Raw genomic sequence first — 92,719 nt, forward strand, 5'->3', positions numbered from 1 at the left:
CGGCGAAACCGCACCTTACGACTCCCTGGACAACCCCACCCGAGCCATAACTTCACGGCCTTGGGACTAGCCCTTGAGCGCCGCCTCCATCATCGCCTTGGCGACCGGAGCCGCCAGGCCGTTGCCGCTGACCTCGGAGCGGGCCGCGTCGGACTGCTCGATGATGACGGCCACCGCGACCTCCCGGTCCGACGAGTCGGACTCGGCGTACGAGGTGAACCAGGCGTACGGGGTCTTGCTGTTGTTCTCGCCGTGCTGGGCCGTGCCCGTCTTGCCGCCCACGGTCGCGCCGGGGATCTGCGCGTTCGACCCGGTGCCGTCCTCGACGACGGTCCGCATCGCCGACTGGAGCTGCTCGGCCGTGGTGGAGGAGAGTATCCGCTTCGAGTCGGGGTCGGTGTGGTCCTCCAGGACGTCGCCGCCGCTGTCCGTGAGCTGCGACACCATGTGCGGCGAGACCAGCTCACCGCCGTTGGCCAGTGCCGCCGACACCATGGCCATCTGGAGCGGGGTCGCCGTCACGTCGAACTGGCCGATGCCCGTCAGGGCCGTCGACGACTCGTTCATGTCCTTCGGGTACACGCTGGTGTACGCCCGCACCGGCACGTCCTGCGTCTCGTTGTTGAACCCGAACTCCTCGGCCATCGCCCGCAGCTTGTCCTGGCCGAGGTCGACGGCCATCTTCGCGAAGACGTTGTTGCACGAGTACTGCAGCGCGGTGCGGATCGTGGCGTTCTCGCAGGGGGCGTTCGGGTTCTCGTTGGTCAGGTCGGTCACGGTGCCCGGCAGCGTGTACGGGTCCGGGCTGTCGGTCTTCTCGTCCACCGACCCGTACAGCCCGTCCTCCAGCGCGGCGGCCGCCACGACCAGCTTGAACGTCGAGCCCGGCGGCAGCGGCTGGCGCAGCGCGCGGTTGGTCAGCGGCTTGTCCGGGTCGTCGGTGAGCCTTTCCCAGGCCTCACCGGCGGTGTTGGCGTCGGTCAGCGACGTCGGGTCGTACGACGGGGTCGCCACGACCGCCAGGATCTCGCCGGTCCCCGGGTCGATCGCGACGGCGGCGCCCTTGGTCTCGCCCAGCGCCTCGAACCCGGCCTTCTGCACGTCCGGGTCGATCGTCGTGACCACGTTGCCCGGCTCGGCCCGCGTGCCGGTGACCGTGTCCATCACCGTCTTCAGCCGCGGGTCGGTGCCGTTGAGGACGTCCTGGTAGATGCCCTCCAGCTGCGTCGGCGCGTACGCCTGCGAGGCGTAGCCCGTCACCGCCGCGTACAGTTTGCCGTTCTCGTACGTCCGCTTGTACGCCAGGTCACCCCCTTCCGTGGGCGCCGAGCCGGTGACCGACCGGCCGGCCACGATGATGTTGCCCAGCGGCTCCGCGTACGTCTCGATCGCGTTGCGCCGGTTGTTCTTGTCGTCCGCGAGCGCCTGGCCTTCGTAGAACTGCACCCAGGTCGCCCTGACCAGCAGAGCGAACACCAGTAGGAGCGTGAAGACCGATGCGCGCCTGATCGTCTTGTTCATCCCGCTTGCAGGACGAACGGGCCGGAGCGAATCGTTCCCCCGCGCCCGTTTTCTCATCCTCCGTTCATGAAGCCGGCCTCGTAGGCGCGGATGACCGCCTGTGTCCGGTCGCGGCTGCCGGTCTTCGCCAGCACCGACGCCACATGGGTCTTCACCGTGGCCGGCCCCACCCGCAAGTGCCGGGCGATCTCCGCGTTGGTCAGCCCGGTCGCCATCAGGCGCAGCACCTCGCCCTCGCGGCCGGTCAGCCGCGCCGCCCAGGGCGGCGGGGCGGGGTTCGCGCGCGCGTGCTCGGCCGCCAGCTCGCGTACCGCCGACGGGAACAGCAGCGTGTCGCTGTGCGCGACCAGCCGTACGGCCTGGACCAGCGTGTCGGCGTCGGCGCGCTTGAGCAGGAAACCGGCGGCCCCGGCGCGCAGGGCGTCGTAGACGTAGGAGTCGTTCTCGAAGGTGGTGACGACCACGACGCGGGGCGGTTCGGCGAGCGTGGCGAGGATCTGCTCGGTGGCACGGATGCCGTCGGTCCCGGGCATGCGGACGTCCATCAGTACCACGTCCGGCAGGGTCTCCCGTACGACGGAGACGGCCTCGGCACCGGTGGCGGCCTCGCCCGCGACCTCCAGGTCCGGCTCGGCGGAGAGGATGGCGCGCAGGGCGGTGCGCACCATGCGCTCGTCGTCGGCGAGGACGATCCGGATCGGCGGGCGGGTCACGCGGTCTCCTTTGCATTCGGGGGCTCTCCCCGAAACTCGGGTGGTGGACATGGGGGTTGTCCGCGGCCTTCTGCGGTGGGCAGTCATGGGGACCCCGGCTTCCCCTGCGGTGGTCGGCCACCTGGGGTGCCCCCGGCTTCCTGCGGTGGTCACGGGGACGTCCCGGCCTGCTGCCGGTGGCCACGGGGGCGCCCTCCGCCTCCGGCGGTGGTGTGGTGCCACGGGCCCGGCCCCGGTCTCCGGCGGTGGGTCACGCGGTCCTTGCGAGCGGCAGCCGCACGTGCAGCCGCCACGTCCGCCCGACGGGACCCGCCTCCGCCGTGCCGCCCAGCAGCCGCGCCCGGTCGGCGACGCCGCGCAGGCCGTGGCCGCCGCCGGGGCGCGGGGCGGCGCCGGAGCGGGCGGCCTCGCCCGCCTCCCCGACCGGGTTCTCGACGGTGATCCGCAGATGGCCGTCCCGTACGTCGACGCGCAGCGTCACGGTGACCTGTCCGCCCGCGTGCCGCAGCGCGTTGCTCAGCCCTTCCTGCACGATGCGGTACGCCTCCCGGGACACCGGCGGAGGCAGCGCCCGCGGGTCGGCGGTGACGGTGACCGACACGCGCAGTCCGCCCGCGCGGGTGCGGTCCAGCAGGCCGTCGAGGTCGGCGGCGAGCGTGGGGGCGGGGGCGGTGCCGGGCGCGTCCCCGTCGCGCAGGACTCCCAGGACGGCGTCGAGTTCGCCCACCGTGCGCCGCGTGGTGTCCTCGATCGCGGCGAGGGCCTCGCGGACGAACCCCGGGTCGGAATCCAGGAGCCGGCGGGCCGCGCTCGCCTGGAGGGTGACCGCGCTCAGGGCGTGGCCCACGGAGTCGTGCAGTTCGCGCGCGAGCCGGTTGCGGACGGCGAGGTCGGCGGCGCGCGCCTCGGCCGCCGCCACCCGGTCCTCGGCCGACGGCCCGAGCAGGGCGGGCGCCCAGCGCGCCAGCAGCGCTCCGCACCCGGCGGCGCACCCGGCGAGCGCGACCAGCATCGCCCCACCCGCGACCGGCGCCAGCGCGAGCGCCCAGGCGTGGTCGAGGACGCCGGGCAGCCCCGCCCCGTCGTCGCGCAGCGCCGGCACGAAGGGCAGCACGATCAGCGCCGCCGCGAAGGGCGGCACCGCGAGTGACATCCCCGCCACGATCCCGCCGACGCCCAGGTGCAGCGTGAACCAGGCCGCCGTGCGCCCCTTCTCGCCCTTCGTCCGGGCCGGCCCGTACGCCAGCAGGTCGGCATCGACACCGCACAGCGACCGCACGACACCGGACTCAAGCGGGCGGGTGAGCGGGAACAGCGAGCTGACGGCGGCCAGGGGCAACCCGACGGCGAATGCGGCGAGTTGCAGCGTGAGGGACCCGAAGAGGTTGTCCACGCCGGTGATCGGGCCGACGACGACCGAGCCGACGAGGACGTACGGCATGGCGAGCGCGCCGCCGAGGATCAGATGGATCCACCGCAGGCGCGCCCGCCGGCCGAACAGGGACCGCGCGGCGGCGGTCACGGCCGGGTACGGGCCGTGGCCGACGACCGCCGGGCGAGGAAGTGGGCGCCGACTGAGGCGAGAAGGAGACCGGCGGTCATCTGCCCAGCGTAGGTGACCGTCAGCAGCTGTGTCGGGCGGTCGGCGGGATCGTCGGACGGCATCAGCGCGGCGAGCAGCATCCAGCCGCCCCAGCAGGCGACCGCGCCGGAGCAGACCCAGGCGGAGGCGAGGGGCACGGTGACCGGCAGGACGCGGGCGCGGTGGAAGGCGAGCAGCAGGGTGCCGGTGACGGCCGTCACGAGGAAGCCGGCGTGCATGCCCTCCAGCACCTGTAGGTCGGCGGTGCGGTCGGCGGCCTTCAGCCCGGCGGTGCCGCCGCCCGCCCAGTACAGCCGGACGGCGAGCGGGAACGCGGCGAGAACCGCCCCGGCGAGGGCGACGCCCCGGTACGGCCTCGCGACGACGCCGACCGGCAGCTCCCACACCCGCCCGCGCCACAGGTGCCCCCAGCGGTCACGGGCGTAGAGCGCGAAGAGCGCCCCGAGGGCCAGGCCCTGAACGATGAACCCGGTGTACACGACCCCGAACACCCACGGGTCGAGGAAGGGTTCACGCCCCGGGCCGGACTCGGTGGCGGTGTCGCCGCCGAGCGCCCGCGTCAGGAGCTGCAGCGGGAACCCCGCCATGATCGGCGCGAGCAGCCCCCCGGCGACCCACACCGGGGACACCAGCGCCCAGGCGGGCACGCGCAGGCCCCACGGCCGGGTCAGGATCAGGGCCAGCACGATCACACAGCTGTCCAGCAGCAGGGTGACCCCGTTGGCCGCGATCATGGTGGCACGGTGGTCCAGCAGGGCGCTGCCCTCCGGGATCCCGGCCCGACTCCCGGCGATCCAGGCGACCTTGAGGCCGAGGTACGGCAGGCAGGCGAGGACGGCGACCGCGCGCAGCAGCCTGCGGGTTCGGGTGGCGCCGACCGGTGAGGCGGCCGGAGCGGGGGCGAGCGTCCGTGTCATGCCTCCACGCTGCCGCGCGGACACCCTCGGAGGCGTCCTGCGCACCGACGATCCGTCTCCGCCGGGCGGCGGAGGGGGTCAGCCCGCGAGGTGGAGCACGACCTCCTCGATCACCTCGCCCCGGGCCCGGGCGAACCCCCGGGCATGGGCGCTCCTCTCGAACCCGCACTTCTCCAGGACGCGCAGCGAACCCGTGTTGTCCGCCGCCGCACGCGCGTACAGCGGGCGGTCGGTCACCTCGGCGAGCAGCGCACGCAGCGCCGCCGTGGCCACGCCCTTGCCCCAGTACGCCCGGTCGACCCAGTACGTCACCTCGCGCTCGCCCGGATCCCCGTACACCGCCGCGCTGCCTATGACGTCACCGTCGCCGAGGATGGTGCGCACGACGTCGCGTGACTTCCGTATCGTCTGCCAGTGCGTCGTGAACGCGTCCCAGTCGGCGGGGTCCGGCGGGATGAAGGCCGCCATGCGCAGGGCCTCCGGGTCGTTCATCTGCCGGAAGAAGACGGGCAGATCACTGTCGTGTACCTCGCGCAGTGCGATGTGCATGGCTCAGAGCCTACGCGTGGCCAGCGTCAGCCGGTCCCGCGCGTCGAACAGCGCGTCCTTCACCATCTGCTCGTGCGCGGGCGTCAGCCGCGCCACCGGCACCGAGCAGCTGATCGCGTCCCGCGCGGGGGTGCGGTAGGGCACCGCCACGCCGAAGCAGCGCAGGCCCAGCGTGTTCTCCTCGCGGTCCACGGCGAAGCCCTGCTCCCGCACCTGGCGCAGCTCCTCGATGAGCTTCTCCCGGTCGGTGATGGTGTGCTCGGTCAGCGCGGGCAGCGTCTCCGGCAGCAGTTTGCGGACCTGCTCCTCGCTGTACGTGCTCAGCAGTGCCTTGCCCAGCGAGGTCGAGTGGGCGGGCAGCCGGCGGCCGACCCGGGTGAAGGGCCGCAGGTAGTGCTGCGACTGGCGGGTGGCCAGGTACACGACGTTGGTGCCGTCCAGGCGTGCCAGGTGGATGGTCTCCGTGGTGTCGTCGGAGAGCCGGTCCAGCGTCGGCCGCGCCGCCGCGACCACCTCGTCGCCGTCGATGTACGACGTACCGACCAGCAGTGCCCGCACCCCGATGCCGTACCGCGTGCCGGTCGCGTCGGTCTCCACCCAGCCCAGCTCGACCAGCGTGCGCAGCAGCATGTAGAGGCTGGACTTGGGATAGCCGACGGCCTCCTGGACCGACGCGAGGGAGTGCATACCGGGCCGTCCGGCGAAGTACTCGAGCAGTTCAACCGTCCGCACGGCGGACTTCACCTGCGCTCCGCCCCCCGTCTCGCCAGCCGACATCGCCCTTGACCCCTTCGTTCGACGGGAAATAGTCTCCAACAGCATATTCATCATGAGAGACGGCGTTCAGTATATCGAACGAGCCTGAGCACGTTCGATGCCGAGCACGTTCCGATGCAGAGCACGTGGAGGGACCGCGGTGGCAGCAGCACCAGTCTGGAGTGTCGACCCCCGTACCGGGAAGCAGCGTGAACAGGTCGCGGTGGAAGCCACGGCCCAGGAGGTGGACGCCGCCGTACGCGCCGCGGACGCCGCCCGGGGCGCGCTGACCGACCGCACCGTCCGCGCGGCCTTCCTGCGCACCGCCGCCGACGAGCTGAAGGCCGCCGAGAGCACCCTGGTCGAGGTGGCCGACGCGGAGACCGCGCTCGGCCCGGTCCGGCTCGCCGGCGAACTCGCCCGCACCTGCTACCAGCTGCGCGCCTTCGCCGACATCGTCGACGAGGGGGAGTTCCTCGGCGTCGTCGTCAACCACCCCGACGACACCGCGACCCCGCCCATCCCCGACCTGCGCCGCTACAAGGTGCCGCTCGGCGTCGTCGCCGTCTACTCGGCCTCCAACTTCCCCTTCGCCTTCTCCGTCCCCGGCGGCGACACCGCCAGCGCCCTCGCGGCCGGCTGCCCGGTCGTGGTCAAGGCCCACCCGGACCACCCGGGCCTGTCCGAGCTGGTCGCCAAGGTCCTGCGCCGGGCCGCCGTGCGGCACGACATCCCCGAGGGGGTCGTCGGCCTCGTGCACGGTTTCGAGGCGGGCATCGAACTGATCAAGCACCCGCTGATCGCCGCGGCGGGCTTCACGGGGTCCATCCGGGGCGGGCGCGCGCTGTTCGACGCGGCGGCGGCCCGTCCGGTCCCGATCCCCTTCCACGGCGAGCTGGGTTCGCTGAACCCGGTCGTGGTCACGGAGGCGGCGGCCACCGAGCGGGCGGAGGCGATCGGCGCCGGGCTGGCCGGCTCGATGACGCTGGGCGTCGGGCAGTTCTGCGTGAAGCCCGGCCTGGTCCTGGTGCCTGCGGGCGCCGCCGGTGACGGCCTGGTCAAGTCCCTCACCGACGCGGTCAGCGACACGGACGCCGGGGTGCTGCTCGACCACCGCATGCGGGACAACTTCGTCGCCGGGGTCGCCGAGCGCGCGGCCCTGCCCGACGTGGAGTCCCCGGTGACGCCGGGCCCCGGCGGCGAGCACACCGTCAGTGCCGGGTTCCTGACCGTGCCGGCCGCGCGGCTGACCACGGAGGGCGAGCACGACCTGCTGCTGGAGGAGTGCTTCGGGCCGGTCACCGTCGTGGCCCGCTACGAGGACGAGGCCGAGGTGCGGGCGGTGCTGTCGCGGCTGCCGGGGAACCTCACGGCGACGGTGCAGCTCTCCGCCGAGGAAGCGGCGGGGGAGGGCGCCGGGGCGGCTCTCCTCGCCGAGGTGACGCCGCTCGCGGGGCGGGTGCTGGTCAACGGCTGGCCCACGGGGGTCGCCGTGGCGGCGGCCCAGCATCACGGGGGGCCGTACCCGGCTACCACGTCGACGTCCACGTCGGTGGGGGGTACGGCTGTCGAGCGGTGGCTGCGGCCGGTCGCCTATCAGGGTGTGCCGGAGGCCCTGCTGCCGGCTGAGCTGCGCGACGGGAATCCGCTGGGGTTGCCTCGGCGGTTCAACGGGGTGCTCGAGCGGTAGCGCCGAGGGGGCGGTTCGTATGCGGGTGCTGTACCGACAGGCGGCTGGTCGCGCCCACGCGGCCGAGCCGCATACCGGTACAGCACCGTTGAGTGCTTCCGGTCACCCTGAGATACTCGGTCGATGGACGTGAGACTTCCCGAACTGCCCTTTCCCCTCCGCCCGTACGGCCCCGACGGCGATTGGGCCTACGAGGGCGGCGCCCTCACCGGAACCGCCGGGCCCCGGCAGGACCGTTTCGTGCCGCCCACCGGGGAAACGCTCAGCCCCGTTGCGGACGCGCCCCGGCTGCTGGGGGCGCCCGACGGAGACTTCCAGCTGATCGCCCGCGTCACCGTCGGGTTCAACGCGGCCTTCGACGCCGGAGTCCTCTACGTCCACGTCGGCGAGCGGGCCTGGGCCAAGCTGTGTCTGGAGTACTCCCCGGACGCGGCCACCGTCTGCACGGTGGTCACCCGGGGGCACTCGGACGACTGCAACTCCTTCACCGTGGACGGGGACTCGGTGTGGCTGCGGGTCAGCCGTACCGGGCGGGCCTTCGCCTTCCACGCCTCCCTCGACGGCGAGCGCTGGACCTTCGTACGGCTGTTCACGCTGGGGGAGGAGAAGGAGACCGGGGCCGCCCTGGTCGGCTTCCTCGTGCAGGCGCCGACGGGGGACGGGTGCACGGCGACGTACGACCGGCTGGAGTACCGGTCGGCCTGGCCTGCCGACCTGCGCGACGGCAGCTGACGGAAGCCGGGGCGAGGCGGGAATGAGGTCCGCTGCTCGAACGTTCACGTACGGGTGCGGAGAAGGTCTCCGCACCCGTACGACCGGAGAAGAGCCGAGAAATGCGCGTCGAGATCTGGAGCGACATCGCCTGCCCGTGGTGTTACGTGGGCAAGGCCCGCTTCGAGAAGGCGCTCGCGGCCTTCCCCCACCGGGACGGCGTCGAGGTGGTCCACCGGTCGTTCGAGCTGGACCCCGGGCGGGCCAAGGACGACGTACAGCCCGTGCTGACGATGCTCACCGCCAAGTACGGCATGAGCGAGGCGCAGGCGCAGGCGGGTGAGGACAACCTCGGCGCGCAGGCCGCCGCCGAGGGCCTGGACTACCGCACCCGGGGCCGCGACCACGGCAGCACCTTCGACATGCACCGGCTGCTGCACCTCGCCAAGGACACGGGCCGGCAGGAGGCGCTGCTGGACGCGCTGTACCGGGCCAACTTCGCCGATGAGCGCTCCGTCTTCAACGACGACGAGCGCCTGGTCGGCCTGGCCGTCGCCGCCGGTCTCGACGCGGACGCCGCCCGCGCCGTGCTCGCCGACCCCACCGCCTACGCCGACGAGGTCCGCGCCGACGAGCGCGAGGCCGCACAGCTCGGGGCGAGCGGTGTGCCGTTCTTCGTGCTCGACCGGAAGTACGGCGTCTCCGGCGCCCAGCCCGCCGACGTCTTCGCGCAGGCGCTGACCCAGGCGTGGGGCGAGCGCACGCCCCTGAAGCTGATCGACGACGGCGGCGCGCAGGCGTGCGGCCCGGACGGGTGCGGGGTTCCCGGCAGGTGAGGCGTCAGGTCGGGCGCTCGCATAAGCGTCCCTTGGAGATGCGGCAGAAACGCGATGGACGGGGAGGACCCGGGGCCGCACAGTGGTCCCATGGAGAGCTTCGAGAACCTCGTCCGTACCGAGTTCGCCCCGAAGACCACGTACCTCAACACGGCCAGCACCGGCCTGCTGCCCGCCCGGACCCTCGTCGCCATGCGTGACGCGGCGGCCTCGGCGGCGGCCGGGCAGCCGTCCGACATGTTCGCCGACGTCGAGGCGTCCCGGTCGGCCTTCGCCCGGATCGTGGGAGTGCCCGCCACCCGGGTCGCGGCCGGCGCGTCGGTCGCCACGTACAGCGGGCTCGTCGCCGCCTCGCTGCCCGAGGGCGCCGAAGTGCTCACCGCCGAGGCCGACTTCAGCTCCCTGGTGAACCCGCTGCACATGCGGGGCGACCTGAAGGTGCGCAGTGTGCCGCTGGAGCGGATCGCCGAGTCGGTGGGGCCTCAGACCGTGCTCGTCGCGGTCAGCGCGGTCCAGTCCGCTGACGGCCGGATCGCCGACCTCGCGGCGCTGCGGGACGCCGCCCGGACCCACGGTGCGCGGACGCTGATCGACGCCTCCCAGTCGAACGGGTGGCTGCCGCTGGCCGCGGACGACTTCGACTACGTGGCCGCCATCGCCTACAAGTGGGTGCTCTGCCCGCGCGGCGTCGCCTTCCTCGTCGTACCGGAGGACCTGGGTGAGTCGGCCGGGCTGACGCCCCTGTTCGCGGGGTGGGCGTCGGGGGAGCACCCCTGGGACAGCTGTTACGGACCCGTCGAGGAACTCGCGCACTCCGCGCGGCGCTTCGACGAGAGCCCCGCCCTGTTCTCCTACACGGGCGCCCGGCATTCCCTGGCCCTGATCGAGGAACTGGGCGTGGAGGCGGTGCACGCCCACGACACCGCGCTCGCCGACCGGTTCCGCGCGGGGCTCGCCTCCCTGGGCCACGAGCCGGTGCCCGCGCCGGGCTCCGCGATCGTGTCCGTGCCCGGGCTCGGGCACCGCCAGGAGGAGTTGGCCCGGGCCGGGATCCAGGTCTCCGACCGGGCGGGCAACCTGCGGGCCGCCTTCCACGTGTACAACACGGCGGCGGACGTGGACCGGTTGCTGGACGTGCTGGCGGGCTGAGGCACCGGGGCCGGGAATATCGGGCAGGGGCCTCCCGTCCCACACGAAAAGGCCCCTGCCCGAGTCTCAGACGCGGGTCACTTCACCGGCGTGAAGTCCCGCGCCCCGATGAACTCCGGCCGCCGGATCGGTGCCGCGAACGGCTCGACCGCAGTGTTCTCCACGCTGTTGAACACGATGAACACGTTGCTGCGCGGGAACGGCGTGATGTTGTCGCCGGAACCGTGCATGCAGTTGCAGTCGAACCAGGTCGCCGAGCCGGCCTTGCCGGTGAACAGCTTGATGCCGTACTCGGAGGCCATCTTCGTCAGCGCCTCGTCCGACGGCGTCCCCGCGTCCTGCATCTGCAGGGACTTCTTGTAGTTGTCCTTCGGCGTGGCCCCCGCGCACCCGAGGAACGTCTTGTGCGACCCCGGCATGATCATGAGACCGCCGTTGGTGTCGTAGTTCTCGGTGAGCGCGATCGAGACCGAGATCGTGCGCATGTTGGGCAGGCCGTCCTCGGCGTGCCAGGTCTCGAAGTCCGAGTGCCAGTAGAAGCCGCTGGCCCCGAAGCCCGGCTTGACGTTGATCCGGGACTGGTGGACGTAGACGTCCGAGCCGAGGATCTGCCGGGCCCGCCCGACCACGCGCTCGTCGCGCACCAGCTCGGCGAAGACCTCGCTGATCTTGTGCACCTCGAAGACCGACCGGATCTCCTTGGACTGCGGCTCCACGATCGAGCGCTCGTCCGCGCGGATGGCCGGGTCGGTGGTGAGCCGCTCCAGCTCACGGCGGTAGACCTCGACCTCGTCCGGCCCGATGAGCTGGTCGATGGCGAGGAAGCCGTCGCGGTCCAGGGCCTGCAGGTCACCGGCCGAGACGGGACCGGGCGCGTCCGGGGAGCCCCAGACGACCGGGTCCTGCCGGGGGGTCGCCACCTCGGTGGCGCCGCGGGTGGGATAGAGGTCGGTGACGTTCGTGGTCGTGGTGGTCACGGTGACTCACACCTCCTCGGTGAGCAGCGGGTAGACGCCGTTCTCGTCGTGGTCCTCCCGTCCGGTCACGGGCGGGTTGAACACACAGATGCAGTGGAAGTCCTCCTTGACCTTGAGCGTGTGCCGCTCATGGCCGTTCAGGAGGTACATGGTCCCCGGCGTGATGTGGTACGTCTTCCCCGTCTCGCGGTCGGTCAACTCGGCGTCGCCCTTGGTGCAGACGACTGCCTCGATGTGGTTCGCGTACCACATCGACGTCTCCGTACCCGCGTACAGGATCGTCTCGTGGACGGAGAAGCCGACCTTCTCCTTCGCGAGGACGATGCGCTTGCTCTCCCAGGTGCCGGACGCCGATTTCACGTGCCGGTCGGTGCCTTCGATCTCCTTGAACGAACGGACGATCACGGTGGTGCGATGCCTCCTAGGTGAAGGGTGTGCAAGGGTCTCCGGCGCCTTCGGCCCACGGACACGCGGGCCGAAGGCGCCGGAAGCACTGGTGGTGGTGCCGGACGGTCAGGGCCGTCGGACGGTCAGGCGGTCTCGCGCACGGCCCGGGCGAGGGTCTTCATGCCCTCGTCCAGCTCGTCGGGCGTGATGGTCAGTGCCGGCAGCAGCTTGACGACCTCGCTCTCGGGTCCGGACGTCTCGATGAGCAGCCCGAGCTCGAAGGCGCGCTTGGCTACCCGACCCGCACGCTCCTTGTCGTGGAACTCCAGGCCCCAGACCAGGCCGCGGCCGCGGTACTCCTTGACGTCGGCGAGGTTCTCCTCGGTGATGGCGATCATGTGCTGCTCGACCTGCTCACCGCGGGTGCGGGTCTGCTTCTCCATCGCCGACCCGTCCGCCCAGTACGCCTCCAGCGTGGCGGTCGCCGTGACGAAGGCCGGGTTGTTGCCGCGGAAGGTGCCGTTGTGCTCGCCCGGCTCCCAGACGTCCAGCTCCGGCTTGAACAGGGTCAGTGCCATCGGCAGGCCGTAGCCGCTGATCGACTTGGAGACGGTGACGATGTCCGGCGTGATGCCCGCCTCCTCGAAGGAGAAGAAGGCGCCGGTACGGCCGCAGCCCATCTGGATGTCGTCGACGATGAGCAGCATGTCCTGGCGCTCGCACAGGGCGGCCAGGGCGCGCAGCCACTCGGGGCGGGCGACGTTGATCCCGCCCTCGCCCTGCACCGTCTCGACGATCACGGCGGCCGGCTTGTTGAGGCCCGAGCCCTGGTCCTCGAGCAGCCGCTCGAACCAGAGGAAGTCCTCGACGGTGCCGTCGAAGTAGTTGTCGAACGGCATCGGCGTGCCGTGCACCAGCGGGATGCCGGCGCCGGCCCGCTTGAAGGCGTTGCCGGTCACGGCGAGCGAGCCCAGCGACATGCCGTGGAAGGCGTTGGTGAACGACACGATCGACTCGCGCCCCTTCACCTTCCGCGCCAGCTTCAGCGCGGACTCCACGGCGTTGGTGCCCGTCGGGCCCGGGAACATGACCTTGTACGGCAGGTCACGCTTGCGCAGGATGACGTTCTGGAACGCCTCCAGGAAACGGCGCTTGGCGGTGGTCGACATGTCGAGCCCGTGCGTGACGCCGTCCCGCTCCAGGTAGTCGATCAGCGCGCGTTTCAGGACGGCGTTGTTGTGCCCGTAGTTGAGCGAGCCGGCTCCGGCGAAGAAGTCGAGGTACTCGTGGCCGTCCTCGTCGTACATACGGCTGCCGACCGCACGGTCGAAGACGGTGGGCCAGCCGCGGCAGTAGCTGCGTACCTCGGACTCGACGGTCTCGAAGACGCTGAGGTCGGGCTGGGTGATGGTCACGACGAATCGCTCCTCGTTGGGTGAGGGTGGGAGAGGAAGGTCGTACGGATCCGGGGGACCGGTGCGGTCCCGGCCGGGAAGTCTGAGGGGCCGGACTGGCACGGGGTGCCGGGCTGTCCGGCGAACCGGTCGGTCAGCGGGCGGTGGCCGGCAGGGGGCCGATGCGGTACAGGACCTCGGGTTCGTGCGGCCCGTCGGGGAACAGGACGGTGTCGAACAGCACCTCACGCTCCAGCCGGGCGCCGTGGCGCTCGGCGAACGAGGTGAACAGCCGCTGGGAAGCGGTGTTGTCCGGGGAGATCGTGGTTTCCAGGGTGGTCAGTCCGCGCTCCGCGACGGTGCGGGCGGCCAGTCCGTCGAGCAGGGCCGCGGCGAGTCGGCGTCCGCGGTACGCCTCGTCCACCGCGACCTGCCACACGAGCAGGGTGTCCGGCCGGTCCGGCCGCACGTACCCGGTGACGAAGCCGACCGGCTCACCGCGCTCGTCGCGGGCGACGGCCGACGTGGCGGCGAAGTCCCGGCACCAGAGCAGATAGCTGTAGGACGAGTTCAGGTCGAGGACCTTCGAATCCCTCGCTATCCGCCACAGGGCGGCCCCGTCGGCCACTCTCGGACGGTCGATTTGCAGGTCTGCTTGCGCGGCAGTCATGCAGATTGAATTTACCCAGCGAAATTCAAAATTGCATCGCCGAACGGGGTTACGGATGGGCGCATGCTGTGTTATCACGCGGGCGCGTGCCGACGCGCGAGAGAGCGACGCTATGTCCCGATTTCTGCCGCACGAAGGGCGCAAACCGGACAGCATGTGTATCGGGTCACAATCGCGTAACTCGCGCGAGACGTGCCCGAAATGCGAGGCTTGAGCGCCACGGAATCTCTGTGTTTAGGTCCCGGGAAAGCGGGCAGAAGAATACGGGAAGCTGCGCTGAGCGTAATTTCTTAATTCCGTTTATCGTGAGCTTCGGGAATTGCCCTGAATTCAGGCTTCCGTTACCGCTTCCGAAAGGCCGGAGCCGACCGGGCGGTCCCAGGCGTCCTCGACGGCCCGCCGAGCGGCCTCCGGATCGGCCTTCAGTCCCTTCTCGGCCAGCGCGGCACCCAGTGCCGCCAGGGAGCCCTGCACCGCCCCGCGCGTCGCGTCCGGCCCGTAGTGGTTGATCCGGATCATCTCCCCGGCCAGCGCACCCCCGCCCGCCGCCAGCGGCAGCCCCGGGTCGGACACCAGGGCGCGGGCCACCATCTCCGACGCGTCCACGTCCGACGGAACCCGCAGCGTCGTCGCGACCGGCGCCGCGTCCCGCGCCTCGCGCACGTACGGCTCCAGACCGCCGCCCAGCGCGAGCGCGCCGGCCCGGGTGGCCGCCGCGGCCGAGGCGTGCCGCGCCATCACCGTCCGCGGGCCCTCCGCCTCGATGCGCTCCACGCACGCCTCCAGTGCGAGCATCTCCAACTGCGCCGGCGCGTGCAGCAGCGCCTTGCGACCGCCGTCGATCCAGCGCTCCTTCCAGTCCAGCAGGGACAGGTACGAGCGCCGCGGGGCGTTCGGGTTCGCCGCCATCCGCGTCCACGCCCGCTCGCTCACGGACACCGCCGACACCCCGGCCGGACCGCCCATCGCCTTCTGCGCGCCGATGACGCACAGGTCCACGCCCCACGCGTCCGGCAGCACCGGCTCGGCGCCCACGGAGGCCACGGCGTCCAGGTAGAGCAGCGCTCCGTGCGCCCGTACCGCCTCGCCGATCTCCGCGACCGGGTTGGTGTTCCCGGTCGCCGCCTCCGCGTGCACCAGGGACACGAAGTCGATCTCCGGGTGCTCGGCGAGGGCCCCGCGGATCTGCTCGGCGGTCACCGCCGTGTGGAACGGCACGGCGAGGTCGTGCACGGTCGCGCCGCAGTCCCGCAGCCAGTTCCCGAACGTCTGCCCGTACGGCCCCGTGATCACGTTCAGCGCGACGGTGCCCGGCCCGGCGGCGGCGCGGATCGCGCCCTCCAGCGGCAGCAGCGCCTCGCCCTGCATGACCACGACGTCCTGTCGGGTGCCGAGCAGGCGCGCGACCCGGTCCTCGATCGCGGCGAAACGGCCGGCGCTCAGCGGGGCGAGGTCCAGGAAGGGGTGGGTCACGGCGGTGCTCTCTTCAGTAACGGTCAGGTGTACGGCGCGTACGGAGTCGAGAGTAACCATGGCCCAGGGCGCCACTCGCGCCGGCAGGCTTCCGTTGCGACACCCCCACGCCCGGAATTGTGGCTTCCGCCACAGTCATGGCGGTCGCCGGCTGATGGACTCGGGCTCGTGATCCTCCTGCTGCTCGTCCTCGTCGCGGTCGTGACGGCCGTCCTCCTCGGCCGGGGCACCGGCACGTACCCCCGTGCGCGCACGGCACCGGAGGCCCTCGTTCCCGCGCCGCGCAAGCCGGGCGCGCCCTTCCGCGTCGTCGCCGGCGCAGCGGGCTGGGCCGCCGCCCTGCTGTACCTGTGGGGCCTGGTGTGCGTGGGGTTCGCGGCCATGGAGGCGGAGGACGGCGGCACGGACTCCTCGCCGCTGCGGCCGTGCCGTACCGGCGTGCCCCCGGAGCTGTCCGGGCGCGTCATCGACTACTCCGTCTCCTACCTGCCCCTGCGCTTCAGCTGCGAGACCGCCGACGGCGAGGCCTACGACTCCGCCGACGTGCCCGGCTACGTCAACCCCGGCGTCGCCGTCCTCGCCCTGACCGCCGTCGCGAGCGCCGTCTCGGCCGGATACGCCACCGAGCGGCGCGCCCGCGCGGCAGCGCGCGACGGTGACCGGTGACCGGGCCTTCGAACGGCCCCGGGGCCCGGTCTAAGGTGCGGGGCATGAGCGATCGCACGGTGCTGCACGTGAAGGGACGGGTGCTCGTCGGGCCGGAAGAGGTCCGCGACGAGTTGTGGGTGATCGACGGCAGGGTCTCGTACGACCGTCCCGCCGGCGCCGCCGACGTCCGCACCGTCCGCGGCTGGGCCGTGCCCGGCCTGGTCGACGCGCACTGTCACGTCGGGCTCGACCAGCACGGGGCCGTCCCCGAGGACGTCGCCGAGAAGCAGGCGCTGACCGACCGCGAGGCCGGCACCCTCCTCATCCGCGACGCGGGCTCGCCCTCCGACACCCGCTGGATCGACGACCGCGAGGACCTCCCGAAGATCATCCGGGCCGGCCGGCACATCGCCCGCACCCGCCGCTACATCCGCAACTACGCCTGGGAGGTCGAGCCCGACGACCTCGTCGCCTACGTCGCCCAGGAAGCCCGGCGCGGCGACGGCTGGGTGAAACTGGTCGGCGACTGGATCGACCGCGACCTCGGCGACCTGTCCGCCTGCTGGCCGCGCGGCGCGGTGGAGGCGGCCATCGCGGAAGCCCACCGCCTCGGCACCCGCGTCACCGCGCACTGCTTCGCCGAGGACTCTCTGCGCGACCTCGTGGAGGCCGGCATCGACTGCGTCGAGCACGCCACGGGCCTGACCGACGACACCATCCCGCTCTTCGCCGAGCGGGGCGTCGCCATCGTGCCGACCCTGGTCAACATCGCCACCTTCCCCGCCCTCGCCGACGGCGGCGAGTCCAGGTTCCCCCGCTGGTCGGCCCACATGCGCCGGCTCCACGAACGCCGCTACGACACCGTACGGAGCGCCTACGACGCCGGGATCCCGGTCTTCGTCGGCACCGACGCGGGCGGCTCGCTGGCGCACGGTCTGGCGGCGGCGGAGGTCGGGGAGCTGGTCACCGCCGGCATCCCGCCCGTCGAGGCGCTGGCCGCGACGACCTGGGCCGCCCGGCGCTGGCTGGGGCGTCCCGGCCTGGACGAGGGCGCGCCGGCCGACCTGGTGGTGTTCGACGAGGATCCGCGCGCGGACGTGCGCGTGCTCGGCGCTCCGCGCCGGGTGGTGCTGAACGGGCGCGTCGTCGGTTAGCCGGCCGGAGTGACGCCGGGGAACGCCCGCGCCAGGGTATTCGAAAAGACGGTCGGAAACCCCACGAAGGGGTGAAGTGCCCCATTACTGCTGACGGTTCGGCGCGCGCGGGGACATCCTTTCCGGGTCCCGAGCATGTCGCTCATGCGTGTCCCGCACGCATGTCCCACTGGGGGTCCCACCACCTTGAACGGCAACGCCTTCCGCATGCCCGCACGCCGCCTCGCCACCGTCGCGGCGGCCACGGCCCTCGCCGCCGGTCCCGCGGCGCTGGCCGGCGCGGGCACCGCTCACGCGACCGGTGACCACGGCCGCGCGAGCGCCACCGTCCTGCGCACCGGGCTCGACGTGTCCCTGCTCGACAAGACCGTGAACGTCCCGCTCACCGTCACCCTCAACGAGGTGCGGGCACCCGAGAGCGCCGAGAAGACCGCGCTGACCGCCCGCCTCGACGGCGTCGACGGCGGCAGGCCCTTCAGCGTCCTGCGCGCCGACGTGGCGCGGACGAAGGCGACGGCGACCGCGGCGAAGAGCGAGGGCCGCACCGAACTGGCCCACGCCGAGGTGCACGTGCCCGGCCTGCCCCTGCTGTCCCTGATCGAGCTCGAGAAAGTCACCTCCACGGCGACCTGCGAGGCCGGGAAGGCACCGGTCGCCGACGCCGACCTGCTGGGCGCGGTGACCGTCCTCGGGAAGAAGGTCACGCTGACCACCGGCGGGCCGACGGAGGTGAAGGTGCCCGGCGTCGGCGAGGTGCGGCTCGACCTCTCCAAGACGCAGACCACCTCGCGGACGGCCGCCGCCACCGCGCTCGAACTCAACGTGTCCGTCAACCCCCTCGACCTGAACGTCGCCGAGGTCGACGGCACCCTGACCCTGGCCGAGGCGACCTGCGAGTCCCCGGCCGCTCCGGAGCCCGACGAGGCACAGCCCCCGGCGAAGGGCGAGGAGCCCGCCGCCGGGCCGGAGGCCGAACCCGCCGCCGACGTCCGGCCCCAGGGCGCCCGCGCCGAGGCCGACCTGGCCGAGACCGGCGGCAGCTCGGCGACCCCGTACATCGCCGCGAGCGCCGCCGCCCTGGTCCTGGCGGGCGGCGGCGCCCTGGTCCTGGCCCGGCGCAGGCGCGGCTGACGAGCGGGGGGTGGCGGGAGCGCGCGGGGCGGGGACCGGCCGGGGAGGACCCGTCCTGGCCGTACGCCTCAGGACGGTCCCGTCACCGCCCGCCTCAGCGCCCCCAGGAAACCGTCCGTGGTCGCCCGGTCCCGTACCGCCAGCCGCAGCCACTCCTCGCCCAGCCCCGGGAAGGTGTCGCCGCGCCGCACCGCGTACCCGAGGTCGCGCAGCCGGTGGCGCACGGCGGCGGCGTGCGGGAGGCGGAGGAGGACGAAGGGGCCCTCGGCGGCAGCGACGATCCGCAGGCCGGCGTCGGTGAACTCGGCGAGCCCGGCGACCAGGTGGGCCCGGTCCGCGGCGGTGCGGTGGGCCGCGCGGGCGGCCTCCGCCAGCGCACGTGGCGCCACGCATGCCTCCGCCGCCGCCAGCGCGGGCGTGGACACGGGCCACAGGGGCTGGGCGCGTTCCAGGTCCGCGATCGTCTCCGGCGCCGCGAGGACGTAGCCGATGCGCAGCCCCGCCAGCCCCCACGTCTTGGTGAGGCTGCGCAGGACCACCAGCCCGGGGACGTCCGTCCGCCCGGCCAGCGCCTCCCGCTCGCCCGGCACCGCGTCCAGGAACGCCTCGTCCACGACCAGCGTCCGCCCGGGACGGGCCAGTTCCACGATCGCGGCCGCCGGATGCAGTACCGACGTCGGATTCGTCGGATTGCCGATCACCACCAGGTCGGCGTCCTCCGGGACGGCCGCCGGGTCCAGCCGGAAACCGTCCGCCTCCCGCAGCAACACCCGGTCGACCGTGTGCCCCGCGTCCCGCAGTGCCGCCTCCGGCTCCGTGAACTGAGGGTGCACCACGACCGGCCGGCGCACCTTCAGCGCCCGCGCCAGCAGCACGAACGCCTCCGCGGCGCCCGCCGTCAGCAGCACCCGCTCCACCGGCAGCCCGTGCCGCGCCGCCACCGCCGCCCGCGCCGCCCGCCCGTCCGGGTACGCCGCGAGGGAGCCGAGAGAGGCGGCGACGTGCTCGCGCAGCCAGGCCGGAGGAGTGTCCGCGCGGACGTTCACCGCGAGGTCCACCAGCGCCGAGCCGTCGTCGCGCACCTCGGCGTCCCCGTGGTGCCGCAGATCAGGCCCCTGGGCCTCAGTGTGCGTGGGAGTGTGCGTGTCCATGCCCGTGGTGCCCGTGGTGGTGGTCGTCGTCGTCGGGGTGGAAGTGCGGCTGCTGCGGCAGTCCCACCTTGTCCTCGAAACCGGGCAGCGCGATCCGGTACACGCAGGAGTCGCAGTTCATCCGCAGATCGCCCTTGACGGCCTCCTCGTACCGCTCCCACACCAGGTCCAGCAGCTCCGGCTCCGGCCCGATGACATCGGCCGACCGCACCTCGGTCTCCGGGTGCGCCGCCGCCCACACCTCGGTCTGGTGCCGGACCCGGTCCGGGAGGATGCCGGTGAACAGGAAGTACGGGAGCACCACGACCCGCCGCGCCCCCAGCCGCGCGCACCGGTCCAGGCCGCCCGGCACGTCCGGCTTCGCCAGCGACACGAACGCCGTCTCCACGGCCGCGTATCCGCGCCCCTCCCACAGCAGCCGCGCCGCCTTGAACACCTCGGCGTTGGCGTCCGGGTCCGTCGACCCGCGCCCGACCAGCAGCACGGTCACCTCGGCCGGGTCCCAGGACGGGTCGACCACCTGAGCCAGCCGCCGCTCCAGCACCCGCAGCAGTGCCGGGTGCGGGCCCAGCGGACGCCCGTAGGTGTAGGTGATGCCGGGGTGGCGCTCCTTCTCGCGGGACAGCGCCGCCGGGATGTCGCCCTTGGCGTGCCCGGCGGACACCAGCATCAGCGGCACCGCGGCGAACCGGCGCACCCCGCGCTCCACCAGCTCGGCGACGGCCTCGCCCAGCGGCGGCGGGGACAGCTCGATGAAGCCGCCCGCGACGGGCAGTTCGGGGTGGCGGCGGCCCAGCTCGCGCACGAAGTCGCGGAAGGCCTCGGCTCCGGCCTCGTCCCGGGTGCCGTGTCCGGCGATGAGCAGGGCGGGCGGCGGGGTGGTCACGATTTCTCCTCGAAGTGCGGATCGGAGTACGAAGTGGGGTGGTACAGCAGGGCGTTGAGCGCGGCGGCGGCGACCGCCGAACCGCCCTTCTCGGACACGTTGCTGACGGCGGGCAGGCCGCTCTCGCGCAACGCGGCCTTGGACTCGGCCGCGCCGACGAACCCGACGGGCAGACCGATGACGAGCGCCGGGTCGGCGTCCAGGGTGAGCAGTTCCTCCAGGGCGGTCGGCGCGCAGCCGATCACCCACAGCGCGCCCGGCCCGACCTGTTCGTACGCCAGCCGTACGGCGTGCGCGGAGCGGGTCAGACCGGGCCCGGACCGGGCCTCCTTGAGCCGGCAGACCGTCTCGCGCCGGGTGATGCCCGCGGCGACCATCTCGACGTCCACGACGACGGGCGCCCCGGCGTGCAGCGCGGAGTACGCCTTCTCCAGCGCGGCCTCGTCCGTGACGAGGTCGGTGGCGTAGTCGAGGTCGGCGGCGGAGTGGATGACCCGCTCCACCACCGCCCGGGTCAGCGGCGGGAAGTGCGAGGTGTCCAGGCGGGCGCGCAGCCGCCGGAAGGACTCCTGCTCGATGGGGTGGACGACACGGCTCATCGCGGCCCCTCCGCGGACGTCCCCTGCCAGCGGTAGCCGCGCGGCGTCACCATGCGCCCGGCGATCTCACGGGTCGCGGTGTTGCCGACCGTCACGACCGTCATCATGTCGACCGTCGCCGGGTCGAGCGCGGCGAGCGTGGTCAGCCGGCTCGACTCGTCGGCCCGCGACGCGTTGCGCACGACACCCACCGGCGTGGCCGGCGCCCGGTGCTCCGCGAGGATCGCCAGCGCCTTGGGCAACTGCCAGTCCCGGCCCCGGCTGCGCGGGTTGTAGAACGTCACGACGATGTCCGCCTCGGCCGCCGCCCGCACCCGCCGCTCGATGACCTCCCACGGCGTGTGCAGGTCGGACAGGCTGATCGACACGTGGTCGTGACCGAGCGGCGCGCCCAGGACCGCCGCGGCCGCCAGCGCCGCCGTCACCCCGGGCACCCCGACCACGTCGATGTCGTCGGACGCCTCCGCGAGCGCGGGGGAGGCCATCGCGTACACCCCGGCGTCCCCGCTCCCGATCAGTGCCACGGCGTGCCCGCGCCGGGCCTCCTCCACCGCGGTCCGGGCCCGCTCCTCCTCGGCGCCGAGCCCCGACTCCAGGACCCGCGTGCCGGGCCGCAGCAGGTCGCGGATCTGGTCGACGTACTGGTCGAGCCCGACCAGCACCGACGCCCGCCGCAGCTCCGCCTGCGCGCGCGGCGTGACCAGGTCCCGGGCGCCCGGACCGAGCCCGACCACCGCGAGCCGCCCGCGCCCCGGCCGCCGTACGACCGCGCAGGTCGCCATCGCCGGAGTGGCCGCCGACTTGCGCTTGGGCACGAGGAGTTCGCCACCGCGCACCAGCGCCGCCGCCTCCGCGACCGACGGGGTGCCGACGGCCGCGAGCGGGGCGTCGGACGGGTTGGGCACCTCGATACCCGCCAGCTCGTCGGCGGCGTACGTCACCAGGGGCACGCCCAGCCGCTCGGCGGCACCCACGATCCCCGGCTCCTGCGCCTTGGCGTCCACGGTGGCCAGCTCGGCCACCGACGCGGCGGACAGCCCGGACTCCCGCAGGGCCGTCTCCACCAGCCCGTGGACCTCGTCCACCGGAGCGCCCTTCGAGGCGCCCACCCCGACGACCAGGGACGGCGGACGCAGGACGACCTCCCGCTCGGCCGGCTCCACCAGCCGGTCGGTGACCCGGACCGCGTACGCACCGGCCTCGGCGACCGGCAGCGGCGGCAGCGGCCAGCTCACCTCCGCCCGCAGCGCCACCGGCTCGCCGTCCAGCAGGGCCCGCGAGACCCCGGCGACATCGCCCTCCACGGGCAGTCCGAGCGTGTCCAGGCCGGCCAGGCCCACGGCGTCCGTCGCCGTCGTCACCACCGGCTCGGCGCCCAGCACCTCGCCGACCGCGCGGGCCAGTTCGTTGGCGCCGCCGCCGTGACCGCCGACCAGCGACACGGCGTACCGCCCGCCCTCGTCGACGCACACCACTCCCGGGTCGGTCCGCTTGTCGTCCAGCAACGGAGCCACGAGGCGGACCACGGCCCCGGTCGCCAGGAAGCACACGAGCTGCTCGCACTCGGCGAACGCGGTCCGCACGGCGTCCGCGACGGGACCCCCGTACACGCGCGTGCGGTCCGGCCACGCCGCGGCCAGCCGGTCCCGCGCCGCAGCTCCCGCCGCGGTGGCGGAAATGAGGCCGATCAAAGGGAAACTCCTTCGGTACGGCTGTGCGGCCTCTCGCCCCACAGCAGGAACACGGGATTGGTGGCCGCCAGCCGGGTCACGTCACCCGGCAGCGGCGCCAGCCGGGACGACTGCAGCAGCACCCCGTCACACTCCAGCCCGGCGCCGAGCAGCGCCTCGCGGGCCGCCGGCACCCGGTCCAGCGCGGCCATCGCGACGACCACGGCCCGCCGGGCGCGCCGCGCGCAGGCGGCGACGATGGCGGGCAGCTCGCGCCCGCCGCCCCCGACGAACACGGAGTCCGGGTCGTCCAGGTCGGACAGGACCGTGGGCGCCGCCCCGTGCACCACCCGCACGTCCACATCGTGCGCGGCGGCGTTGGCGCGCACCCGCTCCACGCCGTCCGGCGTCTTCTCGACGGCGGTGACGGCCGCGCCGAGCCGCGCGCACTCCACGGCCACGGACCCCGAGCCCGCCCCGACGTCCCACACCAAATCCCCGGGCCGGGGCCCGAGCCGGGCCAGCGCCAGAGCCCGCACCTCGTACTTGGTGATCATCGAGTCGCGGTGGGCGAAATCCGTCTCGTCCAGCGCCCACCCGGCGGGCCCCGGCCGCGGCCCGGCGACCGAGCGCACCGGCCCCAGCGCCCGCGCCTCGTCCAGGCACAGCACCACACTCACCGCCGCCCCCCAGTCACGCCCGGCGGCCTCGACGGGCGTCACCCGCTCCACGCGCTCGTCGGCGGTGCCCAGCGCGGAGGCGACGACCAGGACCCGCGGGTCGGTCCGCAGCGCGGCGCCCAGCTCCGCCGGGCCGGCGCCGGGCCCGGTCAGCACGGCGACCTTCGGGTGCGCCCGGCACAGGTTCACTGCCGTCCGCAGGTCCCGTCCGTGCGCGCTGGCCACCACGGCGTCGTCCCACGGCAGCCCCGCCCGCGCGAACGCGGCGGCGACGGACGAGACCCCGGGCCGCACGTCCAGCCGCTGAGCCCCGAACCGCTCGGCCAGCACCCGCACGATCCCGAAGAACCCCGGGTCGCCGGAGGCCAGCACGACCACCGGCCGCTCCTTCGCGACGTACTCCGCGACCGTGTCCAGGGCGGGAGCCAGCGCCCCGAGGACGACCCGCTCGGCCCCCTCGGGCAGCCGTACGGCCTCCAGGTGCCGCCGCCCGCCGACGACCAGCTCCGCACCCGCGACGACGTCCCCGGCGGGCGCCGCACCGGCGGCCCCCATCCCCACGACGGTGATCACGTGCTTGCACCCCGCGCGCGCAGCTCACGCCGCGCCTCCGGATCGGCCTTCCGGTAGCCGTGGAAGTGCCCCGGGTGGTACAGGTGCGAGCGCGTGCCGTGCGCGTCGAGGGCCGGGCCGACCAGGAACAGGGTGTGCTTCCAGAGCTTGTGCTCCTTGACCGTCTCCTCCAGCGTGCCGATCGTGCACTTCACGACCAGCTCCTCCGGCCAGGTGGCCTGGTACGCGACGACCACCGGGGTGTCGGTCGGGTAGCCGCCCTCCAGCAGCTCCCGCACCAGCTGCCCGCTGCGCGCCGCCGACAGGAACACCGCCATGGTCGTCCCGTGCTTCGCGAACTCGCGAACCTCCTCCCCGGGCGGCATCGGCGTCTTGCCGCCGCCGAGCCGCGTGAGGACGACGGACTGCGCCACCTCCGGGATCGTCAGCTCCCGCTGCGCCAGCGCGGCCACGGCGGAGAAGGCGGAGACACCGGGCACGACCTCGGTCGCGATGCCGATCTCCGCGCACCGGTCCAGCTGCTCCTGCGTTCCGCCCCACAGCGCCGGATCGCCGGAGTGGATACGGGCAACCCGCAGCCCCTCCTGAGACGCCCGCCGGTAGACGGCCACGACGTCTTCGAGCGACATCGTCGCCGAGTCCAGTACCTCGGCGCCCTCCCGCGCGTGCTGCAGCACCTCCGCCTGCACCAGGCTCGCCGCCCAGATGACGACGTCGGCCTCCGCGATGGCGCGCGCCGCGCGGAACGTCAGCAGGTCGGCGGCGCCGGGACCGGCGCCGACGAAGGTCACCCTGCCGGTACGGGCAGCGGCATCACGGGCCATGGAATCCATGGGACGGGGTCCTTTCCTACGCATACTTACTGCCGTTGCTGCTGTCGTGCGCACGGATCCGCGCTCCGATCGGATAGCAAGGGCCCATGGCGGTCTTCGTCGCGCTCGGCGCGTTCCTGATGACGCTGGCCGGCGGCTGGACGGCACAGCGGGTGACCGACCGGCGCCACCTGGTGCTGGGCCTGGCCGGCGGCCTGATGCTGGGTGTGGTCGGACTCGACCTGCTGCCGGAGGCACTGGAGGCGGCCGGCGACGAGGTGTTCGGAGTGCCCGAGGCGCTGCTGCTCTTCGTCGCCGGCTTCCTGCTCGCGCACCTGGTGGAACGCCTGCTGGCCGCCCGCCGCGCCGCGCACGGAGGCGAGGAGGACGGACACCGCTCGCCCGAGGTGGGCCTGACGGCCGCCGCCGCGATGGTCGGACACAGCGCGATGGACGGCGTGGCGATCGGCGCGGCCTTCCAGATCGGCGGAGGCATGGGCGCGGCGGTCGCGATGGCGGTGATCGCCCACGACTTCGCGGACGGCTTCAACACCTACACCCTCACCAGCCTGTACGGGAACGCCCGCCGCCGCGCGATCGCGATGCTGTTCGCCGACGCCCTGGCCCCGGTGGCCGGCGCGGCCTCCACGCTCCTGTTCACCATCCCGGAGGGCGTACTCGGCGCGTATCTCGGCCTCTTCGGCGGCGCGCTGCTCTACCTCGCCGCCGCCGAAATCCTCCCCGAGGCCCACCACGAGCACCCGGCCCGCTCGACGCTTTTGTGCACGGTCGCGGGCGCGGCGTTCATCTGGCTGGTGGTGGGCGTGGCCGAATGAGCCGCCGTCCCTGGAGAGGTTCACAGCTTCCCGCCCCGCCCGCCCTCGCGCCGGGCGGGCGCGATGAGCGTAGAGAGGTACGGCAGCGGTCCGCCGTCCAGCTCCGCCGCGGCCCGCACCGACTCCTCCGGCAGCCCCAGCGCCGACCCCCACACGGCGTCGTCCAGCCGCCCGGTCTCCCGCAGCGCCTCGGCGACCTCGGCCGCCTGCCGGCCGAACTTGTAGGCGACGACCGTACCCGGCCCGTTCAACGCGTCCTTGAGCACGGCGGCCCCCGCGGTCACCGGCACCAGCGTCAACGGCTCGGTGCCCTCGGTCAGCACCGCGCCCGACCGCGCCGCGAGGTCCTGCATGGCGGTGATCCCCGGCACGGTCTCCACGGCGGTGCCCGGCACCAGCTCGCCGACGGTCTGCGCGAGATAGGTGAAGGTGGAGTACACGTTGGGGTCGCCGATGGTCGCGAAGGCCACGCTGCCGTGTTCCCTGAGCAGCCCGGCCACCCGCTCCCCGGCCGCGTCCCACGCCGCCTCACGGCGCGTCCGGTCGGTGCGCTCGTTCAGCGCGAACACGACCCGTACGACCTTGTCGGCGGGGACGTAGTGCAGCACGGTGGCCTCCGCCCGCCCCCGCTCCCCGCCATCCTTTCCATCGGATGCAGCCATCACGGGTACGACGACGACCTCGGCGGCCCGCAGCGCGTTGACCCCCTTGACGGTCACCAGCTCCGGGTCCCCGGGCCCGACTCCGACCCCGACCAGCCTGCTGCTCATGACGTCCGGCACCTCTCCACGAACCGACGGGCGACACCGGGCTCGGACGCCCAGTGCGTGTGCAGATAGCTCGCGTGCACACCGCGCTCCACAAATCCCTCGACGCGCCGCTCGGGCGCACGCATCCCCCAGGCGGGCGCCACCCCGGCCCCCGGCTCCACGACCGTCCGGTGGAACTCGTGCCCCCGCATCCGCGTCCCCGCGACCGCCAGCGAGCTGTCCGTGACGGCCACGGCGTCCCGGTAACCCAGCGTCAGCCGCTCGGACATCCGCGCGGAGGCGTCCAGCACCCCGCACATGGGCAGGCCGTCCAGCTCCCGGCACAGATAGAGCAGCCCCGCACACTCGGCGGCGACGGGCGCCCCGCCGAGGGCCAGCTCGGCGACGGCCTTGCGCAGCGGCTCGTTGGCGGACAGCTCGGAGGCGTACACCTCGGGAAACCCGCCCCCGACGACCAGCCCGGCGGTCCCCTCGGGCAGCTCCTCGTCCCGCAACGGATCGAAGACGACGACCTCGGCCCCGGCGGCGGCGAGCAGTTCGGCGTGCTCGGCGTAGGAGAACGTGAACGCGGCCCCACCGGCGACGGCCACGCGCGGTCCCAGCCCGTCCGGCGTTCGAGGACGAGGCCCGTCCGGGGCCGAAAGCGGGGGCCCGGAGGCGGTAGCCCCCGGGGGCGAACAACGCAGGACCTCACCCGCGTCCCAAGCCGCACACTCCAACGCCCCCGCACTACGCGCCAGCCCGACCAACGCCTCCAGGTCACAGCCGTCGGAGACCTGCGCGGCCATCGCCGCAACGGCCTCGACCGCCTGCGCGCCCCGCTCGGCGACCGGCACCAACCCCAGATGCCGGGACGGCGTCTCGACCCGCGGCACCCGCCGCAGCACCCCCAGCACCGGCACCCCGGCGGAGTCCAACGCCTCCCGCAGAAGCGCCTCGTGCCGATCCGACCCGACCTTGTTGAGGATCACGCCCCCGACCCGCACCTCCGGGTCCCAGGACACGAACCCGTGCACCAGCGCCGCGACCGACCGCGACTGCGACGACGCGTCCACGACCAGCACCACCGGCGCCCGCAGCAGCTTGGCGACCTGCGCGGTGGACGCGAGCTCACCCTCCCCGGCCGCCCCGTCGTACAGCCCCATCACACCCTCGACCACGGCGATGTCGCACCCGCGCGCCCCGTGCAGGAACAGCGGCCCGACCAGCTCGGGCCCGCACAGGTACGCGTCGAGGTTCCGCCCCACCCGCCCGGTGGCGAGCGCGTGGTACCCGGGGTCGATGTAGTCGGGCCCGACCTTGTGCGGCGACACGGCGAGCCCGCGCCCGGCGAGCGCGGCCATCAGACCCGTGGCGACGGTGGTCTTGCCGCTGCCCGAGGAGGGCGCGGCGACGACCAGCCGAGGAACGGCGGAGGTCACCACTCGATGCCCCTCTGCCCCTTCTGCCCCGCGTCCATCGGGTGCTTGACCTTGGACATGTCGGTGACGAGGTCGGCGAACTCCACCAGCTCTTCGGGCGCGTTCCGCCCGGTGATCACGACGTGCTGGGTCCCGGGCCGCTCCCGCAGCACGGACACGACCTCGTCGGTGTCGACCCACCCCCAGTGCATCGGGTAGGCGAACTCGTCCAGCACGTACAGCTTGTACGTCTCGGCGGCCAGGTCCCGCTTGACCTGCTCCCAGCCCTCCCGGGCCTTCTCCTCGTTGTCCATCTGGGCGTCCCGCTGGACCCAGGACCAGCCCTCGCCCATCTTGTGCCAGTCGACGGACCCGCCCTCACCGCTGGCGCCCAGCACCCGCAGCGCGTTCTCCTCGCCGACCTTCCACTTCGCCGACTTGACGAACTGGAACACCCCGATCGGCCACCCCTGGTTCCAGGCCCGCAGTGCCAGCCCGAAGGCCGCGGTGGACTTGCCCTTCCCGACGCCCGTGTGCACGACGACCAGTGGACGATTACGCCGCTGACGGGTCGTCAGTCCGTCGTTCGGTACGACGCTCGGCTGCCCCTTCGGCATTACGCGGCCCTCCTGTTTCCCTGCACGTCCTTCACCAGCCCGGCGATGGAGTCCGCCCGCAGCTCGTCCAACGTCACCGCCGTACCGCCCAGCTCACCCGCGAGCCGCCCGGCCAGCCCCAGCCGCACCGGCCCCGACTCGCAGTCCACGACCACCGAGGCGACGCCCTCGGCAGCGAACAGCCGCGCCGCGCGCCCCGCGAGCGCCACCGGCTCGGGGCCACCGGTGGCCCGCCCGTCCGTCACCACCACGACCAGAGCCCGCCGCGCCGGGTCCCGCAGCCGCTCCACCCGCAGCACCTCGTGGGCACGCAGCAGCCCCGCCGCCAACGGCGTCCGCCCACCCGTCGGCAGCGACTCCAGCCGTGCCGCGGCGGCGTCCACCGACGAGGTCGGCGGCAGCGCCACATCGGCCGCCGACCCGCGGAAGGTCACCAGCCCCACCTTGTCCCGCCGCTGGTAGGCGTCCAGCAGCAGCGACAGCACGGCACCCTTGACGGCGCTCATCCGCTGCCGCGCGGCCATCGACCCGGAGGCGTCGACCACGAAAAGCACGAGGTTGCCCTCACGCCCTTCCCTCGTCGCCTGTCGCAGATCGTCCCGCCGCACCACCAGCCCCGGGCCGCTGCGCCCCCGCGCCCGCTGGTGCGGGGCGGCGGCCTGCACGGTCGCCGCCAGGTGCAGCTTGGTCAGCGCCCCCTGCGGCCGGCGGGCCCCGGTCGTCCGCCCGTGCTCGGTCCGCGCCCGCGACCGCCGCCCGGCGGCCCCCTCGCCCAGCCCCGGCACGCTCAGCACCTTGGCGCGGAACGGCTCGGCGGCCCGCGCGGGGGACTGCTCACCGGCACCACCGGAAGGCTGCGGCTCCCCGCCCTCCCCGGCCTCGGGGCGCGCGGCGGCGTCACCGTCACCCTGCGGGGCGTCGTCGGGCTCCGGCTGCCCACCGGGACCACCGGGACCGTCGGGACCCGGGTCGGGGTCGTCGTCCCCGCCACCGTCCCCGTCCGGCCCGCCGAACTCCTCCAGCGTCTCGTCGAGCTTGTCCTCGTCGAGGCCCGGCGCGTCGAACGGGTTGCGCCGCCGCCGGTGCGGCAGCGCCAGCAGCGCGGCCTGCCGCACGTCCTCCGCCAGTACGTCGGTCCGCCCGGCCCAGGCCGCCAGCGCGGTCGCCGTGCGGGCCATCACGATGTCGGCGCGCATGCCGTCGACCTCGAACGCGGCACAGGTCGCCGCGATCTGCCGAAGCGCCCCGTCCCCGAGCCGTACCGAGGGCAGCAGCTCCCGCGCCGCCACGATCCGCGCTCGTACGGCGGCCTCCTCGTCGGCCCAGCGCGCGGCGAAACCGGCCGGGTCGTCGTCGTAGGCCAGCCGGCGCCGCACGACCTCCACCCGTTGGTCGGGCTCGCGCGAGGCCGAGACCTCCACGGTCAGCCCGAACCGGTCGAGAAGCTGCGGACGCAGCTCGCCCTCCTCGGGGTTCATGGTGCCGACGAGCAGGAACTTCGAGGCGTGCCGCACCGAAACACCCTCGCGCTCGACGTACGAGGCGCCCATCGCCGCCGCGTCCAGCAGCAGGTCCACCAGGTGGTCGTGGAGGAGGTTGACCTCGTCGACGTACAGGATGCCCCGGTGGGCGTCGGCCAGGAGGCCCGGCTCGAAGGCCTTCACGCCCTCCGCGAGGGCCCGCTCGATGTCGAGGGCGCCGACCAGCCGGTCCTCGGAGGCGCCGACGGGCAGCTCGACCATCCGGGCCGGCCGGGAGCCCGAGGCCCCCGGCTCGTGCGGTCCGTCCGGGCAGCCGGGGTCGGGGGAGTGCGGGGCGCAGGAGAAGCGGCACCCGGAGACGACGTCCACCTCCGGCATCAGCGCCGACAGCGCGCGCACGGCCGTGGACTTGGCGGTGCCCTTCTCACCGCGCACCAGCACGCCGCCGACCGCCGGGGAAACGGCGTTCAGCAGCAGCGCGAGCCGCAGGTCGTCCTGACCCACGACGGCCGTGAACGGGAACGGGTTACTCACTTCTCGTCGCCCTCCAAGTCGCCCTCGAGCTCCAGATAGGTGGCGCGCAGCCGCTCCAGGGTCTCCGCGTCCGGTTCGGCCCACAGGCCGCGGTCGGCCGCTTCCAGCAGCCGCTCCGTGATGCCCCGCAGCGCCCACGGGTTGGACTTCTTCATGAAGTCCCGGTTCTCCGCGTCGAAGACGTACTCGGCGCTGAGCTTCTCGTACATCCAGTCGTCCACGACCCCGGCCGTGGCGTCGTACCCGAAGAGGTAGTCGACGGTCGCCGCCATCTCGAAGGCGCCCTTGTAGCCGTGCCGGCGCATCGCCGCCATCCAGCGCGGGTTGACCACGCGGGCTCGGAAGACCCGGTGCGTCTCCTCGCCCAGCGTCCGGGTCTTCACCTGGTCCGGGGTCGCCGAGTCACCGACGTACGCCTGCGGACTCGTCCCCGTCAGGTGCCGCACCATGGCGACCATGCCGCCGTGGTACTGGAAGTAGTCGTCGGCGTCGACGAGGTCGTGCTCGCGGGTGTCCACGTTCTTCGCGGCGACCGCGATCCGCCGGAACGCCGTCTCCATGTCCCCGCGCGCCGCCCGCCCGTCGAGTCCCCGCCCGTAGGCGTAGCCGCCCCACACCGCGTACACCTCGGCGAGGTCCGCGTCGGAGCGCCAGTTGCGGGCGTCGATCAGCGGCAGCAGACCGGCACCGTACGCGCCCGGCTTGGAACCGAAGACGCGCGCGGTCGCCCGCCGTCGGTCGCCGTGCTCGGCGGTGTCCTCGTCGGCGTGGGCGCGGACGAAGTTCTGCGAGGCAGGCTCGTCCAGCTCCGCCACCGCCCGCACCGCGTCGTCGATCAGCCCCACGACGTGCGGGAACGCGTCCCGGAAGAAGCCCGAGATGCGCACGGTGACGTCCACGCGCGGCCGGCCCAGCTCGGCCGGGGGCACGATCTCGAAGCCGGTCACCCGGCGCGAGGCGTCGTCCCAGACCGGACGGCAGCCCAGCAGCGCCAGGATCTCGGCGATGTCGTCGCCCTGGGTGCGCATCGCGGACGTGCCCCAGACCGTGAGGCCGACGGACTTCGGGTACTCGCCGGTGTCGCTCAGGTACCGCTGGATCAGCGAGTCCGCCAGCGACTGCCCGACCTCCCAGCTCAGCCGGGACGGGATCGCCTTCGGGTCGACGGAGTAGAAGTTCCGGCCGGTCGGCAGCACGTTGACCAGCCCGCGGGTCGGGGAGCCCGACGGGCCCGCCGGGACGTAACCGCCGTCCAGGGCCCGCAGGATGTGCCCGATCTCGTCCGTGGTCCGGGCCAGCCGCGGCACCACCTCCGTGCAGGCGAACTCCAGCACCGCGACCGCGTCGGGCAGTTCGGTGCCCAGCACCTCGCGCACCAGCGCCGGTACGGCAGCGGTCTCCCACGCCCGCGCCTCCATGCCCTCCGCGAACCGCCGGCACAGCTGCTCCAGCAGGTCGATCGCGTCGGCGGCCGAACGCGCCGGGCCGTCCACCAGGTCCGTCAGCTCCACCGGCACCTTCACCGGCGCGCCCGGCTCGGCCAGCAGCTCCTTCTCCACCAGCCCGAAATACTCGGCCAGGCAGGCCCGCAGGCCCGGCAGCGCGTTCGCCTGCCCGCCCCACACCTGCGAGGCGCGCAGCACCGCCAGCACGAGGTTGACGCGCGGCTCGCCGACCGGTCCGCCGCCCAGGATGTGCAGCCCGTCGCGGATCTGCACGTCCTTGATCTCGCACAGGTAGCCGTCGATGTGCATGACGAACTCGTCGAACTCGTCGTCGTCCGGCTGGTCGTCCACGTGCAGGTCGTGGTGGAGCTCGGCCGCCTTGACCAGCGTCCAGATCTGCGCGCGGACCGCCGGCGCCTTCACCGGGTCCAGGTCGGAGACGAGCGCGTACTCGTCCAGCAGCTGCTCCAGCTTGGCCAGGTCGCCGTAGGTGTCGGCACGCGCCATCGGCGGCACGAGATGGTCGACGACCGTGGCGTGGCCGCGCCGCTTGGCCTGGGTGCCCTCGCCGGGGTCGTTGACGATGAACGGGTAGATCAGCGGCAGGTCGCCGAGGACCGCGTCGGGCGCGCACCCGGCGCTCAGCCCGAGACCCTTGCCGGGCAGCCACTCCATCGTGCCGTGCTTGCCCATGTGCACGATCGCGTCGGCGCCGAAGCTGTTGTCCAGCCACCGGTAGGCGGCCATGTAGTGGTGCGACGGCGGCATGTCGGGGTCGTGGTAGATCGCGATCGGGTTCTCCCCGAAGCCGCGCGGCGGCTGGATCATGACGACGACGTTCCCGAACTGGAGCGACGCGAGCACGATGTCGTCCCCGTCCACGTACAGCGAGCCCGGCGGCTCGCCCCACGCCTCCCGCATCCCGTCCCGCAGCTCCGGGTCCAGCTCCTCGAACCACGCCCGGTAGTCCGCCAGCGGCACCCGCGCGGGCGCCGCCGCCAGCTGGTCCTCCGTCAGCCACTCGACGTCGTGACCACCGGCCTCGATGAGCCGGTGGATCAACTCGTCGCCGCCGGACGGGTACTCGGTCAGCGCGTACCCGGCGTCCCGCAGCGCGTCCAGCACCCGCACCGCCGAGGCCGGGGTGTCCAGCCCCACCGCGTTGCCGACGCGGGAGTGCTTGGTCGGGTAGGCGGTGAAGACCAGCGCGAGCTTCTTCTCGGCGTTCGGCTTGTGCCTGAGCGCCGCGTGCCGTACGGCGATCCCGGCGACCCGCGAGGCCCGCTCGGGGTCGGCGACGTACACCGGCACCTCGTCGGGGCCCTGCTCCTTGAAGGAGAACGGCACGGTGACCAGGCGCCCGTCGAACTCCGGGATCGCGACCTGCATCGCCGCGTCCATGGGGGAGAGGGCGGCGTCCGACTCCTCCCAGGCGGCCCGGGAGGAGGTCAGGCACAGCCCCTGGAGCACCGGCACGTTCAGGTCGGCCAGTGCCCCGATGTCCCACGCCTCCTCGTCGCCCCCCGCCGACGCCTGCGAGGCGTGCGTGCCGCCCGCCGCGAGGACGGTGGCGACCAGGGCGTCGGCCCGGCCCAGCAGCTCGTACAGCCCGGCGTCCGCACCGCGCAGCGAACCGCAGTACACGGGCAGCGCGTTGGCGCCCCGGGCCTCGATCGCGTCGCACAGCGTGTCGACGAAGGCGGTGTTGCCGCTGAGCTGGTGGGCGCGGTAGAAGAGCACGCCGACCGTCGGGCGGCCCTCGGTGAAGGCCCGCTCGCCGTGGAGGCCGTACTCCGGCATCTTCCGCGGCTCGTCGAAGCCCTCGCCGGTGAGCAGCACGGTGTCGGACAGGAACCGGGCGAGCTGGGTGAGGTTGTCGGGCCCTCCCTCGACGAGGTAGCGCAGCGCCTCCGCCACCACCCCGGCCGGCACCGACGACTCGGCCATCAGCTCCGCGTCCGGCACGCTCTCGCCGCCCAGCAGGACGGTCGGGACGCCGGCGGCCTTCAGCGCGGCGAGCCCGTCCTCCCAGGCGCGCTTGCCGCCGAGCAGGCGCACGACGGCGACGTCCGCGCCCTCGACCAGCCCCGGCAACTCCTCGCGTACGTCGACCCGGGTCGGGTTGCCGATCCGGTAGGCGGCGTCCGACGCGCGGGCCGCCAGCAGGTCCGTGTCGGCGGTCGACAACAACAACACTGTGCTCATGCGGGCGCTCCCGGTGGAATGAATGGCAGTCCTTGCGGCGCGCCGGACTCGATGAGCCGCCACAGCGCGTCCGTGTCCGCGTGGTGTTCGATCAGGTCGCCGAGCCGGTCGAGCTGCTCCTCGCGCAGCGCGGCGAACGAGGTGTCGGGGGCCGGCACGAAGCGGCGGCCCGCGGCGGCGGCCACCTCGCGCAGGAACGCCCGCCGGAAGCCGTCCGACTCCAGCGAGCCGTGCCAGTGCGTGCCCCAGGTCTGGCCGACCCGGCAGCCGTCCAGGAAGGGGACGCCACCCGTCACGTCGGCGACCCCGTGGTGGATCTCGTACCCCTCGACGTGCTCGCCGAGGGCTTCGCCCACCGGCCGGGTGAGGGTCTTCTCGCGGGCGAACCGCACCCGCACGGGCAGCAGTCCGAGCCCGTCCACGTGCCCGGCACGGGACTCGACCTCGTCCTCGATGTGCTCGCCGAGCAGCTGGAACCCGCCGCAGATGCCGAGCACGGGCCGCCGCTCGGCCACCCGGCGTGCGATGGCGTCCGCGAGCCCCCGCTCCCGCAGCCACTCCAGCGCCCGGACCGTCCCCCGCGTCCCCGGAACGATCACGAGGTCCGCGTCGGCCAGTTCCTCGGGCCGGTCCACGAACCGCACCACGACGCCCGGCTCGGCCGCGAGCGCGTCCACGTCCGTGAAGTTGGACATGAGCGGGACCGCGCAGACGGCGACCCGGAGCACGTCCTCGCCGACGGGCGGCGCGATGACCGACTCCCGCACGGTCCCGCGCAGGGAGACCCGCAGTCCGTCCTCCTCGTCGATGCCGAGCCCGTGCCGGAAGGGCAGGACGCCGTACGTCCGCCGACCGGTGAGCTCGTGGAGCATGTCGAGGCCCGGCTCCAGCAGCGAGACGTCGCCCCGGAACTTGTTGACCAGGAACCCGGCGACCAACGCCTGGTCCTCGGGTGCCAGCAGCGCCACCGTGCCGAAGAACGAGGCGAAGACGCCCCCGCGGTCGATGTCGCCGACGACGAGGACGGGGAACCCGGCGCCCCGGGCGATCCCCATGTTCACGATGTCGGTCCGGCGCAGGTTGATCTCGGCCGGACTGCCCGCCCCCTCGCAGATCACCGCGTCATACGTGCCCCGCAGTTCGGCCAGACAGTCCAGCACCGTGCCGAGCAACCGCTGCTGCCGTCCGCCGTGATAGCCGCGGGCGCTCATCTCGCCGACCGGCTTGCCGAGCAGCACGACCTGGCTGCTCTGCTCGCCCCCCGGCTTCAGCAGCACCGGGTTCATATGCGCTGTCGGCTCCACGCGGCACGCCTGGGCCTGCATGGCCTGCGCCCGGCCGATCTCCGCGCCCTCGCGGGTGACGAAGGAGTTCAGCGACATGTTCTGCGCCTTGAAGGGCGCGACCTTCACGCCCTGACGCACCAGCCAGCGGCAGATTCCGGCGGTGACGACGCTCTTGCCGGCGTCGGAGGTGGTGCCGGCGACGAGGAGGCCACCGCTCATGACGTACGTCCCTTCGTGAGTGACCGGCGGGTGAGCAGCCGCGCGCTCGCGCACACGCCCAGCGCCAGCCAGCCCACGCGCCGGGAGAGCCGTACGGCCCGGTCGATGTCGCCGCAACCGGCCCGGACGGCGCGCCCCGCCGCCCCGTTGAGGACGGGCCGGTGCTCGATGCGCCCGCCGTAGGAGAGCGTCCCGCCCAGCCGCACGCCCAGGGCGCCCGCGAAGGACGCCTCCACGGGACCGGCGTTGGGGCTCGGGTGCCGTGCGGCGTCGGCGCGCCAGGCCCGTACGGCGCCCCGCGGATCGCCGCCGGCCACGGTGGCCAGGACGGCGGTCAGCCGGGCGCCGGGCCAGCCCGCGAGGTCGTCGAGCCGGGCCGAGGCCCAGCCGTAGCGGCGGTACCTGGGCGACCTGTGGCCGACCATCGCGTCCAGGGTGTTCACGGCCCGGAACCCGAGCAGTCCGGGCACTCCGCCCAACGCGCCCCAGACCAGGGCGCCCACCACCGCGTCCGAGGTGTTCTCGGCTACGGACTCCACGACCGCCCGGGCGATCCCGTCGGCGTCCAGCGCCTGCGGGTCCCGCCCGCACAGGTGCGGCAGCCGCGCGCGGGCCGCCTCGACGTCGCCGGCCTCCAGGGCACGGCCGATGGCGACTGCCTCGCGGGCGAGCGAGGTGCCGCCGACGACCGACCAGGTGGCGGTGGCGGTCAGCGCGACGGAGGCGGCGGGGGAGTGGCGTACGGCGCGGGTGGCGGCCAGCCCGAGGGCGGCGGCGCCACCGGCGCACACTGCGGTGTGCAGCGCGCCCCACCCACGGTGGTCACGCCACAGCACCCGTTCCACGGCACCGGCGGCACGGCCGAACGCGGCGACCGGGTGTCCGCGGCGCGGGTCGCCGAGGAGGAGGTCACCGAGGAGGCCGGCGGCGGCGCCGTACGCGAAGACGCGTTCGGCGCGCACGGTTCAACCGGCCGCGGGGAGGGAGAGGCGAAGAGTGTCGCTGGTGAGCCTGGAACGGCAGCCGCGCATGGCGATATGTCCTCACTCAGGGTGTCCGCGCCCTGGTTAGAAGAGAACGGCGATGAGAGTTCCTGGCTCCCGGGGATCGCTCCCCGGTCACAGTGGCGGGACCGCGCCGGATTCGCACCGGCTTCCTCTCCTGTCGCCGTATTGGCTTCGGCAGTCCACCACGGCCCGCGAACACCCGTCAACTTGCTGTTGACCTGCGAGGGGGGAGTGTGCGAAGGCCCACACGCGGGCGGTGTGCGCGGGCGCGCGGAAAGGTGCGCGGGCAGACGGAAAGGCGGGGCGTGGGACGGACTCCCAGTCCGTCCCACGCCCCGCCTCACGAGAGTGCGGGATGCACGCGTCGCTCAGGCGACGATCAGGTAGATGCCGTACGCCACCGCCGCGGCGCAGGCCGCGAAGCACGCGTACGCGCCGGTGACCGCGAGGCCCGCGGAGCCTCCCTCGGCGGCGGCCCGCTCCTGGCGGGAGAGACCGGCGATGCCGAGGGTGAACAGGCCCACCAGGGCCACGGTGGCCACGAGGCTGACCCCGAAGACGGAGCCGAGCGCTGCCCAGTCGATGCTCATGGAGGTTCGTTTCCTTCGTACCCGGAGCGCGGGTTCAGACGGTGGTGGTGGCCGACGGGGCCTTGGACTCGGACGCGGAGGCGGCGACGGCGGCCGCCGGCTCCCCAGTCACGCCCGCCGGGGGCGGGGTGACGGCGGCCATCGCCTGGGTCACCACACCGGACTGCTCGGACTCGTCGGCGTCGATGACGTTGGTGTGGTCGACGACCTCGCGCCGGGAGAGCTTCCAGATGGCGGCGCTGGAGGCGACCAGGAAGACCGCGACGAGGGCGGTGCCCCAGTCACCCAGGCCGCACACCCACTCGGCGATCGCGGCGACCAGGGCCGCGGCCGGCAGGGTCAGACCCCAGGCGACGAACATCCGGGTGGCCGTGGACCAGCGGACCACGCCGCCCTTGCGGCCGAGACCCGCGCCCATCACCGCGCCGGAGACCGAGTGCGTGGTGGAGAGGGAGAAGCCGAGGTGGGAGGAGGCCAGGATGACCGTCGCGGCGCTGGTCTGGGCGGCGAAGCCCTGCTGCGGCTGGAGGTCGGTCAGGCCCTTGCCCATGGTGCGGATGATGCGCCAGCCGCCGAGGTAGGTGCCGAGCGCGATGGCGATGCCCGCGGAGAGGATGACCCACATGGGCGGGTCGGAGTCGGGGGCGAGCGAGCCGCCGGCGACCAGGGCCAGGGTGATGATGCCCATCGTCTTCTGGGCGTCGTTGGTGCCGTGGGCCAGCGAGACCAGTCCGGCGGAGGCGATCTGCCCGGTGCGGTAGCCCTTGGCGGCCGCCTTGCCGTCGGCCTTGCGGCCGAGTCGGTACGTCAGCCGCGCGCCGAGCATCGCCGCGATGCCCGCGACCAGTGGGGCGGCGATCGCGGGGAGGAGCACCTTGGTGACGAGCACGTCGCCGTGGACCGCGCCGACGCCCGCCGAAGCGATCGCGGCACCGATCAGACCGCCCATCAGGGCGTGGGAGGAACTGGACGGGAGACCGACCAGCCAGGTCAGCAGGTTCCAGAGGATCGCGCCGACCAGGGCGGCGAAGATGACCTCGGGACGGATGCCGGTCTCGTCCACGAGACCCTTGGAGATCGTGTTGGCGACCTCCACGGAGAGGAAAGCGCCGACAAGGTTGAGGACGGCGGACATGGCCACCGCCACCTTGGGCTTGAGCGCACCGGTCGAAATGGTCGTTGCCATCGCGTTGGCGGTGTCGTGGAAACCGTTCGTGAAATCGAACGCGAGAGCGGTCACCACCACAATCGCGAGGATCAGCGAGAAGCTTTCCATTTACCCAGGCAATCGTTCGAGGTCATTGGCTGGACGAACGTAGGTAACCATGGTGAACGGAAGATGAACTGGACCGGGCGTCGCGGTGACCGGAATCGGGGGTACCGCCTCCCTCCCCGTATTCGCCCCGGTGCTCTCCGGAGACGTGCCTGGCAGGATCGTCGCGAAGCCGGTCGGCGGCGGTACGCGAGGGGTCCGAAGCGGCCGGGGAGGAGAGGGTGACTGTGACGTATTCGCGGACCGGGGAGGCGGGGGAACGGGCGTCCGGACGGACGGGCGCGGACGGCAAACGCGCCCCGGAGGCGGCCCGGGAGGCGGCCTGGGAGGCGCTCGTCGCCACGGCCCATCGGACGGTGGCGGACGGCCTGGTGGTCGGCACCTCGGGCAACGTCTCCGTGCGCGTCGGCGACACGGTGCTCGTCACCCCTTCGGGCGTGCCCTACGACCGTCTCGCCCCCGAGGACATCACCGGCGTCGACCTCGACGGCCGGCAGGTGCTCGGCACGCTGGTCCCCACCAGCGAACTGCCCATGCACCTCGCCGTCTACCGCGCCACCGACGCCGGGGCCGTCGTCCACACCCACGCCGTGCACGCCACGGCCGTCTCGCTCCTCGTCCCCGAGCTCCCGCCGGTGCACTACATGACCGCGGCGCTCGGCGGCCCGGTCCGCGTCGCCCCCTACGCGACCTACGGCACCGACGAACTGGCCCGCACCATGCTCGACGCCCTCACCGACCGCACCGGCTGCCTCCTGGAGAACCACGGCACCATTACCTACGGCACCTGCCTCGACCAGGCCTACGACCGCACCGCCCAGCTGGAGTGGATGTGCCGCCTGTGGCTGACGGCCTCCTCGCTGCCCGGCCGGTCGCCTTCCCTGCTGACCGAGGAGCAGCTGGCCGAGGTGGCGGACCGGCTGCGGGGGTACGGGCAGCGGTCTGAACCCCCCACCGCCGGTTGATCCGAACGGCCCGCCCGTCCGCCGTCCCGGTGGCTTACTCCGGAGCCCCCCGGGAAACTGAAAGGCGTGCGCATCCTCCCCGCGACGGCCGCCGCCGTCACCGCAGCCCTGGCCGCAGGGGCGGCGAGCGTCGCCGCCGGACGGCTCGCCAGCGACGCCGCGCTCAAGGCGCCGCCCGGACGGCCCCTGCCCACCGAACCCCGGCTCACCGTGCACGGCACCGCAGCCGGCCGGATCACCCTCACCCGGGACCTGGCCGCACTGCGCCCCGGCCGCTACGGTCTCGCCGGCGCCGGCTCCCACGCGGTCGTCGGCCCGGTCCTCGGCACGGCCGACCACGGCGCCGACACGGTCGTACGCCGCCTCGAACGCGTCACGCACGGCACCCTCACGGCCGGCGACCGGGTGTGGTTCACCCCGAACCTGTACGTCGGCGATCCGGGCACCGCCCTGGACCTCGAATTCGCCGACGTCGAGGTCCCCGGTGAACTGGGCCCGCTCCCGGCCTGGTTCCTGCCCGGCTCCCGCCCGACCTGGGTCATCGCCGTACACGGCCTGGCCGCCACCCGTGAACACGCGCTGAACATCATCGCGCCCCTGCACCGCCGCGACGTCCCGGTGCTCGCCCTCGCCTACCGTGGCGACATCGGTGCACCGCCCTCACCGGACGGCCTGCACCACTTCGGCGAGACCGAGTGGCGCGATGTGGACGCGGCGATCCGCTACGCCGTCGACCACGGCGCCCGCCAGGTCGTCCTGCTCGGCTGGTCCACCGGCGCCACCATGGCCCTGCGCACGGCCGCGCTCTCCGAAGCGCGCGAGCGCATCGCGGGGCTCGTGCTGGACTCCCCGGTCCTCAGCTGGGAGGTCACCCTGCGCGCCCTGGCCGGCGCCCGCCGCACCCCGGGCGCGCTCCTGCCGCTCGCTGTCCGCGCCGCCCAGGGCCGCGCCGGACTGCACGCCGACCACGACGCCGGGACCGCCGGCCTGTACCGCCCGGCCGTCCCGACCCTGGTCTTCCACGGCCCCGACGACGCGGTGTCCCCTTGGCGGCTCTCCCGCCGCCTCGCCGACGCCCACCCGCGCCTGGTCGCCCTGCACACCGTCAAGGGGGCCCCGCACGGCGCCATGTGGAACGCCGACCCCGAGCACTACGAGGAGACCCTCCGCCGCTTCATGACCCCGCTGGTGTGACCCCGCCGCGCACGCCGCACCTCCAGCGCCGCATGCCGGGCCCGGCCCGCCGGGCGTACGGGGCGGGCCTCCGGCGGTGCGTGCCGTGTGCGCCCCGTCGCGTGCCCGGCGGGGCGCGTGTCGGGCGTCTCGGTGGTCGGTGCTACATGAGCCTGGGCGGATGTTCCCGGAGGAGGGCCCGCCGTGCACCCCGGCGTTCCACGCCGAACCTCCCACCGGCGGGCGCGGTACGTGACAGGCGGGCGTGCGGCGTAGCCGCGGCGGCGTGTGCCGTGACCTCGGCACGCCTCGGCACCTGTGTCGCGGCTGCCCGGCGGGCCGGGGCGCGTTGCCCGCGGCATGTGCCGGGCGACCGTGGCGGAGCCGCACCGCAAGGGGCACCGCCCGGGTTCCGCTTAGCGTCGTACCGGTGGCTTGATCCCGTTCCCGGAGGGCGTTCCGGGCCGGTGAGTCCCCCGTCCCGGACGGGGGTCGTCGCATTCCGTTTGGGTTTTCGGACCGTCAACCGGAAGACTGCAGGCGTGACGTCCCGTATCCCGCGCGACTCCAGGCTCCGACTCGTCCGCCCGCGACCCCTGGCCGCCGCCCCCCAAGCGATGACCCAGCGGCGTCCGCGCCGCGCCGCGCCACGGCCCCCGGAGGGCACACCCGCCCGGTCGGAGCTGGCCAGAATGGCACGCGCCGGTCTTGCCGACGCGGCCCGCGTCGCCCGCTGGGCCGACAGTGCGCTCGGCCGCGGCAGCGCGACCGCCGACGGCAAGGCCACCCTCTCCGAGGCGACCGCCGAACGCGCGGCCCGGGAACTGGGCCTGACCCCGGCCGAGGTCCGCGCCGACTGGGACACCGCCCGCCTCGCCGGACTCGTCGAGGTGCACGGCGACAGTGCCCGCCCCGGCTGGCGGCTGCGCGCCTGGAACCGCGACGACAGCGCCGTGCTGCGCGGCTGGGTCGCCCTCTTCGACGCCTGGTCGCTCGCCCATCCCGAGCCCGCCGGGCAGGAGCCCGCAGCAGTGGCCGAGGTCATCTCCGCGATGCCCCAGGTGCTCTCCTTCCTGCAGCTGTCCGCCGGACCCGTGCCCGTGGCGCAGCTCCTGGACCTGCTGGAGCAGCGCGTCACCGAACTGCGCACCGAGCGCTGCGAGGTGCCCTACGGCCCCCGCCTCGAGCCAGGGACCCCGAAGCCCGCCGAGGCCGCACCGGTGCCGGACGCCACCGCCGACACCCCGCTCGCCCCCCTGCTCGACTGGGCCCTGCACGCCCTCGCCTCCGTCGGCGCCCTGACCTGCGGCGACGGTCACGCCACGCTCACCCCGCTCGGGAGCTGGGCGGTCTGGGTCAAGCTGGAGCAGATCTGCGTCGCCGCGCAGAGCCCCGCCGGCAACATCGAGCAGCCGGCCGAGGACATGCTCCGCGGCTGCGCCCGGCTCCGCCCGAACGCCGCCCGTGCCGAGTACCGCGCCTGGCTCGCCGCCCGCCCCGTCGGCAGCGCCGTCGCGGAGCTGATCGACGCCGCCCGCGGCGAGGACGCCCTGCTGCGCGGCCTCGCCTTCGACGCGCTGCGGGTCGTCGGCGCCCCCGCCGAGCCGGACGTCCGCGCCGTCGTCGACGAGCCGACGCTGCGGCCCTACGCCCTGCTGTGGCTGGCCGAGCACGACGGCGCCGACCCCGAGGACGCCCACCACGTCCTCACCCGTCGGGAGGCCACCTGGCTGTGGGTCGACACCGCCGCCGCCGTCGCCGACCACGGAGAGGCCCCGTTGCTCGTGCGGCACCTGGAGTCCGCGGTGCAGCCCACCGTCCCGGCCCTGCTCGACGAGGTCCGGGCGGTCGGGCACCCGCGCACCGTGCAGGTCCTGGTCGCGCTGGCCGCCGCCCACCCCGACCCCGCCCTGGCCAAGGCCGTGCGCAGGGCGGCGTTCCAGGTGCACACCGGGGGCTGAGGGCGGGACGCGGGCGTCGGGCCCGGTGTCAGGTGCGGATCTCGGGAGCGTAGGTACCGAAGCTCCAGATGTTCCCCTCCAGATCCCGGGCCATGTAGTCCCGCGAGCCGTAGTCCTGGTCGGTCGGGGGCATGAGGATCTCCGCGCCGTGCTCCACGGCCCTGCGGTGATGGGCGTCCACGTCGTCGACCACGACGTAGACCCCCGTCGTGCCCGCGTACGTCATCGCCTCGTCGAAGCGGCTGCCCGTGCCCTTCGAGCCGAGCATGATCGCGCCGTTGCCCTGGGCGAGCTCGGCGTGGGCCACCGAGCCGTCCTCGCCCTCGTACAGGGCGAGCTCCGTGAAGCCGAAGGCCTGGGTGAGCTGGCGGACCGCCGCCTTGGCATCCGCGTACAGCAGCGTCGGAAAGACGCTGGGGCGGCCGCCGTCCATGCCTGGCATGCCGATCACTCCCTCGTGAGTCGGTGTCGGGGACCGGACGCCGCGAAGCTCCCGATGATCCGGAAGTCCCGGAACCCAGCCCTGCGGCCAGTCTTGCACCGCCCACTGACAACGCCCCGGACCAGCACGTCCGAACACGGAGCCCCGAACAGGGGGCCGCCGGACGGCCGGGCCCGGGAAAAGCGCTTGCACAGCCCCGTTAGACTGGCCCCATGGCCATTCTCCTCGCGCATTAGACGGCGGGAATCCACCAGCCGACCGTCCCGCCACCCACCCGCCCAGGAGTCTGACCGTGATCTCCGCCTCCGGCATCGAGCTGCGCGCCGGTGCCCGCGTCCTCATCGAAAGCGCCACCTTCCGCATCGCCAAGGGCGACCGCATCGGCCTGGTCGGCCGCAACGGCGCCGGCAAGACCACCCTCACCAAGGTCCTCGCCGGCGAGGGCCAGCCCGCCGCGGGCAACGTCACCCGCTCCGGAGAGGTCGGCTACCTCCCGCAGGACCCGCGTACCGGCGACCTCGACGTGCTCGCCCGCGACCGCATCCTCTCCGCGCGCGGTCTCGACGTACTGATCCGCAAGATGCGGGAGAACGAGCAGCGCATCGCCAACGGCCAGGGCGCCACCCGCGACAAGGCCCTGCGGCAGTACGAGCGCCAGGAGACCGAGTTCCTCACCAAGGGCGGTTACGCCGCCGAGGCCGAGGCCGCCACCATCGCCGCGGCGCTGAACCTGCCCGACCGGGTGCTCGGCCAGCCCCTGCACACGCTCTCCGGCGGTCAGCGCCGCCGTATCGAGCTGGCCCGCATCCTGTTCTCGGACGCGGACACCCTGCTGCTCGACGAGCCGACCAACCACCTCGACGCCGACTCGATCGTCTGGCTGCGGGACTACCTGAAGACCTACCGCGGCGGCTTCATCGTGATCTCCCACGACGTCGACCTGGTCGAGACGGTCGTCAACAAGGTCTTCTACCTGGACGCCAACCGCTCCCAGATCGACGTCTACAACATGGGCTGGAAGCTCTACCAGCAGCAGCGCGAGGCCGACGAGAAGCGCCGCAAGCGCGAGCGCGCCAACGCCGAGAAGAAGGCCGCCGCGCTTCACTCGCAGGCCGACAAGATGCGTGCCAAGGCCACCAAGACGGTCGCCGCGCAGAACATGGCCCGCCGCGCGGACAAGCTGCTCTCCGGCCTGGAGGCGGTCCGCCAGTCCGACAAGGTCGCCAAGCTCCGCTTCCCGGAGCCCGCGCCGTGCGGCAAGACCCCGCTGACGGCCGAGGGCCTGTCCAAGTCGTACGGGTCCCTGGAGATCTTCACCGACGTCGACCTGGCCATCGACAAGGGCTCCCGGGTCGTCATCCTCGGCCTCAACGGCGCGGGCAAGACCACCCTGCTCCGCCTCCTCGGCGGTGTGGAGAAGCCCGACACCGGCCAGGTGATCGAGGGCCACGGCCTCAAGCTCGGCTACTACGCGCAGGAGCACGAGACCCTCGACCCCGAGCGCACCGTCCTGGAGAACATGCGCTCGGCCAACCCCGACCTGGACCTCGTCGAGGTCCGCAAGACGCTGGGCTCGTTCCTGTTCTCGGGCGACGACGTCGACAAGCCGGCCGGTGTCCTGTCCGGTGGCGAGAAGACCCGCCTGGCGCTGGCCACCCTCGTGGTGTCGTCGGCCAACGTGCTGCTGCTCGACGAGCCCACCAACAACCTCGACCCGGCCAGCCGCGAGGAGATCCTCGGCGCGCTGCGCACCTACAAGGGCGCGGTCGTCCTGGTCACCCACGACGAGGGCGCCGTCGAGGCACTCCAGCCGGAGCGGATCATTCTGCTTCCGGACGGCGTCGAGGACCTGTGGGGCGCCGACTACGCGGATCTCGTCGCCCTCGCTTGATCGAATGGATGATCCACTGCGTATGGATCATTCAGCCGATCCGTGATCCACCATCTGTGTGAGTTCTCCTCATCAGGAGGTGTGTCCTACACGGATTTCGCGGCCGGGCCCCCATTCACCGGGGGCCCGGCCGCGTCGCCTTGCTGACCTGGAACTTCGCCGGAAAACCCGTTCGGGTGTACGGACCCGATTCTCTGGAATCTCGCATTCCGTATGTGGGGACTCGCTCCTGTCGTCACAACCTTGTCTCATCGACCTTGCCGAATGGGTGGCCATGTGGCGCGGGAGGGGTGATCATGAGGAGACCAGAGCGCACTTCCCATGAGGAGGCACGGGTGGCCGAGACTCTGAAGAAGGGCAGCCGGGTGACCGGCGCCGCGCGCGACAAGCTCGCGGCAGACCTGAAGAAGAAGTACGACGCCGGTGCAAGCATCCGGGCGTTGGCCGAGGAAACCGGCCGCTCGTATGGCTTCGTGCACCGCATGCTCAGTGAGTCGGGCGTCACGCTCCGAGGGCGTGGCGGGGCTACCCGGGGCAAGAAGGCCACATCGGCCTGACGTTCCGGGCGACCCCTCGGCTCCGAAAGTGAAGGTGGTCACCCGGTCGGTCGTCGGACCGTCCGGGTGGTTACTGTGCAGTCACTCAGCCCTGTCGTCGTAGGCGAGCCAGCCGGCGTACGACGGGGACGACGACCGTACCTTTCGGAGGCGCCCCATGGCTTCGCCCGCCCACGACCCCGGTCCCGCACTCGACAAGGACGGCGTGCGGCTCACCGTCGACGACGCGATCGCGACGGTGACACTGACCAACCCGGCCAAGCGCAACGCGCAGAGCCCCGCTCTGTGGCGGGCGCTCACCGAGGCAGGCCGGCTGCTGCCGGGTTCCGTCCGGGTCGTGGTGCTGCGTGCCGAGGGCAAGTCCTTCTCGGCCGGGCTCGACCGGCAGGCGTTCACGCCCGAGGGCTTCGACGGCGAACCGTCGTTCATCGACCTCGCGCGGGGCGGCGACGCCGAGCTGGACGCGACCATCACCGAGTACCAGGAGGCGTTCACCTGGTGGCGGCGCAGCGACATCCTGTCCGTCGCCGCCGTGCAGGGGCACGCCATCGGGGCGGGTTTCCAGCTTGCCCTCGCCTGTGACCTGCGCGTTGTTGCGGACGACGTGCAGTTCGCCATGCGCGAGACCAGTCTGGGCCTGGTGCCGGACCTGACGGGTACGCATCCCCTGGTGTCCCTGGTCGGCTACGCCCGGGCGCTGGAGATCTGTGCGACGGGCCGCTTCGTCACGGCTGAGGAGGCCGTGAACACCGGTCTGGCCAACCTCGCCGTGCCCGCGGACCAGCTCGACGGCGCCGTCCACGACCTGGCCTCCGCTGTGCTGGCCGCGCCGCGCGACGCCGTCATCGAGACCAAGGCGCTCCTCCAGGGCGCCCTCGGCCGCGACTACGAGGCCCAGCGCGCCGCCGAACGCGCCGCCCAGGCCCGCCGTCTGCGCGACCTGGCGGGTCTCGGGGAGTGACCGGGCCCAGCGACGCACCGCAGTAGCCGGGCCGGTCAGTCGACCGCCGTCACCAGTACCGCCACCGACGGGCGGTCCGGCAGGGCTTCGGTCACCGCAGTGCGGACCTGCCGGGCCACCTCCAAGGCGCGGTGGTCCGCACGCACCGCCAGTTCCACCCGGACGTGCCGGCGCGGCGGGGCGGACTCCTGCGGCAGTTCCGTGATGTCCACCGGACGGCCCAGCGTCGCCGTCAGCCGGGACACGCCCGGGACGGCCAGCGCCGCGCCGGCCGCACGGCCGGCGTCGCCCTCACCCCGGTCGGGCCCCGGACGCGGCCGGGGGCCAGGCCCGGGAGCGGAATCCGCTGCCGGACCCGAACGCGGTTCCGGAGCCGGTTCCCGCGGTTCCGGAGCCAGTTCGGGCTCGGTGTCCAGGAGGGCCGTCACCCGCAGGTCCACGTCCGTCACCGTCAGGCCCAGCTCGTGCCCCGCCGTCGCCAGAGCGGCCCGCAGGCGGTCGGCCGCCACCGGCAACGGCTCCGCGGTCATCGCCGCGAAGTCGGCGGTCACCCGCAGCGGTCCGGGCGGCAGGGCACTCGGCGGTGACGGCACGGCCGGTTCCCACGCGTCCCCGGGATCGGCGGGCGCCACGCGCAGACCTTCCAGGCGTACTCCCGCCACGGCCCCGGCGGCGGCCATCAGTACCTCGCGGACCGCGCGCTCGGCGATCCACGCGCCGTCCCGCGGCCCGCCCAGCGGCAGCAGCCTGCCGAGCCCCAACTGTTCCCGCACCGCCCGTGTCAACCGGTCCGCCGTCGTCATTCCTCCAGCCTGCCGCATCCCTGGCGCGCGATCGCGCAACCTTGCTTACGGTGGTCGAAGAAGGTCGGACCGGGAAAGGACTGCGGCGATGAGTGACCTGACGGAGAAGGACACGCCCGAGACCGGGGCCCAGCGAGCGCAAGGAGTCCGGCGCGGTGGGGGAGCCCCCGGCGAGCGGGGCCGCACCACCATCGCCGACGGCGTCGTGGAGAAGATCACCGGAATGGCGGCACGCGACGTCGCCGGTGTGCACGCCATGGGCAGCGGCATGTCCCGCACCTTCGGCGCCATGCGCGACCGGGTGCCCGGCGGGGCCAAGTCGGGGGTGACCCGTGGTGTCAAGGCCGAGGTCGGTGAGAAGCAGACCGCGCTCGATCTCGAGATCGTCGTGGAATACGGCGTGTCGATCTTGGACGTGGCCCGCGATGTGCGGGAGAACGTGGTGGCGGCGGTGGAGCGGATGACCGGCCTGGAGGTCGTCGAGGTCAACATCGCGGTCAGCGACGTGAAGCTGCCCGATGAGGAGGACGAGGAGCCGGAGCCTCGGATCAAGTGACGTGGACGCGGACTGAGGGGAGCGCACCATGAGCATGGCCGTGGTCGGCCTGATCGCCGGCATGGCGCTGGGTTTCGCGGGGTATTTCGGCGGTTTCGGCGCCTTCCTGCTGGTGGCGGCCCTGGGAGCCGTCGGGTTCGTCGTGGGTCGCCTGCTGGAGAGCGACATGGACCTCGGTGACCTCTTCCGCTCCCGCGACGACCGGCGGCGGTGACCGACGTGAGCGGTGGGGCCGGCGAGCTCCTCGAACCCCTGACCGTCGTACCGCCGGGCGAGCGCGGAGCCACGCGGATCGCCGACCGGGTCGTCGCCAAGGTCGCCGCGCGAGCGGCGCGCGAGGCGGTCGGCCCGCTTCACCCGGACGCGGCACGCCCGTACGCCACCGTCGTCGTCCACCGCGACACCGCCCACGTCCAGGTCCATCTCGAACTTGACTATCCGTGCGACATCGGCGCCCGCTGCGGGCAGGTGCGTCACCAAGTCGTCCAGCGGGTACGTGCGCTGGTGGGCATGGCGGTGCCGGAGGTCGCCGTCCAGGTGGAGCGGCTGCACCTGGCGGCGGAGTACGGCGCGAGGCAGCGGAGGACGCGATGAGCGAGCCCCAGGGCACGGAGGGCAGCACCCGGCGGCTGCCCGTCATGGAGCCCGTCACCGAGCAGGAGGCGCCCGGCAGCGGCCCCCCGCGGCCCGGCCCCGACACCGCCGGCGGCGCGGCCGGCCGCTTCTGGTCCGCGCGCCGCGTGCCCGCGGGCATCGTCGCCCTGCTGGTCCTGCTTCTCGCGGGCGCCTTCCTCTACGACATCGCCGCCGTGCGCACCGGCCGCTCCGCCCTCGGCCCGCGCCGCGAACTGGCCCGCCTGCTCGCCGAGCGGCCCCTCGACGACACATGGGTCCTGGTCGGTGCGGGAGTCGCCGCGGCCCTCGGGTTCTGGTCGCTCGTCCTCGCCCTCACCCCCGGCCTGCGCAAGGTGCTGCCGATGCGACGCACCCTCCCGGACGTCCGCGCCGGCCTCCATCGGGACGCCGCCGCCACGGTGCTGCGCGACCGGGCCATGGAGGTCGCCGGGGTGCAGTCGGCACGCGTGCGGATGCGCCGACGCAAGGCCCGCGTGCGTGCGCTGTCCCACTTCCGAGAGCTGGACGACGTACGGACCGACCTGGACGGCGTGCTCGACGACGCGGTGCGCGGGCTGGGGCTGGCCCGGCCGCCCGCCGTGTCCGTCAGGGTGGCGCGCCCCGGAAGGAAGGGGTGAGGGCGGTGCTCAGGACCGTCGACCGTGCGCTGCTGGGACTGGTGGGCCTGATTCTGCTCGCCCTCGGCGGCTCGGTGCTGGCCATCGGCTTCGGTGCCCCCGCGCCCTCCTGGTGGCTGCACCGGGGGCCGCACGACGTGCTGCTCAGCACCGCCGAGCGGACCAGATGGCGGGAGGCGGGCTGGTGGTGGCCGGTCGTCATCGCCGCGCTCGCCGTGGTACTGCTGCTCGCCCTGTGGTGGCTGGTGGCCGTGCTGCGTCGCCGCCGGCTCACCGAGGTGCTCGTCGACACCGGTGACGGCGAGGGGGCGGCGCTGCGCGGCCGGGCCCTGGAAGCCGTCATCGCCCAGGAGGCGGACCGCGTGGACGGGGTCGATCGGGCCAAGGTCCGGCTCACCGGCCGCCGCGCCTCGCCGACGGCCCGCGTCCGTCTTCTCCTGGCCCCCCACGTGGACCCCGGCACCGCCCTGGCCGATCTCACCGCCCACGCCCTGACCCACGCCCGCACCTCGGCGAACCTCGCGGCCCTCCCGGCCGAGGTCCAGCTGCGTGGCGTCAAGCACGGGGCCGAGCGGGTCAGCTGACCGCCCGCGGACAGGGCGGCCGTCACCTCGACGCCGGCGGGCGATGTCGCTCGGATCCAGCCGAGCCGGGCCGGCCTGATCCGAACGGCGCCGCGGCTAGAACCCGTGCCGTACCCCGCCGTCCACCGGCAGCATCACGCCCGTCACGTACGAGGCCGCGGGGGACAGCAGGAACGCCGCCGCCCGGCCGAACTCCTCCGGGGCGCCGTAGCGGCGCAGCGGGACGCGGGACTCGGCCGCCGCCCTGGTCGCCTCCGGGTCGGCGGACATGCCGTCCAGCTCGCGCACCCGGTCGGTGTCGATGCGACCGGGCAGCAGGCCGACGACGCGGATGCCGCGCGGGCCCATTTCGTCGGCGAGGGACTTGGCGAAGCCCGCCAGGCCGGGCCGCAGGCCGTTGGAGATGGTCAGGCCGGGGATCGGCTCGTGCACCGAGCCCGACAGCACGAAGCCGATGACACCGCCGTCCTCCAGTGCGGCCGCCGCCGTCCGGGCCAGCCGTACCGCGCCCAGGAACACCGACTCGAAAGCCGCCTGCCACTGGTCGTCGGTGTTGTCGGCGACGAACCCGGGCGGCGGCCCGCCCACGCTGATCAGTACGCCGTCGAAGCGGCCGAAGCGCTCACGGGCGGTGGCGACCAGCCGGTCGGCGGCCTGGGGATCGGCGTTGTCGGCGGCCACTCCCACCGCGTCCGGGCCCAGTGCCGCAGCCGCCTCCACGGCCGTCTTCTCGTCCCGCCCCGTGAGGACCACCTTCGCACCGTCGGCGACCAGCTCGCGCGCGGCGGCGTTGCCCAGCCCCCGGGTGGCTCCCGTGACGACGTACACCCGGTCCTTCAGTCCAAGATCCATGCCCCTATCCTGCCCGCTCGCCCCCGAACAGCGCGAGGGCCGTGTTCACCAGGCCGATGTGGCTGAAGGCCTGCGGGAAGTTGCCGAGCTGGCGGCCGGCCACCGGGTCGTACTCCTCGGCCAGCAGTCCCACGTCGTTGGCGAGCCCCACCAGCCGTTCGAACAGCTCCCGGGCCTCCTTCGCGCGACCGGCGGCGTGCAGCGCGTCCGCGTACCAGAAGGAGCACACCAGGAAGGTCCCCTCGCCGCCCGGCAGCCCGTCGACGGGTTCCCCCTCGGTGCTGTACCGGCGCACGAGGCCGTCCCGGGTCAGCTCCGTGCCGATCGCGTCGACCGTCCCGACGACCCGGGGGTCGTCCGGCGGCAGGAACCCCACGCGCGGGATGAGCAGCAGCGAGGCGTCCAGCTCCCGGGAGCCGTAGGACTGGGTGAAGGTGTTGCGCTCCGGGTCGTAGCCTTTCGCGCACACCTCCCGGTGCACCTCGTCACGCAGCTCGCGCCAGCCGTCCGGATCACCGCCGCTCAGTTCCGGGTGCTCCTCCAGCGTGCGCACGGCCCGGTCCAGCGCCACCCACGTCATCACCTTCGAGTGCACGAACTGCCGGCGCCCGCCGCGCACCTCCCACAGCCCCTCGTCGGGCTCGCGCCACGCCGTGGCCAGGAAGTCCATCAGCGCGCACTGCAGCTCCCACATCTGCGGCTGCGGGGGCATGCCCGCCAGCCGGGCCAGCGACAGGGAGTCCATGACCTCGCCGTACACGTCCAGCTGGAGCTGGTTCACGGCGTCGTTGCCGACCCGTACGGGCGTGGACTCGGCGAAGCCGGACAGCCACGGCAGCTCGAACTCCGGCAGCCGCCGCTCACCCGCCAGGCCGTACATGATCTGCAGGTCCGCCGGGTTCCCCGCGACCGCGCGCAGCAGCCAGTCGCGCCAGGCCTCGGCCTCCTCCAGGTACCCGGCCGACAGCAGGGCGCCCAGGGTGAGGGTGGAGTCCCGCAGCCAGCAGAAACGGTAGTCCCAGTTGCGTACGCCGCCCGGCTCCTCGGGCAGCGAGGTGGTCGGCGCGGCCACGATGCCGCCGGTGGGCTTGTAGGTGAGCGCCTTGAGGGTGATCAGCGAGCGGACGACGGCGTCCCGGTACGGACCGTCGTAGCGGCAGTGCGCGGCCCAGGCCCTCCAGTCCTCGATGCTGTGCTCCAGGGCGATGAACGGGTCGACCAGTGCGGGGCGGAATTCGTGCGAGGGGTGCCAGGTGAGGACGAACGCGACCTTCTCGCCCTCGGCGACCGTGAACTCCGCGTGGGTCCCGAAGTCCTTGCCCCAGCTGCGCACCTCCGGTTCGCTGCGCAGCCACGCCGAGTCCGGCCCGGCGACCGCCACCCGGTGGCCGTCGGCCCGGCGCATCCAGGGCACGACCGAGCCGTAGTCGAAGCGCAGCCGCAGCACGCTGTGCACGGTGACCTCGCCGCGCAGGCCCTCCACGACGCGTACGAGGTCGGGGGCGCGGTCGCGCTGGGGCATGAAGTCGGTGACCCGTACGGCGCCGTCCTCGGTCTCCCACTCGGTGTCCAGGACCAGGGTGTCCGGCCGGTAGGCGCGCCGGGTGCAGCGCTCCGCCCCCTCGGGGGCGATACGCCAGTGGCCGTTGTCCTCGTCGCCGAGCAGCTTGGCGAAGCAGGCGGCGGAGTCGAAGCGGGGCAGACAGAGCCAGTCCACGGAGCCGTCCGTGCCGACCAGGGCCGCGGTCTGCTCGTCGCCGATGAGCGCGTAGTCCTCGATGCGGGGGTGCACGGGATTCCGTCTTCCCGACGAGGAGCGGAGCAATCGGATCCGTTCGCGCGCTCCGCCGGGCGGCTACACCGCCGCGGGTTCCGGCTGCGCCGGCTCCACGTCCTCGGCGGCCTCACGATCGCGCTTCTCGCGGCGGACCAGGAACCACCAGCCGACCGGTACGGCGGCGGCGAACAGCCACCACTGGACGGCGTACGCGAAGTTCAGCGCGGCGTCCTCGTTGCCGGGCCTGCCGATCCGCTCCGGGGTGTCGCCCTTCGGCTCCGGCTCGATCAGGACGACGTATCCGCCGAGGACCGGGGCGTCCAGGCGCTCGGCCTGCTGCTCACTGTTGATGAGCATGATCTGCCGGTCCGGCAGTCCCTCGAGGTCCTTGATGCCGCTCGCTTCGGTCGTCTCGTCGGGCATGAGTCGCCCGGTGACGGTGATCTCTCCCCGGGGCGGCGCGGGGACCTCGGGGAACGCGGTCTGGCTCGGGCCGTCCGCGGGGATCCAGCCCCGGTTGACCAGCAGGACCTTGCCGTCGTTCAGCACGAAAGGGGTCAGTACGTGGTAGCCGATGTTGTCGTCGGAGTCGGTGCGGCGGCGGACGACGACCTCCCGGTCCGTGTCGAAGTGCCCCTTCGCGGTGACGGTGCGGTACCGCTCACGCGTGGTGATCTTCTTCCCGGGAGCGGTCAGCGACTGAGCGGGCACCGGCGCCGCGTCGAGCGCCCGCGCGACCAGGTCGTTCCGGGCGGTGCGTTCCTCGTAGCGGTGCATCTGCCAGAGGCCCAGCCGGATCATCGTGGGGATGAGCAGCACGGCGACCAGCGTGAGGATCACCCACTGGCGGGACAGGAGGAAGCGGTACACGCATCGACGGTACCTTGACCGCGATCGGCCCTCGCGGGGAGGTCCCCGCGAGGGCCATGGCCCCGCGTCGGCGGGGAGCACACCACCGGCTTGTAGCGCCGGGGGGTCTACCGCGGACCATTCCCGCGTCGGCGGGAGGCACGTTCGACACCCATGCCGCGGCGTGGATGTCAGCAAGCCGTTCGCCGGGCGGTCACGCGAACCGCTCAGACCTTGTCGACGATCCCCGCCCTCCCCTCCGCGCGGGCGCAGTGGGCGCCGCAGTACCAGTGGCCCTCGACCTCGACGCCCTGGCCGATGATCTGCACCCGGCAGTGCTCGCAGATGGGGGCCATCCGGTGGATCGCGCAGGAGAAGCAGTCGAAGACGTGCACCGCTCCCTGGGCGTGGACCTCGAAGGTCATTCCGTAGTTGTTGCCGCAGACTTCACATGTCGCCATGCGCCACAGGGTGAGCCGTCACCGCGACGCGGGCGAGCGGGCGCCGGGCGAGTCGCCCGGAATCACCCGTCCGTACGGCTCGTCCTCCGTTCCCGCACGGACCGGCTCACGGCTCGGCGTCCGCGGGCTCGACGTCCCGCAGGAGCTGCCCGAAGGCCGCCTCGTCCACCACCGGCGTGCCGTACTGGCGGGCCTTGACCACTTTGGACGTGCCCGAGTCCGGGTCGTTGGTGACCAGGAGGCTGGTCAGCCGGGACAGGCTGGTGGCCACGTGCAGGCCGGCCTCGGTCGCGCGGTCCTCCAGCAGGTCCCGCTCGACCGAGGTGTCACCCGAGAAGGCGACCCGCATGCCCTGCTTGAGTCTCTTGCCCTCTACGTAACGGCCCGGGTTGGGATACGGGCAAGCGGGCCTCCGGCGGGAGGGGCGCCAACTGGACGGCCGGTAGCCGCCGTAACCGGCCTGCTGTCCGATCCGGGGGGCGGGCGCGTCCGACCACTCGGTCAGCGGCCGGCACTCGTGCAGCGGCAGCCGCAGACCGCCCGCCGCCGCGGCGAGCAGGCTCGGCCGGAACACCTCCGCCAGCACCCGCGCGTCGTCCAGCGCGTGGTGCGCCCGCTGCTGCACGACTCCGAAGTGGGCGGCCAGCGACTCCAGCTTGTGGTTGGGCAGCGGGAGGTCCAGCGCCTTGGAGAGCGCGATGGTGCACAGCCGCTGCCGCACCGGCGCCGCACGCTCGGCGCGGGCGTACTCGCGGGCGATCATCTGCCAGTCGAAGACGGCGTTGTGCGCCACGAGCACCCGTCCGTCGAGGCGGGCCGCGAACTCCTCGGCGACGTCCGGGAAGAGGGGCGCGCCCCGGAGCACCTCGCTAGTCAGACCGTGTATCCACACCGGGCCCGGGTCCCGCTCCGGATTGACCAGGGTGTACCAGTGGTCCTCGACCTCGCCGCGGGCGTCCAGACGGTAGACGGCCGCGGAGATGATGCGGTCGTCGCGGGCCAGGCCGGTGGTCTCCACGTCGACGACCGCGTATCCCTGCGGATACGCGGTCGGCCACGCCGTGGCGGACGGCGCTGCGGTCGTACGGTCTTCGAGCATGGTCCATGAGGATACGGGCCGCGACCGACACTCGGGTCAGGCAGGTGCCGCGCGGCGCCGCGGCGGAACGGTCCCTCCGTCAAGCGACCGGCCCGGAGCGGAAGTTGTGGGGCTCACCACCGGATCGGTACCGGAAGGGCCGTCAGCAGTCCGGACACCGCGACCACGACACCGAGGACGGCGACCTCCGCGCGCGCGGGGGAGCAGGCGGTCAGCGGGTCGGCCGCACGGCTCAGCCGGACCCTGGCCCACAGGGCGAGAGCGGTTACGGCGACCATGAGGATCACCTTGGCGAGCAGGACCCGTCCGTACGCCGTGTCCGTCAGCTGGTCCACGATCGTGCCCGGCGGCATCCGGCGCAGCGAACTGCACACGCCGGTCGCCGTGATGGCGGCGAGCAGCACGGCCGCCACGCGCGCGTAGAGCCCCAGCAGGGCCGGGCCGGCCTCGGCGTCCCGCCAGGCGCGCAGGGTCCGCAGCGCGTACAGCAGGCCGCCCACCCACAGCGAGGCGCACGTCAGGTGGACGAGGGTCAGGCCCGACCCGAGCAGCGGGCTGTACTCGGTCGTGGGGTGCGCGCGCAGCGCCTCCGCGACGATCACCGCGGCCAGCGGCCAGACCTGGAGGCCCGGCCGGCGGGAGGTGGCGCACAGGCCGGCCGCGAGGAACGCGTTGACCTCCAGGAGCGCGAGTTTGCCGTCGCGGGACGAGTAGAGGCCGCCGACGTCGATGTCGGCGACGCTGTCCGGCACCAGATTGCCCGTTGCCACCACCGACGCCAGGCCCAGCGCGGCGACGAAGCCGACGGCGCTCGCGTAGGCGGACCAGGTGCGGGGGCGTTCCGGGGGAGCGCCGGGGAGCGACTTGGCGAGCCGGTTCACGAAGAGTTCGCCGAGCGAGACGCTCAGCGCGGCGAAGAGCACCGTGCGCAGCAGGGCTATGCCGCCGGTGCCGGGTGCCTCGGCCTCCCCGGTGCCGTGCAGGGCGGGGGACGGGCCGAGGACGGGTATCAGCGCGGCCAGCACCACCAGCACGAGCACGGCCGCGGCCCGGCCGGCGCCGGAGGGCCGCGCGTGCCGTCCGGTGCCGGTGGTCCGGGACGGGGGTCTTGTCAAGGTCACCTCGAGATCTTCACCAGCTCCCCAGATCCGGGCAAGTTCCGGAGAACAACTGGCGGTCCGGCATTCCGTACATGAGGACGTTTTCGGCCGCCGTACGGTTCGGGGATCGCCGGAAGCGGGTGAGTGAGGCGTCACACTCACCGTGCGGCGTCCGTCCCCTGCCGGTCGGATGCTCAGGGGGCGCGGGGACCTCGCCGCACGCACGAGGCGGGCCGGGAGAGAACCCCCGGCCCGCCTCACGCGCGCGTGGTGACCGTCGTGGCCACCGGGACGCCGGTTACCGGGTCACCGCGTCCAGCGCGTCCGCCATGCCCCAGCCGTAGAAGCCGTTGCGGTTCTTCGAGCCCTCGCACACTGCGTCGACCTTGCCGTCGCCGTCGATGTCGTACGGCTTGGTGCACGCGGTGGCGTCGGCCTGGGCGTACAGCAGGGCCTTGACCATGGCCGGGGAGGCGTGCGGGTGCGTCGACTTGATCAGGGCGGCCACGCCCGCGACGTGCGGCGAGGCCATCGACGTACCGGCCATGTAGCCCCACTTGCCGCCGGGCAGCGTGCCCAGGATCAGTCCGCTGGTGGCGGGCGGCTCGGGCTTCTGGTAGGCCGTCGAGTCGCCGCCGGGCGCGGCGATGTCGACGACGCCCAGACCGTGGTTGGAGAAGGACGACTTGAGGCCCTTGGCGCCGGTCGAGGCGACCGTCACGACGCCCGGCAGCTGGGTCGGGATGTCCAGGCACTCGGACGGGTCGACGACACGGTCGCCGGGCGCGGTGTCGTTCGGGGAGGACGGGTCGGTGATCTCGTCGGAGGAGAGGTCGTAGTTCTCGTTGCCGGCCGCGGCGACGTTGACCGCGCCCTTCTTCTCCGCGTACCGCGAGGCCCGGGTGACGGCCTCGACGAGCGCCTTCTGGTCCGGGTCGTTCTTGCAGTTGAAGTACCAGGGGTCGGTGTAATAGCTGTTGTTGGTCACGTCCACGTCGTGCTCGGCCGCCCACATGAAGCCGCAGACCACGGCCTCGGTGTAGAAGAAGCCGTCGGGGTTGGACACCTTGATGCCGGAGACCTTCACCCCGGGTGCCACGCCGGTCATGCCGACGCCGTTCTTGGCGGCGGCGATCTCCCCGGCCACGTGGGTGCCGTGCGGGCTCTCCGCCGCGCTCGGCCGCCAGGCGCCGTCGGTGGTGTCCGGCTTGCCGGAGACGCAGTTGACGGAGGCGTCCCGGTCGAAGTTCGGGGCGATGTCCGGGTGGGTGTCGTCCACGCCCGTGTCGATGACCGCGACGGTCACCTTCTCGCTGCCCAGCGACTTCTCGTGCGCCTTGTCCGCCTTGATGGCGGGCAGGTCCCACTGGAGTCCCTGCAGCGGGTCCTGGCCCTCGGCGGCCTCGGCGGCGGCGATCTCCTGGCCACTGAGCACCTTCGGCGCACCGGTGTCGGTGGTGGCGGCCGACGGCAGCGGCGCGGTGCGGGTGGCGCCGGCCGACTGCACGCCGCGCACCTTGCGGACGGTCTTGGCGAAGTCCGGGTTCGCGGAGTGGACGACGACCACGCCGATCCGGTCGTACGACGTCACGATCGTGCCGCCGGCCTTGGTTATCTCCCGCTTCACGTGTGCCGAAGGGCCGTGCCCGGCGCGGACGTTGACGACGTAGCTCATCGAGGACGACGAGTCCGCCGAGAGCGTGGGAGCGGCCTCGGCGGCGGAGGCCGGGGCGCCCGGCAGGAACGCCAGCGACGCGGCCATGGCCATGCCGGCCGGGATCGCGAGGGCACGGCGGTGACGCGGGTGGGGAGCTGTCATGTGCGGTGTCTCCAGTTCGTTCGTGCAACCGGTGCGTGACGGTGGAAGGGAGGCGTGTGGGCCGGGACGAGGGGTGGGCGCGGGCGGGTCACTTCACCGCGCGCAGCGCGTCGACGATGCCGAAGCCGTAGAAGCCGTTGACACGCTCGCCGCCCTCGCAGACCGCGTCCTGCGCGCCGTCGCCGTCCTGGTCGTATGAGGCCGGGCAGCCGGGGTTGTCCGTCTGGGCCTTCAGCAGTCGCTGGAGCTGCGCCGGGGACGCCCAGGGGTGCTCCGACTTCAGCAGCGCGGCGACGCCCGCGGCGTGCGGGGAGGCCATCGAGGTGCCCTGGAGCCAGGCGTACTCGTTGTTCGGCATGGTCGACAGGATGCGGCCGTTCTTCGAGGGCGTGTCCGGGATCTGGTAGCGCCCGTCGCCGCCCGGCGCCGCGACGTCGACGACGCCCTCGCCGTACGAGGAGTAGTAGGACTTCTCCTTGTCGACGCCGGTGGCGCTGACGGTGACGATGCCGGGCAGCTGGGTCGGCACGTCGAAGCACTCGTGCGGGTCGATGGTCCGCGTCACCGGCGTGGAGTCGTCGGGGCTGGAGTCGTCGACGACGGCGTCGGAGTCCAGGTCGTGGTTGGAGTTGCCGGCGGAGGCCAGGTGCAGGGTGCCCTTGTGCTGGGCGTACAGCTGGGCCCGGTTGACCGCGTCGACGATCGCGCGCTGGTCCGGGTCGTCCATGCAGTTGTACAGCCAGGGGTCCACGTAGTAGCTGTTGTTGGTGATCTCCACGCCGTGGTCGGCGGCGAACATGAAGGCGCAGACGACGTTCTCGGGGTAGAAGAGGCCGTTGTCCGGGTCGCTCACCTTGATGCTGGAGACCTTCACGCCCGGTGCGACACCGGCGACACCGATGCCGTTGCGGGCGGCGGCTATCTCACCGGCCACGTGGGTGCCGTGGTAGTCGTCGGCGGTGTACGGCCGCCAGGCGCCCTCACTGGTGTCGGCCTTGCCGCCCACGCAGTTGGCGGACTGGGCGGCGGAGAAGTTCGGGGCGAGGTCGGGGTGGGTGTCGTCGACGCCGGTGTCGATCACGGCGACGGTGACCCGGGAGCTGCCCGGGTTGATCTTCGCGGCCTTGTCGGCGCCTATCGCGCGCAGGTCCCACTGGTCCGCTTCCAGGGGCTCGCTCGCCCCGGCGGCCTCGGACGCCTTCGCGGTCCGCGCGGCCTGCTCGTCGGTGAGCATCTCGGCGGCGCCCTGGTCGGTCGTCCCGGCGGCGGTCAGCGGCGCGGTGCGGGTCGCGCCCGCGGACTGCACCCCGCGGACCGTGCGTATCTCCTCGCCGAAGTCCGGGTCGGCCGAGTGGACGACGATCACGCCTATCTTCCGGTACGTGGCGACGACGCGGCCGTCGGCCTCGGCTATCGCCCGCTGCACCGACGCGATCGTGCGGTGGTCCGTCCGCGTGTTGACCACGTACGCGAGGTCGGGCGCGTCCGAGGCCCCGGCGGTCCGGGCGGCCTCCTGGGCGGTGTCCGCACCCGGGGCGGCCGAGGCGGCCGCCGGCAGGAAGCCGAGCGACGCGGTGAGCGACAGCACGACCGGCACGGCCAGAGCGAGCCGTCGTCTGGAACGCGACGACCGCGAGGGGCGCGGGGAACGCAGATGATCCATGGGGTCTCCACATCATCCGGGAACGAGGCCGGCCCGAGACGCGGGTGGTGCCCGGGCAGGTACATGACGGAGCGGTGCAGGGTGAAGCTATCCCTCGCGGTCGCCGGCCAGCAATGACCCGCGACGGGTGACTTCGGAAAGTGCGGCGCGGGTTGAACCGGTGCCGGTGGAGCGCCGTGTCGTTGGACAGGGAGCCAGAGCACGATCAGGCCCCCGTGAGAACACCGAGGTCCGAGCCGTCATGTCCGTCGTACGAGGAGACTCCGTGGCAACCGACGCACCGCCCCCCTCGAAAGAGGAACGCCATCTTCCGTCACCCGAGGAGTTCTCCGAAGTGCAGCAGAGCGCTGAGTTCGCCGAACTGCGCCGCTCCTTCCGCTCCTTCGCCTTCCCGCTGACGATCGCGTTCGTCGCCTGGTACCTGCTGTACGTGCTGCTGTCGAACTACGCCGGCGGCTTCATGGGCACCGAGCTGTTCGGCAACATCAACGTCGCCTTCGTCTTCGGCATCGCCCAGTTCGTCACCACGTTCCTCATCGCCTGGTGGTACTCGCGGCACGCCGCCGCGAAGCTCGACCCCAAGGCCGAGGCCATCAAGTCCCGGATGGAGGGCGGCGCATGAGCCCCGCACAGACCGTTCTCGCCGCCGAGCTCGCCGCCAACGAGGCCAGCGAGCACCGCCCGCTGATCATCACCCTCTTCGCCGTCTTCGTCCTCGCCACGCTAGGCATCACCGTCTGGGCCGGCCGCCAGACCAAGGACGCCGCCGACTTCTACGCGGGCGGCCGGTCCTTCAGCGCCTTCCAGAACGGACTCGCCGTCTCCGGCGACTACATGTCCGCCGCGTCCTTCCTCGGCATCGCCGGCGCCATCGCCCTCTTCGGCTACGACGGCTTCCTGTACTCCATCGGCTTCCTGGTCGCCTGGCTGGTCGCCCTGCTCCTGGTCGCCGAGCCGCTCAGGAACTCCGGCCGCTACACGATGGGCGACGTCCTCGCCTACCGCATGCGCCAGCGCCCCGTGCGCACCGCCGCCGGCACGTCCACGATCGTCGTGTCGATCTTCTACCTGCTGGCCCAGATGGCGGGCGCCGGCATCCTCGTCTCCCTGCTGCTCGGCATCACCTCCGACGCCGGCAAGATCCTCATCGTCGCCCTCGTCGGCATCCTGATGATCGTGTACGTCTCCATCGGCGGCATGAAGGGCACCACCTGGGTCCAGATGGTCAAGGCCGTTCTGCTGATCGGCGGCACCATACTGATCACGTTCCTGGTGCTGCTGAAGTTCGACTTCAACATCTCCGACCTGCTGGGCACCGCAGCCGAGAAGAGCGGGCACGGCGCCGCCTTCCTGGAGCCCGGCCTCCAGTACGGCACCGACGGCACCACCAAGCTGGACTTCATCTCCCTCGGCATCGCCCTGGTGCTGGGCACGGCCGGCCTGCCGCACATCCTGATCCGCTTCTACACGGTGCCCAACGCCAAGGCCGCCCGTAAGTCCGTGAACTGGGCGATCGGCATCATCGGCGCCTTCTACCTCATGACCATCGCGCTCGGCTTCGGTGCCGCCGCACTCGTCGGACCGAAGGAGATCACCGAGTCCAACGCGTCCGGCAACACCGCCGCGCCGCTGCTCGCCCTGCACGTGGGCGGCGTCGACTCGGCCTGGGGCGCGATCCTCCTCGCGACGATCTCGGCGGTGGCCTTCGCGACCATCCTCGCCGTGGTCGCCGGTCTCACCCTCGCCTCGTCCTCGTCCTTCGCGCACGACATCTACGCCAACGTCATCCGCAAGGGCCAGGCCACCGAGAAGGAGGAGATGCGCGCGGCCCGCTGGGCGACCGTCTTCATCGGCATCGTCTCCATCGCGCTCGGCGCCCTCGCCCGCGACCTGAACGTGGCCGGCCTGGTCGCCCTGGCCTTCGCGGTGGCCGCGTCCGCGAACCTGCCGACCATCCTCTACAGCCTCTTCTGGAAGCGGTTCACCACCCAGGGAGCCCTGTGGTCGATCTACGGCGGTCTGCTCGTCGCCGTCGGCCTGGTGCTGTTCTCACCCGTGGTCTCCGGCGACCCGAAGGCGATGTTCCCCGACGTGGACTTCGCCTGGTTCCCCCTGAGGAACCCGGGCATCATCTCCATCCCGTTCGGCTTCTTCATGGGCTGGCTCGGCACGGTCCTGTCGAAGGAGGAGCCCGACAAGGCGAAGTACGCGGAGCTGGAGGTCCGGTCCCTGACCGGCACCGGCGCCCACTGATCCCACCCCGCGCGCGGCCCCGTCGTAGATCCTCACGACGGGGCCGCGCCGTACGCCCTAGGGTCGGCCCGCTGTCGATGTCGGACGCGTCACGTAGGCTCGCAGGTGTCGGAGGAGAGAAGTGCTCCGCCGATCCGCGTCGAGGGAGGGGGCCCACGTGCTCATCGACACCTACGGCCGAGTGGCCACCGATCTGAGGGTCTCGCTGACCGACCGCTGCAATCTGCGCTGCACCTACTGCATGCCCGAAGAGGGCCTCCAGTGGCTGGCCAAGCCCGACCTGCTCACGGACGACGAGATCGTCCGCCTCATCGACATCGCGGTCACCTCCCTCGGTATCGAGGAGGTCCGCTTCACCGGCGGCGAGCCCCTGCTGCGCCCCGGTCTCGTCGGCATCGTCGAGCGTGTCGCCGCCCTGGAGCCGCGTCCCCGGATGTCCCTCACCACCAACGGCATCGGCCTCAGGCGCACGGCGACGGCCCTGAGCGCCGCGGGCCTGGACCGGGTCAACGTCTCGCTGGACACCCTGCGCCCGGACGTCTTCAAGACCCTCACTCGCCGGGACCGTCACAAGGACGTCCTGGAGGGCCTGCAAGCGGCCCGCGAGGCCGGTCTGACCCCGGTCAAGGTCAACTCGGTCCTGATGCCGGGGCTCAACGACGACGAGGCCCCCGACCTGCTGGCCTGGGCCGTCGAGCACGACTACGAGCTGCGCTTCATCGAGCAGATGCCCCTGGACGCCCAGCACGGCTGGAAGCGCGAGGGCATGGTCACCGCCGGTGACATCCTGGCCGCCCTGCGCACCCGCTTCGAGCTGACCGCCGAGGGCTCCGAGGAGCGCGGCTCGGCCCCCGCCGAGCGCTGGCTCGTCGACGGCGGCCCGCACCGCGTCGGCGTCATCGCCTCCGTCACCCGACCGTTCTGCGCGGCCTGCGACCGCACCCGCCTGACCGCCGACGGCCAGGTGCGCACCTGCCTGTTCGCCACCGAGGAGACCGACCTGCGGGGCGCCCTGCGCTCCGGCGCCCCCGACGAGGAGATCGCCCGCATCTGGCGGCTGGCCATGTGGGGCAAGAAGGCCGGCGCCGGCCTCGACGACCCGACCTTCGTACAGCCCGACCGGCCGATGTCGGCGATCGGGGGATAGGGCACCGCCTAGGAGCCGGCGGGGGCTTCCCACTCGTCCAGCGGGACCACGTCCTTCAGGAAGCCCCGCGCCCCGAGGAACTGCGACAGGTGCTCCCGGTGCTCGTCGCACGCGATCCACGTCTTGCGCCGCTGCGGCGTGTGGATCTTCGGGTTGTTCCACGCCAGCACCCACACGGCGGCGGTGCGGCAGCCCTTGGCCGAGCAGATGGGGGCGGTCTCGTCACTCACAGGTTCGTCTCACAGGTCCACACACAAGGCGACGCCGAGCAGCCACGGGGGGAGCTGCCCGGCGTCGGTCCGTCGCTCCGACGGGGGATGCGGAGCGCGTACGAAGTATGTCACGGGTCGCCCGTCGCCCGGCACCGGAACCACATGATTCATCTGAGCATTTCTTCGGCCTGGCGAGGAATCGACGTCCGCCCCGCCGAGCGTCCCCGGTCACGACCGGGCGTGCGGCTCACCGGCCCGGTCCCGCGCCGCTTCGGAAGCAGTGTCCTCCGGGTCGGATTCCGCCGGGCCGCCGTCGGCGCGCGGCGGCGTGATCATCGGAGCCGTCGGCATCGTCACGAACGTCGAGGGCAACGATGGCGCGTTCTCGCGTCCGGCGTTCGCGATCACCACGGCGATGTACGGCAGGACTGCGCCGAGGACCAGGGCCACGATCGCCACGTGCCGTTCCACGTTCCACAGGCAGGCCGCGAGAACCACCGACAGGGTACGGATCGACATCGAGATGACGTAGCGGCGCTGCCGGCCGCGCACATCCTCCTGGAGGCCCGTCCGGGCCCCGGTGATCCGGAAAACCTCGGCCTTGCCGCCGATACTCTGCTTCCGCATCTTGTTCCACCATCCGCCCGCATCGGACTCTCCCCGCCGCGCTCCCGTCCGTGGCCGTACGGGGACTCCGGTCCCGGACAACTCTCCACGTTACGCCGCGCCTGCGCCGCCCACGAGACCGGGGCACCCTCCGGTCAGCCCGCGGGGCCTGCGCCGCACCGCGCAGCGCGGTACCCCATTCGGCCGTACCCGCCATGCGCCGTACGCGGTACGGCCGAAAACTGGCGGTACTGCTCGCTTAAAGCCGAATGAGGAGGCAGCCATGGGCTGGTTGTGGGCGATCATCGTCGGATTCGTGCTCGGTCTGATCGCCAAGGCGATCATTCCCGGGAAGCAGCACAGTCCCCTGTGGCTGATCACCATCTTCGGCATGCTGGGCGCCATCGCCGGCAACGCGATCGCCCGGGCGGCCGGCGTGGACGCGACCTCCGGCATCGACTGGTGGCGGCACGTGTTCCAGCTGGTGTCCGCGCTCGTCATCGTCGCCGTCGGCGACGCGATCTACATGGCGGTGCGGGGCAACAAGCGGCGCGAACGGGCCTGACCCGCGCAAACCCGTACGGCGGGACCCGGGCGGCGACCAGTACGGCGAGGGGCGGTCTCCGGCAGCCGCACGGCACCGGAGGCCGCCCCTGTCGCGTGCCCTCAGGCGCCGGTGACCTCCACCGCGGCCAGATTCTTCTTGCCGCGGCGCAGCACCAGCCAGCGCCCGTGCAGCAGGTCCTCCCGGGCGGGGACGGCGTCCTCGCCGACGACCTTGCTGTTGTTCACGTAGGCGCCGCCCTCCTTCACCGTGCGGCGCGCGGCGGACTTGCTGGCGACCAGACCGACCTCGGCGAACAGGTCGACGACCGGAGCCGGCCCGGCGACCTGGACACGCGGCAGCTCGGAGAGGGCCGCGGCCAGCGTCCGCTCGTCGAGCTCCGCCAGGTCGCCCTGGCCGAAAAGCGCCTTGGACGCGGCGATCACGGCGGCCGTCTGGTCGGCGCCGTGCACCAGCGTCGTCAGCTCCTCGGCCAGCGCGCGCTGCGCGGCCCGGGCCTGCGGACGCTCCTCGGTCTGCCGCTCCAGCTCCTCCAGCTCCTCGCGGGAGCGGAAGGACAGGATGCGCATGTACTTCGAGATGTCCCGGTCGTCCGCGTTCAGCCAGAACTGGTAGAACGCGTACGGCGTGGTCATCTCCGGGTCGAGCCAGACGGCGCCGCCCTCGGTCTTGCCGAACTTGGTCCCGTCCGCCTTGGTCATCAGCGGCGTCGCGTAGGCGTGGACGGTGGCGTCCGGCTCCAGACGGTGCAGCAGGTCGAGGCCGGCCGTGAGGTTGCCCCACTGGTCGCTGCCGCCGCCCTGGAGCGTGCAGCCGTACCTCCGGTAGAGCTGGAGGAAGTCCATGGCCTGGAGAAGCTGGTAGCTGAACTCCGTGTAGCTGATCCCCTCGGAGGACTCCAGGCGGCGGGCTACGGAGTCCTTGGTCAGCATCTTGTTGACCCGGAAGTGCTTGCCGATGTCCCGCAGGAACTCGATCGCGGACAGGCCCTCGGTCCAGTCGAGGTTGTTGACCATCAGGGCCGCGTTGTCGCCCTCGAAGGAAAGGAACGGCTCGATCTGGCCGCGCAGCCTCTCGACCCAGCCGGCGACGGTCTCCGGCGAGTTCAGCGTGCGCTCGGCGGTGGGACGCGGGTCGCCGATCTGGCCCGTCGCGCCGCCGACCAGCGCCAGCGGCCGGTGACCGGCCTGCTGGAGCCGGCGCACGGTGAGCACCTGCACGAGGTGCCCGACGTGCAGGGACGGCGCGGTCGGGTCGAAACCGCAATAGAACGTGACGGGACCGTCCGCGAGAGCCTTGCGCAATGCATCCTCATCGGTGGACTGGGCGAACAGCCCACGCCACTGCAGCTCGTCGACGATGTCCGTCACGGTTCTCGTGTCTCCTACATGATCATGATCTTCGGCAGTCGGGTGACAGCCGACTACGAGGTTATACGCCCTGACTGACAGAGCTCATATTGAAATCGGGGACGCGCAGCGCCGGCATCGCGGCCCTGGTGAACCAGTCGCCCCACTCCCTGGGCAGCGTCTTCTCCGTACGCCCCGCCTCCGTGGCCCGGCCCAGCAGACTCACCGGCGACTCGTTGAACCGGAAGTTGTTCACCTCGCCGACCACCTCGCCGTCCTCGACGAGGTAGACGCCGTCCCGGGTGAGCCCGGTCAGCAGCAGCGTCGCCGGGTCGACCTCGCGGATGTACCAGAGGCAGGTGAGCAGCAGCCCGCGCGAGGTGCCGGCGACCATCTCCTCCAGGGACCGGTCGGGGTCGCCGCCGTCCAGGACCAGGTTGCCGATCGCCGGGGCCACCGGCAGACCGGTCAACCCGGCGCTGTGCCGGGTGGTCGCCAGCCGGTGCAGCTCACCCGCGCGGATCCAGTCGGTCGCCGCCACCGGCAGCCCGTTGTCGAACACCGACCGGTCGCCGCCGGACGAGTGCGCGACGACGAAGGGCGCGCACTCCAGACCCGGCTCGTGCGGATCGCTGCGCAGCGTCAGCGGCAGCCCGCCGAGCCGCTCGCCCACGCGCGTGCCGCCGCCCGGCTTCGAGAACACCGTGCGCCCCTCGGCCGCGTCCCGTCCCGACGCCGACCAGAACTGGTAGATCAGCAGGTCGGCGACCGCGGTCGGCGGCAGCAGCGTCTCGTACCGTCCGGCGGGCAGCTCCACCCGCCGCTCGGCCCAGCCCAGCCGCACGGCCAGCTCGGCGTCGAGCACCGCCGGGTCCACGTCCTTGAAGTCCCGCGTGGCCCGGCCCGCCCACGCCGACCGGGTGCGGTCCCGTGACTTGGCGTTCAGCTCCAGCGTCCCGTTGGGCTGGTCGTGGCGGAGCCGGAGCCCGGTGGACGTACCCATGTACGTCGACGTCGTTTCGTGGTTGGCGAACCCGTACAGCTCCCGGCCGCCCGCACGAGCGCGGGCGAAGGCCTCCCCGAGGGCCGGCGCGAAGTCCGCGAACACGGCCGACGACGTCTCCGCGGGCGCGTCGGTGAAGTCGGGCGAGGCGGGAACGTCCGCGACCAGCGGCTGCGCGTCCTCGGCCGGACCGGCGCCGTGCGCGGCGGCCTCCGCGGCCCGCACCAGGGGCTCCAGTTCGTCCACGGTCAGGGCCGAGCGCGACACGACCCCCGAGGCCGTGCCCTCCCGGCCGTCCACGGTGGCGACGACGGTGAGCGTGCGCCCGCGCGTGACGCCGTTGGTGGTGAGCGCGTTGCCCGCCCAGCGCAGGTTGGCGGTGGACTCCTCGTCGGCGATGACGACGCAGCCGTCGGCCCGGGACAGCTCCAGCGCCCGCTCGACGATCTCGTGCGGCCTGCTCGTGCGCGCGCTCATCGACCCGCCTCCTGCGTGGTGTTCAGAATGTTGACTCCCTTGAAGAGGGCCGACGGGCAGCCGTGCGAGACGGCCGCGACCTGCCCCGGCTGGGCCTTGCCGCAGTTGAAGGCGCCGCCCAGGACGTACGTCTGCGGCCCGCCGACAGCCGCCATGGACCCCCAGAAGTCGGTGGTCGTCGCCTGGTACGCCACGTCCCGCAGCTGACCGGCGAGCCGCCCGTTCTCGATCCGGAAGAACCGCTGACCGGTGAACTGGAAGTTGTAGCGCTGCATGTCGATGCTCCAGGACCGGTCCCCGACGACGTAGATCCCGCGCTCCACACCCCCGATCAGGTCCTCCGTGGACAGCCCGCCGGGATCCGGCCGCAGCGACACGTTGGCCATGCGCTGCACCGGCACGTGGGCGGGGGAGTCGGCGTAGGCGCACCCGTTGGACCGCTCGAACCCGGTGAGCCGCGCGATCCGCCGGTCCAGCTGGTAGCCCACCAGCGTCCCGTCCTTCACCAGGTCCCAGGATTGGCCCGCGACGCCCTCGTCGTCGTACCCGATGGTCGCCAGCCCGTGTTCGGCGGTGCGGTCGCCGGTGACGTTCATCAGCTCCGAGCCGTAGCGGAGCTTGCCCAACTGGTCGAAGGTGGCGAAGGAGGTGCCGGCGTAGGCGGCCTCGTAGCCGAGGGCGCGGTCCAGCTCGGTGGCGTGCCCGATGGACTCGTGGATGGTCAGCCACAGGTTGGACGGGTCCACGACCAGGTCGTACAGACCCGCCTCGACACTAGGCGCCCGCATCTTCTCCGCCAGCAGCTCCGGGATCCCGGCCAGCTCGGAGTCCCAGTCCCAGCCGGTGCCGGTCAGGTACTCCCAGCCGCGCCCGGCGGGCGGCGCGAGGGTGCGCATGGAGTCGAACTCGCCGCTGGAGTCGTCCACGGACACGGCGGTCAGCACCGGGTGCAGCCGCACCCGCTGCTGCGTGGTCACGGTCCCGGCGGTGTCGGCGTAGAACTTGTTCTCGTGGACGGTGAGCAGCGAGGCGTCGACGTGATCGACCCCGTCCGCCGCCAGCAGGCGCGCGCTCCAGTCGGCCAGCAGGGCAGACCTCTCCGCGTCGGGCACGGTGAACGGGTCGATCTCGTACGCCGAGATCCAGGTCTTGTCGGCGTGCACGGGCTCGTCGGCCAGCTCCACCCGCTCGTCCGACCCGGCCGCCTTGATCACCTGCGCGGACAGCTTCGCCATCGCCACCGCCTGGGAGGCGACCCGGGCGGCGGCGTCCATCGTCAGGTCCACCCCGGACGCGAAGCCCCAGGTGCCGCCGTGCACCACGCGCACCGCGTACCCGAGGTCGGTGGTGTCCGAGGACCCGGCGGGCTTGGCGTCCCTGAGGCGCAAGGAGGCGTTGCGCACCCGCTCCAGCCGGAAGTCGGCGTGCTCCGCGCCGAGCGCACGCGCGCGGGCGAGGGCGGCGTCGGCGAGGGCGCGTAGGGGGAGTGCCGTGAAGGCTTCGTCGATGCTATGGGGCACCTGCGTCTCTTTCTGTCGACGTGGAGGGGTCCGGGGCGGACCGGGCGTGACGGTCCGTGGTCGCTCCGATCATGTCGCCCATCACGCCCCCGGACCAGAGGTTTCCCTCCGGCCCGCGCACGGTTTCTGTAGGGATCCGACAGTCACTCCCGTGAGCCACTGTCGGTGCCCGAATGTCCCCGGCCGCTCCCCGACCGATAGGTTTTCGAGGAAGCCGCCTGCTCTCCACGGGTCCGGGCGGGTGTGCCAGACCGCTATCGAAAGGGTGATCCGTTGAGCCGCTCGGTTCTCGTCACCGGAGGCAACCGGGGCATCGGCCTCGCCATCGCCCGCGCATTCGCCGAAGCCGGCGACAAGGTCGCGATCACGTACCGCTCGGGTGAGCCCCCCGCCGGCTTCCTGGCCGTCAAGTGCGACATCACCGACAGCGAGCAGGTGGAGCAGGCCTACAAGGAGATCGAGGAGACGCACGGTCCGGTCGAGGTCCTCGTCGCCAACGCCGGCGTCACCAAGGACCAGCTCCTGATGCGCATGTCGGAGGAGGACTTCACCTCCGTCGTCGACACCAACCTCACCGGTACCTTCCGCGTCGTCAAGCGCGCCAACCGCGGCATGCTGCGGGCCAAGAAGGGCCGCGTCGTGCTGATCTCGTCGGTGGTCGGGCTCCTCGGCTCCGCGGGGCAGGCGAACTACGCCGCTTCCAAGGCCGCCCTGGTCGGCTTCGCGCGCTCCCTCGCCCGTGAGCTGGGGTCGCGCAACATCACCTTCAACGTCGTCGCGCCCGGCTTCGTCGACACCGACATGACCAAGGCGCTCACCGAAGAGCAGCAGGCCGCGATCCTCTCGCAGGTGCCGCTGGCGCGGTACGCGCGGCCGGAGGAGATCGCCGCGACGGTGCGGTTCCTCACCTCGGACGACGCCTCGTACATCACTGGAGCCGTCATCCCCGTTGACGGCGGACTGGGAATGGGTCACTGATCACCATGAGCGGAATCCTCGAGGGCAAGCGCGTCCTGATCACCGGTGTGCTGATGGAGTCCTCCATCGCCTTCCACGCCGCCAAGCTGGCGCAGGAGCAGGGCGCCGAGATCATCCTGACCGCGTTCCCGCGGCCCACGCTGACCGAGCGCATCGCCAAGAAGCTGCCCAAGCCCACCAAGGTCATCGAGCTGGACGTCACCAACGACGAGCACCTCGGGCGCCTGGCCGACGTCGTCGGCGAGGAGCTGGGCGGCCTCGACGGCGTCGTCCACTCCATCGGCTTCGCCCCGCAGGACGCGCTCGGCGGCAACTTCCTGAACACGCCGTTCGAGTCGGTCGCCACGGCCATGCACGTCTCGGCGTACTCCCTGAAGTCGCTGACCATGGCCTGCCTGCCGCTGATGCAGAACGGCGGCTCGGTCGTCGGCCTCACCTTCGACGCGCAGTACGCCTGGCCGCAGTACGACTGGATGGGCCCGGCCAAGGCCGCGCTGGAGGCCACCAGCCGCTACATGGCCCGCGACCTGGGCAAGCAGAACATCCGCTGCAACCTGGTCTCGGCGGGGCCGATCGGCTCCATGGCCGCCAAGTCCATCCCGGGCTTCGGGGAACTGGCCTCGGTGTGGGACAGCCGGTCCCCGCTGGAGTGGGACCTCAAGGACCCCGAGCCGGCCGGCCGCGGCATCGTCGCGCTGCTCAGCGACTGGTTCCCGAAGACCACGGGCGAGATCGTCCACGTGGACGGCGGTCTGCACGCCATCGGCGCCTGACCGGACGCCCCCGCGGGGCCCGCACCCACCCGGGTGCGGGCCCTCGGCGTATGACCGTGGGCGCGTCACCCGTTCGGCTCAGTCGGCCGGGCGTCCCGGCCGGGCGGGACGCACGCTGAAGTACGAGTTCACCACGCGCTTCACCCTCCCAGCCGGCCGAGGAGGTCCCTTGTGCGTCCCCTCCACCGTCTGGCCTCAGCGACCCTCGCCGTCGCCTGCGTGCTGATCCTCCCCTACGAAGCGGTGTCCCACGCGCGCGTGACGGTCACGAAGGCCGGCGACACCGGGGACGCCGCGTCGGACGAGCCGTTCGGCTCCGCGTGCCGGGTACGCGTCGACGGATCCGACGTGACCGCCTACTGCCACAACCCCTACCCGGGGCCCGATCATGTGCGCCTGCACGTCGAGTGCGAGCACTGGTGGGACCTCGACAGCGACACCTCCCCGGTGGTGGCCGCCCCCGCGCAGACCGTGCGCCTGGACGGCCGGTGCTGGAAGGAGGTCCGGGCGGCCTGGGTCAGCCACGTGCGGGGGAGCTGATCAGCTGATCCGGCCCGTGCGGCACTGGAACGGGTAGCCCGCGGCCTCCGCGTGCGCCGTCTCGGCGTCCCCCGCGCGGATCGCGTCGACCAGCCGGGTGTGGTCCATGCGCGTCTCCGGCGTCAGCTCGCCGCCGACGTCCACGCGCAGCCAGTCCCGCATCACCTCGCCGAGGTCCGCGTACATGGCGGTCATCACGTCGTTGTGCGAGGCCGCCACGACGGCCAGGTGGAAGGTCGAGTCCGCCGTCACGTACGCCTCCGCGTCGCCCGTCTGCCAGGCGTCCTCGCGGCGCGCGAGGAGCGCGTCGAGCTGTTTGAGGTCCTTCTCCGTGCGTCGCTCGGCGGCGAGCCGTGCAGCGGCGGACTCAAGGGTGGAGCGCAGCTCGGCGATGTGCCGCGGGTCGGCCTCGGCGAAGCGGCGCTGCATCACGCCGGCCAGCTCGCTGGTCGCCACGACGTACGTACCGGAGCCCTGGCGGATGTCCAGCAGGCCGTTGTGGGCCAGCGCGCGGACCGCCTCTCGGACCGTGTTCCGGGCGACCCCGAGCTGGTCGACCAGCTCGGGCTCCGTCGGGATCCGGGAGCCCACCGGCCACTCGCCCGAGGCGATCTGCTGCCGCAACGCCGCGATGACCTGCTCGGACAGCGCCGAGCGGCGGGGATGGCTCAGGGGCATGGCTCACCTTCACGCGGGTGTCGACAAGCGAGTGGACAATCAATCATCCCATGATTCTATGATCGGTCTCATGGCTAGTGACGAAACCCGGACCGAGACACGGACGGAGACGCCGACGGAGACAGCGACGGAGACACGGACCGGGACCACGCGGCCCGCGACAACCGGTGCACCGGCGGTGCCCGGCGCCCGGGTACCCGGTGAGGCGCCTCAGGCGTCCGGCACGCGCGCGTGGACGCCGTGGATGACCCGTCTGCTCGTCCTCGCGATCGTGCTGGCCGCGGTCAACCTGCGCCCTGCCATCACGAGCCTGGGCGCGCTTCTGGAGGAGGTCCGCGACGGGCTCGGCATGAGCGGCAGCGTCGCCGGACTGCTCACCTCCGTGCCCCCGCTCTGCTTCGCCGTCTTCGGGGTCGCCGCCCCGCGGCTGGCCCGCCGCTTCGGCCCCGGCGCGGTGGTCTTCGGCGGCATGGTCGCCATCACCGCCGGCCTGCTGATACGCCCGTATGCCGGCGGTACGGCGGGCTTCCTGGCCGCCACCGCCCTCGCCCTCATGGGCATCGCGCTCAGCAACGTACTGATGCCGGTCATCGTCAAGCGCTTCTTCCCCGACCGGGTCGGCTCCATGACCGGCCTCTACTCCATGGCCCTCGCCTTCGGCACTTCGATCGCCGCCGCGGCGACCGTTCCGGTGACGGACGCGCTGGGCGGGCACTGGCAGCCCGGCCTCGCGGTGTGGGCCGTGCTGGGTGCGGCGGCCGCCCTGTCCTGGATCCCGTTCGTACGGGCCCGGAAGGCCCTGTCGTCCGCCGACTCCGCCGAGGCCGACGCGCCGCGTGCGGACGCGGACGGCCGCCCGGTCGAGCAACCCCCGCTGCGCATCACCCGCAGCCGTACGGCATGGGCGCTCGCGGTCTTCTTCGGCCTCCAGGCCACCGCCGCCTACATCACGATGGGCTGGATGGCGCAGATCTTCCGGGACGCGGGCGTGTCCGCCGGCACCGCCGGTCTGCTGCTCGCCGTCATCATGGTGATGGGCGTGCCGCTCGCGTTCGTCATCCCCCGCGTGGCCACCCGCCTGCCCCACCAGGGCCCGATCGTGCTCGTACTGGGCGTGTGCGGACTCGCCGGATACGCCGGCCTGTACTTCGCCCCGGCCGGCGGCGCCTGGGTCTGGGCGCTGCTCCTCGGCGTCTCCAACTGCGCCTTCCCGCTCGCGCTGACCATGGTCGGGATGCGAGCCAGGACCGGCGCGGGCGTCGCCCAGCTGTCCGCCTTCGCGCAGAGCACCGGCTACCTGATCTCCATCCCGGGGCCGCTGCTGGTGGGCGTGCTCTATCAGCACAGCGGGGGCTGGGGCCTGCCGATCGCGCTGATGAGCGCCATGATGGTGCCGCAGATCATCGTGGGCGTCCTCGCGGGGCGCGACCGCACGGTGGAGGAGGAGGCGGCCCGCTGACCCGGCCCGCCGGCCCGGGTGAGGGTGGCGGATGCGAGACTTGGCCGCATGCCAGTCCTCGACCCGAACCCGCAGCACGGCCAGAAGAAGATGCTGATCGTCTTCGGCTCCTTCCTCGCGATCTTCGTGATCATCGGCATCGTGGCCACGATCGCCTCGCCGTGACACGGTCCTAGGGTGGGGTCAACCCCCCCCCGTCCCCTAGGGGGTGAGGGTCAGGGTCAAGTGGGTGGACTTCCGGATGGGTCGGGGCCCGCGGATTCCGTAGCTTCGAGATGTGCCCGCTCCAGGCGGGCCGCGCAGCACGGACCAGGGACGCCCGAAGACCAGCGGAGGCACTCATGTCGGCCCCTACCCACACCCGGCCTCCCCGGGCGACCCGGCGCGGCGTCGACATCCGGCTGCCCTGGTGGGCCCTCGCCCTGCCCGTGCTCGCCTTCGTGACCCTGCTCCTGCTGATACTCGATCCCTCCGACGCCCACGCCGCCGCGGGCGAACCCGCGATCGCCCACCTCATGGAGTGGCTGCGGCAGCTGATCGCACGCTGAGGCCGGACCGCGCCCCGGACGCGCGCCCACGGAGGGCGAATCCGCATGTCAACTCCCTGCGCCCCGTGGCCTGTTTCATGCGAAGCTGGATGCCATGAGCGTCGCAGAATCCCGCAGGATCGTCCTCTTCCGGCATGCGAAAGCCGACTGGCCACAGGTGACCGACCACGAGCGGCCGCTCGCCGAGCGGGGCCGCAAGGACGCCGCAGAGGCCGGACGCCGGCTCGCGGACACCGGAGTCCCCTTCGACCAAGCCCTGTGCTCCACCTCGACCCGGACCCGCGAGACCTGGAAGCTCGCCGTCGCGGAGTTCCCGCAGCGGCCGAAAACCGTCTACGAGGAGCGCATCTACGAGGCATCGCCCGGCGAGCTGATCGCCGTGCTCAACGAGACCCCCGACGACCTGCGGAACGTACTGGTGATCGGCCACAACCCGGGCATGGAGGGACTCGCCGAGATTCTGGCGGGCTCGGCCGAGGACGAAGCCCGCGAGCGGATGGGCCGCCGCGGCTTTCCGACGGCCGCCTTCGCCGTGCTGACCTTCGACGGTTCCTGGAAGGACGTGGAGCCGGGCGTGGCCTCCCTGGTCGACTACTGGGCGCCGACCGACTGATCCGACCCCGCGCGACAGGCCCGGGCGGCACGGGTTCCGGGCCCGCGCCGCAGCGCCTCCCGCCCCCCGACCGAATGCGGCCGAGGAAGCCCGGTCGGCCCCGGTCGACGAAGCCCGGCCGGATCCGGTCGGGAGGTGCCGACGGGAGGTGCCGGTCGACCCCGGTCGGGGGTGCCGGTCAGATTGCGTCGAGGGGCCGGCCCAGGCTGTCGCCGAGGCCCTCGTCCAGCGTGTCCGCCGCCTCGACCTCCTCGCGGGTGATGCCCAGCAGGTACAGGACCGTGTCCAGGAAGGGCACGTTCACCGCGGTGTGCGCCGCCTCGCGCACCACCGGCTTGGCGTTGAAGGCCACGCCGAGCCCGGCCGCGTTCAGCATGTCCAGGTCGTTGGCCCCGTCACCGATCGCCACCGTCTGCGACAGCGGCACGCCCGCCTCGGCGGCGAACCGCCGCAGCAGCCGCGCCTTGCCCGCGCGGTCCACGATCTCCCCGGTGACCCGCCCGGTCAGTCTCCCGTCGACGATCTCCAGCGTGTTGGCCTGGGCGAAGTCCAGCCCCAGCTTCTCCTGCAGATCGTCGGTGACCTGGGTGAAGCCGCCGGAGACGACCCCCACCTGATACCCGAGCCGCTTCAGGGTGCGGATCAGCGTGCGGGCACCCGGCGTCAGCCGCACCTGGCCGCGCACCTTCTCCACCACCGACGCGTCCAGCCCGGCCAGCAGCGCCACGCGTGCGTGCAGCGACTGCTCGAAGTCCAGCTCCCCGCGCATGGCGGCCGCCGTGACCTCGGCGACCTTGTCCTCACAGCCGGCGTGCGCGGCGAACAACTCGATGACCTCGTCCTGGATCAGCGTGGAGTCCACGTCCATCACCACCAGGCGCTGCGCCCGCCGGTGCAGGCCGGCCGAGACCACCGCGACGTCCACACCGAGCGCCGCGGCCTCGGTCGCCAGCGCGGTGCGCAGCGGCTCGGTCTCCACACCGGACACCGCGAACTCGACGGCGGTCACGGGATACTTGGCGAGCCGGAAAATGCGGTCGATGTTGCTGCCGGACTCGGTGATCCGGGCCGCTATGGCGGCCGTCGCCTCGGCGGTGAGCGGGTGGCCCAGCACCGTGACCAGGGAGCGGCCGAGACCGCGCGGCCGGTTGTCACCGATGCCGGAGATGATCTCGGCCTGCAGCTTCAGCGACTCCGCCCAGCTGTGGACGGTCGCGCGCAGATCGCCCTCCAGGCCCCGGGGCGGCTCGGTGACCAGCGCGCACAGCACGATCCGGCCACGGGTGACGACCTGCTCGATGTCGACCACGTCGACGGAGTAGGCGGCGAGGGTGTCGAACAGGCCGGCCGTGATGCCCGGTCGGTCCTTGCCGAAGATCTTGACGAGAAGCGTGGGAACGTCAGAGGTCTGCGAAGCGCTCATGGTGCTCCAACCGTATCCGGCACCCGGTGCCTCCTGTCCCCGAGGTCCGCCTGACGGACACGGCGCCCACGGCGGGCCCGACCCGCGTCCGCGCCTCCCATTGTCCGCCGCGTGCGCCCCCTCGGCGGCCTGGGCCGGGGATGGGCCGGGGGATACAGCCGGGGAGGCAGGAGCGGGGCGTCTGGCTCCTGCCTGTGCGGCGGTGACCGCCGTCCCGGTGGCCCTCCGGCCCGTGGTGGGCGGCCGCGCGCGAGGCGGGGAGGCATCGGCGTACCTGTAATGCGGCACGGTCGGCGCGGTGGTGCCGGAGGTGTGGGAGGGGAGCGGCGGGCCCCGGCCGGGCAGGACGGTCGGGAGCGACGGCCGGTCACTGCGGGGACGGCGTGCGGAGGCCCGGCCCGGCCCCGTTCCCTCGGCGTCCTTCGTTCACCGGCCGTCGCCCCTCGGTCGGCGCGGTGGTGCCGGAGGCGGTGGAGGGGGAGGGGGCGGGGGCGGGCCCTCGCCCCAGCGGGACGGTGGCCTGCCGCCCGGCCGCTCCCCGGGGCGTGGAGGCCGCCGTGGTGTCCCCGGCGGCGGTGCCGGCGGCCCGGCGACCGTGGGAGCGCCGGACACGTCCCCGTCGTCGGATTCGTGCTCGCCGCTGCGGGACCGCAGGTCGCCGCCGGACCATCCGTCTCGGTGGCCGCCCGGCCGCTCGGCGCATGCCGGGCGGATTGACGCCGGGTCCGGGCGGGCCGCTCCCCGCCGCGCCACCCGCACCGCACTGCGGCGGGGTGCGCGCCCATTCCGGCCGTGCGTCCTCGGGCTCCCCGGCCCCGCCCCGCGGATGCAGATACGGATTCGCGCCGGGGTTCGCCGGCCGGTGCGGAGGATCCGGCCAGTACGGCCCCGGGGGCGGCCCCGCGTACGCCGTACCGCCTGCGCTCCCAGCACCCTCACCCGCGCCGCCGCTCCAATCCGCGCGTGCCTCTGAGTCGCCGCCACCCCCATCGTCGTCCCCCCCGCCCCCGCCAACAGCACAGCCCCCGACTACCCCAGCACGCCCGACCACCCCACCAGTCCCCCCCCACCCCGGAACCCCCCACCACCCCGGCACTCCGTGCCACCGCCGTCGCCCGAGCCCCCGCCGCCCCGCTCACCCGTGTCAACAGCGCTCCGGCCGCCCCCGCCCCCGCGCCCCACACCGCACCCAGCAACAGCGCCGTGCCGAGCTGTCCGCGCAGGTCGATGCCCGCGCCGAACGCGTCGATGCCGTGTACGGACAGCGAGGCGTCCATGGACACCTCCGTCAGCCAGGTAAGCAGAGGCAGCGTCAACGCGGTCGCCACGCCCAGCCGCACGGCACACCGCCCGGCGAAAGCCGGGGAACGCGCCTCGCCGGGCGCCACAGGTGTCCGCGCCGCCGTCAGCACCCCGGCCAGCAGCAGTGTCAGCGCCGCCGCCACCCCCAGCAGCCACACCCGCCCGTCCAGCTCCGCCAGCCGCCTGAGGGTGACCGTTTCCCGCGCCCCGGCGCCCAGCAGCTCCTCCAGCGGATCGGGGAGCACCCGCACCAGTTCGCCCGTGGCCTGCCCCTCCCACGGCACGAACAGGCCGAGCGGAACGCCGAGCCACACGCCGTTCGGCGCGCCCAGCAACGCGGCGCCCACGATCCGCCGGGGGTGGTCGGCGCCGATCGCCGCCCAGCCGGCAGCCGCCCAGCCGGCCGCGACCGCCGCCAGCGCCACCGTGACCACGGCGGACACGGCCGGACGCACCACCCGGTGCACCGCCTCGCACCCGCGCGGCAGGGGAGTGCGGCGCGAGGACAGCAGCGCGATCAGCAGGACCCCGACGGACCAGACCAGCCCGCCCAGCAGCGTCGGACCGGTGTCGACGGTGAAGCCGACGGCCGCCTCGGTGTCGACCAGGTCGCCGATCCGGTCGGGGAGCACCCCACCGATGTCCCCGATGTCCCCGATGTCGCCCACGTCCCCGAGCCCGGGAATCTCGATGCCCCCATTTCCGCCGTCACTCCCGGGCAGGTCGTCCAGCCCCAGCGAACCGCCGTCGGTCGTGATGACGTCGTGACCCACCCAGGCCAGCCCTCCCAGCATCGCCACGAACAGGGCGACCACCGCGCTCGCGCGCGCCAGCAGTTCCGCGGTCGAGACCACAACTCCGGCCGCCCGCAGGGACCGTAGGAAGAAGAACGACAGGAAGAGCGCACCGACCAGTCCCACACCCAGTGGCGTGATCTCGATGCCCGTGTGCGCCTGTGCCCCTTCCAGCCCGAACGCGGACACATCACCGGCCGGCGACACCGAACCACCCGCACCGAGCGCCACGACCGCCGCGGTCATCGGGCCCAGCGATCCCGCCGCGTCCGCGCCCAGCAGGCGCAGACCGAGTGCCGCCGTGCCCGCCATCCCGGTCAACGCCCAGCTCACGGAGGCGACGGCGGACATCAGGACGTCACCCCACGGCACCCTCGTGCCGTATCCGTCGGTTCCGACGCTTGTGGACGCGCTCATGGCAGACCCCCCGATCCGCGGCGCGGCGGGGTTGCCGCGCATGTCCCCCTCGCGTGGAACACCACTCTCCGGGCAGGTTTCAACCCCGTCAACGGGAGCGGCCGATGGCCGCCTACGCAAGTTTCACAAGGCCCGACTTTCGGTCAGGGGGCCGAGCCTGAAATAGTTCCCCCCGATGTTCGACATCCCTAGACTCCCCGCGACGGGGGTGCATCGGGGGACAACTCAGTGGGGCTTGGAGTGCCGGAACTCGTACTGGAATCCAATGGACAGACCTGGACGCTCGATCCGTCCCGGTCGTATGCGCTCGGACGCGATCCGCAGGGGGAACTTGTCTTCGACGACGCCAGGGTGTCCTGGCGTCACGCCACGATCAGCTTCAACGGCCGCAGTTGGGTCGTCGAGGACCACGGCAGCACCAACGGCACGTTCGTGCACGGGCGGCGCGTCCAGCACATGGAGCTCGGCGCCGGTACGGTGCTGAACCTGGGCAACGCCACCGACGGACCGCGCGTCAGCCTGACCGGCGCGCAGACCCCGGTCGGCACGCCGCAGGGGCAGCAGCAGCCGTACGCCGCGCAGGGTGCGAACGCGGGCTGGGCCCAGCAGGCGCCGGCCCAGGAGCCGCAGGGGCAGCAGGCGCCACAGCAGCACGGGCAGCAGCAGGCGGGCTGGCAGCACCAGCAGTCGCAGCAGCCCGCACCGCAGCAGGGTGCACCGCGCTTCCCCCAGCAGCAGGGCTCCGGTGGCGCGGCGGGGGCGCCGCCGGCGTACGGCGACCGCAGCCCCACCACGTTCCACCAGTTCTCGCTCGGCCGCGTGATGCGCATCGGCCGCGCCCTGGAGAACGACCTGGTCGTCTCCGACCTCCAGGTCAGCCGCAATCACGCGGAGTTCCACTCGACGCCCGACGGGCGCATGGAGATCCGCGACCTCGGCTCGCACAACGGCACGTACGTCAACGGTCTGCCGATCGCCAAGGGCGGCTCCCAGCTGCTCGGCCCGACCGACATCGTGGGCGTCGGCCACTCGACGTTCCGGATCGTCGGCGACCGGCTCGAGGAGTTCGTCGACACCGGTGAGGTGTCCTTCTCCGCCCGCCACCTGACCGTCACGGTCGACGGCGGCAAGCAGATCCTCAAGGACGTCTCCTTCGGCGTGCCCGAGAAGTCGCTGATCGCGGTGATCGGCCCGTCCGGCTCCGGCAAGTCCACCCTGCTCAAGGCGCTCACCGGCTACCGGCCTGCCGACCAGGGCGAGGTCCTCTACGACAACCGGAACCTGTACAAGCAGTTCGCCGAGCTGCGCCAGCGCATCGGTCTGGTGCCGCAGGACGACATCCTGCACAAGGAGCTGACCGTCAAGCGGGCCCTGAAGTACGCGGCCAAGCTCCGCTTCCCGGCCGACACCACGGCCGCCGAGCGCGACGCCCGCATCGACGAGGTGCTGCGCGAGCTGAAGCTGGACATCCACAAGGACAAGAAGGTCACGTCCCTCTCCGGCGGCCAGCGCAAGCGCGTCTCCGTCGCCCTGGAGCTGCTCACCAAGCCGTCGCTGATCTTCTTGGACGAGCCGACCTCCGGCCTCGACCCGGGCATGGACCGCGACGTCATGCAGCTGCTGCGCGGCCTCGCCGACGACGGCCGCACCGTCCTCGTCGTGACCCACTCGGTGGCCGAGCTGGCGATCTGCGACAAGCTGCTGGTGATGGCGCCGGGCGGCTCGGTGGCGTACTTCGGTCCGCCCGAGGAGGCGCTGAACTTCTTCGGCTACGACACCTGGGCCGATGTCTTCTCCGCCTTCGAGAACTACCGCGACTACGACTGGGCGGGCCGCTGGAAGGGCTCGCAGCACTACCAGATGTACGCCGCGGACATCGACTCCGTCGCCCCGCAGGCCGTACAGGTCCCGGCGATGCAGGCGATGAAGCCGCCGAAGCCGCAGGGCTGGATGTCGCAGTTCGTCACGCTGGTGCGGCGCTATGTGTCGGTGATCGTCTCCGACAAGGGCTTCCTCGCCCTGATGGTGATCCTCCCGGCGGTACTCGGCGCGGTCAGCCTGCTCATCGACGCCGACAAGGGCCTGCTGCCCAACCCGCCCAACGCGGCCGGCCGGATCATCCCGAACGGCACGGCGACCACGGTCCTGCTGATCCTCGCGGTCGGCGCCTGCTTCGCCGGCGCCGCGAACTCGGTCCGCGAGCTGATCAAGGAACGGGTGATCTACGAGCGGGAGCGGGCTACCGGCCTGTCCCGGTCGGCGTACCTGATGTCCAAGGTGTTCGTGCTCGGTGTGATCACCGTGCTCCAGGGCCTGATGGTCGGCGTCATCGGCTTCGCCTCCCGCGAGATCCCCGAGGAGGGCCTCGTCCTCGGCGGCCTCACCCTCGTCGAGCTGTCGCTGCCGATCATGGCGCTGGGCTTCACCTCGATGATGTTCGGTCTGATCATCTCCTCGCTGGTGAAGACCGCCGAGAAGACCATGCCGCTGCTGGTCATGTTCGCGATCATCCAGGTCGTCTTCACCGGCTGTCTCTTCGCCCTGAACGGCGCCGCCGGCGTCAACCAGTTCTCGTACCTGATGCCGTCGCGCTGGGCGGTGGCCGCGGCCGGCGCCACGCTGGACTTCAACAAGATCAGCCCGCCCGAGGAGGGTGCCGAGGCCGATCCGCTGTGGGAGCACACCGTCGGCGCCTGGGGCATGGACATGGCCGCCCTGATCGCACTCGGCGTGGTCTGCGGCTTCTTCGTGGCGCGCTTCCTGCGCCGCCACGAGCCCGAGGTCATGCGGAAGTGACCCAGGGGGCCCGTCGGCCCCGGCAACGCCCCGAAGGGCGGCACCCCGTCAGGAGGGTGCCGCCCTTCGGCCGTGCGGTGCGGCGTCGGCGACGTCGTGAAGAGGTCCGCGCCGACCTCAGTACGCGCTGTCGACGTTGTCCATGGTGCCGTACTTGTCCGCGGCGTAATTGCACGCGGCGACGATGTTGGCGACCGGGTCCCAGATGTTCTTCGGGGTGCCGGGCACGTGGTAGGCCTCGAACGTCGGCGGGATGACCTGGAGCAGGCCCTTCGACGGGATGCCGTTGATGGCGTTGATGTCCCAGTTGTTGATGGCCTTCGGGTTGCCGGAGGACTCCCGCATGATGTTGCGGTGGATGCCCTCGTAGGAGCCGGGGATGCCGTGCTTCTTCATGATGGCCCGGGCCTCCCGGATCCAGCCGTCGAGGTTGTTCGGGTAGGACTTCTTGACCTCGGTGCGCTCGGCGGAGCGGCTGGCGGACTGCTTCGCCTCACGCTCGGCGGCGGCCTTCTCGGCGGCGGCCTTCTTCGCGGCGGTCTCCTTCTTCGCGGCCGCCTCCTGCTTCGCCTCGATGGCGGCGACCTTCTGGCTCGCGCCGGCGAGCTGGCCGGTGACGCCGGCGTGCACGTCCTGGATCTGCTTGGTGCTGTACGCCACCTTGGCCGTCGGAGCGGCCTCGCTCGTGGTCGTCTGACCGCTGGCCGGGACCGCGGTGAGCGCGACGGCGACGGCGCCGAGCGTGCCGACACCGGCGGCCACGATCCTGTGCTTGCGGTTCAGGGAAATACTGCGACCACGGGTGAAGATGTTCTTGGGCATGGCGGGATAGACCTCTTCGAATAGCGCGGAGGTCGCTCTCGTCCGGTGGGGACAGTTGGTGTTTCCGGTGCGAACGCCGCGGGGAAACGACCCACGGCGCTGAGCGACGAAAGCCATTCTTAGCGGCCGCAAAATTCGGAGGCAAAGGTGTGACGTACGATCCCAGGTAGTGGATCAGGGACGGGAGAAACGGGGCAGATTGGACCATCTGCCCCGCTCAAAACGGACGAGTCGCTCTCCTACTCCCCTTCGTACGTGATGCGCGCCCTATGCGCGGGCTCACACGGACCCCTCACCCTTCTCACTTTTTGTTGCTGAAGCAATGCTGTGTGTAAGGGGCTGCGCGGACCCTTCTACGGCAGGAGGAGATGGACGTCGCCGAACTCGTGCCACAGGTACCGCCCGCGTACCGCCGCCTCGTACCCGCGGTCGATCGCCGCCCGCCCCGCCACCGCCTCCAGCATCAGCAGATGCGAGGCCTCCGGCTCGTGCAGCCCCGTCAGCAGCCCGTCCACCACCCGCACCCCGCGCTCCGGCGTCACGACCAGATCGGTCCATCCCGCCCGAGCCCGTACGACCCCGTCGGGACCCGCCGCCGACTCCACCGCCCGCACGGCGGTGGTCCCCACGGCCAGCACACGCCCGTCGCCCGCTCGGACCGCGTTGATCAGCCGTGCCGACGCCTCGGGCACCGAGAACCGTTCCGGATACGGCGGCTCGTGCGACTCCGCCGACGCCACCCCCGTGTCCAGCCTCACCGGTGCGAACTGCATCCCCCGACTCACCAGCTCCGCCACCAGGCGAGCCGTGAAGGGCCGCGCCGCGCTCGGCATCTCCGCACTGCCCGTCCCGTCCTCGGACGGCAGCGCGAACACCGTCTGGTACGCCGACAACGGCTGGTCCCGCTCCGTATACGAGTAGCGAATGGGCCGCCCGTGCTCCCGCAGCAGCGCCGGCACCCGGGCGCCGGACACCCGCGCCCACCACAACCGCTCCGCACCCGGACTCAGCGGCCGCTCCAGCACCAGCCGCCCGCCGCCCGGCAGCCGCACTCCCAGCCCCTCCCTGCTGCCCGCACGCGCGCGCGTGGTGCCGCGCCCGTCGGGCTCCCGCAGCTCCACGGCCCACCGGCCGTCGTCCCCGCGCGTGGAGAAATGCACCACCACGCGCGCGTGCCCCACCCTCCCGTCCACGGCGGCGGCCAACGTCACCGACGTGTTGACGACGAGCAGGTCCCCCGCCCGCAGCAGTCCGGGCAGCTCCCGGAACCCGTGGTGCGACACCTCGGTGCCCCGCGACACCAGCAGCCGTACGTCGTCCCGCTCCAGCCCGGGACCCCGCCGCTCGGCCGGCACCCGAGCCGACAGTTCCTCCGGGACGCGCACTGCCAGCGTCATCGCCGTCCCTCCAGCAGCGCCGACGCCCCGTAGCGGCCACCGACCGGCCGCTCGTCCAGCAGCCGCAGCAGCGCCGGTACGACGCTCGACGGATCGGGCCGGGGATCGTCGTCGTCCGGCACGGCCGCCGCGTACAGGTCGGTGGCCATGTCCCCCGGATCGACCGCCCAGACCCGCAGCCCCGGCTCCTCCACGCCCAGCACCGCCGCCAGCTGGTCCAGGGCCGCCTTGGACGCCCCGTAGCCGCCCCACGTCTCGTACGCCTGCGACGCGGCATCCGAGCTGACCGCGAGCACCGCGCCCTCACGGGCGGCCCGCAGCAACGGCAGCGCCTCCTGCACCAGGCCCAGCGCCGCCACGACGTTCACCTCCAGCACCCGCCGCAGCCCGTCGAGCGACAGCTCCTCCAGCCGCACCAGAGGCTCGGCTCCCAGCGCGCTGGCGTTGCTGACCAGCAGATCCACCCCGCCCAGCCGCCGGGCCGCCGCGACCAGACCGGCCCGGTGCCCGGCGTCCGTGACGTCACCGGGCAGCGCCGCCACGCGTCTGCCGTACGCCTCCAGCGCCACCGCCGTCTCCTTGAGCGGGTCCGGCGTCCTGGCGTCCAGCACCAGGTCCCAGCCCCGCGCCGCCAGGGCCTCGGCGAACGCCCGCCCCAGTCCCTTCGAAGCTCCCGTGATGATCGCAACCGGCATGACACATGTCCCCTCGTCGTCCACGCCTCCTGATCGGAACGGCGTGGCCTCACCGTAGGAACCGGGCGCCGCGGGCCGCCTCGGGCACGGGCCGCAACCGCGCGGGGTCCTTCGCCCTAGGGCCGGCGGGCGGGACCGCGGTCCTAGGCCCACCGCCCTAGGCGACGACGTCCACAGGGCCGATCCCACCGGCACACCCCGCCGGTACCGTGAGGACATGAGTCACGGCCCCCGGTCCGGCCTCGCGGCGGTCAGTGCCGCGCTGCTGGCCATGAGCAGGCACCTCGAGGTGCGAGACGTCCTCAAGACGATCGTCGCCTCGGCCCGCGAGCTGCTCGACGCGCAGTACGCCGCCCTCGGCGTCCCCGACGACCACGGCGGCTTCGCCCAGTTCGTGGTCGACGGCGTCAGCGACGAGCAGTGGAAGGCCATCGGCCCCCTGCCCCGCCAGCACGGCATCCTCGCCGCGATGCTGCACGAGGTCACCCCCGAGCGCCTCGCCGACGTCCGCGAGGACCCCCGCTTCGAGGGCTGGCCCTCCGCCCATCCCGACCTGGTCGACTTCCTGGGCCTGCCCATCCGGGACGGCGACGAGGTCATGGGCGCGCTGTTCCTGGCCAACAAGAACTGTCCGAAGCCGACCGGCGGCTGCGGCTTCACCGCGGACGACGAGGAACTGCTGGGCATCCTCGCCCAGCACGCCGCCATCGCCCTCACCAACGCCCGGCTGTACGAACGCAGCCGCGAGCTGACCATCGCCGAGGAACGCTCCCGCCTCGCCCACGAACTGCACGACGCGGTCAGCCAGAAACTGTTCTCCCTGCGCCTGACCGCCCAGGCCGCCGCCACCCTGGTCGACCGCGACCCCGCGCGCGCGAAGGGAGAGCTCCAACAGGTCGCGGCGCTCGCCGCCGAGGCCGCCGACGAACTGCGCGCCGCCGTCGTCGAGCTGCGTCCCGCCGCCCTGGACGAGGACGGCCTCGTCGCCACCCTCCGTACCCAGATCCAGGTCCTCGACCGCGCCCACACCGCGCGCGTGACCTTCGCCGGCCACGGGGTCAAGGCACTGCCCGCCGCCCAGGAGGAAGCGCTGCTGCGCGTGGCCCAGGAAGCGCTGCACAACGCCCTGCGCCACGCCGCCGCGGACCACGTCGACGTGGCGCTGCTCCGGCGCGGCACCGGAGCGGTGCTGCGGGTCACCGACGACGGCAGGGGCTTCGACCCGCGCACGGTGCGCCGCGCGGGACGCCACCTGGGCCTGGTCTCGATGCGGGACCGGGCGAACGGCGTCGGCGGCACGCTGACCGTGGAATCGGAGCCCGGCAAGGGCACCACGATCGAGATGGAGGTCCCCGGTGGCTGACACGATCAAGGTCCTGCTCGTCGACGACCACCAGGTGGTCCGTCGGGGTCTGCGCACCTTCCTGGAGGTGCAGGACGACATCGAGGTGGTGGGGGAGGCCGCGGACGGCGCCGAGGGCGTCGACCGCGCCGAGGAGCTGAAGCCCGACGTGATCCTCATGGACGTCAAGATGCCGGGCATGGACGGCGTGGACGCGCTGCGCAGGCTCCGCGAGCTGGACAACCACGCCCGCGTGCTGATCGTCACCAGCTTCACCGAGCAGCGCACCGTGGTCCCGGCCCTGCGCGCGGGAGCCGCCGGTTACGTCTACAAGGACGTCGACCCCGACGCGCTGGCGGGCGCCATCCGCTCCGTCCACGCCGGTCACGTCCTGCTCCAGCCAGAGGTCGCGGGTGCCCTGCTGTCCCAGGAGGAGAGCACCCCCGGCCAGGGCAGAGGGGGCTCCCTCACGGAACGGGAGCGGGAGGTGCTGGGTCTGATAGCGGACGGCCGCTCCAACCGCGAGATCGCGCGCGCCCTCGTCCTGTCCGAGAAGACCGTGAAGACCCACGTCTCGAACATCCTGATGAAGCTCGACCTAGCGGACCGCACCCAGGCCGCGCTGTGGGCCGTGCGCCACGGAGTCGCCGGCTGACCCCGCATACGCTGCGGCAACCCGGAGGGTTCCCCTCCGGTGCGAGATTCATACCGTCGTGGGAATGTCCCCCGTATGGCGCACCCTCTCCGGTGCCCGGCCGTTCTCCAGTGCGTGCTGCGGCGACTGCCGCGGCGATCGCAAGGAGGGCTTGTAAGTGAAGAACCTGAAGAAGGCAGCGGCCGTGACGATGGTGGCCGGCGGGCTGATCGCCGCCGGCGCGGGCATGGCCTCCGCCACCGACGGCTCCGTCGCCCACGGCGAGGCCATCGGTTCCCCGGGCATCGCCTCCGGCAACGTCGTTCAGGCGCCGGTCCACATCCCGGTGAACGCCGTCGGCAACAGCGTCAACGTCATCGGCGTCCTGAACCCGGCCTTCGGCAACCTGGGCGTCAACCACTGACCCAGGGGACCCACGGACCTCCGGCCTCCCGGCCCCACCCGGGAGGCCGGTCGCCGTCATGGGTGTGATCCCTTGACGGCGGTGGGTCAAAACAGCCCGTCCGGCGTTCGAGGACGAGGCCGGTCAGACCGAGAGCGGGGCTCCGAGAGCGCAGCACCCCGGACGCTCACACGAACGTGGAGTACGGGTCGTGCAGGCAGTCACCGCACTCCCTTCTCCCCCTCCTCAACAACGGAGTTGTACGCCGCGACCTGCGCCCGCCGAGCCGTCCGCTCCACCGGCCGCAACACCTCCCCGCGCGCCGCCATCTCGGACGCACTCACCGCACCCCCGTGCCCGTTCTCGTAGGCCAGCGAAATCAGCATCCCCACCCGCTGAGCCAACTCCAGCACCCGTACCGCCCGCGGCGGATACCCCGGCGCCAGCACCTCCCGCCCCCGCTCAGCCCGCGCCCGGTACGCCGCCACCGCCGCCTCGGCCACCGGCCCCGACCCGGCGACGTCCAGCCGCGTCAGCACCTCCGTCGCGTCCCGCAACGCCTCCGCCAGTTCCCGCTCGGCCTCCCCGAGCGACGGCACGTCCGCCGGCGGCGCCTCCCGCACCGCCAGACAGTGCCAGACCACTTCGACGTGCACGTCACCCTCGGGCCCGGCCTCGTACACCTCCGGCACCAGCCCGAGCGCCGCCCCGTGACACACCACCGCCTCCTCCGCCTCCAGCGCACGCGCGTTGAACTCCGGCGGCCCGCTCAACCCCAGCGGATGTCCCGGCGCGGGCAGCGCGACCCGCAGCCCGGTCGCCCCGAGCGCCCGCAGCCGCCCCAGCGCCAGCGTGAGACCGACCGGAGCCGATTCGCCCGGCAGCCCCGCCACTCGGTGCACCGCGTCCTCGCCCACGATCGCGATCGCGGCGTCATCCGGCGAGACCATTCCGGCAATAAGGGCATTTCCCCAGGCGGCAAGGCGCCCTGCGCGTGGTTCCGAGAGCATGCCCCCACCCTAAGGACCGGACCGATGGAACGGCGAAGCCGACCGGTGGCGTAGATTTCCTGGAGGGGCCTGCGCCCACCAGCGCGGCGACCCGAGCCCACAGGCGTACGCGACAGCCGGAACCGGCCACACTGCAAGGGGAGACAACGCGCTCATGAGCGATGTTCTGGAGCTTCAGGACGTATCCGTGGTCCGCGAGGGCCGGGCTCTGGTGGACCAGGTCTCCTGGTCGGTGAAGGAGGGTGAGCGCTGGGTCATCCTCGGCCCCAACGGCGCCGGCAAGACCACCCTCCTCAACGTCGCGTCCAGCTACCTCTACCCCAGCAAGGGCACCGCCACCGTCCTCGGCGAGACCCTGGGCAAGCCCGGCACCGACGTCTTCGAGCTGCGCCCGCGCATCGGCATGGCGGGCATCGCCATGGCCGACAAGCTGCCCAGGCGCCAGACCGTCCTGCAGACCGTCCTCACCGCCGCCTACGGCATGACCGCCGGCTGGCAGGAGGAGTACGAGGAGATCGACGAGCAGCGCGCCCGCGCGTTCCTCGACCGCCTCGGCATGACCGAGTACCTCGACCGAAAGTTCGGCACCCTCTCCGAGGGCGAGCGCAAGCGCACTCTGATCGCCCGCGCCCTGATGACCGACCCCGAGCTGCTGCTCCTGGACGAGCCGGCCGCCGGCCTCGACCTCGGCGGCCGCGAGGACCTCGTCCGCCGCCTCGGCCGCCTCGCCCGCGACCCGATTGCCCCCTCGATGATCATGGTCACCCACCACGTCGAGGAGATCGCCCCGGGCTTCACCCATGTCCTGATGATCCGTCAGGGCAAGGTCCTGGCCGCGGGCCCGCTGGAGCTCGAACTGACCTCTCGCAACCTCTCCCTCTGCTTCGGACTCCCGCTCGTCGTCGAGCAGGTCGGCGACCGCTGGACCGCACAAGGGCTCCCGCTGTCCTGACCCGCCCCCCGTGCGCCCTGTCCCCGGCACGCCACCCGGACCTACCATGACCATGTGAACGACATCGACGCATGGGTGTGGTGGCTCGTTGCCGCGGCCGGGCTCGGAATCCCGCTCGTCGTGACGGCGATGCCGGAGTTCGGGATGCTCGCCGTCGGCGCGATCGCCGCCGCCGTCGCCTCCGGCTTCGGCGCGGACCTCGTCGTCCAGGTACTCGTCTTCATCATCGTTTCGGTCGCCCTCATCGCCGTCGTACGGCCCGTCGCCGCCCGGCACCGCGCCCAACGGCCCCAACTGGCCACGGGCGTCGACGCCCTGAAAGGCAGACAGGCCGTCGTGGTGGAGCGGATCGACGGCTCTGAGGGCGGCCGGATCAAGCTCGCCGGAGAGATCTGGTCCGCGCGCGCCCTCGACACCGCACGCGCCTACGAGGCGGGCGAGGAAGTGGACGTCGTGGACATCGAGGGGGCTACTGCGATCATCATGTGACCTCGCCGGACACAAGTGGACCGAACACCCACCGAAGCACGCGACGGTCTGTCAGACTCGACGGACAAGATCCTCAACAGCCGTAAGATGCACAGCAGTCAGGGTCAATAGGATCTGCCAGAGCGCCGAGGCGGAGAAGGGGACGGACAGCCACGATGGAACCGGTCATCATCGTTCTGATCATCCTGGTGGTGTTGGTCTTCATCGCCCTGATCAAAACCATCCAGGTCATCCCACAGGCCAGCGCCGCCATCGTCGAGCGCTTCGGCCGCTACACGCGGACACTCAACGCGGGGCTCAACATCGTCGTCCCGTTCATCGACACCATCCGCAACCGCATCGACCTGCGTGAACAGGTCGTTCCCTTCCCTCCGCAGCCGGTCATCACCCAGGACAACCTGGTCGTCAACATCGACACCGTCATCTACTACCAGGTGACCGACGCCCGCGCCGCTACCTACGAGGTCGCCAGCTACATCCAGGCCATCGAGCAGCTCACGGTCACCACACTCCGCAACATCATCGGCGGCATGGATTTGGAACGCACCCTCACCTCCCGCGAGGAGATCAACGCCGCCCTGCGCGGCGTCCTCGACGAGGCCACCGGCAAGTGGGGTATCCGCGTCAACCGCGTCGAGCTCAAGGCCATCGAACCGCCCACCTCCATCCAGGACTCGATGGAGAAGCAGATGCGCGCCGACCGCGACAAGCGCGCCGCGATCCTCCAGGCCGAAGGTGTCCGGCAGTCCGAGATCCTGCGCGCCGAGGGCGAGAAGCAGTCCCAGATCCTGCGTGCCGAGGGTGAGGCCAAGGCCGCCGCCCTGCGCGCCGAAGGCGAGGCCCAGGCCGTTCGCACCGTCTTCGAGGCCATCCACGCCGGCGACCCGGACCAGAAGCTGCTCTCCTACCAGTACCTCCAGATGCTCCCGAAGATCGCCGAGGGCGACGCCAACAAACTCTGGATCGTCCCGAGCGAGATCGGCGACGCCCTCAAGGGCCTCTCCGGAGCCATGGGCAACATCGGCGGCCTGGGCGGCGGTTCGGGCAGCGGCAACGGCGGCGCGAGCGTCCCTGCCCAGGAACGCCGCGAGAAGCCGTCGATCGACTAGCCGGCACTGTCGACGCCGGTTGGTGCCGCGCCCCGTCAGGGGCGCGGCGAACTGCGCGACCCGCCACAACGAACCCGCAGTCGGCGACGCACGTCAGCCCCTACGGCGAAACCCTCACGCAGCGTCCAGTACCAACCAATCCGGCAGCGCTTCAAGGTCGTCCCTGGCCAGCGCCAGCAACATCGCATCGGCGGGAGTCGGCTCGAACGGCTCCCGCAACAACGGCATCCCCGCCTGCTCAGGCGTCCGATTCGCCTTCCGGTGATTGTCCTCCGCGCACGAGGCCACCGTGTTCAGCCACGTGTCCTGCCCACCGTGCGACCGCGGCACCACGTGGTCCACGGTCGTCGCGCGCCTTCCGCAGTACGCGCACCGGTGCCGGTCCCGTACCAGCACGCCCCGCCGCGACCACGGAGCACGTCTTCGAAAGGGCACCCGTACGTATTGGCACAGCCTGATCACCCGGGGCGCCGGCATGTCGAGCGCGGCTCCGCGCATCCGCAGGGAGGGGTGGGCCTGTTCGACGACGGCCTTGTCCTGGAGCACCAGAACGACGGCTCGATTCAGCGTCACCGTCGACAACGGCTCGAAGCTCGCGTTCAGTACCAACGCGTCCCGCATACCAGCCCACCTCCCGTGTGCACCGGCCCACCCCTTGGCGGGCTGGGAGCAACTCTGGCCGGGCACGCCGAGATGGACAACGCAATATCTGCTGCTCTGACGGGGGTCGCACCCCCTCCCACCACCCCCGCAACAAAAATGCCCGTCCCTGATCCATTCCAAGACCAGGGGCGGGCAAACGTTCCATGAACGCTCGGAACACTCAGCCTTCGGCAGGCACCTCGTACTCACCGATCAACTGAGCCCGGCCGATCGTGTGGAACCGCAGGTTGAAGCCGACGAAGGCGGGAGTCGCCTCAGCGTCCGGGCCCAGCTTCTCCTGGTCCACGGCGTACACCGTGAACACGTACCGGTGTGGCCCGTCGCCGGCCGGCGGCGCGGCACCACCGAACTCCTTGGTCCCGTAGTCGTTACGCGCCTGTACGGCACCCTCCGGCAACCCCTCGAACCTGCCGCTGCCCGCGCCCACCGGCAGTTCGGTCACCGATGCCGGGATGTCGAACACCACCCAGTGCCAGAAACCGCTCCCCGTCGGGGCGTCCGGGTCGTAGCACGTCACGGCGAAGCTCTTGGTCTCGGCCGGGAAGCCCTCCCACCGCAGATGCGGTGAGGTGTTACCGGCCGCGTAGACCTGAGCGTCCTTGAGCGTCGCCCCCTCCTGGACGTCCTCACTCGTGACCGTGAACGACGCCACGGGCGGGTGGAAGTCATGGGGGAGCGGACGCCGCTTGAGCTCGGTCACCTCGGTACCTCCTGATCGTGTGGTGCAGTGGTGTCCGAGCCTAGAACCCTCAGAACCAGTTCCGCTTGCTGCCGACCTCGGACAGCCACTGGTTGAGGTACGCGGTCCAGTCGGTCCCCCGGTAGTCGTCCAGCCCCACCTTGAACGAACGGAACGTGTCGCTGCCCTCGCTGAACAGACCCGGCTTCTTGTCCATCTCCAGCACGACGTCCATGGCCTGGGCGTCGGCCACGAAGCTCAGCTCGACCTGGTTCAGCCCCCGGTACTGCTGCGGCGGGAAAAACTCGATCTCCTGGTAGAAGGGCAGCTTCTGCCGTGTACCCCGGATGTGGCCGCGCTCCATGTCCGCGTTCTTGAAGCGGAAGCCCAGCCCGATGAACGCGTCCAGGATCGCCTTCTGCGCGGGGAGCGGGTGCACGTTGATCGGGTCCAGGTCGCCGGAGTCCACCGCGCGGGCGATCTCCAGCTCCGTGGTGACGCCGATGTCCATACCGCGCAGCGCCTGTCCGTCGATCATGGTGATCGGCGTCTCCCAGGGGATCTCGAGTCCGAACTGCACGGCGTGCACCGCGTTCGCCTTCAGCTCGAAGGCACCGCCGAGCCGGCTCTTCGTGAACTCGATGTCCTGCTTGTACTCCTGGTCGCCGCTCTCCACCTCGACCTTGGCCTGGAGCCCCACCGACAGAGCCTCGATCTGCTGGTCGACGGAACCACCCTGGATCCGGACCTCGCCCTGGACGACGCCGCCCGGGACGACGTTGACCTCGCTCAGCACGGTCTCCACCGAAGCCCCACCGGCCCCCAGACTCGCGAGCAGCTTCTTGAACGGCATCTCTCTCCCTCTCCAGGCTGTGCGTATGACCCTCGACCCCTACAAACGCGATCCGGCCACGGCCGGTTCCAGGCCCCACACCCTGGCAAGGGGGACGGAGCACGGCCATCCCTCGCAAGGACTCACCTGCGTTACGCTCGGAGGGCATGATCGCGAGCCCCGACCGTACGCCCCTGCCCAGGGACTTCTTCGACCGCCCCATCCTCGAGGTGGCCCCCGACCTCCTGGGCCGCGTCCTCGTCCGCAACACCCCGGACGGTCCGATCGCCCTCCGCCTGACGGAGGTCGAGGCCTACGACGGTCAGAACGACCCCGGCTCCCACGCCTACCGCGGTCGCACGCCCCGCAACGACGTGATGTTCGGTCCCCCCGGACACGTGTACGTCTACTTCACCTACGGCATGTGGTTCTGCATGAACCTGGTGTGCGGACCTGAGGGCAGGGCGAGTGCGGTTCTGCTCCGCGCCGGCGAGATCATCGAGGGTGCCGAGCTGGCCCGCACCCGACGGCATACCGCGCGCAACGACAAGGAACTGGCCAAAGGCCCGGCCCGCCTCGCCACCGCCCTGGACGTCGACCGCGCCCTGAACGGCACGGACGCCTGCACCGCCGGGGACACTCCCATGCGCGTACTGACCGGCACTCCCGTGCCCAGCGACCGGGTACGCAACGGTCCGCGCACCGGTGTGGCCGGCGAGGGCGGCGTCCATCCCTGGCGCTACTGGGTCTCTGACGACCCGACAGTGAGCCCCTACCGGGCTCACGTCCCCAGGCGCCGCCGAGGTTGACTCTCCCGTGAGGGAGGCGTAATGTAGCCCGAGCCGCTTGACCCGGGTATGGCAATCGCCTGCAGTCGGAAGCGGCCAACCCACTACTTATGGTTTCCCCTCAGCGAGGGCGGATTCGGCGTGTCTGCGTGCTCGAATTCAATCTCGCGGGACTCGATTATGAGTCCCCGGAGAAATCCGCTAGCGTAGTGAATGTCGAAAGGCCGACGGGCGAAAGCCGGAAGGCAGTGACAAACCCCGCCGACGGGGAATCGGATCGAAAAGATCTGGTAGAGTCGGAGACGCAAGACCGAAGGGAAGCGCCCGGAGGAAAGCCCGAGAGGGTGAGTACAAAGGAAGCGACCGTTCCTT

The 92,719-nt window shown here is 72.5% G+C and carries 88 protein-coding genes, 1 pseudogene and 1 riboswitch; of the genes and pseudogenes, 38 read left to right on the forward strand and 51 right to left on the reverse strand.

The window, feature by feature from the left end; translation table 11 throughout:
- Positions 1-66: 66 nt before the first annotated feature.
- The 6 genes from IE142_RS29200 to IE142_RS29225 all read right to left on the reverse strand — a co-directional run bounded on the left by IE142_RS29200 (position 67) and on the right by IE142_RS29225 (position 6,080).
- On the reverse strand, positions 67-1,521 hold the full coding sequence (locus IE142_RS29200) for a peptidoglycan D,D-transpeptidase FtsI family protein (protein ID WP_191888523.1): 1,455 nt from the start codon (positions 1,519-1,521) through the stop codon (positions 67-69).
- 53 nt (positions 1,522-1,574) lie between these two features.
- Positions 1,575-2,234 carry a response regulator transcription factor gene (locus IE142_RS29205; RefSeq protein WP_191888524.1) on the reverse strand — a complete coding sequence of 220 codons (660 nt, stop codon included), beginning with the start codon at positions 2,232-2,234 and terminating at the stop codon, positions 1,575-1,577.
- Between the two features lie 250 nt (positions 2,235-2,484).
- Positions 2,485-3,756: a sensor histidine kinase gene (locus IE142_RS29210; protein ID WP_191888525.1), complete on the reverse strand. Its 1,272-nt coding sequence runs from the start codon at positions 3,754-3,756 to the stop codon at positions 2,485-2,487.
- The gene (locus IE142_RS29215; RefSeq protein ID WP_191888526.1) at positions 3,753-4,754 is read right to left on the reverse strand and encodes a hypothetical protein; all 1,002 of its coding nucleotides are present in this window, start codon (positions 4,752-4,754) and stop codon (positions 3,753-3,755) included. The genes IE142_RS29210 and IE142_RS29215 overlap by 4 nt, the downstream gene beginning before the upstream one ends.
- Positions 4,755-4,832: 78 nt before the next feature.
- Positions 4,833-5,303: a GNAT family N-acetyltransferase gene (locus IE142_RS29220; protein WP_191888527.1), complete on the reverse strand. Its 471-nt coding sequence runs from the start codon at positions 5,301-5,303 to the stop codon at positions 4,833-4,835.
- Between the two features lie 3 nt (positions 5,304-5,306).
- Entirely contained in the window at positions 5,307-6,080 is a 774-nt protein-coding gene (locus tag IE142_RS29225; protein WP_043374425.1) for an IclR family transcriptional regulator, read from the reverse strand.
- A 139-nt stretch (positions 6,081-6,219) separates the two neighbouring features.
- On the opposite strand from IE142_RS29225, the gene IE142_RS29230 reads away from it, so the two are divergent.
- From IE142_RS29230 to IE142_RS29245, 4 genes are all read left to right on the forward strand, one after another.
- Positions 6,220-7,749, forward strand: a complete 1,530-nt coding sequence (locus IE142_RS29230; RefSeq protein WP_191888528.1) for an aldehyde dehydrogenase (NADP(+)) — start codon at positions 6,220-6,222, stop codon at positions 7,747-7,749.
- Positions 7,750-7,872: 123 nt separating this feature from the next.
- Positions 7,873-8,481, forward strand: a complete 609-nt coding sequence (locus tag IE142_RS29235) for a DUF1349 domain-containing protein (protein ID WP_191888529.1) — start codon at positions 7,873-7,875, stop codon at positions 8,479-8,481.
- Positions 8,482-8,582: 101 nt separating this feature from the next.
- A complete protein-coding gene (locus IE142_RS29240) occupies positions 8,583-9,296 on the forward strand; it encodes a DsbA family oxidoreductase (protein WP_191888530.1) in 714 nt (237 codons plus the stop codon).
- A gap of 54 nt (positions 9,297-9,350) precedes the next feature.
- Entirely contained in the window at positions 9,351-10,445 is a 1,095-nt protein-coding gene (locus IE142_RS29245; protein ID WP_191888531.1) for an aminotransferase class V-fold PLP-dependent enzyme, read from the forward strand.
- A gap of 77 nt (positions 10,446-10,522) precedes the next feature.
- Here IE142_RS29245 and thpD read toward each other — a convergent pair whose 3' ends face one another.
- The 5 genes from thpD to IE142_RS29270 all read right to left on the reverse strand — a co-directional run bounded on the left by thpD (position 10,523) and on the right by IE142_RS29270 (position 15,346).
- Entirely contained in the window at positions 10,523-11,422 is a 900-nt protein-coding gene (gene thpD / locus IE142_RS29250; protein ID WP_043374437.1) for an ectoine hydroxylase, read from the reverse strand.
- A gap of 6 nt (positions 11,423-11,428) precedes the next feature.
- The gene (locus tag IE142_RS29255; RefSeq protein WP_043374438.1) at positions 11,429-11,827 is read right to left on the reverse strand and encodes an ectoine synthase; all 399 of its coding nucleotides are present in this window, start codon (positions 11,825-11,827) and stop codon (positions 11,429-11,431) included.
- Between the two features lie 125 nt (positions 11,828-11,952).
- Complete coding sequence (ectB, locus tag IE142_RS29260; RefSeq protein WP_191888532.1) at positions 11,953-13,224, reverse strand: diaminobutyrate--2-oxoglutarate transaminase; 1,272 nt, start codon at positions 13,222-13,224, stop codon at positions 11,953-11,955.
- Positions 13,225-13,357: 133 nt separating this feature from the next.
- Positions 13,358-13,873: a diaminobutyrate acetyltransferase gene (gene ectA, locus IE142_RS29265; RefSeq protein ID WP_043374441.1), complete on the reverse strand. Its 516-nt coding sequence runs from the start codon at positions 13,871-13,873 to the stop codon at positions 13,358-13,360.
- 330 nt (positions 13,874-14,203) lie between these two features.
- A complete protein-coding gene (locus IE142_RS29270) occupies positions 14,204-15,346 on the reverse strand; it encodes an aminotransferase class V-fold PLP-dependent enzyme (RefSeq protein ID WP_191888585.1) in 1,143 nt (380 codons plus the stop codon).
- A gap of 168 nt (positions 15,347-15,514) precedes the next feature.
- Between IE142_RS29270 and IE142_RS29275 the strand changes: the two genes are divergently transcribed.
- The 3 genes from IE142_RS29275 (at position 15,515) to IE142_RS29285 (ending at position 18,279) form a co-directional block, all read left to right on the forward strand.
- Positions 15,515-16,012 (forward strand): hypothetical protein, encoded by a 498-nt coding sequence (locus IE142_RS29275; RefSeq protein ID WP_191888533.1) that lies wholly within the window; start codon positions 15,515-15,517, stop codon positions 16,010-16,012.
- A gap of 44 nt (positions 16,013-16,056) precedes the next feature.
- The gene (locus tag IE142_RS29280; protein WP_191888534.1) at positions 16,057-17,148 is read left to right on the forward strand and encodes an amidohydrolase family protein; all 1,092 of its coding nucleotides are present in this window, start codon (positions 16,057-16,059) and stop codon (positions 17,146-17,148) included.
- A 186-nt stretch (positions 17,149-17,334) separates the two neighbouring features.
- Positions 17,335-18,279, forward strand: coding sequence for an SCO1860 family LAETG-anchored protein (locus IE142_RS29285; protein ID WP_191888535.1), 945 nt, complete (start codon positions 17,335-17,337; stop codon positions 18,277-18,279).
- A gap of 68 nt (positions 18,280-18,347) precedes the next feature.
- Here the strand turns inward: IE142_RS29285 and cobC are convergent, their stop codons facing one another.
- Genes cobC through cobM form a run of 6 tightly spaced genes read right to left on the reverse strand, consistent with a single transcriptional unit; the run spans position 18,348 to position 24,671 of the window.
- Positions 18,348-19,430: an Rv2231c family histidinol phosphate aminotransferase CobC gene (cobC, locus tag IE142_RS29290; protein WP_191888536.1), complete on the reverse strand. Its 1,083-nt coding sequence runs from the start codon at positions 19,428-19,430 to the stop codon at positions 18,348-18,350.
- Positions 19,402-20,316, reverse strand: a complete 915-nt coding sequence (locus IE142_RS29295) for a sirohydrochlorin chelatase (protein WP_191888537.1) — start codon at positions 20,314-20,316, stop codon at positions 19,402-19,404. Before IE142_RS29295 ends, cobC begins: the two co-directional genes overlap by 29 nt.
- The gene (locus tag IE142_RS29300; protein WP_043374452.1) at positions 20,313-20,915 is read right to left on the reverse strand and encodes a precorrin-8X methylmutase; all 603 of its coding nucleotides are present in this window, start codon (positions 20,913-20,915) and stop codon (positions 20,313-20,315) included. Before IE142_RS29300 ends, IE142_RS29295 begins: the two co-directional genes overlap by 4 nt.
- Positions 20,912-22,606: a precorrin-3B C(17)-methyltransferase gene (gene cobJ, locus IE142_RS29305; protein ID WP_191888538.1), complete on the reverse strand. Its 1,695-nt coding sequence runs from the start codon at positions 22,604-22,606 to the stop codon at positions 20,912-20,914. Before cobJ ends, IE142_RS29300 begins: the two co-directional genes overlap by 4 nt.
- Positions 22,603-23,838 (reverse strand): precorrin-6y C5,15-methyltransferase (decarboxylating) subunit CbiE, encoded by a 1,236-nt coding sequence (gene cbiE, locus IE142_RS29310; RefSeq protein ID WP_191888539.1) that lies wholly within the window; start codon positions 23,836-23,838, stop codon positions 22,603-22,605. Before cbiE ends, cobJ begins: the two co-directional genes overlap by 4 nt.
- On the reverse strand, positions 23,835-24,671 hold the full coding sequence (gene cobM, locus IE142_RS29315) for a precorrin-4 C(11)-methyltransferase (RefSeq protein ID WP_043374459.1): 837 nt from the start codon (positions 24,669-24,671) through the stop codon (positions 23,835-23,837). Before cobM ends, cbiE begins: the two co-directional genes overlap by 4 nt.
- Positions 24,672-24,757: 86 nt before the next feature.
- Here cobM and IE142_RS29320 point away from each other — a divergent pair, with 86 nt between their 5' ends.
- Positions 24,758-25,486 carry a ZIP family metal transporter gene (locus tag IE142_RS29320; protein WP_191888540.1) on the forward strand — a complete coding sequence of 243 codons (729 nt, stop codon included), beginning with the start codon at positions 24,758-24,760 and terminating at the stop codon, positions 25,484-25,486.
- A gap of 20 nt (positions 25,487-25,506) precedes the next feature.
- Here the strand turns inward: IE142_RS29320 and cobI are convergent, their stop codons facing one another.
- From cobI to IE142_RS29365, 9 genes are all read right to left on the reverse strand, one after another.
- Entirely contained in the window at positions 25,507-26,256 is a 750-nt protein-coding gene (gene cobI, locus IE142_RS29325; protein WP_191888541.1) for a precorrin-2 C(20)-methyltransferase, read from the reverse strand.
- Positions 26,253-27,677: a cobyrinic acid a,c-diamide synthase CobB gene (locus IE142_RS29330; RefSeq protein ID WP_370466433.1), complete on the reverse strand. Its 1,425-nt coding sequence runs from the start codon at positions 27,675-27,677 to the stop codon at positions 26,253-26,255. The genes cobI and IE142_RS29330 overlap by 4 nt, the downstream gene beginning before the upstream one ends.
- A complete protein-coding gene (gene cobO, locus IE142_RS29335; RefSeq protein WP_191888543.1) occupies positions 27,674-28,273 on the reverse strand; it encodes a cob(I)yrinic acid a,c-diamide adenosyltransferase in 600 nt (199 codons plus the stop codon). Before cobO ends, IE142_RS29330 begins: the two co-directional genes overlap by 4 nt.
- Complete coding sequence (locus IE142_RS29340; RefSeq protein ID WP_043374468.1) at positions 28,273-30,288, reverse strand: putative cobaltochelatase; 2,016 nt, start codon at positions 30,286-30,288, stop codon at positions 28,273-28,275. The genes cobO and IE142_RS29340 overlap by 1 nt, the downstream gene beginning before the upstream one ends.
- Positions 30,285-33,938: a cobaltochelatase subunit CobN gene (cobN, locus tag IE142_RS29345; RefSeq protein WP_191888544.1), complete on the reverse strand. Its 3,654-nt coding sequence runs from the start codon at positions 33,936-33,938 to the stop codon at positions 30,285-30,287. The genes IE142_RS29340 and cobN overlap by 4 nt, the downstream gene beginning before the upstream one ends.
- Positions 33,935-35,443 carry a cobyric acid synthase gene (locus IE142_RS29350; protein WP_191888545.1) on the reverse strand — a complete coding sequence of 503 codons (1,509 nt, stop codon included), beginning with the start codon at positions 35,441-35,443 and terminating at the stop codon, positions 33,935-33,937. The genes cobN and IE142_RS29350 overlap by 4 nt, the downstream gene beginning before the upstream one ends.
- Positions 35,440-36,405: a cobalamin biosynthesis protein gene (locus IE142_RS29355; RefSeq protein ID WP_191888546.1), complete on the reverse strand. Its 966-nt coding sequence runs from the start codon at positions 36,403-36,405 to the stop codon at positions 35,440-35,442. Before IE142_RS29355 ends, IE142_RS29350 begins: the two co-directional genes overlap by 4 nt.
- Positions 36,406-36,511: 106 nt before the next feature.
- A riboswitch (cobalamin riboswitch) is annotated at positions 36,512-36,649 on the reverse strand.
- A gap of 169 nt (positions 36,650-36,818) precedes the next feature.
- Positions 36,819-37,040 (reverse strand): hypothetical protein, encoded by a 222-nt coding sequence (locus IE142_RS29360; protein ID WP_043374477.1) that lies wholly within the window; start codon positions 37,038-37,040, stop codon positions 36,819-36,821.
- Positions 37,041-37,074: 34 nt separating this feature from the next.
- On the reverse strand, positions 37,075-38,316 hold the full coding sequence (locus tag IE142_RS29365) for an inorganic phosphate transporter (RefSeq protein WP_191888547.1): 1,242 nt from the start codon (positions 38,314-38,316) through the stop codon (positions 37,075-37,077).
- A 224-nt stretch (positions 38,317-38,540) separates the two neighbouring features.
- On the opposite strand from IE142_RS29365, the gene IE142_RS29370 reads away from it, so the two are divergent.
- The 3 genes from IE142_RS29370 (at position 38,541) to IE142_RS29380 (ending at position 42,412) form a co-directional block, all read left to right on the forward strand.
- Positions 38,541-39,278, forward strand: coding sequence for a class II aldolase/adducin family protein (locus IE142_RS29370; protein ID WP_370466434.1), 738 nt, complete (start codon positions 38,541-38,543; stop codon positions 39,276-39,278).
- 66 nt (positions 39,279-39,344) lie between these two features.
- Positions 39,345-40,472 (forward strand): alpha/beta hydrolase family protein, encoded by a 1,128-nt coding sequence (locus tag IE142_RS29375; protein WP_191888548.1) that lies wholly within the window; start codon positions 39,345-39,347, stop codon positions 40,470-40,472.
- Positions 40,473-40,993: 521 nt separating this feature from the next.
- Positions 40,994-42,412: a hypothetical protein gene (locus IE142_RS29380; protein WP_191888549.1), complete on the forward strand. Its 1,419-nt coding sequence runs from the start codon at positions 40,994-40,996 to the stop codon at positions 42,410-42,412.
- 28 nt (positions 42,413-42,440) lie between these two features.
- Here IE142_RS29380 and IE142_RS29385 read toward each other — a convergent pair whose 3' ends face one another.
- Positions 42,441-42,845, reverse strand: a complete 405-nt coding sequence (locus IE142_RS29385; protein WP_191888587.1) for a VOC family protein — start codon at positions 42,843-42,845, stop codon at positions 42,441-42,443.
- 301 nt (positions 42,846-43,146) lie between these two features.
- Here IE142_RS29385 and IE142_RS29390 point away from each other — a divergent pair, with 301 nt between their 5' ends.
- The 3 genes from IE142_RS29390 (at position 43,147) to IE142_RS29400 (ending at position 46,263) form a co-directional block, all read left to right on the forward strand.
- The gene (locus IE142_RS29390) at positions 43,147-44,745 is read left to right on the forward strand and encodes an ABC-F family ATP-binding cassette domain-containing protein (protein ID WP_043374489.1); all 1,599 of its coding nucleotides are present in this window, start codon (positions 43,147-43,149) and stop codon (positions 44,743-44,745) included.
- Positions 44,746-45,080: 335 nt separating this feature from the next.
- The gene (locus IE142_RS29395) at positions 45,081-45,302 is read left to right on the forward strand and encodes a helix-turn-helix domain-containing protein (RefSeq protein WP_003976983.1); all 222 of its coding nucleotides are present in this window, start codon (positions 45,081-45,083) and stop codon (positions 45,300-45,302) included.
- A 157-nt stretch (positions 45,303-45,459) separates the two neighbouring features.
- A complete protein-coding gene (locus tag IE142_RS29400) occupies positions 45,460-46,263 on the forward strand; it encodes an enoyl-CoA hydratase/isomerase family protein (RefSeq protein WP_191888550.1) in 804 nt (267 codons plus the stop codon).
- Positions 46,264-46,298: 35 nt separating this feature from the next.
- Here the strand turns inward: IE142_RS29400 and IE142_RS29405 are convergent, their stop codons facing one another.
- A complete protein-coding gene (locus tag IE142_RS29405; RefSeq protein ID WP_191888551.1) occupies positions 46,299-47,066 on the reverse strand; it encodes a nucleopolyhedrovirus P10 family protein in 768 nt (255 codons plus the stop codon).
- A gap of 88 nt (positions 47,067-47,154) precedes the next feature.
- Here IE142_RS29405 and IE142_RS29410 point away from each other — a divergent pair, with 88 nt between their 5' ends.
- The 5 genes from IE142_RS29410 to amaP are packed head-to-tail and all read left to right on the forward strand — an operon-like array spanning position 47,155 to position 49,459.
- Positions 47,155-47,622, forward strand: a complete 468-nt coding sequence (locus IE142_RS29410; RefSeq protein ID WP_043374498.1) for an Asp23/Gls24 family envelope stress response protein — start codon at positions 47,155-47,157, stop codon at positions 47,620-47,622.
- A 28-nt stretch (positions 47,623-47,650) separates the two neighbouring features.
- A complete protein-coding gene (locus IE142_RS29415) occupies positions 47,651-47,836 on the forward strand; it encodes a hypothetical protein (protein ID WP_043374500.1) in 186 nt (61 codons plus the stop codon).
- Positions 47,833-48,216 (forward strand): hypothetical protein, encoded by a 384-nt coding sequence (locus IE142_RS29420; protein WP_191888552.1) that lies wholly within the window; start codon positions 47,833-47,835, stop codon positions 48,214-48,216. The genes IE142_RS29415 and IE142_RS29420 overlap by 4 nt, the downstream gene beginning before the upstream one ends.
- Positions 48,213-48,875, forward strand: coding sequence for a DUF6286 domain-containing protein (locus IE142_RS29425; protein ID WP_191888553.1), 663 nt, complete (start codon positions 48,213-48,215; stop codon positions 48,873-48,875). Before IE142_RS29420 ends, IE142_RS29425 begins: the two co-directional genes overlap by 4 nt.
- Positions 48,872-49,459 carry an alkaline shock response membrane anchor protein AmaP gene (amaP, locus tag IE142_RS29430; protein ID WP_191888554.1) on the forward strand — a complete coding sequence of 196 codons (588 nt, stop codon included), beginning with the start codon at positions 48,872-48,874 and terminating at the stop codon, positions 49,457-49,459. The genes IE142_RS29425 and amaP overlap by 4 nt, the downstream gene beginning before the upstream one ends.
- 96 nt (positions 49,460-49,555) lie before the next feature.
- On the opposite strand, the gene IE142_RS29435 is transcribed toward amaP, so the two are convergent.
- The 8 genes from IE142_RS29435 to IE142_RS29470 form a co-directional block, all read right to left on the reverse strand.
- Complete coding sequence (locus tag IE142_RS29435; protein WP_191888555.1) at positions 49,556-50,311, reverse strand: SDR family oxidoreductase; 756 nt, start codon at positions 50,309-50,311, stop codon at positions 49,556-49,558.
- A 4-nt stretch (positions 50,312-50,315) separates the two neighbouring features.
- Positions 50,316-52,103 (reverse strand): glycoside hydrolase family 15 protein, encoded by a 1,788-nt coding sequence (locus tag IE142_RS29440; RefSeq protein ID WP_191888556.1) that lies wholly within the window; start codon positions 52,101-52,103, stop codon positions 50,316-50,318.
- 63 nt (positions 52,104-52,166) lie between these two features.
- A complete protein-coding gene (locus IE142_RS29445; protein WP_191888557.1) occupies positions 52,167-52,958 on the reverse strand; it encodes an SURF1 family cytochrome oxidase biogenesis protein in 792 nt (263 codons plus the stop codon).
- A gap of 206 nt (positions 52,959-53,164) precedes the next feature.
- The gene (locus IE142_RS29450; protein ID WP_071528763.1) at positions 53,165-53,398 is read right to left on the reverse strand and encodes a metallothionein; all 234 of its coding nucleotides are present in this window, start codon (positions 53,396-53,398) and stop codon (positions 53,165-53,167) included.
- 106 nt (positions 53,399-53,504) lie between these two features.
- Positions 53,505-54,497: a DEDDh family exonuclease gene (locus tag IE142_RS29455; protein ID WP_191888558.1), complete on the reverse strand. Its 993-nt coding sequence runs from the start codon at positions 54,495-54,497 to the stop codon at positions 53,505-53,507.
- A gap of 113 nt (positions 54,498-54,610) precedes the next feature.
- Complete coding sequence (locus IE142_RS29460; protein ID WP_191888559.1) at positions 54,611-55,618, reverse strand: CopD family protein; 1,008 nt, start codon at positions 55,616-55,618, stop codon at positions 54,611-54,613.
- Positions 55,619-55,895: 277 nt separating this feature from the next.
- Entirely contained in the window at positions 55,896-57,416 is a 1,521-nt protein-coding gene (locus IE142_RS29465) for a S8 family peptidase (RefSeq protein ID WP_191888560.1), read from the reverse strand.
- Between the two features lie 88 nt (positions 57,417-57,504).
- Complete coding sequence (locus tag IE142_RS29470) at positions 57,505-59,079, reverse strand: S8 family peptidase (protein ID WP_191888561.1); 1,575 nt, start codon at positions 59,077-59,079, stop codon at positions 57,505-57,507.
- 265 nt (positions 59,080-59,344) lie between these two features.
- Here IE142_RS29470 and IE142_RS29475 point away from each other — a divergent pair, with 265 nt between their 5' ends.
- The 3 genes from IE142_RS29475 to moaA all read left to right on the forward strand — a co-directional run bounded on the left by IE142_RS29475 (position 59,345) and on the right by moaA (position 62,479).
- The gene (locus IE142_RS29475) at positions 59,345-59,701 is read left to right on the forward strand and encodes a DUF485 domain-containing protein (protein WP_029394199.1); all 357 of its coding nucleotides are present in this window, start codon (positions 59,345-59,347) and stop codon (positions 59,699-59,701) included.
- Positions 59,698-61,332 carry a monocarboxylic acid transporter gene (locus IE142_RS29480; protein WP_191888562.1) on the forward strand — a complete coding sequence of 545 codons (1,635 nt, stop codon included), beginning with the start codon at positions 59,698-59,700 and terminating at the stop codon, positions 61,330-61,332. The genes IE142_RS29475 and IE142_RS29480 overlap by 4 nt, the downstream gene beginning before the upstream one ends.
- A 157-nt stretch (positions 61,333-61,489) precedes the next feature.
- Positions 61,490-62,479 carry a GTP 3',8-cyclase MoaA gene (gene moaA, locus IE142_RS29485; RefSeq protein WP_229830971.1) on the forward strand — a complete coding sequence of 330 codons (990 nt, stop codon included), beginning with the start codon at positions 61,490-61,492 and terminating at the stop codon, positions 62,477-62,479.
- An 8-nt stretch (positions 62,480-62,487) separates the two neighbouring features.
- On the opposite strand, the gene IE142_RS29490 is transcribed toward moaA, so the two are convergent.
- Together IE142_RS29490 and IE142_RS29495 are read right to left on the reverse strand one after the other, a co-directional pair.
- On the reverse strand, positions 62,488-62,709 hold the full coding sequence (locus IE142_RS29490; protein WP_191888564.1) for a hypothetical protein: 222 nt from the start codon (positions 62,707-62,709) through the stop codon (positions 62,488-62,490).
- A gap of 210 nt (positions 62,710-62,919) precedes the next feature.
- A complete protein-coding gene (locus IE142_RS29495; protein WP_191888565.1) occupies positions 62,920-63,318 on the reverse strand; it encodes a DUF3099 domain-containing protein in 399 nt (132 codons plus the stop codon).
- Positions 63,319-63,580: 262 nt separating this feature from the next.
- On the opposite strand from IE142_RS29495, the gene IE142_RS29500 reads away from it, so the two are divergent.
- Positions 63,581-63,862, forward strand: coding sequence for a GlsB/YeaQ/YmgE family stress response membrane protein (locus tag IE142_RS29500; RefSeq protein ID WP_043374535.1), 282 nt, complete (start codon positions 63,581-63,583; stop codon positions 63,860-63,862).
- 101 nt (positions 63,863-63,963) lie between these two features.
- On the opposite strand, the gene tyrS is transcribed toward IE142_RS29500, so the two are convergent.
- From tyrS to IE142_RS29515, 3 genes are all read right to left on the reverse strand, one after another.
- Entirely contained in the window at positions 63,964-65,232 is a 1,269-nt protein-coding gene (tyrS, locus tag IE142_RS29505; RefSeq protein ID WP_191888566.1) for a tyrosine--tRNA ligase, read from the reverse strand.
- A gap of 61 nt (positions 65,233-65,293) precedes the next feature.
- Positions 65,294-66,691, reverse strand: a complete 1,398-nt coding sequence (locus tag IE142_RS29510) for a metallopeptidase TldD-related protein (RefSeq protein WP_191888567.1) — start codon at positions 66,689-66,691, stop codon at positions 65,294-65,296.
- The gene (locus IE142_RS29515) at positions 66,688-68,211 is read right to left on the reverse strand and encodes a TldD/PmbA family protein (RefSeq protein WP_191888568.1); all 1,524 of its coding nucleotides are present in this window, start codon (positions 68,209-68,211) and stop codon (positions 66,688-66,690) included. The genes IE142_RS29510 and IE142_RS29515 overlap by 4 nt, the downstream gene beginning before the upstream one ends.
- Positions 68,212-68,484: 273 nt before the next feature.
- On the opposite strand from IE142_RS29515, the gene fabG reads away from it, so the two are divergent.
- The 3 genes from fabG (at position 68,485) to IE142_RS29530 (ending at position 70,502) form a co-directional block, all read left to right on the forward strand.
- Entirely contained in the window at positions 68,485-69,189 is a 705-nt protein-coding gene (fabG, locus tag IE142_RS29520) for a 3-oxoacyl-[acyl-carrier-protein] reductase (RefSeq protein WP_191888569.1), read from the forward strand.
- A 5-nt stretch (positions 69,190-69,194) separates the two neighbouring features.
- Positions 69,195-69,962 carry an enoyl-ACP reductase FabI gene (gene fabI / locus IE142_RS29525; protein ID WP_019329370.1) on the forward strand — a complete coding sequence of 256 codons (768 nt, stop codon included), beginning with the start codon at positions 69,195-69,197 and terminating at the stop codon, positions 69,960-69,962.
- Between the two features lie 171 nt (positions 69,963-70,133).
- The gene (locus tag IE142_RS29530; RefSeq protein WP_191888570.1) at positions 70,134-70,502 is read left to right on the forward strand and encodes a hypothetical protein; all 369 of its coding nucleotides are present in this window, start codon (positions 70,134-70,136) and stop codon (positions 70,500-70,502) included.
- Here the strand turns inward: IE142_RS29530 and IE142_RS29535 are convergent, their stop codons facing one another.
- Positions 70,503-71,180: a FadR/GntR family transcriptional regulator gene (locus tag IE142_RS29535; RefSeq protein ID WP_043374550.1), complete on the reverse strand. Its 678-nt coding sequence runs from the start codon at positions 71,178-71,180 to the stop codon at positions 70,503-70,505. It abuts the gene before it with no gap.
- A gap of 58 nt (positions 71,181-71,238) precedes the next feature.
- Between IE142_RS29535 and IE142_RS29540 the strand changes: the two genes are divergently transcribed.
- The 4 genes from IE142_RS29540 (at position 71,239) to IE142_RS29550 (ending at position 73,800) form a co-directional block, all read left to right on the forward strand.
- Positions 71,239-72,639 carry a CynX/NimT family MFS transporter gene (locus IE142_RS29540; RefSeq protein ID WP_191888571.1) on the forward strand — a complete coding sequence of 467 codons (1,401 nt, stop codon included), beginning with the start codon at positions 71,239-71,241 and terminating at the stop codon, positions 72,637-72,639.
- Positions 72,640-72,687: 48 nt separating this feature from the next.
- Positions 72,688-72,804 carry an SGM_5486 family transporter-associated protein gene (locus IE142_RS37425; protein ID WP_019329374.1) on the forward strand — a complete coding sequence of 39 codons (117 nt, stop codon included), beginning with the start codon at positions 72,688-72,690 and terminating at the stop codon, positions 72,802-72,804.
- Between the two features lie 176 nt (positions 72,805-72,980).
- Positions 72,981-73,187, forward strand: coding sequence for a hypothetical protein (locus IE142_RS29545; RefSeq protein WP_191888572.1), 207 nt, complete (start codon positions 72,981-72,983; stop codon positions 73,185-73,187).
- Positions 73,188-73,281: 94 nt separating this feature from the next.
- Positions 73,282-73,800 (forward strand): SixA phosphatase family protein, encoded by a 519-nt coding sequence (locus tag IE142_RS29550; RefSeq protein WP_043374556.1) that lies wholly within the window; start codon positions 73,282-73,284, stop codon positions 73,798-73,800.
- Positions 73,801-73,978: 178 nt separating this feature from the next.
- Here IE142_RS29550 and serB read toward each other — a convergent pair whose 3' ends face one another.
- A complete protein-coding gene (serB, locus tag IE142_RS29555) occupies positions 73,979-75,223 on the reverse strand; it encodes a phosphoserine phosphatase SerB (RefSeq protein ID WP_191888573.1) in 1,245 nt (414 codons plus the stop codon).
- A 935-nt stretch (positions 75,224-76,158) separates the two neighbouring features.
- A complete protein-coding gene (locus IE142_RS37040) occupies positions 76,159-77,736 on the reverse strand; it encodes a streptophobe family protein (RefSeq protein ID WP_268252986.1) in 1,578 nt (525 codons plus the stop codon).
- A gap of 240 nt (positions 77,737-77,976) precedes the next feature.
- Here IE142_RS37040 and IE142_RS29565 point away from each other — a divergent pair, with 240 nt between their 5' ends.
- The gene (locus tag IE142_RS29565; protein WP_191888574.1) at positions 77,977-80,532 is read left to right on the forward strand and encodes an ABC transporter ATP-binding protein/permease; all 2,556 of its coding nucleotides are present in this window, start codon (positions 77,977-77,979) and stop codon (positions 80,530-80,532) included.
- Between the two features lie 117 nt (positions 80,533-80,649).
- On the opposite strand, the gene IE142_RS29570 is transcribed toward IE142_RS29565, so the two are convergent.
- The 3 genes from IE142_RS29570 to IE142_RS29580 all read right to left on the reverse strand — a co-directional run bounded on the left by IE142_RS29570 (position 80,650) and on the right by IE142_RS29580 (position 83,446).
- Positions 80,650-81,354: a transglycosylase SLT domain-containing protein gene (locus IE142_RS29570; RefSeq protein WP_191888575.1), complete on the reverse strand. Its 705-nt coding sequence runs from the start codon at positions 81,352-81,354 to the stop codon at positions 80,650-80,652.
- A 353-nt stretch (positions 81,355-81,707) separates the two neighbouring features.
- Positions 81,708-82,751: an S-adenosylmethionine:tRNA ribosyltransferase-isomerase gene (locus IE142_RS29575; protein WP_191888576.1), complete on the reverse strand. Its 1,044-nt coding sequence runs from the start codon at positions 82,749-82,751 to the stop codon at positions 81,708-81,710.
- Positions 82,748-83,446, reverse strand: a complete 699-nt coding sequence (locus IE142_RS29580) for an SDR family NAD(P)-dependent oxidoreductase (RefSeq protein ID WP_191888577.1) — start codon at positions 83,444-83,446, stop codon at positions 82,748-82,750. Before IE142_RS29580 ends, IE142_RS29575 begins: the two co-directional genes overlap by 4 nt.
- A 217-nt stretch (positions 83,447-83,663) precedes the next feature.
- On the opposite strand from IE142_RS29580, the gene IE142_RS29585 reads away from it, so the two are divergent.
- From IE142_RS29585 to chpE, 3 genes are all read left to right on the forward strand, one after another.
- Positions 83,664-84,809, forward strand: coding sequence for a GAF domain-containing sensor histidine kinase (locus tag IE142_RS29585; RefSeq protein ID WP_191888578.1), 1,146 nt, complete (start codon positions 83,664-83,666; stop codon positions 84,807-84,809).
- Positions 84,802-85,443: a response regulator gene (locus IE142_RS29590; RefSeq protein WP_191888579.1), complete on the forward strand. Its 642-nt coding sequence runs from the start codon at positions 84,802-84,804 to the stop codon at positions 85,441-85,443. Before IE142_RS29585 ends, IE142_RS29590 begins: the two co-directional genes overlap by 8 nt.
- 157 nt (positions 85,444-85,600) lie before the next feature.
- Entirely contained in the window at positions 85,601-85,846 is a 246-nt protein-coding gene (gene chpE / locus IE142_RS29595) for a chaplin ChpE (RefSeq protein WP_043374570.1), read from the forward strand.
- 200 nt (positions 85,847-86,046) lie between these two features.
- On the opposite strand, the gene IE142_RS29600 is transcribed toward chpE, so the two are convergent.
- Entirely contained in the window at positions 86,047-86,835 is a 789-nt protein-coding gene (locus tag IE142_RS29600) for an Rv1486c family protein (protein WP_191888580.1), read from the reverse strand.
- Between the two features lie 154 nt (positions 86,836-86,989).
- On the opposite strand from IE142_RS29600, the pseudogene IE142_RS29605 reads away from it, so the two are divergent.
- From IE142_RS29605 to IE142_RS29615, 3 genes and pseudogenes are all read left to right on the forward strand, one after another.
- Positions 86,990-87,520, forward strand: a pseudogene (locus IE142_RS29605) (ABC transporter ATP-binding protein); the annotation flags it as partial.
- 321 nt (positions 87,521-87,841) lie between these two features.
- Positions 87,842-88,276 carry an NfeD family protein gene (locus tag IE142_RS29610; protein ID WP_191888581.1) on the forward strand — a complete coding sequence of 145 codons (435 nt, stop codon included), beginning with the start codon at positions 87,842-87,844 and terminating at the stop codon, positions 88,274-88,276.
- 155 nt (positions 88,277-88,431) lie between these two features.
- Positions 88,432-89,385, forward strand: coding sequence for an SPFH domain-containing protein (locus IE142_RS29615; RefSeq protein WP_191888582.1), 954 nt, complete (start codon positions 88,432-88,434; stop codon positions 89,383-89,385).
- A 114-nt stretch (positions 89,386-89,499) separates the two neighbouring features.
- Here IE142_RS29615 and IE142_RS29620 read toward each other — a convergent pair whose 3' ends face one another.
- The 3 genes from IE142_RS29620 to IE142_RS29630 form a co-directional block, all read right to left on the reverse strand.
- The gene (locus tag IE142_RS29620) at positions 89,500-90,006 is read right to left on the reverse strand and encodes an HNH endonuclease (protein WP_043374579.1); all 507 of its coding nucleotides are present in this window, start codon (positions 90,004-90,006) and stop codon (positions 89,500-89,502) included.
- A gap of 202 nt (positions 90,007-90,208) precedes the next feature.
- A complete protein-coding gene (locus tag IE142_RS29625) occupies positions 90,209-90,748 on the reverse strand; it encodes a YbhB/YbcL family Raf kinase inhibitor-like protein (protein WP_043374581.1) in 540 nt (179 codons plus the stop codon).
- 49 nt (positions 90,749-90,797) lie between these two features.
- Positions 90,798-91,580, reverse strand: coding sequence for a sporulation protein (locus IE142_RS29630; RefSeq protein ID WP_191888583.1), 783 nt, complete (start codon positions 91,578-91,580; stop codon positions 90,798-90,800).
- A gap of 146 nt (positions 91,581-91,726) precedes the next feature.
- Between IE142_RS29630 and IE142_RS29635 the strand changes: the two genes are divergently transcribed.
- Positions 91,727-92,368 carry a DNA-3-methyladenine glycosylase gene (locus tag IE142_RS29635; protein ID WP_191888584.1) on the forward strand — a complete coding sequence of 214 codons (642 nt, stop codon included), beginning with the start codon at positions 91,727-91,729 and terminating at the stop codon, positions 92,366-92,368.
- Positions 92,369-92,719: the final 351 nt, after the last annotated feature.

The sequence above is a fragment of the Streptomyces mutabilis genome, assembly GCF_014649815.1.
In the GTDB taxonomy this organism is placed as follows: domain Bacteria; phylum Actinomycetota; class Actinomycetes; order Streptomycetales; family Streptomycetaceae; genus Streptomyces; species Streptomyces mutabilis.

Coding starts and splice junctions, on each gene's coding strand:
- IE142_RS29280 (WP_191888534.1), top strand. CDS start 16,057: ATGAGCGATCGCACGGTGCTGCACGTGAAGGGACGGGTGCTCGTCGGG.
- cobN (WP_191888544.1), bottom strand. CDS start 33,938: ATGAGCACAGTGTTGTTGTTGTCGACCGCCGACACGGACCTGCTGGCG.
- IE142_RS29350 (WP_191888545.1), bottom strand. CDS start 35,443: ATGAGCGGTGGCCTCCTCGTCGCCGGCACCACCTCCGACGCCGGCAAG.
- IE142_RS29415 (WP_043374500.1), top strand. CDS start 47,651: ATGAGCATGGCCGTGGTCGGCCTGATCGCCGGCATGGCGCTGGGTTTC.
- IE142_RS29320 (WP_191888540.1), top strand. CDS start 24,758: ATGGCGGTCTTCGTCGCGCTCGGCGCGTTCCTGATGACGCTGGCCGGC.
- IE142_RS29410 (WP_043374498.1), top strand. CDS start 47,155: ATGAGTGACCTGACGGAGAAGGACACGCCCGAGACCGGGGCCCAGCGA.
- IE142_RS29235 (WP_191888529.1), top strand. CDS start 7,873: ATGGACGTGAGACTTCCCGAACTGCCCTTTCCCCTCCGCCCGTACGGC.
- IE142_RS29635 (WP_191888584.1), top strand. CDS start 91,727: ATGATCGCGAGCCCCGACCGTACGCCCCTGCCCAGGGACTTCTTCGAC.
- IE142_RS29580 (WP_191888577.1), bottom strand. CDS start 83,446: ATGCCGGTTGCGATCATCACGGGAGCTTCGAAGGGACTGGGGCGGGCG.
- IE142_RS37425 (WP_019329374.1), top strand. CDS start 72,688: ATGCCAGTCCTCGACCCGAACCCGCAGCACGGCCAGAAGAAGATGCTG.
- IE142_RS29570 (WP_191888575.1), bottom strand. CDS start 81,354: ATGCCCAAGAACATCTTCACCCGTGGTCGCAGTATTTCCCTGAACCGC.
- ectA (WP_043374441.1), bottom strand. CDS start 13,873: ATGACTGCCGCGCAAGCAGACCTGCAAATCGACCGTCCGAGAGTGGCC.
- cobO (WP_191888543.1), bottom strand. CDS start 28,273: ATGCCGAAGGGGCAGCCGAGCGTCGTACCGAACGACGGACTGACGACC.
- IE142_RS29385 (WP_191888587.1), bottom strand. CDS start 42,845: ATGGACGGCGGCCGCCCCAGCGTCTTTCCGACGCTGCTGTACGCGGAT.
- IE142_RS29215 (WP_191888526.1), bottom strand. CDS start 4,754: ATGACACGGACGCTCGCCCCCGCTCCGGCCGCCTCACCGGTCGGCGCC.
- IE142_RS29455 (WP_191888558.1), bottom strand. CDS start 54,497: ATGCTCGAAGACCGTACGACCGCAGCGCCGTCCGCCACGGCGTGGCCG.
- IE142_RS29545 (WP_191888572.1), top strand. CDS start 72,981: ATGTCGGCCCCTACCCACACCCGGCCTCCCCGGGCGACCCGGCGCGGC.
- IE142_RS29600 (WP_191888580.1), bottom strand. CDS start 86,835: ATGCTCTCGGAACCACGCGCAGGGCGCCTTGCCGCCTGGGGAAATGCC.
- IE142_RS29535 (WP_043374550.1), bottom strand. CDS start 71,180: ATGCCCCTGAGCCATCCCCGCCGCTCGGCGCTGTCCGAGCAGGTCATC.
- IE142_RS29405 (WP_191888551.1), bottom strand. CDS start 47,066: ATGACGACGGCGGACCGGTTGACACGGGCGGTGCGGGAACAGTTGGGG.
- IE142_RS29550 (WP_043374556.1), top strand. CDS start 73,282: ATGAGCGTCGCAGAATCCCGCAGGATCGTCCTCTTCCGGCATGCGAAA.
- serB (WP_191888573.1), bottom strand. CDS start 75,223: ATGAGCGCTTCGCAGACCTCTGACGTTCCCACGCTTCTCGTCAAGATC.
- IE142_RS29220 (WP_191888527.1), bottom strand. CDS start 5,303: ATGCACATCGCACTGCGCGAGGTACACGACAGTGATCTGCCCGTCTTC.
- IE142_RS29470 (WP_191888561.1), bottom strand. CDS start 59,079: ATGGATCATCTGCGTTCCCCGCGCCCCTCGCGGTCGTCGCGTTCCAGA.
- IE142_RS29510 (WP_191888567.1), bottom strand. CDS start 66,691: ATGAGCGCGCGCACGAGCAGGCCGCACGAGATCGTCGAGCGGGCGCTG.
- IE142_RS29620 (WP_043374579.1), bottom strand. CDS start 90,006: ATGCGGGACGCGTTGGTACTGAACGCGAGCTTCGAGCCGTTGTCGACG.
- IE142_RS29200 (WP_191888523.1), bottom strand. CDS start 1,521: ATGAACAAGACGATCAGGCGCGCATCGGTCTTCACGCTCCTACTGGTG.
- IE142_RS29500 (WP_043374535.1), top strand. CDS start 63,581: ATGGGCTGGTTGTGGGCGATCATCGTCGGATTCGTGCTCGGTCTGATC.
- IE142_RS29435 (WP_191888555.1), bottom strand. CDS start 50,311: ATGGATCTTGGACTGAAGGACCGGGTGTACGTCGTCACGGGAGCCACC.
- IE142_RS29480 (WP_191888562.1), top strand. CDS start 59,698: ATGAGCCCCGCACAGACCGTTCTCGCCGCCGAGCTCGCCGCCAACGAG.
- IE142_RS29465 (WP_191888560.1), bottom strand. CDS start 57,416: ATGACAGCTCCCCACCCGCGTCACCGCCGTGCCCTCGCGATCCCGGCC.
- cobI (WP_191888541.1), bottom strand. CDS start 26,256: ATGAGCAGCAGGCTGGTCGGGGTCGGAGTCGGGCCCGGGGACCCGGAG.
- IE142_RS29450 (WP_071528763.1), bottom strand. CDS start 53,398: ATGGCGACATGTGAAGTCTGCGGCAACAACTACGGAATGACCTTCGAG.
- IE142_RS29300 (WP_043374452.1), bottom strand. CDS start 20,915: ATGAGCCGTGTCGTCCACCCCATCGAGCAGGAGTCCTTCCGGCGGCTG.
- IE142_RS29575 (WP_191888576.1), bottom strand. CDS start 82,751: ATGACGCTGGCAGTGCGCGTCCCGGAGGAACTGTCGGCTCGGGTGCCG.
- cobC (WP_191888536.1), bottom strand. CDS start 19,430: ATGGACACGCACACTCCCACGCACACTGAGGCCCAGGGGCCTGATCTG.
- IE142_RS29240 (WP_191888530.1), top strand. CDS start 8,583: ATGCGCGTCGAGATCTGGAGCGACATCGCCTGCCCGTGGTGTTACGTG.
- IE142_RS29585 (WP_191888578.1), top strand. CDS start 83,664: ATGAGTCACGGCCCCCGGTCCGGCCTCGCGGCGGTCAGTGCCGCGCTG.
- fabI (WP_019329370.1), top strand. CDS start 69,195: ATGAGCGGAATCCTCGAGGGCAAGCGCGTCCTGATCACCGGTGTGCTG.
- IE142_RS29425 (WP_191888553.1), top strand. CDS start 48,213: ATGAGCGAGCCCCAGGGCACGGAGGGCAGCACCCGGCGGCTGCCCGTC.
- IE142_RS29365 (WP_191888547.1), bottom strand. CDS start 38,316: ATGGAAAGCTTCTCGCTGATCCTCGCGATTGTGGTGGTGACCGCTCTC.
- IE142_RS29225 (WP_043374425.1), bottom strand. CDS start 6,080: ATGTCGGCTGGCGAGACGGGGGGCGGAGCGCAGGTGAAGTCCGCCGTG.
- IE142_RS29245 (WP_191888531.1), top strand. CDS start 9,351: ATGGACGGGGAGGACCCGGGGCCGCACAGTGGTCCCATGGAGAGCTTC.
- IE142_RS29630 (WP_191888583.1), bottom strand. CDS start 91,580: ATGCCGTTCAAGAAGCTGCTCGCGAGTCTGGGGGCCGGTGGGGCTTCG.
- IE142_RS29495 (WP_191888565.1), bottom strand. CDS start 63,318: ATGCGGAAGCAGAGTATCGGCGGCAAGGCCGAGGTTTTCCGGATCACC.
- IE142_RS29615 (WP_191888582.1), top strand. CDS start 88,432: ATGGAACCGGTCATCATCGTTCTGATCATCCTGGTGGTGTTGGTCTTC.
- cobM (WP_043374459.1), bottom strand. CDS start 24,671: ATGGATTCCATGGCCCGTGATGCCGCTGCCCGTACCGGCAGGGTGACC.
- IE142_RS29400 (WP_191888550.1), top strand. CDS start 45,460: ATGGCTTCGCCCGCCCACGACCCCGGTCCCGCACTCGACAAGGACGGC.
- IE142_RS29540 (WP_191888571.1), top strand. CDS start 71,239: ATGATCGGTCTCATGGCTAGTGACGAAACCCGGACCGAGACACGGACG.
- IE142_RS37040 (WP_268252986.1), bottom strand. CDS start 77,736: ATGAGCGCGTCCACAAGCGTCGGAACCGACGGATACGGCACGAGGGTG.
- IE142_RS29360 (WP_043374477.1), bottom strand. CDS start 37,040: ATGAGCATCGACTGGGCAGCGCTCGGCTCCGTCTTCGGGGTCAGCCTC.